We start from the raw sequence: 113835 nt of genomic DNA, 5'->3' as shown, positions 1-113835 counted from the left end.
GTACCCGAGCGGGGCAGCCCCAGCAGGGTGTCCGGGGTCCGTAGCGTCCGCGCCACCGGTGTCGGGGCGGGGTCGGCGGTCCGTTCGACGTCGGCGACCGCGCAGCCCGCGACGAGGATGGTGGCGACCACCGCCGGCAGCAACCCGACCCGGCCGAGCATCCGGCGCGGGCCGGCCGGGCGCGACGGGTGGCGCGGACCGGCGGGTCGTCTCTTCGGCACAACGCTCCTCGCACGAATCGGAGCGGGTAGGTTATCCGACCAGTGTCACCCCCGGGCGGTGTCCGCCCCCGCAGGCCGCCGTGAGCCGCGCCACCGCTGGCCGGAAGCGGGGGAGGACCGGATCGCGGTCAGCCGGTGGTGGTCTTCAGCAGCAGCGCGGCCAGTTCCTGGGTGGCGGCCGGTGGCTGCGGGCCGGTCGGGCAGTCGGTCCAGTCGACGCGGGTCGTCCCGACGGTGAGCTGATAGCGGTACGTGTCGGCGCAGCCGTCGTCGGACGGGGTGCCGGCACCGCCGCGGGTGGCCGGGCCGACGAGCATCCGGAGCCGGTCGAGGGCCGCCGGGTCGAGCCGGCCGGCACGTGTCGCGCCGGCCCGGTCGGTCGTGGTCCACCTGCCGTCGGGCTCGACGGTCACCGTGTCCCGGTTGCCGGCGAAACCGCCGGAGCGGGTCAGGACGACCCGGTCCGCGCCCGCGTCCCGGGTGCCGGGGTCGCCGGGCGTGCCGGTCGCCGGGGTCCCGGCCGGGGTGCCTGTGGTGGCGGTTCCGCCGGAGGTCGCAGCGGTAGTGGCCGCTGGTGGCGCGGGGGTTCCCGGCTCGTCTGCTGAGCAGCCGGTCAGTAGCGCGGCGGTGGCCGCGAGCGCGGTCAGGACCAGGGCGGATGATCTCATCCCGATCGGACGCGTATCGACGTCAATCGGTTCCCTGGGCAAGACCCCTCCCCCGTTCGGCCAGTGTCGTGTCATGGAACCGCTCCATCCCTTCTCTTTTCCCGGGTGTATCGCTATATCTACATGCGTGACTACCCCCGTCACATCTTTCCCTTGCCAGGAGGGCACGTGAAAAGACCCCTCGCCGCCGTCAGCGCAGCTCTGCTCACCAGCGGAATGCTGACCTGCGTCGCCACCGCAGCGCACGCGGCTCCCCCCGCCCCCGATGCCGCCCCCGCCGCCCGCGCCGAGAGCCTGCTGCGCAGCAACCCGGGCGTGGTCCAGGGCACCGGCGCGGAGGCGTACCAGGCGGTCCGCACCAAGGTCGATGCCAACGGCGCGGCGCACACCCGCTACACCCGTACCTACCAGGGGTTGCGGGTGTACGGCGGTGACTTCGTCATCCACACCGCGCCCAACGGCACCCTCGCCGGCACCTCGGTCGGCCTGGCCGCCCCGCTGACCCTCGGCACGACCGCCAAGATCAGCCCGGCGGCGGCCGCCGCGACGGCCCGCAAGGCGTTCTCCGGCAAGATCACCGAGGTGGGTACGCCGGAACTCTTCGTCGACGCCACCTCCGGCAAGGGCCGGCTCGCCTGGGAGACCGTGCTGTCCGGCTGGAAGGCCGACCAGCAGACCCCGTCGAAGCTGCACGTGATCACCGACGCCGTCACCGGCCGGGTCATCGGCGCGCACGACGAGATCGAGTCGGTGGTCGGCAGCGGCCAGGGCATCTACACCGGCTCGGTCAGCATCGACACCACGCTCTCCGGCAGCACCTACCAGATGATCGACCCGTCGCACGGCAACGGCCGCACCTGCGACATGAACAACGGCACCACCACCTGCACCACGTTCACCGACGCCGACAACGTCTGGGGCGACGGCACCAACGCCAACCGGCAGTCCGCCGGCGTCGACGCCCACTTCGGCGCGGCCAAGACGTTCGACTACTTCAAGAACGTGCACGGCCGCAACGGCATCTTCGGCAACGGCGCGGGCGTGCCGAGCCGGGTGCACTACGGCCGCAACTACATCAACGCCTTCTGGGACGGCGCCCAGATGACCTACGGCGACGGCGCCAGCAACTCCCGGCCGCTGGTCTCCCTCGACGTGGCCGGCCACGAGATGAGCCACGGCGTCACCGAGGCCGTCTCCGGCCTGGTCTACTCCGGCGAGTCGGGCGGCCTCAACGAGTCCACCAGCGACATCTTCGGCAACATGGTCGAGTTCTACGCCGCCGCGCCGAGCGACCCGGGCGACTACCAGGTCGGCGAGAAGATCAACATCAACGGCAACGGCACCCCGCTGCGCTACATGTACAACCCGTCGCTGGACGGCTCGTCCGACTCGTGCTGGACCACCAGCACCAAGAACAAGGACGTGCACTACTCCTCCGGCGTCGGCAACCACTTCTTCTTCAACCTCGCCGAGGGCACCGGCGCCACGTCGTACGGCACCTCGCCGGTCTGCGGCTCCGCCCCGGCGGTCACCGGCATCGGCCGGGAGAAGGCCGAGAAGATCTGGTTCCGCGCGCTGGACGTGTACTTCACCTCCAACACGTCGTACGTCAACACCAGCACCCCGTCGAACACCGCCCGCGCGTACAGCCTCAAGGCGGCGACCGACCTGTACGGCAGCTGCTCCACCGAGTACAAGGCCGTCCAGGCGGCGTGGACCGCGGTGGCCGTCTCCGGCAGCGACGCCCCCTGCTCCTCGACCGGTAACGACTTCTCCGTCTCGCTCTCCCCGACCTCCGGTTCGGTGACCGCGGGCGGCTCGGTTTCCACCACCGTCGCCACCGCGACCACCAGCGGCACCGCGCAGACCGTGACGTTCTCCGCGTCCGGCCTGCCGGCCGGCGCGACCGCGACGTTCAGCCCGGCCTCGGTGACCTCGGGCGCCGCGTCGACCCTGACCATCGCCACCTCGGCCAGCACCCCGGCCGGCAGCTACACGGTGACGGTCACCGGCACCGGTGCGGTGGCACACTCGGCCAGCTACGCGTTGACCGTCAGCAGCGTCGGTGGTGGCTGCACCGCCGGCCAGCTCCTGGGCAATCCCGGCTTCGAGTCCGGCAACACGGTCTGGGCGGCCAGCACCGGCGTCATCGGGCAGAACGGTGCCAGCCAGCCCACCCACGGCGGCACCTGGAACGCCTGGCTGGGCGGCACCGGTGGCACCCTGACCGAGACGCTCTCCCAGTCGGTGAGCCTGCCGGCCGGCTGCGCGACGTACAACTTCAGCTTCTGGCTGCACATCGACTCGCGGGAGGTCACCACCACGACCGCGTACGACAAGCTGACCGTGCAGGTGCTGAACTCCTCCGGCACCGTGCTGGCGACCCTGGCGACCTACTCGAACCTGAACAAGGCCACCGGGTACACCCAGCGCTCGTTCTCGCTGGCCGCGTACGCCGGCCAGAGCGTGACCCTGAAGTTCACCGGCACCGAGGACGCCTCGCTGCGGACGTCCTTCGTGGTCGACGACACCGCGCTCGACGTGTCCTGACCTGACCCCTGCGTCGGTGGGCCCGGCGGCCACCCCTCCCGGGTGGTCGTCGGGCCCGCGCCGTTATGGTCGCCGCACCGGTGACACGACGAGAGGGGTGCGACGGTGTCGGACGCGGAGTTGACCGTCGGGGTGACCGGCGCGGTGGCGACGGTGACCATCCGTAACCCCACCCGGCGCAACGCGATGACGCCGGCCATGTGGCGACGGCTGCCCGTGCTGCTGGACGGGCTGGAGGCCGACCCGGCCGTGCGCGCCCTGGTGCTCACCGGCGCCGACGGGGCGTTCTGCGCCGGTGCCGACCTCGGCGACCTCGACGAGCTGCTGGACGCGAACGGGGACGCGGGCATCGCGGTGGCCGCCGAGGAACGGCTGGCCGCGTTCGCCAAGCCCACCGTCGCGGCGGTGCAGGGCCCCTGCGTGGGCGGTGGCTGCCTGCTCGCGGTCGCCTGCGACCTGCGGATCGCCGCCCCGGACGCCCGGTTCGGGGTGCCGCCGGCCCGGCTCGGGCTGGTCTACCCGGCACCCACCACCCGGCGGCTGACCCGGCTCGTCGGCCCGTCCACGGCCAAGTTTCTGATCTTCACCGCCGAGCTGATCGACGCCGAACGGGCGCTGCGGGTCGGCCTGGCCGACGAGGTGGTCGACGACCTGCCCGGCCGGGTCACCGCGATCACCGCCGCCATCGCCGCCCGCTCCCAGCTCAGCATCGCCGCCGCCAAGGAGATCATCGACGACCGGGCCGGCCCGGCCCGGATCGCCTGGTGGCACGGGAAGGTGCGGGACAGCGGCGAGGCCCGCGAGGGCATCGCCGCCCACCACGAACGCCGTCCGCCCGACTTCCCGTGGTCCCCGTCCGCCGGTCGGTGACCCGGCCCGCCCGGCTGCCACCGTCGGGGTGGGTGCACGACCGTGGATGTAGTGGTAACGGAGCTGACGGATGCCACTACATCCGCGAAAGTGAGTCGATCACGCTGACGAGGGTCTGCGGCGGAAAGCGGTGGCGCGGGGCTGCGTTCCCGGGGGCCCGTCGTTGGCGGTGGGGCCGGCGGGCGTCGCACCGGGCGTACCCGACGCGACCCCCTGTGCCCGCCGGCCGGTCCGGTCACCGCCCGGCGAGGCTCGCCCAACTCGGCGTCGCCGGTTCCCGCCGCAGCGGCATGTCCGCCTCGGCCGGGGTCCGGTCACCCTTGCGCTGGTTGCACGGGTAACAGGCGGCGGTGGTGTTCCGCCAGGTGTTGCCACCACCGCGCGAACGGGGCAGCACGTGGTCGACGGTGCTGGCCGGCCCGCCGCAGTACGCGCACCGCCCACCGTCGCGGCGCAGCACCCCCGCCCGGGACCAGGCCGGGCCGGCGCTGAACCGCCAGCGGGTGACGACGTACCGGACGAGGCGGACCACCCGGGGGACGGGGAAGACCCCGATCACCCGGTCCGGTTCGGCCTCGTGGATCTCGGCGACCCGACGGCACAGCATCCGGATCGCGTGTTGGACGGTGACCCGGTGCAGCGGGCCGAGGTCGGCGTTGATGACGAGGACGGCGTCCACCGGGCTCTCCCTTCGCGGTCGGTGGGTCGATCGGGGTCGGCGGGCGGGGTCGGCGGTCCGCAGTGGGGCCGGCCCGGACCGGGCCGCCGCCGGAGGTCGGCCCGGACGACGAAGGCCGCCCGGTCCTCGGGTGGGACGGGGCGGCCGGCGCGTACGGGCACGCGTCAGTCGGGATTCCCGTCCCGGGGATGTTCGGCTCGACAACCGCCGACGGGTAGCGTCGACCACGCGCTGGTGAGGTGCGGCGACGTCATCGTGTGCTCCCGGTTCGACTGGTTGACCGTGCGCGGATCACGCTATGCGCGGCGGTGCGGGCGGGCAACGCATTTCGATGCCACCCGCCGGCCGTGCCTCCCCTTCGGGCTGCCGGACCGGCAGACCCGGTTACGAGCGGACCGACCAGACGGTGACGTCGACCGAGGCCGGCGACGCCTGGTAGCGGTTGCGGTCGATCCGGACGTAGTTGACCACCGTCGGGTCACCCGGGTCGGGCTGGCAGTAGGTGACCGGGGTGGGTTCGAGCTGTTCGAGGTCGATGCTCGCGTACCGCTGCGCCTTCGGGTTCCGGCAACCCTCGTAGCTGAGGTCGGTCGGGTCGTCGGTCCAGTCGTAGAGGGCGAGCTGGTGGTGCTGCGCCTGGAAGATCAGGGTGCCCGCGCCGGTGCCCCTCGCCACCCGGGGCTTCGGCAGGAAGTAGACCGAGTCGTCGGCGTGCAGGGTCCAGTGCGGTGCGCCCGCCGGTGGCACCCAGTCGGGCCCCCTGGTGGGCGTGGGGGTCGGTGGAGGGCCGGTCGTCGACCCGTCCGGGCCCGGCTCCGGGGTCGCCGGGGTGGTGGTGGGCGTCGCTCCGGACGGACCGGTGGTGGGTGTCGGCCCGACCGGGGTCGACGTGACGCCGGGGTCGGCCGACGCGGCGTCGACGGAGGCCGTGGGGGAGGTGCCCCGCGCGTCCGGCGTGCGGTCCGTCGGCCAGGAGAGCACGGTCACCGTACCGACGATCACCAACAGCAGCGCGGCGATCCCGGCCGGCAGCCGCCAGCGTCGCCAGCGGCGACGCAGCCCCGGGCCCGACCCGGTGCCGGCGGCCGGTGCCGGTGCGTCGGACGCGGCCGGGGTCGACCCCGGCGGCAGGGCGGCGGCGTCCGCCGCCGCCCGGGACAGCCGAGGGTCGATCGCGCTGAACAGGGACAACAGCCCGAGCGCGCTCGCGGCGAAGACGCCGGCCAGGCCCACCAGGGCGTTGGCCTTGTCGACCCCGATCCGCCAGGCCAGCACCGCCACCCCGATGGCGGCCACGGCGAGCAACGTGTAGGCCTTTCGCGGTCCCGTCATGCGAATCATGGTGGCCGGGGGCGGCGGGGCACGGTGTCGGGTAGGCGACGCTGTGTGGTCACCGCTCGACATCGGGACCTTCGGCTGACCGGACACGCCCGGGACGGCGTGACGACGGGACCTTTGGCCACCGTCGGACGGGTCCTTGCGCCCCACCGCCGAGACGGCCGTCGATGGATGCTGAAGGTGTCCGAGACGCCGCCAACCGCCGAGGTGAAAGCATGTCGACCGCACTCGCCACCACGATCGACGCCCTGGTCGCCGACGGCCTCAAGGCCCTGGCCGACTACGACCGGTACGACCAGGAGCAGATCGACCACATCGTCCGGAAGGCGTCGGTGGCCGCGCTGGACCGGCACGCCGCCCTCGCCCAGCTCGCCGTCGCCGAGACCGGGCGGGGGGTGTTCGAGGACAAGGCGGTGAAGAACATCTTCGCCTGCGAGCACGTCACGCACAGCATGGCGAAGACCCGTACCGTCGGGGTGATCGCCCGGGACGAGATCAGCGGGATCGTCGAGATCGCCGACCCGGTGGGCGTGGTCGCCGGGATCACCCCGGTCACCAACCCCACCTCGACCACCATCTTCAAGGCGCTGCTGGCGCTCAAGACCCGCAACCCGATCGTCTTCGCCTTCCACCCGGCGGCGCAGCGGTGCAGCGTCGAGGCCGCCCGCACGGTACGCGACGCGGCCGTCGCCGCCGGCGCCCCGGAACACTGCATCCAGTGGATCGAGGAGCCGTCGGTCGAGGCGACCACCGCGCTGATGCACCACCCCGGGATCGCCACCATCCTCGCCACCGGCGGCAACGCCATGGTGCGGGCCGCGTACTCGGCGGGCAAGCCGGCGCTCGGCGTGGGCGCGGGCAACGTGCCGGCCTGGATCGAGGCGACCGCCAAGCTCAAGCGCGCGGTCAACGACGTCGTGCTGTCCAAGTCGTTCGACAACGGCATGATCTGCGCCTCCGAGCAGGCCGTCATCCTCGACGCGGCGATCCACGACGCCGCCCTCGCGGAGTTCCGCACCCTGCACGCCCACCTGGCCACCCCGGCCGAGAAGGCCAAGCTGGAGGCGCTGCTGTTCCCCGCCGGCAAGCTCAACCCCGACGTGGTCGGCCGGACCGCCGCCTGGATCGCCGACGCCGCCGGGATCACCGTCGCCCCGGACACCTCGATCATCCTGGTCGAGGTCGACCGGGTCGGCCCCGACGAGCCGCTGACCCGGGAGAAGCTCTGCCCGGTGCTGGCGGTGCTGCGCGCCGACAGCCGCGAGCAGGGCCTTCGGTACGCCGAGCAGATGGTCGAGTTCCACGGGCTCGGGCACAGCGCGGTCATCCACACCGCCGACGAGGACCTGGTGGAGGAGTTCGGCCGCCGGGTCAAGGCGGTCCGGATCATCTGGAACTCGCCGGCCTCGCAGGGCGGCATCGGCGACATGTACAACGCGTTCCTGCCGTCGCTGACGCTGGGCTGCGGCAGCTACGGCCGTACCTCGGTGTCCGACAACGTCTCGGCGGTCAACCTGCTCAACATCAAGCGGATCGGCCGGCGGAACAACAACATGCAGTGGTTCAAGGTCCCGTCGAAGATCTTCTTCGAGGCGAACGCGATCCGCTACCTCGCCGAGATGCCCGACGTGCACCGGGTCACCGTGGTCACCGACGCCACCATGACCCGGCTCGGCTTCGTCGACCGGATCAACCGGGTGCTGCAACGTCGCCCCGAGCGGATCGCCCTCCAGATCATCGACGACGTGGAACCCGAGCCGAGCGTCGACACCGTCGACCGGGGTGCCGAGTTGATGCGGGCCTTCCGGCCGGACACCATCGTCGCCCTCGGCGGCGGCTCGGCGATGGACGCCGCCAAGGTGATGTGGCTGCGCTACGAGCACCCGGACGTGGTCTTCGACGACATGCGGGAGAAGTTCTTCGACATCCGCAAGCGCGCCTTCACCTTCCCCACCCTCGGCGCGCTGGCCCGGCTGGTGTGCGTGCCGACCACGTCGGGCACCGGCGCGGAGGTCACCCCGTTCGCGGTGATCACCGACCACCGCACCGGCAAGAAGTACCCGCTGGCCGACTACGCGCTCACCCCGACCGTGGCGATCGTCGACCCGGTGCTGACCGCCAGCATGCCGGCGACCATCGCCGCCGACAGCGGCTTCGACGCGCTCACCCACGCCATCGAGGCGTACGTGTCGGTGTACGCGAACGACTTCACCGACGGGCTCGCCCTGCACGCCATCCGGCTGATCTTCGGCAACCTGGAACGGGCGGTGGTCGACGCCGACCCCGAGGCGCGGGAACGGATGCACAACGCGGGCACCATCGCCGGGATGGCGTTCGGCAGCGCCTTCCTCGGCATCGTGCACGCCATGTCGCACACCCTCGGCGCGACGTTCCACATCGCCCACGGCCGGACCAACGCGGTGCTGCTGCCGCACGTGATCCGCTACAACGGCACCGTCCCGGCGAAGCTGTCCGGCTGGCCGCGCTACGAGAGCTACCGGGCACCGGAACGGTTCGCCGAGATCGCCGCCCAGCTCGGCCTGCCGGCGGGCACCCCGGCGGAAGGGGTGGCGTCGCTGGCCGACGCGGTGGAACGGCTGCGCGACGCGGTCGGCATCGAACCGTCGTTCGCCGCGATCGGCGTCGACCGGGCGGCGTTCGAGGCGGCGCTGCCGCAGCAGGCCCTCAACGCCTACGAGGACCAGTGCGCCCCGGCGAACCCCCGGATGCCGATGCTCGACGACATGCAGCAGCTCATGCGGGACGCGTACCACGGCACGGCGCGCTGACCGCCCGGCCCCACCGGCCGGGCGGGCGGTTCACTTCCCGGCGAGCAGCCCCCGGGGGCGGATCGAACGGACCGGTTCGGTGGCCGCCCCCGCGGCCCGCAGGATGTGGTTGGCGGCGATGATCCCGGTCGCCGCCGACCGTTCCATCAACGCGCTGGGGAAGTCGGTGCCGATGCCGTCCCCGGCCAGGTAGAGCCCGTCGGCGTCGGTGCGTACCCCTGGGCGGCCGGCGTGGCTGCCCGGGGTGAACGCCGGGGCCTGCGCCTCGACCCGGGCGCGCAGCTCCCGCACCCCCAGCCCGGCGACCTCCGGCCAGAGCATGACCAGTTCGGTGCGCATCCGCTCGGCCAGTTCCTCCGCCGGCACCCCCTCGTCGCAGGCGTACGCGTGCAGCTCCACCACCGCGCCGCCGGTGCGCTGCGCCCACCGCCGGGACTCGTTCTCCAGCCGGTGGTAGAGGGTCACCGAGTCCAGGGTGGGCTGGCGGGACACCCCGCTGAACACCGCCCGGTCGGCCCGGACGTCCCCGTCGAGCCAGTACCGCGCCACCGCGTACGGCGGGCCGGGCCGACCGAACGCGGGCATCCGCGCCACCAGCTCGGGCGCCACCGCGACCAGGCCGGGGGAGGCGGCGACCAGCGCCGCCAGCGCGGGCGGGTCGACGGCCAGCACCACCTGCCCGGCGGGATGGACCGTGCCGTCGGCGGTGGTCACCCGCCAGCCGTCCGGCTCCCGGTCCAGTCGGGCGACCGCCGAGCCGGTGCGCACCCGGCCGCCGTGCTTCTCCAGGTAACGGGTCAGCGGCTGCCAGATCGCGGTGGCGTAGTCCTCGTCGGGGCAGTCGAACGCCAACCCCTCCGGGTTGCCCAGCAGGTAGAAGTGGAACTGGGCGATCATCTCGGCGGCCGACATCTCGGTCTCGTGGTTGAAGAACGAGTGCGAGAAGACCTCGAACAGCATCGCCCGCGCCCGGTCCGGCAGCTTCAGCGAGGCGAGCAGCGCGTCGGCGGTGGTGTCGTCGAACTCGGCGTACGTGCGCACCGGGTCGTAGCTGAGCAGCGGCAGCGCGGCGTCCCGGTCCATCGTGCGCAGGTCGGCCAGGCGCAGGCTGGGGCTGCGCAGCAGGAGCGCCAGCAGGTTGGCCGGCGGGGCCGGGGGCAGCCTGCCGAACTCCTCGGTGGGCCACTGCGCGGACAGGATCGGGTAGCCGGGGATCGGCTTGAGGAAACCGAGCGTCGGATCGACCCGCCGCAGGATCGACCGCCAGTTGTAGTACTGCCTGAAGAACGCGTGGAAGCCGTGCTCGTTGAGCTGGCTGCCGTCGGCGAGCGCCTCCGGCCACGCGCCGAGCCGGCCGCCGAGCGTCGGCGCGGCCTCCAACACCGTCACGTCCACCCCGCGTTCGGCGAGCACCACCGCCGCCGACATGCCGGCGATCCCGCCGCCCACCACCACGGCCGTGGTCGGCCGGGCCACCCGGGGAGCGCCACCCCCGCCCGGGTCCACCACGTGCTCGCGTACGCCGATGAGCCGGCCCAGCTTCTGCGACAGCGCCATGTGCACCTTCCGACCCGAGGGAACCCCAGTCTGCCCGACCAGGCCCGATCCGGCCCGGTCAGACCGGTGCGGTGCCGCCACCGGAGTCGTCGACCGGTCGGCCGGCGGCGAGCGGGGGACGGTCGGAGGGCGGCCAGACGTACTCCAGATCGGACGGTACGTCGCTGAACTGCGGGCGGTAGTGCTCCGGGTCCTTGCGCAGCAGCGCCGACCGGTGGCTGCGGTGCAGGTCGTCGCGGCCCAGCCAGGGCGGCAGCTCACCGGCGGCGGCCAGCTCGGCCTGGCTGCGTACCCGGCCGTGGCCCCGGGCGGTGGTCAGGTCGGTGACCAGGGTCGACGCGCAGGTGTCCGCCCGACCCGTCGCCGACCACACCGCGCACACGTCCAGCCCGTACCGGGTCAACGCCTCCTCGTAGCCGGCCCACATCTTCACCGCCGGGTGGTTGCGCCAGCCGTACCCCGGCCGGGTCAGCCCGCGCAGCACCTGGAGCGCCTCCACCCGCTGTTTGCCCAGCCGCCGCTGGTCGAGGGTCCGCGCGCTGGCCAGGAAGTCCGGGTACGGCAGGAACGTCTGCACGCCCGCTGCTCTACCCACCGCCACGCCCACCATGCCTGCCCGAGCACCGTGCCGTCCCCCCCGCTGCCCGGTGCGCTCACCAGGGCTGCGTCCCCGGCGACCGGCTGGCTACCATCCGGGCATGGCCGAACCCCTGCGGGACCGGGCCCGGCGCGCGACCGGCTGGCGGTTACGGATGAACGGCGACACCCGTCCGCACTACGTGGTCTGCGGCAGCGACCCGCTGGCGTACTGGGTGGTGCGGGCGCTGCTCGGCACCGACCTGGCGCACGGCCGGGTCCGGATCACCCTGGTGGTGCCGGAACGCCGCCGCTCCGAGGGCCCCGACGGGCGCGACGTCGACGGTGTCCAGGTGGTCCGGGCCGACCGGCTCGACGAGGCCACCTTCCGCCGGGCCGGCCTGGCCGGGGCGGACGGCCTGGCCCTGCTGCACCAGGACGACGTGGGCAACATGCAGGCTGCGCTCTGCGCGCAGGAGGTCGAACCCCGGCTGCGCCTGGTGGTCCGGATGTTCAACACCAGCCTCGCCAACGGCCTGCGGCAGCTCTTCCCCGACTCGGCGGTCCTCTCCGACGCCTCGATGGCCGCCCCGGCGTTCGTCGCCGCCGCCCTCGGCGAGGTGGCCCCGACCCACTTCCGGCACGGCGGTCGCACCCTCTACGTGGCCCGCCGTGCCGACGTCCGCCCCGCCGACGTGGTCTGCGGGCTGGCCGTCACCGCCGATCCGGAACTGGTCCGGGTGCTGCCCGCCGACGAGAAGGCCGCCGACGTGGTGCTCGCCGAGGCGACCGGCCAGCCCGCCGGCACCGAGCTGGCGGCCCGCCGGCTGGTCCGGGCCCGGCGTCGCCGGCGACCCCTGGCGGTGCTGCTGCGGGCGGTCCGCAGCTTCGCCACCCGCAAGATCGGTATCGCGGTGCTGACCCTGCTCGGGGTGATCGCCCTGCTCGGCTGGCTCAACGCCCGTGCGGTCGCGGTGAGCTGGACGGAGGCGCTCTACCTGACCCTGGTCACCACGCTCAGCGGCCAGGACCCGGACGTCACCAAACCGGCCGCCGCCCAGATCATGCAGGTGGTGCTCAACCTGGCCGGGCTGGCGCTGATCCCGCTGATCACCGCCGTGGTGGTCGACGGCATCGTCAACGCCCGGCTGGCCCTGCACGCCGGGCGCATCCAGCCGGAGCGCACCGGGCACGTGGTGGTCGTCGGACTGGGCAACATCGGCACCCGGGTGATGGCCCAACTGCACGACTTCGGCGTCGAGGTGGTGGCGATCGACCGCAGCGCGGAGGCGCGCGGCGCGGCGCTGGCCCGGCGGCTGGGCGTACCGCTGATCGTCGGGGACGCCGCCCGCGAGGAGACGCTGCGTTCGGCCTCGGTGGAACACTGCCAGGCGCTGGTGGTGGTCTCCACCGACGACGGGGTCAACCTGCGGGCCGCGCTGAACGGCCGGGCGCTCAACCCGGAGCTGCGGGTGGTGCTGCGGCTCTTCGACGGCGACTTCGCCGAACGTATCCAGCGGGCGTTCGGCATCGGCATCTCGCGCAGCGTGTCCTACCTGGCCGCGCCGTCCTTCGCCGCCGCGCTGCTGGACCGGGCGGTGATCGCCACCATCCCGGTCGACCGGCACGCCCTGCTGGTGGTGGAGGTGCCGGTGGCGGCCGGTGCGGCCCTGGACGGTCGCCCGCTCGGCGCGGTGGCCCGTCCCGGCGAGGTGCGCCTGCTGGCCCACTCCCGGCCCGGCCACAGGACCGACTGGCGGGCCGACCCCCGGATGGTGATCTCGGCGGGGGACCGGCTGACCGTGGTGGCCCGGCGGGCGGGGCTGAGCGCCCTGCTCCGCGAGACCACCCCGCCGCCACCACCGGCCACGCCTCCGCCCGCCGGGGTGCCGGCCTCCCGTGACCCGCAGGAGTGATCAGCGGGGTCGGACGGCGTACCAGAGCGCGCCGAGGGCGAGCACCCCGAAACCGGCGAGGACGCTCGCGGCCGGCAGGTTGACCGCGAGCAGCAGGCAGCCGACCAGCCCCGCCCCGGCGAGCGCCCGGGTGGGCAGCCGTCGGGTCGGGTCCGGGCCCAGGGTCCACGCGGCGGCGTTGGTGATCGCGTAGTAGACCAGCACCGTGCAACTGGAGAAGCCGATCGCGCCCCGGACGTCACCGAGCGCCACCACCGCGACCACCACGGCGGCCACCGTCAGCTCCGCGCGGTGCGGCACCCGGTGCACCGGGTGCACGGCGGCCAGCACCCCCGGCACGTCCCGGCGGCGGGCCATCGCCAGCAGGGTGCGGCCCACCCCGGCGAGCAGGGACAGCAGCACCCCGGTCACCGCCACCGTCGCCCCGGCCCGGACCACCCAGGCCAGGCCGGGCAGCCCCGCGACGGTCACCACGTCGGCCAGGGGCGCGACGGAGCCGGCCAGCCGGTCGGGGCCGAGCACGCCGACCGCGACCACCGCGAGGACCAGGTAGACCGCCAGCACCAGGCCGAGGGCCAGCGGCACCGCCCGGGGAATCGTCCGGGCCGGGTCACGGACCTCCTCGCCGAGGGTGGCGATCCGGGCGTACCCGGCGAAGGCGAAGAAGAGCAGGCCGGCGGCGGTCAGCACACCCCGGGCCGTACCGCCGCCCTCGGCGAGCCGGTCGAGCCGCACCTCCCCGCCGGCCAGGCCGGTCACCGCGACCAGGGCCAGCACCGCCAGCACCACGACCACCAGCACCTTCGTGGCGGCGACCGTGCGGGTGACGCCGCGCAGGTTCACCCCGGTCACCGCGAGCACCGCGCCGACCGCGACCAGCCGGGCCTGCCCCGGCCACAGGTAGGCCCCGATGGTCAGCGCCATCGCCGCGCAGCTCGCCGTCTTGCCGACCACGAAACCCCAGCCGGCGAGGAACCCGGCGAACGGGCCGAGGCGTTCCCGCCCGTAGACGTACGTGCCGCCGGACTCCGGGTAGCGGGCGGCCAGCCGGGCCGAGCTGGTCGCGTTGCAGTACGCGACGAACCCGGCCAGCGCCAGCGCCACCAGCAGCCCGGTGCCGCCGGCCGCCGCGGCGGCCGGGGCGAAGACCACGAACACGCCCGCGCCGAGCATCGCCCCCAACCCGACCACCACCGCATCGGGTACGCCCAACCGCCGGCTCAGTCGATCCACCACCGCAGGTTAGGGGGCGGAGGTGAACGGGTGGCCCCCGTCGGGCGACCGGCCCGGGTCGGCGGTGAACGGGCCGCCCCGGTCGCGCAGCCGGCGGGGCAGCGGCAGGTCGTCCCAGGGGACCCGGCGCAGCAGCCGGTCCAGCAGCAGCCCCAGCAGCAGCCCGGCCACCGAGTCGGTCAGCCAGTGCCAGCCCAGGTAGGTGGTGGTGCACAGGACCACCAGCGGCGGCACCACCCGCACGGCGGTGGCCAGCCGGGGCGGCATCCGCCGGCCGACGGTCCGCAGCAGCGGGACGAGCAGCAGGGCGAGCACGCCGTACCAGACGATCGCGTTGGCCACGTGCCCCGACGGGTACGACTGGGCGTAGCGGACCGGCAGCTCGTGCTGGAACAGCGGCAGGGTCTGCTCCGGCGACAGGAACGGCTCCTTCACGCTGGCGCTCGGGGCCGGGCGGGCCGTCCACACCTTGAGCGGCCCGATGGTCAGGTTGGTGAGCGCGAACGCGACCACCGGGGGCAGCACCGGGCGGACCGAACGGAGCCGGACGGCCAGCAGCACCCCCAGGGCGGTGGCGAGCAGCGTCAACGGGGTGCCCTGGCCGAGCAGGTTGAGCACCCGGGCGATCCAGTAGGCGGCGGTCGGCCGGTGCGCCCCGGCCCAGTCGGCGACCGCCCGGTCGACGCCGAACAGGTGGTCGGTGGCGAGCGCCCCGGTCAGCGCGACCAGGGCGGTGAGCAGCAGCAGGTCGTACCACCAGCCGGCCGGGCGGACCGGTCTGAGCCGTACCCCGCCGCGTACCGTCGTGGTTCGCTCCCGCACGCGATCACGCTACCGGCCGACGCGGTGGCCGGGGCGGCACGGCCCGGGGTCGATGTGTGCCCAACCACGAAGGGGGGCGTCGGACGGGGGACAGCCGGCACACTTGTCCCCGTGCGGATCACCTCGGCCCTCGTCGACCCGGCGCTGCTCGACCTTCCCTGGTCGACCCCGCTCACGCAGTGGCCCGCCCGGCACCTGGTGGCGCTGCCGCAGGGCATCTCCCGGCACATCGTCCGGTTCGTCCGCCTCGGCGACTACGTGTACGCGGTCAAGGAGACCGGGGAACGGGTCGCCGAACGCGAGTACGACCTGCTGCGGGCGCTGGAACGGATCGACTTTCCGTCGGTGGAGGCGATCGCCATCGTGGCCGACCGGCAGGCCGATGACGGCACCCCGCTGGACCCGGTGCTGATCACCAGGCACCTCCAGTTCTCGCTGCCCTACCGGGCGCTGTTCTCCCGCACGCTGCGCCCGGAGACGATGGGACGGCTGCTCGACGCCCTCGCCGTGCTGCTGGTGCGGATGCACCTGACCGGCTTCTTCTGGGGCGACTGCTCGCTGTCGAACACCCTGTTCCGGCGGGACGCCGGGGCGTTCGCCGCCTACCTGGTCGACGCCGAGACCGGCGCGCTGCACCGGTCGCTGTCCAACGGGCAGCGCGGTGAGGACCTGGAGATTGCCCGGGTCAACATCTTCGGTGAGGCGCTGGACCTCCAGGCCGCGGGGTTGCTGCACGAGTCGATCGACCCGGAGGTGGTCTGCGAGGAGGTCGTGCAGCGCTACGAACGGCTCTGGCACGAGATCACCTACGAGCAGCAGGTCGAGCGGGAGGCCCGGCACGACATCGAGCGCCGCATCCGCCGCCTCAACGAGCTCGGCTTCGACGTGGCCGAGGTGGCCCTGTCGACGGTCGACGACGGGCGGTACCTGGTCCGCCCGAAGGTCGTCGACGCCGGCTACCACACCCGGCGGCTGATCCGGCTCACCGGCCTGGACGCCGAGGAGAACCAGGCCCGCCGGCTGCTCAACGACCTGGACGCCTACCGGGTGGAGAGCGACCTGACCGACGAGCAGCAGGCGGCCCACCGCTGGCTGACCGAGGTCTTCGAGCCGGTCGTCCGGGCGGTCCCGGCGCACCTGCGGCACAAGCTGGAGCCGCAGGAGGTCTTCGCGCAGATCATCGAGCACAAGTGGCTGCTCTCCGAGCGGGCCGGCCGGGACGTGGGGATGGGGCCGGCGGTGCAGTCCTACCTGGCCGACGTGCTGGTGCACCGCCCCGACGAGCAGGCCGTCCTGGGCGTCGAGGTCCCCACCGCCTGACCCGCCCGCCCTCTCCTGCGGGCGGGGTCAGTCGAGCCAGGTGCCGGCGCGCATCACCCGGACCACGTTCAGCTCGTCGTCGAGCACCACCAGGTCCGCGCGGCGGCCCGGCTGGAGCGCGCCGACCCGGTCGCCGAGGCCGATGGCGCGGGCCGGGGTGGTGGCGACCATGCGTACCGCGTCGGTGATCGGGATGCCGGCGGTGACGGCGTGCCGCAGCGCCGCGTCCATGGTGAGGGTGCTGCCGGCGATCGCCCCGTCCCGGGCCAGCCGGGCCACCCCGTCGGCCACGGCGACCGGCTGGCCGCCCAGCTCGTACTCGCCGTCGGGCATCCCGGCGGCGGCCATCGCGTCGGTGACCAGGGCGATCCGCTCCGGGCCGGCCACGGTGGCGGCGAAGGTGAGCATCCCGTCGTGCAGGTGCACCCCGTCGGCGACCAGCTCGCAGACCACGTTCGGGGCCTCCAGCAGGGCCACCACCGGGCCCGGTTCGCGGTGGTGCAGCGGGCGCATCCCGTTGAACAGGTGGGTGCCGACGCTCGCCCCGGCCGAGACGGCGGCCCGGGTCTGCTCCCAGGTGGCGTCGGTGTGGCCGACGGCGGCGACCACCCCGTGCGAGGTGAGCAGCTTGATGGCGTCCAGCGCGCCGGGGCGCTCGGGGGCCAGGGTGACCATGCGGACCGCCCCGCCGCCGTCCGCGATGAGCCGGCCCAGCTCGTCGGTGGACGGGTCGCGGAGGAACTCCGGGTTCTGCGCGCCGCACCGGGCCGCCGACAGGTACGGCCCCTCGAAGTGGACGCCGGCCAGCACGCCCTCGTCGACCAGCGGCGCGAACGCGGCGGTCGCCGTGCGCATCAGCTCGAACGGGGAACTGACCAGGCTGGCCAGCAGGGTGGTGGTGCCGTGCCGCCTGTGGAATCCGGCTGCCTCGCGGGCGGCGTCGGCGTCGCCGGTGGTGAAGGTGTGCCCGCCCCCGCCGTGGGTGTGCATGTCCACGAACCCCGGCACGATCCAGTGCCCGTCGCGCTTGGCGGGGTACTCGGCGACGGCGGTGATCCGCTCGCCGTCCAGCTCCACGCACCCCTGCCGGATCACGCCGGTCGGGGTCACCACCTTGCCGGTCACCCGCTGGGTCATCGTCTCTCCAGACTGTCGAGGGCGAGCAGGGCGGCACCGAGGCAGCCGGCCTCGTCGCCGAGGGCCGCCGCGACCAGGCGCGGCTCCCGATGGAAGGTCATCCGTTCGCGCAGCGCCGCGCGGAGCGGGTCGAGCAGTTGCCCGCCGGCCCGGGCCAGGCCGCCGCCGATGACCATGGTGTCGACGTCGTAGAGCGCCTGCCCGGTGGCGAGCCCGTCGGCGAGGGCCTCGACGGCCTCCCGCCACACCCGCCCGGCCAGTTCCTCACCGGCCGCCGCCCGCCCGGCCACGTCCGCCGCGCTCGCCGCCGATCCGGCCAGTTCGGCGTAGCGGCGGGCCACGGCCGAGGCGGACGAGACGGCCTCCAGGCAGCCGGGCCGACCGCAGCCGCAGCGCGGGCCGTCAGGGCGTACCAGGATGTGGCCGATCTCGCCGGCCGCACCGTGCGCGCCGACGGCGGCCGAGCCGGCGACCACGTGCGCGGCGGCGATGCCGGTGCCGATCGCGACGAAGAGCACGTGCCGGGCGTCCCGGCCGGCACCGAGCCGGGCCTCGGCGATCCCGCCCACCCGCACGTCGTGGCCGAGCGCCGCCGGCAGCCCGAGCCGCGCCCCCACCAGCGTGCGCAGCGGTACGTCCCGGAAGCCGACGTTGGCCGACCAGACCGCCACCCCGGCGGCCTCGTCGACCACCCCGGGCACGGCGACGCCGCAGGCCACCGGGGTCGACCCGGCGGCGCGCGCCCGGTCGGCCAGTCCTTCGGCGACGGCGAGGACGGTCTCGACCACGGCGTCCGGCCCGCGCCCGGCGTCGGTCGGGTGCCGTTCGGCGTGCAGCACGCTGCCGTCCGGGCGGACCAGGGCGCACTTCATGCCGGTGCCGCCGACGTCCAACGCGACGACGACCCGGTCGTCGCCCGTCGGCCCGTCGGTCATGCCAGCACCACGGAGCGGGTCAGGTGCCGGGGCGCGTCCGGGTCCAGCCCCCGGCTGGTCGCCAGGGCCACCGCGAAGCGTTGGGCGAGGATCAGGTCGGCCATCGGGTCGACCGGGGTCCGGCCGGCCGCCCAACTGCCGAGCACGGTGTGGCAGCCGTGGTGCCGGCTGTGCACGAACGCCGCCCCGGTGGCCGCCACGTCCTCCGGCAGGCCGTCGGGCAGCTCCCCGAACGCCCAGACCAGCCGGCCGGGGCCGGCGATCGAGATGGGGCCGTGCCGGTAGTCCATCGCCGGGTACGCCTCGGCCCAGAAGGTGGCCGCCTCGCGGCACTTCAGCGCGGCCTCCTGGGCCAGCCCGACCGTCCAGCCGCGACCGAGGAAGGTGGCCTGGTCGATACGGGCCGGGTCGAGCGGCAGCGGGGCGCGGACGGCGACCTCGGCGTCGGCGGCCAGCGCCTCGACGTTGTCGCCGAGGTGGGCGCGCAGCAGCGCCAGGGCGGTGGTGGCGAACCGGGTCTGCACCACCGAACGCTCGTCGGCGAAGGGCATCGGCACGGCCGTGTCGGCCAGCGTGACGGCGGGCGAGCCGGGGTCGCCGACCAGGACGGTGGTGGGGGTCCGGCCGCGCAGCGCGGCGAGCAGGTCGAGCACCTCGGTGGTGGTGCCGGAGCGGGTGACCGCGATCAGCCGGTCGTAGCGGCGGTCGGCGGGGAACTCGCTGGCCTGGAAGGCGTCGGTCTCGCCGTGGCCGGCCCGCTCGCGCAGCCCGGCGTAGGCCATGGCCATGAACCACGACGTGCCGCAGCCGACGACGGCGACCCGCTCGCCGGGGTGCGGGAGTGCGTCGGTGACGGTGCCGGCCAGCCGGGCCGCCGCCCGCCAGCAGTCGGGCTGGCTGGCGATCTCCGCGTCGACGTACGCCATGGGGAACTCCTCGCACAGGGGAGGGAGGTGCGCAATACGGCTCATTACCACCGTCTTTCGCGCGTTATTCTGCGCGAAACGAGGTGCGCGTGGCAACCTGCCTCCGGATCGCGCAGTCGGGGGTTTTGCGCACCAGGAGTTTCGCGCACTACTGTGCACGCATTCGATCACCCTTCGTGCAGAGTCGGAGGCCCCCCGTGGACCGGTACGCCAGGTGGAACGCTCTGCTCGAAATGCTCACCGACAGTGGTCGGGTCAGCGTCGAGGAGGCCGCCGGGCGGCTGGACGTCTCCCAGGCGACCATCCGGCGCGACTTCGACCAGCTCGCCCAGCAGCAGATGATCACCCGGACCCGGGGCGGCGCGGTCGCCAACGGCGTCTCCTACGACCTGCCGCTGCGCTACAAGACGGCCAAGCACTCGGCCGAGAAGCAGCGGATCGGCGCCGCCGCCGCCGCGCTCGTCGCGCCCGGCACCGTGGTCGGCCTCAACGGCGGCACCACCAGCACCGAGGTGGCCCGCGCCCTGGCCGTCCGCCCCGACCTGAACACCAGCGCCGAGGGTGCCCAGCTCACCGTGGTCACCAATGCCCTGAACATCGCCAACGAACTGCTGGTCCGTTCCCGGATGAAGGTGGTGGTCGCCGGGGGCGTGGTGCGGCCGAAGTCGTTCGAGCTGGTCGGGCCGCTGGGCGGGGCGCTGCTGCGCGAGGTCACCCTCGACGTCGCCCTGTTGGGCGTGGACGCGCTCGATCCCCAGTTGGGTGCCGCCGCCCACCACGAGGGGGAGGCGGCGATGAACAACCTGATGGTGGCGCGGGCCAAGCGGGTCGTGATCATCGCGGACTCGTCCAAGCTGGGCGGTCACGCGTTCGCCCGGATCTGCCCGGTGGAACGGGTGGAGACCCTGGTGACCGACTCCGGGGCGGCCCCGGAACTGGTCGATGCGTTCCGCGCCGCCGGAGTGACCGTCATCTGCGCCTGAGTGGCCCGCCGGTGCACCGTCGGTAGTAATCGAGCGTCGATGCATACCGGGTATTGCCCTGCCGGGTATACCGAGTATGGTGACCGCTGTCATCAGCCACCATCGGGGGAGGCGCAGCTTGTCGGCTGTCCTGGAGATCGAAGGTCTACGTAAGACGTACAAGAGCCGCCGGCGCGGGGTCCGCAACGCGCTGGACGGCTTCGACATGCGGGTGGAGGCCGGTCAGGTGCACGGCTTCCTCGGCCCCAACGGGTCGGGCAAGACCACCACCCTGCGTACCCTGCTCGGGCTGATCCAGCCCGACGGTGGGCGGATGGCCATCCTCGGTCACGAGGTGCCCGGCGCACTGCCCGCCGTCGCCGGCCAGGTCGGCGCGATCGTGGAGAGCCCGCAGTTCTTCCCGCACTTCTCCGCCCGGGACACCCTGTCCCTGCTCGCCGGGGCCGGCGACGTCCCCGCCGTACGGGTCGACGAGGTGCTCGAACTCGTCGGGCTGCGCGACCGCGCCGGCGAGCGGGTCAAGACGTACTCGCTCGGCATGAAGCAGCGGCTCGCCGTCGCGTCCGCCCTGCTCAAGAACCCCAAGCTGCTGATCCTCGACGAGCCGGCCAACGGCCTCGACCCGGGCGGCATCCGGGAGATGCGCACCCTGATGCGCAACCTCGCCGAATCCGGGATGACCGTGGTGCTCTCCAGCCACATCCTCGGCGAGATCCAACTCATCTGCGACGAGGTCACCATCATCTCGCTGGGCCGCCGGGTCGCCGCCGGCCCGGTGGAGCAGGTGCTGGCCCAGCACTCGCACGGCGGCGTACGGGTGCGGCTGGACGCCGCCGAGGACCTCGCCGCCGCCGCCGAACTGCTCGACCGGGCCGGCGTCGCGGTCACCCGCCACCCGGACCACCTGATGCTGGCCGGCGTGGACAAGCCGGCCACGGTCAGCCGGCTGCTCGCCGAACAACACCTGTACGTCAGCGAACTGGCCCCGGTCTCGGTGGACCTGGAGAGCGTCTTCCTGGAGATCACCGCCACCGCTCCGGTCCCCGGTCAACACCGCCAGGTCGACCAGTCCGCCAAGATCGGCGAGCCGGGCCACACCGCCGGCACCACGGGAGGGTGGGGCGCATGAGCCTGTACGTCACCGAACTGCGTCGGCTGGCCAAGCGCCGGCTCACCCGGGTCATGCTGATCCTGCTCGTCGTCGGGCTGGCCGGCATCGTCACCGCCTTCGCCTTCTCCAGCCACAAACTCTCGCCTGCCGTGATCGCCCAGGCACAGGCGGAGTCGGACGCGAACTTCCGCGACGCCCTCCGGGAGTGGGAGCGTTCGATCGTCGAGTGCGACGCGGCCAAGGCGCGCGGCGAGCAGACCGACGAGCGGTACGGCCCGAACTGCGGCCGGGACTGGAAGCCCACCGCCGACATGTTCGACCCGAAGTGGAACCTGCCCTACCAGTTCGACTTCCGGGCCGAGTTCGGCGACTTCATCGCCGTCTTCGCCGGGGCGGTGGCACTGTTCGGCTTCCTGGTCGGCGCCTCGTTCGTGGGTGCCGAGTGGAGCACCGGCGGGATGATGAACCTGCTGCTGTGGCGGCCGAAACGGCTCACCGTGCTCGGTACCAAACTGGCCGCGGTGCTCACCACGCTGACCGGGGTGACCGTGGTGCTCGGGGCGCTGTGGACCCTGGCCTTCTGGCTGATCGCCAACTTCCGGGGGACCACCGCGAAGGTCACCTCCGGGGTGTGGCAGTCCGCCGGGATCAGCGGCCTGCGGGCGCTGGCGATGATCCTCGCCGCCGGCGCGGTGGCCTTCGCCCTGGCGTCCCTGGGCCGGCACACGGCGATGGCGCTCGGGGTGGCCGTGGGGGCCGGGGTGGTCAGCGAGATCGGCATCCGGATCGCCACGACGATCGCCGGGGTCCGGTTCGGTGACCGGTGGGTGCTGTCCACCTACGCGCTGGCCTGGTTCCAGAAGCAGTGGACGCTCGTCGACTACCGCTCCTGCGACTTCGTCCAGGGCCAGTGCACGCCCAAGGAGATGCTGGTGACCTGGCAGGACTCGGCACTGGTGTTCGGCATCGGCACCGTCGTGGTGCTGGTCGCCACGTTCTGGATGATGCGCCGGCGGGACATCACCTGATCCGGGTGCCGCCCGGTGCGGGCGGTACCCGGCCGTTACGGGCCCGGCTCGACAGGTGGTCGAGCCGGGCCCGTCCGTCGTCCGGAAGCGTCGCCCACCCTGGTTAAGCTGGGCTTCCCCGGCCGGCCCGCCCGGTCGTCCACCCTGCCGAGGAGCGCCGTGCCGCCGCCCACCGACGCCATGCCGCCCGCCGACCCCACACCGCCCACCGACGCCCGGTCCGCCCCGCCCCCGGTGCCCGCACCCCGACCGGCCCCCGAGGGCGACCTCCCCGCACCCCGACCGGCCCCCGACGCCGACGTGCCGTCCCCCCGATCCGGGTCGGAGGCCGGTGCGCGGGCGGCGGCCGGCGGCGATGCGCTGACCGAGCGGGAGCTGTCGATCCTCGCCTTCGAACAGCAGTGGTGGCGGCACGCCGGGGCCAAGGAACAGGCCATCCGGGACACCTTCGGGCTGTCCGCGACCCGCTACTACCAGTTGCTCAACGCCCTGCTGGACCGCCCCGCCGCGCTCGCCGCCGAGCCGCTGCTGATCGGCCGGCTCCGCCGGCTGCGCGCCTCCCGCGCCCGCAACCGCCGCCGCTGAGCCCCGCCCGCGCTGACAGCGGAGCGTGAGGTTCCCCGCTCCGATGGGACGACCGGCCGAGACCTGCGACCAGACCGCCAGTCACCGGCCAAAGGGGTGGACGGGGGCCGGTGCGGCCGGCAGACTGCGGCACGTGGCAGGCACGGTACGGCTGGAACCGGTGGACGAGGCGAACCTGGAATCGTTGCTCTCCGTAGCGGCGGCCGAGGCGGAGCCGAGTGACGTCATGCCCCCGGTCGACGCCCCTGCCGGCTGGTCGCTCGCCCGTCGGGACGCGTTCCGGGACTTCCACCGGGCCAGCTTCGGCGGGCTGGACGGCCCGACCCGCACCCTGATGTTCGCCGTGTGTGCCGGCGGCGAGGTGGTCGGCATGATCCGGATGACCCGCTGCGACGCTCCCGGCGTGGTCGAGACCGGGATGTGGCTCGGCAGGTCGGCCCGGGGCCAGGGGCTCGGCGCGGCGGCCCTGCGGCAACTGCTCAACGCCGCGGCGGCGGCCGGCATGCACTCCGTCGTCTCCGAGACCACCCCGGACAACCTGGGGGCCGTCGCGGTGCTGCGCAACTGCGGCGCCAAGCTCCGCGAGGACGACGACAAGGTGTACGCGGAGATCTCACTCGACGCGACGCCCCCCGCCGACGGCTGATCCCGCCGACGGCTGGCCCGGCCGAGGGCTGACCCCGCCGACGGCCCGCGCGGGCGGCGTGTCGCCGACGGTCGCGGTTCCCACGGTGAGCGATATGACTACCAGTCATATTTATGCCGCTCAGGCATATCGCTCACCGGCACATCCATCCGCCCCGACGACACGCCCGCACTGGCCGACCTACCCGGCACGGCCGAATGCCGCCCGGCACCGCCGAATGCCGCCCGGCACCGCCGGTCCGCGCAGCACCCCACGGGCGACACCAGCAGGATCAGCCTGCGTGCTTGTCGGCGTAGGCGGCCAGCCAGGCGACCTGCTCCGGGTCCAGGGAGGGGCGGACGCGGTCCCGGGCGGTGGCGACGTGCGCGGCGGTGACCGTGGCGGCCGACAGCGACTCCCGCATCGCGGCCAGCGCCGCCTCCCGCACCAGCGCCGCACAGTCCGCCGCCGAGAAGCCGGTCAACTCCTCGCCGAGCGCCGCCAGGTCGACGTCCTCGGCGAGCGGCACAGCGCGGGACGCGGCCCGCAGGATCTCCGCGCGGGCCGGGCCGTCCGGCGGCGGCACGTACACCAGCCGTTCCAGCCGGCCGGGGCGCAGCAGGGCCGGGTCGACCAGGTCCGGGCGGTTGGTCGCCCCGATCACCACCACGTTGCGCAGCGCCTCCACCCCGTCCAGCTCGGTCAGCAGGGCGGCCACCACCCGGTCGGTCGTACCGCCGTCGGTGGCCTGGCCGCGCACCGGGGCCAGCGCGTCCATCTCGTCGAGGAAGACCAGCGTCGGCGCGGCCTCGCGGGCCCGGCGGAACAGCTCCCGCACGGCCCGCTCGCTCTCGCCCACCCACTTGGACAGCAGCTCGGCACCCTTCACCGACAGCACGTTCGCCCGTCCGGTCCCGGCCAGGGCGGTCACCAGGTAGGTCTTGCCGCACCCGGGCGGCCCGTAGAGCAGCACCCCCCGGGGCGGCTGCACCCCCAGCCGGGCGAAGGTGTCCGGGTAGGTCAGCGGCCAGAGCACCGACTCGGTGAGGGTCTGCTTCACCTCGCCGAGACCACCGACGTCGTCCAGGGTGACCGTCGCCAGCTCCAGCGTGGACGCCGCCATGGTGGTCGGCCGGACCACCTCCAGCGCCGCCGTGAAGTCGGCCATCGCCACCGTCGGCGTCTGCGCCGTCTTCTGCCGCAGCGCCGCCCGCACCCCGGCCTCGCGGACCAGCGCGGCCAGGTCGGCGGCGACGAACCCGGGGGTACGCCCGGCCACCTCGTCGAGCCGGACGTCCTCGGCCAGCGGCACCTGCCGGGTCAACACGGTCAACTGTTCCCGGCGCAACGCCGGATCGGGCAGCGGCACCGAGATCCGCAGCGACAGCAGATCCGGCGCGCGCAACCCCGGATCGACCGACTCCGGCCGCGACGTGGTGCACACCACCGCCGTGCCCGACCGGACGGCACCGGCGAGCACCTGCCGGAACACGGTGGCCAGCGGCCCGGCGTCCTCCGCCGGGGCCAGCGCCTCCACGTCGGTGACCAGCAGCACGGCCGGCCCGCCCGAGGCCAGCTCGGTGGCGGTCTCGCGCAGCCGGCGGGCCGCCGCGTCGTTGGTCAGCGCGGCGAGTTCCGGTGCCCACAGCGGGCGTACCCGGGCACCCACCGCCTTCGCCACCGCCCGCACCAGCGCCGACTTGCCCGAGCCGGCCGGCCCGCTGAGCAGCACACCGAGCGAGACCGTGGTGCCCAGCCGTCCCAGCACCTCGCGGTGGTGGAAGCCGAGGTCCAACAGTTCGGTCAGCTCCTCGGCCTGCGCCCGCAGGCCGGGCAGCTCGTCCACGTGCGGCACGTCGTCGTCGTGCCCGGTCCCGCCGGCCTCCCCGCCCGTCGCGCTGCCGGTCGGGGCCGTCGTGCTGCCGGCCGGAGCCGCCCCGGTCCGGCCGGTCGGAACCCGCCCGGGGTCGGCCGGGCCGGACGAACCGTGGGTGACCTGGCCGTGTTCCCAACCGACCACGGTGTCCATGGTGACCAGGCCACCGGTCTGCGGATCGGCGGCGACCACGGTCAACAGGGTGCTCGTCCAGGCGTACCCGACGGTGTTGGCGAGGCTGCGGCGGGCGGCCTCGACCAGACCGCGAACCGAGGCGTCGGGGAGCACGTCCTGGGGGAGCAGCGAGACGTTGTCGCCCTCGCTGACGACCTTGCCGAGCAGGGCGAGCCGGAGCATCTCCGGGGACACCGCAGCGAGCACCGACACCGGGCCGGCCAGGGTCACCCGACGGGCCGGGGTCACCGGGGCGGGACCGACGGTCACCTGACCGCCGTCGCGCAGCCCGAGGTTGCCCAGCGTCAGGTCGTCGGCGTAGAGCAGGGCGGCGCTGGCGGTCGGCTCGGCGGGCGCGACGATCCCGGCAGTGACCCGCCTGCCGGCCAGCCGTACCGGGTCCCCCGGGCGCAGGGCCAGGGCGGTGAGTACCTCCGGGTGCAGCCGGACGATGCCACGTCGGGCGTCCAGCGCGGCCGGGCGCAGGCTGGCGGTCAGGGTCAGATCCGGTGCGGGCATCGCCCGACAGTAGCCGCCCGCCGCCGCCGACGCCCGTGGTCAGCCGGTACGACCGCCCAGGCCAGCGCCCGGTCGGCCCGGACCCGGGGTGCCGCGCCCGGTCGTACCGTCAGGTGTCGTTGTCGAGCAGGGTCGGGTCCCGCCGGATCATCTCGGCGAGCCGGGCGGCCGGATCGACACCAGGCACCTCCCGGGCCGGGGTCCACGCCGGTGGCGTCCGGTCGGCCAGCGGCCAGGCCGGTGGCGGGGAGGCCGGGGGGTCGACACCCGCCCGCGCCCCGACCTCGGGCCGCTCGTTGCGTACCCCGTTCTCCGGCCGGTCGGTGCGCGCCCCGACGCCCGGCCGCTCGTTGCGGGCCGCGGGCTGCGCCTGTTCGATCCGCAGCGGGTACGTGCGTCCCGCGTACTCGACCCGCAGCACCACGGTCAGCCCGGGACGGGTGGCCACCACCCGGCGGACCGCCTCGGCCACCTCCTCCACCGGGTCGCCGCCGGGGGCGGGGCCCGGCCCGGCCCACCCGGGCCCGGTGCGGGCCAGTTCGGCAGCCGCCGTCGCGGCAGGTCCCGGCCCGGGACGTGCCGGCTCGGTCGCGGCCGACCCGGGGTGGGCCGAGTCGACACCGGCCGGGGCGGTGGTCGCGCGGCCGGTGGCCTCGAAGGCCAGGGTCGACCCGCCGTCGTCGGTCTCCGGATCGGCCGACCGGCGGCGACGGGCCTCCTCACGGCGGGCCAGCCGGGCCAGTGTCTCGTCCAGGCCACCCCTCATCACGTCCCCCTCTCCGATGGAAACGACCGGGCGTCGGTTCGGTCAGGCGCCCTTCTCCCGAACCGCCCGGTCCAGCGCCCGGTCCAGGACGACCAGCAGGGCGTCCCGCACCGACAGCCGTTCCCGGGCGTCGAACTGCACCAGCGGCACGTGGTCGCCGATCGCCAGCGCCCACCGGATCGCCCCCAGCTCGTGGGTCAGCCGGCCGTCGAAGGTGTTCACCCCGACCACGAAGGGCAGACCGGCCCGCTCGAAGAAGTCGATCGCCGGGTAGCAGTCGTCCAGCCGGGAGCTGTCCACCACCACCAACGCGCCGAGCGCGCCCCGCGCCAGGTCGTCCCACATGAAACCGAACCGGTCCTGGCCGGGCGTGCCGAACAGGTAGAGCTTCAGGCTCCGGTCGATGGTCACGCAGCCGAAGTCCATCGCCACCGTGGTGGTGGTCTTCCCGCTGCGGGCCCCCGGGTCGTCCACCCCGATCCCGGCGCTGGTCATCTCGGCCTCGGTGGTCAGCGGGGCGATCTCGGAGATGGCACCGACCGTGGTCGTCTTGCCCACCCCGAACCCCCCGGCGATGAGCAGCTTGACCGGGATCGGCGGCGCGGCCGGCGGCCCGGTCCGGGTGTCCTCCGTCGGTGTCGCCGACGCCGCCGGTGGTCGGTACGCCGGTGGTGCGCTCGGGTGCTGCGGTGCCGGGGGAGGACCGCCCACGGGCTGTCCGTAACGGGCGGAGGCACTGTTCGCGGCGAGCCCGCCGAGCGGGGCGACCGGCCATTCAGGAGATCGCACGGAGTCCATCAATCACTCGCAGGATGAGGTCGGGGTCAAATGCGTCGTCGACGGCGCCGACGTGCACGTCGAGATGGCCGGCGGCCCGCAGGTCACCGACCAGCACCCGGGTCACGCCGAGCTGCAGCCGCATCCGGGCGGAGATCTCCGCCACCGAGATGGGCTCACCACACAGGGCGACGATCGCCTGCAGCTCGGGGGCCAGCAGGGCCGCCACGGCGGCGGCCCGGCCCGGCCCGGACCGGGCGGTGACCTGGGTCTCCAGGCCGATCGCCGGGTCCGCGCCGGCCACCCGTCCGGCGGTCAGCACGAACGGGCGGGGGCTGGCGGGGCGGTCGGTCTCCGGCTCGGGGACGGGCGTCGGTGTCGGGTCGCCCACCGGGGTCCGCAGGTAGGGGCGGACCCGGACCATCGGTTCGGGTTCCGGTTCCTCGCCAGCGGCGTCCCGGGTCATTGCTGAACGGCGTTCTTCAGCTCGGCGATGAGTCTCGGTGTCAGCGCGCCGCCGGCCCGGCCGGCGAAGAGTGTCATCTCGTACGCGACGGTGCCCAGGTTGGCCGACCGGTCGGCGATCACGCCGAGCACGGAACCGCTGCTGATCGCCGTGATCAGCAGGTAGCCGTCGGCCATGTCCACGATCACCCGGTTGAGCCCGCCGAGGGCGTACCAGCTGGCGGCACCGCCGGCCAGGCTGGTCATGCCCGAGACGACGGCGGCGAGGCGTTCCGCGTTGGACCGGTCCTTGATCGACGACATGGCCATCAGCAGCCCGTCGGAGGAGACCGCGATGGCCTCCAGGACGCCGGCGGTGCTGGAGGTGAACGAGTCCAACAGCCAGTTGAACGTGCGCGCCTCCGGGCTGAGGTCCCCGGCCGAATGGTTCTGGTAGTCGACGTTCTCGTGTACGTGCGGGCTGGTCACCGTGTCGTTCCTTCTTCAGTGCGGTGGTCGGTGCGGACTTCGCGCAGAGCCCGGGCGACGCCCGTCTCGAACGCGTTGATGAGATCGCGGACCTCGCCCGGATCTCCCGGATTCTCACTCGGCGCTTGCCGGGGCGGTGAGACGGTCAGGTTGGCACCCGGGATCCGCCGGGTCAGCCGGGGCACCGCCGGTGCGGCGGGGGGCCGGTCGGCAGCGGGCGGGGCGGTCGGCCCGGCCTGTTCGGCCCGGTGCACCCCGGACTGGAACTGCTCGACCAGGGCCCGCGCGGCCTCCGGATCGGCCCGGCTGCCGTCCACCGGCCCGACGACCGGTGCGGTGCGGGGCAGGCTGGCACCGGGGACCCGCTGCCGGATGCCCGGCAGCGGGGCCGGCCGGTCCGCCGTGGGCGTCGTGGGCTGCCCCACGGTGGGGAGCAGGACGGCCTGCGGGACCGTCGGGCGCGGCGAGTCGGCCACCGGGGTCACCGTGGCGGTGCCCCGGGCCGGCAGCACCGTCGTGGTCCCGACCGGGTCGCCGCCGACAGGAAGGCCCGGTTCCGGGTCGGTGCCGGTGCCCGGCTCCGCGTCGGCCGGCGCGGTGCCGAACGCGTCCCAGGGGCCGGTGGCCGCCATGCTCCTGGTCGCCTTGCTGAGTAGCGTCGGGTCGAACCCGGGCAGCGCCGTGGCGTCGACCACCGGCCGGGTCGACGCGGCGTCGACAGTGTGCCGGGCGGGACCGGCGTCGAGCACGACCGGCGTGCGGCCGGTCCGCAGGGGGCCGTCGGTGCCGGGCCCGGTGACCGGGCCGGTCGGTCCGGGCCGTTCCCGCGACGGCAGTCCGGCCGGCGGGATCGTCACGGGGCGGTCCCGCGACGGCAGCGCGACCCGGCTGACGGGTTCCCCGGTACGCCCGGCCGTGGGGCGCGCCAGGGCGGAGCCGGGGAGCACCAGGCTGGCGGTCACCCCGCCGCCCGGGGTCGCGGCGAGTTCCACGGTCCAGCCGTGCCGGCGGGCGAGCCGACCCACCACGAAGAGTCCCAGCACCTCGGACGGGGCCAGGTCCAGCCGCTCCCGGCGGGTGAACCGGGCGTTCTCCTCGGCGAGCCGCTGCTCGCTCATCCCGATGCCCTGGTCGATGACGGCCAGCCGGGCGCCGTCGTCGGTCGTCTCGGCGGTGACCACGACCCGGGTGTGCGGCGGGGAGAACACGGTGGCGTTCTCCATCAGCTCGGCCAGCGTCAGCACCAGGTCACCGACGATCGCCGGTGCGGCGACCACCTCCGGCGGGACCTGCACGTCCACCCGGGTGTAGTCCTCGATCTCACCGAGGGCCAACCGGACCACGTCGGCGACCGGGACCGGTGCGACGTGCGCGTCGTCGCCCGTCGCGCCGGAGAGCACCACCAGGCTGCCCGCGTTGCGGCGCAACCGGCTGGAGATGTGGTCGAGCCGGTACAGGTGCTCCAGCCGCCCCGGCTCGGTCTCCTGCTGCTCCAGCCGGTCGATCAGGGCGATCTGCCGGCCGACCAGGTTCTGGGTACGCCGCCCGACGTGGCCGAACATCTGGGCCACGTTGCGTCGGCTCGCCACCTGCCGTTCCACCAGCCGGGCGGCGGTGTTCTGCACCCGCTCGAAGGCGCGGGCCAGGTCGCCGATCTCGTCCCGGGCCCCCACGTCGACCGGGTCGAGGCGTACCGGTGGGGTGGTCTCGGATTCGTCGTCGGCGACCCGGACCAGTTCGGACTCGGCGACCCGGGCGACCCGGTCGGCGGAGCGGGTCAGCCGGGTGAGCGGTCGGGCCACCGCCCGGCCGACCGCCATGGTGAGCAGGATGACCGCGATCAGGATGGTCACGATCAGCAGGGTCACCCAGTACGCCCCGGCGAGCGCCACCTGCCGGTCGGCGCGTACCTCGGCGGTGACGTCGGCGGCCAGTTTCTTCTCGACGAACTGGCCGAGCGTGATCATCGAGCCGACGGTGGGGAAGAGGGTCGCCACGTCCAGCGCGCCGATGGCGGTGGCCGGGTCGACGGCGCTCTGGTCGATGAAGTTCGGCCCGGTGCGGTTGGCGACCGCGATCTCCTCCAGGGTGAGCAGGTCGAGCTGCTCGGGGGTGACCAGGGCCTGGAGCCGGGCGCTCTCGTCTTGGAGGACGGCGAAGTTGGCCACGTAGGCGGTGACGGTCTGGGCGTTGGGCCGGGCGGCGACCAGCACGATCAGGGTGGCCCCGGCGCTGAGGCTCTCGCCGGTGCGCAGCAGGCCGTCCAGGGCCAGCACCTGTCGTCCGGCCGGGGTACGGGTGTCCGCGTTGAGCCGCAGCCGCAGCGAGTCGATCAGGGCGGTGTTCACCGGCCCGTACCCGGCCATGAGCTGGTCGGGGCCGGTCTGCCCGGCGACCGCCGCCGTCCGCAGGGCGGCGAGCTGGCGTACCCCGTCGAGGGCGGTGTCGACCTCGGCGGGCAGGTCGTCGCCGAGGTCGGTGCGCAGGTCGGCGACCCGGTCGTCCACCTCGGCGATCTTCTGCACGAGGTCGGTGCGCTGCACCTGCCCGAGCAGCAGGCCGACGGCGAGCAGGCGTTCCTGCTGGAGGTGTTGCAGGATCGTGCCGACCCGGCTGGCGATCCGGACCCGGTCGGCGATGTCGCCGGCCCGCTGGGCCTCGGAGGCCCGCTCCCAGACCACCGGCACGGTGAGCCCGGCCATGCAGAGCAGCGGGACCACCACCAGCAGGGCCAGCTTGCCCCGGATTCGCAGCCTACCGAGCAGCATCGAAGGGCCTCCACCGGTCGGGTTCGGTGCCCCGGCCGGCCGGCTGGAGCACCGGTCCGGTGGGCAGGCGGCCGGGCGGCGTCGGCGGGTCCCACGGGGCGGGCCCGGTCGCGTCGGCCGGCTCGACGGCCGGGGTGTCGCGGCCGGTCGGGCGGTCGCCGCGGCGGCGGGTGAGCCAACCGCTCGCGCCGAGCGCCACCAGGAGCAGTCCGGCCACCCCACCTGCGGCGAGGATCAGCAGGGCGTCGCGGTCGAGCTGGTCGATGCGCTGCCGCAGCAGCCGGTCGATCTCGTCGAGCAGGACCGGCTGGAGTTCCCGGGCGGCGGTCTGCGCCTGGGTCCGGGCGGCGGCGAGTTTCGCCACGTCCAGCTCCTGGGTCCGGCCCCGGGGCTGGGACAGCGCCCCCAGGGCCTCGACGGCCCGCTGGTACTTGTCGAACGGGGTGAGCACGTCGGCGCCGATGTCGGCGCTCTCCGAGGTGTCGACCACCGTCTGAAGGTCGTTGACCAGGTCACCTGCCGGTTGCAGGGCGGCGAACCGGAGGGTGGCCAGTTCACCCACGGTGCGGGCCTGGTCGGCGGCGGGGCGTCGCTGCGCCAGTACGGCCAGGTCGACGAGGCGTCCGGCGGCGACCGTCGCCTCCGGCATCTCCTCACCGACGCCGTCCTGGAGGAAGTACGAGTCGGAACCGGGGTCGCGGATCAGGCCGGAGGTTTCGCGGATTTTGCCGTGCAGGGCGAGCAGCAGGTCGGTGACCTCGCCGTACGCGGTGAAGGCGGTTTCCGGGTCGGTGAGCGACCGGCTGGGCAGGCCCTCCAGTTTCGCGCGTAGGCCGGCCCACCGTTCGGTGCTGCGCAGTTCGCCGCCGACCCGGGCGTCGACCGCCGCGGCCTCCTCCACCGCCCGGTCCAGGGCGTCGCGGGGCACCGGTCGGCCGGCGACGGCGGCGGTCTGCGCGTCGACCAGCGCCTCGGTGACCGGGCCGAGGGCGCGCAGGTACTCGACGCCGAGCCGTTCCCGTTCGGCCAGTTCGCGGTCGGTGTCCACGAGCCGGTAGCCCTGTACGACGAGGAACGCCACCGGCAGCAGTAGCGCGGTGGCGAGTAGCAGCGGCAACAGGCGGCCCGGTGTCCTGGGCCGTCGACGGACCCGCGAGGCGGGAACGGTCATGGTTGTCTCCTCCGGCGGCGGCGCAGGGGTTCGGGATGGCGTGACACTTCGGTCCCGTGCGTCGGACCGAGAACCTAATCGACGGGTGATCCCTGGCCGGAGGTCTACGCGGGTCAGTTTTGCGTCACTTCGAGTGATGTGACGCAAGATTGACCTGCTCGTGACGCTGCGTACTGTTGTCACGGTGACATGCTCGTTTCCATAGCTATATAGCGGCTTACGCGTGAATTCACGTAATCCGAATTCGTTCTGCGTGAACGCCGGGTGACCTTGTGCGGTTTGCCCTGTCCGACCGACGATCGGCTGGCCAGGACGGACGTACGGCGGATCTCAGCCAACGCTCAGCTTCCGGGCCGTACCGTGAGCCGAATGAAATCGCCGTTGTCGGCCGCACGGGTCCGTCGTGCCCTGCCCACCGGCCGTCGCGCGGTAGCCGCGTCGGTGGTCGTCGTCCTGCTGGCGGCGGTCGTCGGCTGGGCGGTCTGGCCGGACCGGCCGGATTTCCGCACCGAGTCGACCATGCTCACCGTGCGCTCCGGACCCGCCGGTGACGAGCCCGTCGACCTGGACACCACGTTCTACCTGCCCGAGGGGGCGTCGGCCGACCGGAAGGTCCCGGCCGTGCTGCTGGCGCACGGCTTCGGCGGTACGAAGGACTCCGTCCGCGCCGACGCCGAGGACCTGGTGGGCCAGGGCTACGCGGTGCTGACCTGGACGGCGCGGGGCTTCGGCCGCAGCGGCGGGCAGATCCACCTGGACAGCCCCGACTACGAGGTGCGCGACGCCCAGCGGCTGCTGGACTGGCTGGCCGCCCGCCCCGACGTGCGTACCGACGCCGCCGGTGACCCCCGGGTCGGGGTGGTCGGCGGCTCGTACGGCGGCGGCCTGGCCCTGCTGCTGGCCGCCCAGGACCCCCGGGTCGACGCGATCGTCCCCATGATCACCTGGAACGACCTGTCCCGCGCCTTCCTGCCGGAGAGCACCGGTAAGCCGGCCACCGAGGGCGTGTTCAAGAAGGGTTGGGCCGGCATCTTCTTCGGGGGCGGCGGCAGCGCCGGTTCCGGGCCGGCCGGGCTCTCCGGCAACACCGCCGCCGCCCAGCCGGAAGGGGCCCCCGCGTCGGCCGGTGCGCCCAGCCCGCAGCCAGGTGACGGGCCGGGTAGCCGGTCGCCGCGCGCCCCGGGGGCCGCCGCCGACCCGTCCTGCGGCCGGTTCGCCGCCGACGTCTGCGCCGCGTACCTGCGGATCGCCACCACCGGGCGGGCCGACCAGGCGGCGGTGGACCTGCTCCGGCGCTCCTCCCCGGCCGGCGTGCTGGACCGGATCAAGGCCCCCGCCCTGCTGGTGCAGGGCGAGGCGGACACCCTCTTCCCGCTCACCGAGGCGGACGCCAACGCGCGCGGCATCGCCGCCGGCGGCACCCCCGTGGGGGTGGCCTGGTTCACCGGCGGCCACGACGGCGGCACCGGGCCGACCAGCGACTCCGACCGGGTGAAGTACCTGACCGTGCAGTGGCTGGACCACTACGTCAAGGGCACCGGCGCGGCCCCCGGTGACGACTTCACGTTCTCCCGGATCGCCGGCTTCGACGCCCTCGACCGGGGACTGGTCGCCACCGGGTACCGCACCGCCGACTATCCCGGGGTGACCGGGGACGCGCGGCGGGAGGTGCCGGTGACCGGGCCGGCCCAGCCGGTCGCCAACCCGCCCAACGGCAACCCGGCGGCGATCTCCGCGATCCCGTTCGCCGGGTCGCTCGGCTCCCTGCTCGACGGGGTGGCCGGCGACGTGCCCGGCCAGCACGCCCGGTTCGAGTCGACGCCGCTGGCCGAGGCGGTGGACGTGGTGGGCGCGCCCACCGTCACCGTCCGGGCCGCGTCGGCGACCGGCGAGGCGGTGCTGTTCGCCAAGCTCTACGACGTCGACCCGGCCGGCGCGGCGACGCTGCCCGACGGGCTGGTCGCCCCTATCCGGTTGACCGGGCTGCCGGCCACGATCGACGCCGCGCAGCCGGTCCGGGTGACCCTGCCGGCGATCGTCCGTCGGGTCGAGGCCGGACACCGGCTGCGGGTGGTGCTGGCCACCGCCGACCAGGCGTACACCACGCCGGCCGCGCCGGCCGTCTACACGGTGGCGGTCGACGGGGCGGTGAGCCTGCCGACGGTCACCGCCTCGCCTATCCCGACCACCGCGACGGTGTGGCGCTGGGTGCTGGTCGGCCTGCTGGCCGCGATCCTGGTCGGGCTCGTCGGGCTCGTCGCTGTGGTCCGCCGCCGGCACCGCCGCCAGGACGACTCCGTCCACCCCGAGTACGCGGGCATCCCGCTCGCCGTCCGCGACCTGCGCAAGGAGTACGCGGACGGGTTCGTCGCGGTGTCCCGGGTGGACTTCGAGGTGCACCCCGGCCAGGTGATGGGGCTGCTCGGCCCGAACGGCGCGGGCAAGACCACCACCCTGCGGGTGCTGATGGGCCTGACCCAGCCGACCGCCGGGGAGATCTACGTCTTCGGGCACCGGCTGGTGCCCGGCTCGCCGGTGCTGTCGCGGATCGGCGCGCTGGTGGAGGGGCCCGGTTTCCTGCCGCACCTGTCCGGCCTGGACAACCTGAAGGCGTACTGGCGGGCGACCGGGCGGCCGTGGGCCGACGCGCACTTCGACGAGGCGTTGGAGATCGCGGGACTGGGCGACTCGGTGCACCGGCGGACCAAGAACTACAGCCACGGGATGCGGCAGCGGCTGGCCATCGCGCAGGCCATGCTGGGCCTGCCGGAGCTGCTGGTGCTCGACGAGCCGACCGACGGGCTGGACCCGCCGCAGATCGCGGAGATGCGCCGGGTGCTCCAGCGCTACGCCACCGACGGCCGGGCGGTGCTGGTCTCCAGTCACCTGCTGGCCGAGGTGGAGCAGACCTGCACGCACGCGGTGGTGGTGAACAAGGGCCGGATCGTCGCCTCCGGTCCGGTCGAGGAGATCGTCGGCGAGTCGCCGAGCACCCTGTTCGAGGTGACCGACCAGGCCGCCGCGCGGGAGGTGCTGGGCCGCCTCGACGCGGTGCAGGTGCTGACCGCCGACGACGCCGGTGGGCTGGTGGTGGACACGAACGGGACCGCCCGCAGCGAGGTGGTGGCCGAGCTGGTCCGGGCCGGGATCGGGGTGGACCGGGTGGTGCCACGGCGTCGCCTGGAGGACGCGTTCCTCGCCCTGGTGGGCGAGAACTCTCGGGGAAGCGGTGACCGGTGATGGCAGGTTCTTCGGTGGGTTCCCCGTCGGGTGTGGGGGAGTTCGGGCCGGGTGGGGCGGCGGCCGGGTACCGGCCGGGGGCGACCCTGCCGTTCGGGGCGGAGTTCCGCCGGCAGGCGTCGCGGCGGCGTACCCAGTTGGCGCTCGGGTTCATGGTGCTGCTGCCGTTGATCATCCTGGTGGCGTTCCAGTTCGACTCCGGGGACGACGACGGCGGGGGCGGGGGCGAGTTCGCCAGCCTCGCCGACCTGGCCACCTCGGGCGGGCTCAACTTCACCCTCTTCTCGATCCTGGTGTCGGCGTCGTTCCTGCTGGTCGTGGTGGTGGCGCTGTTCTGCGGTGACACGGTCGCCAGCGAGGCGAGCTGGGGCAGCCTGCGCTACCTGTTGGCGGTGCCGGTGCCCCGGGCCCGGCTGCTGACGGTGAAGCTGCTGGTGGCGCTGGCGTACTCGGGGCTGGCCCTGCTGTTGCTGGCCGGCACGGCCCTGCTCGCCGGCACCCTGCGCTACGGCTGGTCGCCGCTGACCAGCCAGGTCGCCGCCGAGCTGACCCCCACCGAGGGGCTGGTGCGGCTGCTGGCGGTGCTCGGCTACCTGGCGGTGGTGCTGCTGGTGGTGGCCGGGCTGGCGTTCCTGCTGTCGGTGGTCACCGACGCCGCGCTGGGTGCGGTCGGTGGCGCGGTGCTGCTGTGGATCCTGTCCAGCATCCTGGACCAGATCACCGCGCTGGGGGTGCTGCGCGACTTCCTGCCGACCCACTACAGCAGCGCCTGGCTGGGCCTGCTGTCCACCCCGATGCAGACCGACGACGTGGTCCGGGGTGCGATCTCGGCGGTCAGCTACGCCACCCTGTTCTGGGGTCTGGCCTTCTGGCGCTTCACCCGCAAGGACGTTACGAGCTGACCCGGCCCGTCTGGCGGCTCGCCGTCGCAACGGGGCCGATGTTGCGCTATCACTGCCGTCGGATACCGCAACACGGGCCCCGTTGGGTCGATCACGACCGGGGTTGCGGGGCCGGTCAGGAAGGGCTGGGCAGGGAGACGGTGACCACCAGGCCGCCGTCGGGGCGGGGCACGGCCCGCACCGTCCCGCCGTGTGCCCGCGCCACCGCCCGGACGATGGACAGCCCCAGGCCGAAGCCCCGCTGACCGGCGACCCGTTCCCGGTTGAGCCGGCGGAACGGCAGGAACATCGTCTCGACCTCGTACCCGGGCACCACCGGCCCGCTGTTGCTGACGGTCAGGGTGGCCCGGCCGTCGACGACCGCCGTGGCGACCGAGAGCCAGCCGTCGACGTCGACGTTGTGCCGGACGGCGTTCTCCACCAGGTTCTGGGTGAGCCGTTCCAGCAGGACCGGGTCGCCGGCCGTACGTGCCGGGGCCAGTTCGCGGGTGACGGCGAGCGTGGTCGACCGGGCGGTCTGCTCCGCGACGTGCCCGGCGATCTCGGCGAGGTCCACCTCGGCGTGTTCGGCCAGGGCGTTCTCCGAGTCGGCGAGGGTGAGCAGCCCGTCGATCAGCCGTTCGTGGCGTTCGTTGACGGCCAGCAGGGTCTCCCCGAGCTGCCGCAGTTCGGGTGGGGAGTCCGGCCGGGTGATCGCCAGCTCCACCAGGGACCGGTTGATCGCCAGCGGGGTACGCAGTTCGTGCGAGGCGTTGGCGACGAAGCGCCGCTGCCCGTCGAAGGACCGGTCGAGGCGTTCGAGCATCAGGTCGAACGTGTCGGCCAGCTCCTTCACCTCGTCGGTCGGCCCGACCAGGGCGATCCGTTCGTGCAGCCCCCGGCCCGCCCCGTCGGCCCCGGCGATCCGGCGGGCGGTGCCGGTGATCTGCTGCAACGGCTGCAACGCCCGGCCGGCGACCAGCCAGCCGAAGGCGACCGCGGCGATGGTCACCACGGCCAGTGCCACCCCGCCCTGGGTGAGCAGCGAGTCCAGGGCGTCGCGGCGGGCGTCGTCCTGCACCTGCCGGACGATGGTGCGCAGGTGTTCGGCCTGGTTGGCGCTGATCTGGGTGCCCTGCGGCAGCGAGATCGAATCCTTGCCGCCGCTGCCGCGCAGGTTGAACCCGAGACCGTGGGCGAGCCGCTGGTCGACGAGCACGTACGTCACGGCGAGCAGCACCGTGCCGGCGAGCAGGAACAGGCCGCCGTAGATGAGGGTGAGCCTGGCCCGGATCGTCGGTTTCCTCATCGGATCTGGTATCCCACCCCGGGCACCGTCTCGATGACCGGCGGGTCGCCGAGTTTGCGGCGCAGCTTCATCACGGTGACCCGCAGCACGTTGGTCATCGGGTCGATGTGCTCGTCCCAGGCCCGTTCCAGCAGGTCCTCGGCGGAGACGACCGCGCCGTCGGCGCGCAGCAGCTCGGCCAGCACGCCGAACTCCTTACGGGACAGCGGCACGAAGTGCCCGTCCCGGGTGACCTCCAGCCGGGACGGGTCCAGGACGATCCCGGCCCGGCTCAGCTTCGGCGGGGCGGCCGGCCGGGTGCGCCGGGTCAGCGCGTGCACCCGGGCGCTCAGCTCGACGAACGCGAACGGCTTGGTGAGGTAGTCGTCGGCGCCGATGGCCAGGCCGGCGACCCGTTCCCGCACGGCGGCGGCAGCGGTCAGCATCAGCACCCGGGTGTCCCGTTCGGCACGGACCAGGGCCCGGCACACGTCGTCGCCGTGCACGACGGGCAGGTCCCGGTCGAGGACGACCACGTCGTACCCGTTGACGCCGATCCGTTCCAGGGCCGCGTCGCCGTCGTACGCGACGTCGACCGCGAACGACTCCCGGCGGAGCCATTCGGCGATCGCGTCCGCGAGCAGCTTCTCGTCCTCGCACACCAGTACGCGCACCGTTCCATCCTCGCCTATGCCGGGATAACCACCGCGTTAACGCCATCGCTTATGCCCTGGATACCGCCTCAGGAGTTGAGTTATCCGTAATGCCGGCTCTCTGCCGGCCGAAGGGAGACCGACGATGCGACGAAATCCACTGGGCCTGCTGCTGGCCCTGCCCGTGCTGGCGGCGCTGGCCCTGAGCGGCTGCCAGGGCGGGGGCGACGACGAACCCGGGGTGGCCACCGCCGGTGGCGGTGGCGCGGAGCCCTCGGTCTCCGCCGCCGGGCTGAGCGACGAGCAACGCCAGCTCAAGTTCACCGCGTGCCTGCGGGAACAGGGCCTCGACGTGCCGGACCCGCAGCCGGGGCAGAAGGGGCCCCGGTTCGACGCGGGGTCGGACATCGACCTGGGCAAGGTGCAGGCGGCGCTGCAGCAGTGCCGCGAGTACGCCCCCAACGGCGGTCAACCCCGGCAGCTCGACGCCGAGCAGACCGAGCAGGTCCGCAAGCTGGCCGGCTGCATGCGGGAGAACGGCGTGCCGGACTTCCCGGACCCGGCCGCCGACGGGCGCATCCAGCCCGGCCGGGCCAACATCGACCTGAAGGACCCGAAGGTGCGGGCCGCGTTCGACAAGTGCCGGGAGATCATGCCCAACCTGGGTGAACGCCGGAGGACGTCATGAGCACCACGGCCCGTCCCGCCGAGTCGACCGCCACCGCACCCGACGAGCCACCGACCCGGCGGCGACGTCCCCGGGCCGGGGTCCTCCTCGGTGCGGTGGCCCTGCTCGTCGTGGCGGTGGCGGTCGTCGCGGTCACGTCCGCCGCCGACGGCCGGGCCGACCGGTCCGCCGCCGTCGACCGGCCGCCGGCGACCGCCACCGTGACCCGGCAGACCCTGGTCGACCGGGAGACCAAGAACGGCGAGCTGGGGTACGGCACCCCGCGCGCCCGGGAGAGCCGGCTGTCCGGGACGGTCACCTGGCTCGCCCCGGGTGGCGCGACGGTCAAGCGGGGCAAGGCGCTCTACCGGATCGACGACGAGCCGGTGGTGCTGCTCTACGGCGGCCTGCCGGCGTACCGGATGCTGCGGTCCGGGGTCAGCGGCACCGACGTCAAGCAGTTCGAGCAGAACCTCGCCGCGCTCGGGCACACCGGCTTCGACGTCGACGAGGACTTCACCTCGGCGACCGCCGACGCGGTCCGCGACTGGCAGGAGGACCTGGGCCTGCCGGAGACCGGCCAGGTCGAACCGGCGCGGATCGCCTACGCCCCCGGCGAGGTGCGGGTGGAGAGCCACGCCGTGGAGGTGGGCGACACCGTCGGCGCGGGCAAGGTGGTGCTGTCGACCACCGGCACGGCCCGGCTGGTCACCTGCACCCTGGACGTCGAGGACCAGCGGCTGGCCCGCAAGGGCGCGGAGGTGACCATCACCCTGCCGGACGGCACCCGCAGCACCGGCAAGGTCGACACGGTCGAGACGGTGGTGCAGACGTCGGCGGCGTCCGGCAAGGACCCGGAGACCGAAACCAAGATCGAGGTCACCGTCACCGGGGACGACCCGAAGGTGCTGGCCGGCTACGACAAGGCGGCGGTGGATCTGGGCCTGATCGCCTCGGAACGCGCCGACGTGCTCTCCGTACCGGTCGCGGCGCTGCTCACCCTCGCCGAGGGCGGTTACGGGCTCCAGGTGGTGGAGGAGACCGGCACCCGGATCGTCGCGGTGCGCACCGGTCTCTTCGCGGCCGGCCGGGTGGAGGTCTCCGGCGAGGGGGTCACCGCGGGCATGACCGTGGGGATGCCCGGTGACTGAGCCGGCCCGGCCCGCCGGCCCCGACCACGTGGTCGAGCTGCGCGACGTCACGAAACGGTACGGCGACACGGTCGCCGCCCTCGGCGGGGTGTCGATGACCGTCGACCGGGGCGCCCTGGTGGCCATCGTCGGCCCGTCCGGGTCGGGGAAGTCCACCATGCTCAACGTGATCGGCACCCTGGACCGGCCCAGCTCCGGCGCGGTCCGCATCGACGGGTACGACGCCGCCCGGCTGTCCGACCGGGAACTGTCCGCGCTGCGGGCCAGCCGGATCGGGTTCGTGTTCCAGCAGTTCCACCTGGCTGCCGGCGTACCCCTGGTGGAGAACGTGGCGGACGGCCTGCTCTATGCCGGGGTGCCCCGGCGGGAGCGGCGGCGGCGGGCGGAGGCGGCGCTGCGACGGGTCGGCCTGGGGCACCGGCTGGACCACCGGCCGCACCAGCTCTCCGGCGGTGAGCGGCAGCGGGCGGCGATCGCGCGGGCGGTGGTCGGTGAACCGCCGCTGCTGCTGGCCGACGAGCCGACCGGCAACCTCGACTCCAGCTCCGGTGCGGGGGTGATGGAGCTGCTGCACGAACTGCACGCGGCCGGCACCACCGTCGTGGTCATCACCCACGACCGGGAGATCGCGGCGAGCCTGCCCCGGCAGGTGCAGATGCGCGACGGGCTGATCGTGGCGGACTCCGCCGCGCCGACCGGAGGGGTGCTCCGATGACCACGACGCCACTGCGGCCGACCGGCGCGGGACGCCGGGACGGCACCGGGCGGCCGGAGCGGCTGCGACCGGCCCGGATGAGCCCACGGGACGTGCTGCGGGTCGGCGGCGTGGGGCTGCGCACCCGGCCACTGCGGGCGTTCCTGTCCGCCCTGGGCATCGCCATCGGCATCGCGGCGATGATCAGCGTGGTCGGTATCTCGTCGTCGTCCCGGGCCGACCTGGACCGGACGCTGGCCGCCCTCGGCACCAACCTGCTCACCGTCGCGCCGGGCAGCACCCTGTTCGGTGCGGACGCCCAACTGCCGGTCGAGGCGGTCGGCATGATCAGCCGGATCGGCCCGGTACGTCAGGTGTCGGCCACCGCGCAACTGGCGGACACCCCGGTCTACCGGTCGGACCGGATTCCGGCGGCGGAGACCGGTGGCCTGGGCACCCAGGCGGTGGAACTGGACCTCCTCGACACCGTCGGCGGTTCGCTGGCCAGCGGGACCTGGCTCAACGAGGCCACCGCGCGGTATCCGGCCACGGTGCTCGGGTCGGTGGCCGCCGAGCGGCTCGGCCTCGGCGCGGCCGGGCCGGACATCCAGGTGTACGTCGACGGGCGGTGGTTCACCGTGATCGGCATCCTGCGGCCGGTCCCGCTCGCCCCGGAACTCGACTCGTCGGCGCTGGTCGGCTGGCCGGCCGCGACCACCTACCTCGGCCTGGACGGGCATCCGACCCGGATCTACACCCGCTCGGCCGAGCAGCACGTCGAGGCCGTGCGGGCGGTGCTGGCGGCGACGGCCAACCCGGAGCAGTCCAACGAGATCCAGGTTTCCCGGCCGTCGGACGCGCTCGCCGCCCAGCAGGCCACCGACGAGGCGTTCACCGGCCTGCTGCTCGGGCTGGGCGCGGTGGCGTTGCTGGTCGGTGGGGTGGGGGTGGCCAACACCATGGTCATCTCGGTGATCGAGCGGCGGGCCGAGATCGGGTTGCGGCGGTCGCTGGGTGCCACCCGGGGGCAGATCCGGACCCAGTTCCTCGCCGAGTCGCTGCTGCTGTCCGCCCTGGGCGGCGTCGGCGGGGTGCTGGTCGGTGCTCTGGTCACCGCCGGTTACGCCAGCTCGCAGGGGTGGCCGACGGTGGTGCCGCTCTGGGTGGTGGCCGGCGGCATCGGGGCGACCATCGCGATCGGCGCGCTGGCCGGGCTCTACCCGGCGATCCGGGCCAGTCGGCTCTCGCCCACCGAGGCCCTCGCCGCCCCGTGACCGCCCGGCCCGGCGTCGCCCGGTCGGCGACGTGCCCCCGGCCCGCGCGGCACACCCGGTGACGGGCGTGACGCGCGGGCCGGGGTGGTCCGGCGGCCGGTGGGGACCACCCCGGCCGCCGGGCCACGGTCAGCCGGCCGGGGTCACCGGCGGCTGACCTTGATCAGCTCCCAGCCCCCCTTGGGGACGCCGGGCGTCGGGTCGGTACGCAGGTTCATCGGGTTCGCCATCCCGACGTAGAGCGTGGAGCCGTCCACGATCATCGTGCGTACCCCCTGGTTGAGCGGGTTGCCGAAGCCTCCGGTGTCGACCGCGCGGGCCGGGCGGTCCGGCGCGTCGAACGCCCAGAGGTCGGAGCCGAAGGTGGGCGGGGTGGTGGCACCGGCCGCAGGAGGCGTCGGCAGTTGGCCCTCCAGCGAGATGTAGGCGAAGTCCATGGTGCCGATGTAGAGCCGGCCGCCGGCCACCGCCATCTTCCAGGCGTACAGGTTGAACGGGTCGCCGAAGCCGGAACCGCCGTAGACCGGGGTCACGCCGGTGGGTGCCGGTGCCCAGGTGCCCACGCCGTTGTTCGCGGTCGGGTCGAAGGCCGGCAGGGTCGACTCGCCGTAGAGCGTCTCGATCCGCTCGTGGGCACCGCCGAGGTTCTGGCCCCGGAAGACGGCGAACGCCCGCTGGGTGTTCTGCACGGTGGCCTGGAGCTGTGCCGGGGTGCGCGGCGGGTACACCGAGACGTGCAGGGCGGTCGCCTGCAGCGGCACGTGCATGGTGCCCCAGTAGAGCCGGCCGCCGAAGGAGGCGAGCCCACCGAGGGCGTACGCCCGGCGGACCACCGGGTCCGGCTCGTACTCGGCGGCCGACCAGACCTGCGTCCAGTTCCCGGCGTCCTCCGGGTTGAGACCGGGTGCGCCGGCGGCGAGCAGCGGGCTCATCCAGATGCTGGCCAGGTCGTTGGGGTCGTCGGCCGGGGGTGGCGCCAGCGGGGTGCCGCTGTCGCCGGGGGCCACCGTGTCGACCGGGGACGGGGCGACGGCGCCCTCGACGATCGCCTTGGGCCAGGTGGAGACGTAGAGCCGGCCCTGGTGTTCGGTCAGGTCGGCGACCTGGGTGGGCAGGTCGGCGACCTCGGTGAACGCGAACGGGGTGGTGCGGTCACCGGTCCAGCGCAGCACCTTGCCCGCCTCGCCGCCGTTGATGCCCACGCCGACCCCGGCGTAGAGCACGCCACCGGCCACCACCCAGTGCCTGATGTTCTCGTACGCGGAGAGGTTGGTCGCGCCGAGGTACCGGCCGGTGATGCCGTCGAAGGCGAACACGTTGACCCCGCCGATCACGCTGGGGCCGGCGAGCAGCACGACCCCCTGGTGGGCGGCGGCGCTGCGCAGCCCGGCCGTGGTGTTCAACAGGTTGGCGTCCGCCGGGGAGGCCGACGTGATGTCGGCGGTGCGCTCGGTGAGCCGTTCGGTGGCCAGGTCGTAGGTGTAGACCTCGGGGGCGCGGTGGTCGCCGAGGGTGGCCGGCCAGGCCGGATTGTTCCGGGCCGGCTGGCTCTGGTTGAACTCGCAGACGTAGTCGGCGTTGAGGATCGGCTCCCGGACCTGGTAGCCCTTGGGCTTCAGGCAGAGCACGTTCGCCCCGGTGCCGAACCAGAGTCGGCGGCCGGACTGGGCGAGCCCCCAGACGTACGACTGGTTGACCTTGGGTTGGCCTACGGCGCAGGGCGGCCCGGGGGGATAGTCGACCCCGACCCCGGCGAAACACTCGTCGGCGGCGGCCTTGGCGAGCAGCCGTATCGATTCGGGCCGGGTGTCGGCGCTGGCCGGGGTGGCGAGAAGAGGTAGCAGAATCAGGGTGCCGAATGTGGCCAGCAGTCGTGACGGCAGGAGTGGTCGACGTCGCACGGTGGTCCTTTCCGGGAATGCGGGTCGAGGTGGCGTCAGCCGGGACGGGGAGCTGGCGGACCGCTCTCGACCAGGGGGGATGGATGGTCGACGTGACGCACGGAATTGCCTCACCGGTCGACTGGGTCACCTCGTCCGGTGGAAATGGAAAATTGCCGGCACGAGAATCGCGGGCCGGTCGGGGGTGGTGTGGGCGACTGATGAATCCGGGGGTGGGTTCGCAGTTCCGGGCGTAACGTATTGACGAGGTTAACGTATTACGGCGGTCGTTACCGCGATGCGGGTTGTTAAGGATTATTGAACTGCCCGGCGGGTCGGTCGGAGCCGTGGGCGGCGGCCCGGACGCGACGGGGGACGCCCCGGCGCGGGGGCCGGGTGAATTGCTGATGGGTCCGGCTTTCGGGGTCTCCCGGGAATACCGCGCCAACCGGTTGCTGTCGTCCGAAGCCGGCGCGCGGGCCGGGGTGGACGGTCGTGGGCGTCGGCTGCCGCCGGGGCGGGAGGCGGGTCTCCATGCCTGCCGACGCCTTCAGTCAACGTGCACGTGGCGGGGCGGTGGTGCGGTGACGCCGGCCGGGGCGGGGGTCGGACGCGGCGGTCGGTGGGTCGTGCCGGCCGCGTCGCCCGGCGGGTGGCGGTCGGGGGCGGACGGTGGTGCCGCCTGGCTGCGGCGGACCCGCCGGAGGCTACGCGAATTGTGCGCATATTCATTTACCATAAACATTGCCTATGAACTTGATGACAGTTAATTCATAGTTAACAATCATTACGTTCCCGGCCGCGCCGACCGCCCCGACGGGCGGTCGGCGCGGGCGCGGTGGGCGGGTTGGACGCCGGCCTCCCCGGCGTCGGCCGGCGGGCGGCGACCAGGGGTGCGGAAGGTGGGGTATTGTCTCGCGGCGGGATCTTCCCAGTAACAAAGAATTTATCGATTTAACTGCTTCGATGCCTCATCATGGGTGGGAAGTAATCCCTTCCATGGAGGTTCCCATGAACGTCTCTCGGCTCGGCGGGCCGACCCTGTCCCTGTACCGCATCGTCATCGGCCTGCTGTTCATGCTGCACGGCCTGTCGTCGGTCTTCGGGTTGTTCGGCGGCAACCCGATGACCGGCAAGGCTGTCCCGTTCGGCACCTGGCCGGGCTGGTGGGCCGCGCTGATCCAGCTGGTCTGTGGCGCGCTGGTGCTGGCCGGCCTGTTCACCCGGCCCGCGGCGCTGCTCGCGTCCGGCTCGATGGCGTACGCCTACTTCGTGGTGCACCAGCCGGAGGACCTGCTGCCGCTGCGCAACGGCGGCGAGCTGTCCGCGCTGTTCTGCTGGTCGTTCCTGCTGATCGCGGTGCTCGGCCCGGGTTCCTGGGCGCTCGACACGCTGCTCGGCCGCCGGCGCTCCGACGCCCCGGCGGCCCCGGCCTCCGAGCCCACCTCGGTGCCGGTCTGACGTACCCGCGTCGCCGGGGCCGCCACGACGCGGCGGCCCCGGCGACGCGGCAGGTCAGGGGTTGTAGGGAGCGTCGGTGTGGCTCACCTCGGTGAGCGTGCTGCCGGCGAGCTTGTAGACCGAGGTGCGCTTGATGTCCAGCTCGGCCATGCCCCGGCTGGGGCTGCGGGTCAGCCAGACCACGGTGGCCCGCCGCCCGGCCACGCTCACCGACACGACCGGGGTCCGGTCGCCGAGGTCGGTCAGCGCCCGGAACACCGGCAGGCCGCCGCTGTTGCGCCACACCGCGACGGTGTAGAAGGTGCCGCTGCCCCCGGAGTTGATCGAGACCACGCCGACCGCGTCGTCCGCGCCGTCGCCGTCGAGGTCGCCGATGCCGCAGGGCTTCTGGAGCGTCACGGTCGCGCCGTCCTCGCCCGACCACTGTCCCTCGGTCAACGGCAGGTAGTCCGGATAGCCGTTGTAGGGCGTCTTGCTGCTGCCGAGCTTGGCACCCGCCAGGTGGGCACAGGTCAACGGCGCCTTGACCACCGGTGCCGGGGCGGTGGTGGTGGCCGCCGGGGCGGTGCCGGGGGCGCTCTTCTTCTGCTGCGGGGTCGGCTCGACGTCGGTGGGCGTCGGCTCGGGCGTGGCCGCGTTCAGCACCGACGCGGTCGAGGGCTCGGTGGACGGGCCGACCGTGGGCGCCGCCCCGTCCGTCGTGCCCTGCTCACCCCCGCACGCGGTGAGCAGGCAGACCAGGGCGAGGCTGGTGAGGCTCAACGGTATCCGTCGCATTGCCGGGGGTCCTCTCTCGACGTCAGATCACCCGCACCGTACTGATCGATGGCAATGCCGGTCATCGGCTCCACGGCCGGCCCGGGTCGGCCTGTCGGAGCGCGGTCAGGGGCCGACCGGGGGGCCGGCGTACGGCGTTCTCCGCCCCGTGCGTACGGGCGTGTTGAGCTGGAAACTTGCCCGAAACATCGGTGCCGACCGGGGTGTCCGGCCGGTGCCCGGCGGCGGGGTGTCCAACGCCATGGTTCACACCGTGGGAAGCAGGCTGGGCGATGGCCGCGAAGCTGCCTAGACTCGGTCCCACAACTGCATACCTCATCCAGAGGGGCTGAGGGATACGGCCCGACGACGCCCCGGCAACCACCCCGCGCGCTCATCGCTGAGCGTCCGGCGGGGCAGGTGCCAATTCCGTCCCCGCCGCAGGGTGCGATGCGGGGAAAGATGAGAGGAATCGACATGACGTCGACGCTCGCCGCCCCCGGTATCGACACCGCCGCCAGCCCCGCCCGCGCCCTGGTCTGCCGCGCCTGCTCCGCCCGCTACCCGCTCGCCGCGCAGCACGCCTGTTACGAGTGTTTCGGCCCGCTGGAGGTCGACTACGACACCGCCGCGCTGGCCCGCGTCACCCGCGAGCAGATCGAGGCCGGCCCGCAGAACATCTGGCGGTACGCCGCCCTCCTGCCCGCCGGCCAGGACCCGGCCACCCGGGTCACCCTGGACCCGGGGCTGACCCCGCTGGTGGCGGCCCCCAACCTTGCCGCCGAGCTGGGCATCAGCGCGCCGCTGTGGGTCAAGGACGACAGCGCCAACCCGACCCACTCGTTCAAGGACCGGGTGGTCTCGGTGGCGCTCACCGCCGCGAAGGCGCTCGGCTTCGAGCGGTTCGCCTGCGCCTCGACCGGCAACCTGGCCAACTCGGTGGCCGCCCACGCGGCCCGCGCCGGCGCACCCTCGGTGGTCTTCATCCCGGGCGACCTGGAGCAGGGCAAGGTGATCACCACCGCCGTCTACGGCGGCGACCTGGTCGCCATCGACGGCTCGTACGACGACGTGAACCGGCTCTGCGGCGAGCTGGTGGAGACCGACGAGTTCGAGGACACCGCCTTCGTCAACGTCAACGTCCGGCCCTACTACGCCGAGGGCTCCAAGACCCTCGGGTACGAGGTGGCCGAGCAGCTCGGCTGGCGGATCCCGGCCCAGGTGGTCATCCCGATGGCCTCCGGCGAACTGCTCACCAAGATCGACAAGGCGTTCACCGAACTGGTCGAGATCGGCCTGGTCGAGGCCCCGGCCGGGGGCTGGCGGGTGTTCGGCGCCCAGTCGGCCGGCTGCAACCCGATCGCCGCCGCCCTGCACGCCGACACCGACACCATCACCCCGGTCCGGCCGACCGGCATCGCCAAGTCCCTCAACATCGGCGACCCCGCCGCCGGCCTGTACGCCCTGGAGGCGGTGCGGCGTACCGGCGGCTGGATGGAGTACGTCGACGACGACGAGATCCGCGCCGGCATCCGGCTGCTGGCCCGTACCACAGGCGTCTTCGCCGAGACGGCCGGCGGGGTGACCGTGGCGGTGCTGCGCAAGCTGGTCGAGTCCGGCCGGCTCGACCCGGCCGCCGAGACGGTCGTCTTCAACACCGGCGAGGGCCTGAAGACCATCGACGCGGTCGCCGGTCAGGTGGGCCCCACCCACCGGATCAAGCCGTCCCTGCGGGCGGCCCGCGACGCCGGTCTCCTCTCCTGACTCCCTGCGCGCCACCCACTGCCCGCCGCGCGTCGTGCCCCGCCGCCGCCCCGATGATCGACTCGTCGGGGCGCGCGTTGCGGTGTCTGCGCGGCGGGACACCGCCTCTTCGGCCCCGTTGTGTCGACCACGGCGCAGGGCGGTCCGAGTGGATCTCTGAGTGACCGGGTTTTCGCGGTGGGTGGTGAAAAGCCGTCGGGAAGGACTTGACGGCAGGAACCGGACGGCGGAAGATGCTCCGTGCGGGAGGGCTTTCGCCGGAGACTTTTTAAGTTCTTACGACCCAACGCCGGAGGCGTTGTGCGAACGTCCCTCCCGACCAACGTGAACCGGGGGCCAGCGGAAATCCGCTGGCCCCCGGTGTCGTCCACGGGAAAGACTCGCGGCGTGGCCCTGGACATCGCGACGATCGACCCGACCGATCAGCCCACCCTCGACGCCGCCTACCGGATCGCGGCCACGGTCGAGGCGAGGGAATCCCCCGACCTCCCGCCGCTGTGCCGGCGACGGTTCGAGGCGCCGCTGCGGCACCCGATGCCCGGCATCGACACCAGGTGGTCGGTGGCCCGGCTCGACGGGGTGCCCGTCGGCTGGTTCCGGGTCAACCTGCACCTGCTGGACAACACCGAGAACGCCAGCATCGAGCTGGCGGTGGACCCGGCGTACCGGCGGCGCGGGGTGGGGCGGGCGTTGTTCGCCCACGCCCGAAGGCTGCTCCGGGAGGCCGGCTGCAAACGGGTGGTCGGCTCCGCCGTGACCCCGCTGCCGGACGAGCCGGCCGGGGCGACGCCGGTGGGGCGGGAGTTCCCCGGGGCCGCCTTCGCGGCGGCGCTCGGCGCCCGGCCGGCGCTCGTCGACGTCCGTCGCCGGCTCGACGTCACCGCGCTCGACCGGGACCGGCTGGCGGCGCTGCGGGCCGGGGCGCGGTCGGCCGCCGCCGGGTACCGCACGGTCCGCTGGCACGGCCACCCGCCGGCGGAGCACCTCGCCGACCTCGCCTACCTGGAGGGCCGGCTGCTTGCCGACGCGCCGCTGGGCGACCTGGAGTGGGAACCCGAGCGGATGGACGCCGAGCGCATCCAGGGCATGGAGCGGGCGCTGGACGCGCGGGGCGTCCGCCGGTACAGCGTCGCCGCCGTGCACGGGGAGTCCGGCCGGCTGGTCGCGTGGAGCGTGCTCAGCCTGGCCGCGAACACCACCCGGCACGCCTGGCAGCAGATCACCATCGTCGACCCGGCCCACCGGGGGCGCCGGCTCGGCCTGCTCTGCAAGGCCGAGAACCTCGAACACACCCTGACGTACGAGCCGGAGCTGAACGCGGTCGACACCTACAACGCGGCGGCGAACAGCCACATGATCGCGATCAACGAGCAGCTCGGGTTCCGGCCGGTGGCCGGGTCCACGGAGTGGCAGTCGACCATCTGATCTGTGACACGCCCCTACTGATCTGGCCGCCATCTGTTGCATGATGGCGGGCATGACGGAGACCCCGCACCCGCTGTACGACAGGCACGCCGACACCCTCCACCGGGCGCTGACCGCGATCACCGAGCGGGGGTACTGGTCCGCGTATCCCGAATCCCCCAGCCCCTGGGTGTACGGCGAGACCGCCGCCGCCGACGGCAAGGCCGCCTTCGAGGCGTACCTCGGTGGTGACTTCCCCCTCGACCAGCCGGGCGCGGCCGACCGGGTCGCCACCGAGACGAGCCCGTTCGGGGTGGCCCTGGACGTGCGCTACCCGCACCCGGGCGCGGACGAGGTGGTCGCCGCCGCCTCCGCCGCCCTGCCGGCCTGGCGCGACGCCGGCCCGCAGACCCGGGTGGGGGTGTGCCTGGAGATCCTCGCCCGGCTGCACCGGCACATCTTCGAGCTGGCCAACGCGGTGCAGTTCACCAGCGGGCAGGCGTTCGTGATGGCGTTCCAGGCCGGCGGCGCGCACGCGCTGGACCGGGCGCTGGAGGCGATCGCCTACGCGTACGCCGAGATGACCCGGCACCCGGGGACGGCCGGCTGGGAGAAGGCCGCCGGCAAGGGCGACCCGCTGCGGATGACCAAGACGTTCCACGTCGTGCCGCGCGGGGTGGCCCTGGTGATCGGCTGCAACACCTTCCCGACCTGGAACTCGTACCCCGGGCTGTTCGCCTCGCTGGTGACCGGCAATCCGGTGGTGGTCAAGCCGCACCCCCGCGCGGTGCTGCCCCTGGCCATCACCGTGCGGTACGCCCGGGAGGTGCTCGCCGAGGCCGGCTTCGACCCCGACCTGGTGCTGCTCGCCCCCGAGGCCCCCGGCGAGAAGCTGGCCTCGACCCTGGCCCTGCACCCCGCCGTGAAGATCGTCGACTTCACCGGTTCCACCGGGTACGGCGACTGGCTGGAGGCCAACGCCCGGCAGGCGACGGTGTACACCGAGAAGGCCGGCCTGAACACCGTCGTGATCGACTCCACCGACGACTTCGCCGGGATGTGCCGCAACCTCGGTTTCACGCTGACCCTCTACAGCGGGCAGATGTGCACCACCTCGCAGAACATCCTGATCCCCGCCGCCGGCATCGACACCGACCAGGGGCACAAGAGCTTCGACGAGGTGGCCGCCGGTATCGCCGCCGCCGTCGGCAAGCTCACCGCCGACCCGGCCCGGGCGGTGGAGCTGACCGGGGCGATCGTCAACGACGGGGTGCTGGAACGCCTCGACGAGGTCACCAAGGTCGGCGAGGCGGTGCTGGAGTCGCGTACCGTCACGCACCCGGCGCTGCCCGACGCGGTGGTCCGGACGCCGACCATCGTCAAGCTCGCCGCCACCGACACCGAGGTCTACGGCCGGGAGTGGTTCGGGCCGATCTCGTTCGTCATCGCCACCGACTCGACCGCGCACGGCCTGGAGATCCTCCGCTCCACGGTGGGGGAGTGCGGCGCGCTGACCGCCGCCGTCTACTCCACCGACGAGGCGGTGCTGGACGCCGCCGAGGCCGCCGCGATCGACGCCGGCGTGCACCTGTCGGCCAACCTGACCGGCGGGGTCTTCGTGAACCAGTCCGCCGCCTTCTCGGACTTCCACGGCAGCGGCGCGAACCCGGCCGCCAACGCCGCCCTGACCGACGGCGCCTACGTGGCCAACCGCTTCCGCATCATCCAGTCCCGCCGCCCCGCCTGACCCTCCCCACCCTCCCTCGCCCCGCCCGGCTCTCGCCCCGGTGATCAAGAGGTTCGCGTCAGATCCGGCTCTCCGGTCGACCTGAACCTCTTGATCACCGGGGTCAGGCGGGGCGGCGCATCTGGAGTTCGTTGAGGGCGGGGATCTTGGGGTGCGGGACGCGTACCCCGGTGTCGGTGAAGCCCAGGCGGTGGTAGGCCCGGCAGGCCCGGTCGTTGCCGACCACCACCTCCAGCATGAGCTGCGGTCGGCCGCAGGCGCGCGACCAGGCGGCGACCTCGTCGATCAGCGCGCCGAGCAGGCCGCTGCCCCGCCACGAGGGGGTCACGTAGACCGCGTAGACCACGGTCAGGTCCGGCTCGTCGGGGGAGACGGTGCCGCCCGCGTGCCCGACCAGCCGGCCGCCCGGGTCGGCCACGAACTGGGCGGTGTGACACCCCTGGGACACGTACGCGATCCGGGCCGCGTAGTCGGCGTGCGGCCGGGCGGCGGCCTCGGCGACGGTCTCCAGGAAGGCCAGCGGCGCGTCCGCGAGCATCTCCAGCCGCAGCGCCCGCATCCGGGCCGCGTCCTGCGGACGCACCCGGTGCACGGGCACCGTGCGGGTCGCCGGTGGGGCCGGGGCAGAGGTCATGGAGGCATGCATACCGCAGAGACGTTCACCGATGGGTGACCGGGTCGATACCCGTCTGATTTGACCCTATTTGTGGTCGTGCGCTGTCGTCACTCCTCGTGTAGCGTGCGATTTCGGTCACCGATTCAGCGGCCCTCACCGACCGCCGGAACGGTGGCTCTCCGCTGTCGGCCCGCCGGCAATCCGGAGTTGGGGAACGCCGCGCAGAGTGAGGAAGTGCACCGTGGCACAGGGCACCGTCAAGTGGTTCAACTCCGAAAAGGGCTACGGCTTCATCGCCGTCGACGGCGGGCAGGACGTCTTCGTCCACTTCTCCGCCATCGAGATGGACGGCTACAAGGCGCTCGACGACGGTCAGCGGGTGGAGTTCGAGATCGCCCAGGGCCAGAAGGGCCCGCAGGCCGAACGGGTCCGCGTCATCGCCTGACCTCCTCGCCGGTCCCGTCCCGCCCCGGTGACGGCTGGCGGCAGCGGCCGGTGCCGGGAAAGATCGTGAACCGTCCAGGCGTCCCCGCTGAGGAGGGTTCATGTCCGACCAGTCGCCTTCGGGTCCGCCCGACCCCGCTGCCGGGTCCCCGGGTGGCCCGTGGGGGCAGCCGCCCTGGGGCACGCCCGCCGGTCAGCAGCCGTGGGGCGCCCCGTCCGGGCAACCCGGCTGGGGCCAGCCCGGGGCCTGGCCGCCGGGCTGGAGCTATCCGGCTCCCGGTGGCCCGTACCCGGGCTACCCGCCGGGTGCCGGTGGCGGCTTCCCGCCGGGCGGGGGTCATCCGCCGTTCGCCGGGCCCGGTCCCTGGGGTCCGGAGGACCCGCTGGTCAACCCCCCGTACGCCGGCCTGGAGGGGTGGTTCAGCCGGTGCACCGGCGCGGTACGGCGTAGCTGGCGGCCCCTGCTGCCGCTGATGCTGCTCACCCAGGTCGTGCCGGCGGTGGCGGTGTCCCTGCTCTCGCTCGGCATGGGACCCGACGCCACCGTGCTGCCCGCCGACGGCTCGCTCCCCGAGGGGTACCTCAGCGACCTGGTGATCTACGGCGTCTCGGTGTTCCTGGTCGCGCTGGCGCTCGGGGTGGTGCAGGGCATCGGCTGGGCCGGCGGGACCTGGGTGGTCACCCGGCAGGCCGCCGGTCAGCCCGCCGACCTGCCCGGCGCGCTGCGTTACGGCGCGCGCCGCTGCCTCGGCCTGTGGGGCTGGATGCTGGTGCTGGGCGTGCTCATCGGGGTCGGATTCTGCCTCTGCCTGCTGCCCGGCATCTACCTGGCCTTCGCCCTCGCCCTGGCCGGCCCGGTCTACCTGTTCGAGGGGCAGAACCCGGTCGGCCGCTCGTTCCGCATGTTCCACGACCGGCTGGGCATGGTGCTCGGCCGGGTGGCGCTCGTCGCCCTGGCGGTGTTCCTCGGCAGCGTGCTCGGCAGCGTGGTGGAGTCGGTCGGCACCGTGCCGTTCGGCACCGACCCGTTCACCGCGCCGGGCACCGCCGTCGGCGCGGTGGCGGTGATCCTGGTCAGCGCGGTGCTGGTCCTCCCGGTCTACCTGGTGCAGCTGGTCGGGCTCGTCGTGACGTACGCCGAGCAGCGGGCGCAGGAGGGGCCGGTGAACGTCACCCGACTGGTGGCGGAACTCGGCTGACCGGCCCCATCGTGCTTGCACTCGGCAGGGGAGAGTGCTAAACAAGTCATTGGCACTCGCATACGATGAGTGCCAATGGTCGGGGCGGTAGGGCCACGGTCACACCGGCGTCTCGATGGCGTCGGGGTGGCACATGGCCGGTCGTCGCGGGCTGTCCGGCCCGACCGAGGAGGACGTCGTCGTCGCCAGGTGGCGACGTCCCCAAGGTGCGTACACCAGGCGGCCCGTCCGGGGCACAACACCCGGGTGGCCCGTGAGTGTCCAGGAGGACAACGCCGTATGGCCAAGATGATCGCGTTCGACGAAGAGGCTCGCCGCGGCCTCGAGCGGGGCATGAACCAGCTCGCCGACGCCGTGAAGGTGACCCTCGGCCCCAAGGGCCGCAACGTGGTGCTCGAGAAGAAGTGGGGTGCCCCCACCATCACCAACGATGGTGTGAGCATCGCCAAGGAGATCGAGCTCGAGGACCCGTACGAGAAGATCGGCGCCGAGCTGGTCAAGGAGGTCGCCAAGAAGACCGACGACGTCGCCGGTGACGGCACGACGACGGCGACCGTCCTGGCCCAGGCCCTGGTGCGCGAGGGTCTGCGCAACGTGGCCGCCGGTGCCAACCCGATGGCCCTGAAGCGGGGCATCGAGGCCGCCGTGGCCAGCGTCTCGGAGGAGCTGTCCAAGCTCGCCAAGGACGTCGAGACCAAGGAGCAGATCGCCTCCACCGCCTCCATCTCCGCCGGTGACAGCACCGTCGGTGAGATCATCGCCGAGGCGATGGACAAGGTCGGCAAGGAAGGCGTCATCACCGTCGAGGAGAGCAACACCTTCGGGCTGGAGCTGGAGCTCACCGAGGGCATGCGCTTCGACAAGGGCTACATCTCCGCGTACTTCATGACCGACCCGGAGCGTATGGAGGCCGTCTTCGACGACCCGTACCTCCTGATCGTCAACAGCAAGATCTCCTCGGTGAAGGACCTCCTCCCGATCCTGGAGAAGGTCATGCAGTCGGGCAAGCCGCTGCTGATCATCGCCGAGGACATCGAGGGCGAGGCCCTGGCGACCCTGGTCGTCAACAAGGTCCGGGGCACCTTCAAGTCGGTCGCCGTCAAGGCGCCGGGCTTCGGTGACCGCCGCAAGGCCATGCTCGCCGACATCGCCATCCTCACCGGTGGCCAGGTCATCAGCGAGGAGGTCGGCCTCAAGCTCGACGCCGTCGGCCTCGACATGCTGGGCCGCGCCCGCAAGGTCGTGGTGACCAAGGACGAGACCACCATCGTCGACGGTGCCGGCGACGCCGACCAGATCCAGGGCCGGGTCAACCAGATCCGGGCCGAGATCGACAAGAGCGACTCCGACTACGACCGCGAGAAGCTGCAGGAGCGGCTGGCCAAGCTGGCCGGCGGCGTCGCGGTGATCAAGGTCGGCGCGGCCACCGAGGTCGAGCTGAAGGAGCGCAAGCACCGCATCGAGGACGCCGTCCGCAACGCGAAGGCCGCTGTCGAGGAGGGCATCGTCCCGGGTGGTGGCGTCGCGCTGGTGCAGGCCGGCAAGACCGCCTTCGACAAGCTGGACCTGACCGGCGACGAGGCCACCGGCGCGCAGATCGTCAAGATCGCGCTGGACGCCCCGCTGCGGCAGATCGCCGTCAACGCCGGCCTGGAGGGTGGCGTGGTCGTCGAGCGCGTCCGCAACCTGGACGCCGGGCACGGCCTCAACGCCGCCAGCGGTGAGTACGTCGACCTGCTGGCCGCGGGCATCATCGACCCGGCCAAGGTGACCCGGTCGGCGCTGCAGAACGCCTCGTCGATCGCGGCGCTCTTCCTCACCACCGAGGCCGTCGTGGCGGACAAGCCGGAGAAGACCCCGGCCGCCCCGGCTGGCCCGGGTGGCGGGGACATGGACTTCTGAGTCCAGCTCCAACACCGGACGGGGCGGGCCGCGCGAGCGGTCCGCCCCGTTCCGTGTCCGTAACCCGCACCCACCCGGGAGAGGCCGGTGCAGCGGTCAGCGGCGGGCGGCCCGCACCGCCGCGTACGCGTCGACCAGCCCGGCCCCGCTCGACGCCGTCACCGGGCCGCAACTGAGGTCGGCGGGCCCGGCCGGCTGCGCGGTGTCCCGCAGGATGCTCCGGGTCCGGGCCAGATCGCCGACCAGCGCCGGGTTCGCCGACCACATCAGCGCCACCACGCCCGCCACCTGCGGGGTGGCCATCGAGGTGCCGTCCAGCGTGGCGTAACCGCCGCCGGGCATCGCCGACCTGATCCCCTCCCCCGGGGCGACCAGATCCGGCTTGACCACCCCGCCCGCGACGGGACCCCGGCTGGAGAACTCGGCGACCACCCGGTCCCGGTTCACCGCCCCCACCGTCAGCACGTCCGCGTACGGGGCCGGCGGGTCGACGATCGACCGGCAGTCCGGGCCGGTGTTCCCGGCCGCCGCCACCACCAGGATGCCCGCCGCCTCCAGGGCGGCGGTCGCCGGACGCAACGCCCCCGGATCACAGCCCTCCACCGGGGGACACCCCCACGAGTTGGTCAGCACGTCCGGGGCACGCGCCGGGCGTCCGTCGGTGAACGGGTCACCGCCGGCCGGGAACGGGGCGAGCATGAACTGGAGACAGTCCAGGTAGTGCGCCGGGCTGCCCAGGTTGCGATCGAGGTTGACGCAGCCCACCCACTGCGCGCCGGGAGCCACCCCGATGCCGTCCCGTCCCACGGCGCTACCCGCGGTGTGGGTGCCGTGGCCGCCGGAGTCGGCGGGGGAGCGGGTGTGGTTCCACGGGTCGTACCAGGAGTCGTCGCCGCCCCGGAAGCCGGCGGCCAGCGCCGGATGGGTGCCGTCGACCCCGGAGTCCGAACTGCCGACCACCACCCCGGAACCGGTGACGGACAACTCCGACCAGACCCGGTCGGCCCCGATCATCCGCAGGTTCCACTCCGGCCCGGTCGGCGCGGGCTGGTCGCCCCGGCTGACCGGGGCCGGTGCGGGCAACGGGCGGAGCCGCTGGCTGACCAGCACCCGGGCCACCTCGGGCCGGCCGGAGAGCCAGGCCCGCACCGCCGGCCCGCCGTCGGTCTCGATCGCGTTGACCAGGTAGTACGGCGTCGGGTCGAGGCCCAGCCGGGTCAGGTCCCGGCGCAGCCCGCCCTGGGTGCGTTCGGCGGTGGCGACGAGCCTGCGGTAGACCTCGGCGGTCCGCGCCTCCCGGCCCGCCCGACCTGGCGTACCGGCGGGGATGCCGGAGAGGTCGGCCTGCTCGCGGAGCACCACCAGCAGCCGCTCGCCGTACAGGCCGGGCTGGCCGGCGGCCACGTCGACCACCCCGACGGTGAGCAGCAGGACGGCCGCGCCCGACGCGGCGACCAGCCGGCGCGGCGCGCGCCCGCGTGGCCGGGCGAGCAGCACCCCGTACCCGATGGCCAGCAGGACCGCGACGGCGAACCCGACGCCCGAGGCGACCGCGACCCAGTACGGGACGTCGCGGGTGGTGGCCAGCAGGACCGAGATCTCCTCCGGGTCGGTGAGCGCCAGCGGGCCGAACACCGCCAGGCCGACCAGCCAGCGCACCGGCGCGGCACCGGCGGGCCGGCCGGCCCGCCGGGCCGCCACCTGGCACGCGCCCAGCGCGAACCCGACGGGCGGGACGAAGAGCAGCGCGGGAAGCTGGACGCCGGAGTGGCCGGTGCCCGCGACGACCAGCAGCAGGACCACCCCGGCGACCAGGCCGCCGACCAGCACGGTACGGGCGGACCGGGGCGGCCCGTCGCCGGTGAAGGGGGCCCAGAACCGGTCGTCGAGCAGCGCCCCGGCCAGCAGGCCGACCGCCGTCGCGGCGAGCGCGGCGAGCACCGTCTCCAGCAGGCCGCCCAGCGCGCCGAACCGTACCCACGGCAGCAGCAGCGCGAGGCCGGCGGCGATCGCCAGCAGGGTGACCGCCTGCGGCCGGCCGGCCCCACCACCCGGTCCGCGACCGTGGTCGGCCTGCTGGCTGCTCCGCCGGCCCTGGTCGGCGGGCGTGGCGGGCCCGTGCGTGGGGTCGATGCCGCCGGGGACGGTGGTCGGGGCGGGCATGGCGGTGGTCGGCTGAGCCGGGGCGGGCGTGGCGGCGGCCGGCCGGGCCGGGCCGGGCAGCCGGGTGGCCAGCAGCGCGAGCAGCGTCGCCGTTCCGGCCAGCGCGGCCAGGTACGCCTCGTGGTGGACCTGGGGCAGCGCCCGTAGCGACCCGAGGGCGACCAGGGCGAGCGCGGCGGCGAGCCAGGCCCGGCCGGTGACCCGGACCCGGGGGGAGCGGGGGAGCAGGGCCAGCAGCAGCGCGGGCAGACCGACCAGCAGGGCGGTGGCCAGGCTGAGTGCGGGCCAGAGCCAGGCCTGCCGGTCCCAGCCCGCGGCCACCTGCAACTGCTCGACCGACCAGCCGACCGCCTGGAGCAGCACGGCGAGGGTGACCGTCCAGCCGCCGGCGAGGGCGGCGGCCACCACCGGCCACGGGCTCGGCGGACGGGCGGCGGCGCTCGGCGGGAAGCCGTATCCCGGTGGAGGGGGTGTGTCGGCCAGCATCCGGAAACAGTACGACGCGTCCCTGCCGCTACGACCCGGCCCGGGAGCCACCGCCGCGCGGCGCGTCGCCACTCAGCGCCTCCCGCTGCCCCGAGCGCCCGACTGTGCTCACGGAGAGTCACTCCTGTCGCAGTTGTCCACTCCCTCTCCCGGGCCCTTTGCTCTGCTGCCCTGATAGCGACGCGTACCAAGGGTGACTGTCGCGTGCAGAGCAGCAGAGCAAAGGGGCCGGAGGTGGGAAATGGGGGCCGGTGGGGGTTGGGGAGAAATGGCTGCTCCAGCGATTCGACTGCGGGCAGTTGGGGTAGGGAGGGCAACGCGGCAGCCGCGAGCCTGGTGACGGAAAGTAGCTATCGCCTCAACAGGTCATGCTCACGCGTTGTCACCGGTCGGGCGGTGGGGAATCCGGCCGGTTCCGGGCCTGCTGCGGGTGGGGCCGGGCGGGTTACGGTGGACGGGTGCGTGACCCCAATGTGACCCGATCCGCCGCCGGTCAACTCTCCCCGCAGCGCCGCGCCGCGGACCTGCGCCGGCTCCGGGCCGAACGGTTCGACGTGCTGGTCATCGGAGGTGGGGCGACCGGGGCCGGTGCCGCGCTCGACGCCGCCTCCCGGGGGCTCAAGGTCGCCCTGGTCGAGGCCCGCGACTTCGCCGCCGGCACCTCCAGCCGGTCCAGCAAACTGATCCACGGCGGCCTGCGCTACCTGGAGCAGTTGGAGTTCCACCTGGTCCACGAGGCGCTGACCGAGCGCGGGCTGCTCGCCACCCGGCTCGCCCCGCACCTGGTCCGGCCGGTTCCGTTCCTGATCCCGCTCCCCGCCGGGCGGGGGCTGCGCGACCTGCCGGCCCGGCTGTTCCGCCGTTCCTACTACGGTGCCGGGGTCGCCGCCTACGACGCCTTCGCCGGGCTGTTCGGCACCGGCCGGGGGATGCCGCTGCACCGGCACCTGACCCGGGAGGGCGCCCGCCGGGTCTTCCCCAGCCTGCGGGCCGACGCGTTGGCCGGGGCCATCCGCTACTACGACGGGCAGGTCGACGACGCCCGGCTGGTGGTGACCCTCGCCCGCACGGCCGCCAGCCTCGGCGCGACCGTGGTCAGCAGCGCCCGTGCCGTCGGGCTGGTGCGGCAGGCCCGGGAGGTCACCGGGGTCCGGGTCCGCGACCTGGAGGCGCCCCCCGGCTCCCCGGACGCCGAGTTCGAGGTACGCGCCCGCACCGTCATCGCCGCCACCGGCGTGTGGAGCGACGACATGTCCCGGATGCTCAACGACGTCGGGCTGCGCCCCGGCATCCGGGTCCGGGCGTCCAAGGGGGTGCACCTGGTGGTGCCCCGCTCGGCGATCACCGGCGAGACCGGGCTGATCGTGCGCACCGCCACCAGTGTGCTCTTCGTCATCCCCTGGGGCGGGCACTGGATCATCGGCACCACCGACACCGACTGGCGGCTCGACCGCTCCCACCCGGCCGCCTCCGCCCGCGACATCCAGTACCTGCTCGACCAGGTCAACCTGGTGCTGGACCGGCCGCTGTCCAGCGCCGACATCGAGGGCGTCTACGCCGGGCTGCGTCCGCTGCTCGCCGGCGAGGCCGACTCCACCTCCAAGCTCTCCCGGGAACACGCCGTCTTCGAGCCGATGCTCGGTCTGCTGCTGGTGGCCGGCGGTAAGTACACGACCTACCGGGTGATGGCCGCCGACGTCGTCGACCGGGCCGCCCACCGGCTCGGCGGCGTACGCCCGTCGCGCACCGCCGACCTGCCGCTGCTGGGTGCCGACGGGTACGCCGCGATGTGGCGGGACCGGGCCGACCTGGCCCGCCGGCACGGGGTGCCCGTCGGGGTGGTCGAACACCTGCTGGAGCGGTACGGCACGCTCACCCTGGCGGTGCTGGCGCTGATCGCCGCCGACCCGCTGCTCGCCTCACCGCTGGCCGGTGCACCCGAGTACCTGGCCGCCGAGGTGACCTACGCCACCCGCTCCGAGGGGGCGCTGCACCTGGAGGACGTGCTGACCCGGCGTACCCGGATCTCCTTCGAGACGGCCCACCGGGGCCTCGACTCGGCCGGGCACACGGCGGAGCTGATGGGTGCGGTGCTCGGCTGGGACGCGGCCACCCGGGAACGGGAGATCGCGCACTACCGGGCCCGGGTCGAGGCCGAGCGGGAGTCGCAGCTCATGCCGGACGACGCGACCGCCGACGCGGCCCGCCTCGGTGTCCCCGACGTCCGGGGTTTCGCCGCCGACCGGGGCGTCGACGGTGTCGGGGACGGCCCGCTGCACCTGCCGACGTCGTCGCGCTGACCAGCCCCGGGACCGGTTCCACCAGGCGGCGCGGGGCCGGTCGGCCGGTTCCGGACGGCACCGGGGTGGGATAGGTTCCGGCGCGTGGTTCCCCCTCAGTGGTCACGCGCGTTCCTCGTCCCCGCCGTCATGACGGTCACCCTGACCGGCTGCGCGATGGCCGACCGGGAGGACGGGTCCACAGCGGAGGGCCGCGGCGGGACGACGGCACCGGGGGCTAACCGGGTCAGCCTGATGCAGAAACTCGGCGAGGACGGTCCACTGCGCTCGCTGACCGTCGAGCCGGACGGCCGGTGGGAGTGCGACGACTGCGCCGGCGACGGGGTCACCTCGGCCGGCTCCCTGGACCCCGAACAGGTGCAGCGGTTGCAGCGGCTGCTGGCCGACCCACGGCTGCCCCGGGAGACCGACCAGGCCCGCCGGTACCGCGCGAGCTGCATCGACGCGTTGACGTCCAGCCTGCTCACCACGGCCGGCCTGATCACCTCGCAGGACTGCCCGGGTGAGGAACGCCCGGCGGTGGCCGGCGAGATCCTGCTCCTGCTCACCCAGGCCACCCCGGCCGAACCGACCCGCTGAGCCGACCAGGCCCGCTCAGAGCACCTTGCCCGGGTTGAACAGCCCCGCCGGGTCGAGCGCCGCCTTGATCGCCTGGTGCACCCGGACGCCGACCGGGCCGATCTCCCGGGCCAGCCAGTCCCGCTTGAGCAGCCCGACGCCGTGCTCGCCGGTGCAGGTGCCACCGAGTTCCAGCCCGAGCCGGATGATCTCGTCGAAGGCCCGCCGGCCCCGCTCCAGGCTCGCCGGGTCGGCCCGGTCCACCACGATGTTCGGGTGCAGGTTGCCGTCACCGGCGTGACCGACCACCCCGATCGGCACCCCGCACTCGGTGGCGATCCGGGCCACCCCGTCCAGCAGCGTGGCGAGCGCCCCCCGGGGCACCGCCACGTCGTCGATGATCAGGCCCCCGTTGCCGCCCGGGTAGGTGTCGACGGCGAACTTCTCCATCGCCGGGTGGGCCAGCCGGCGGGCCTGGAGCAGTGCCGCCGCCTCCACCGCGTCGGTCGCCGCGTAGACCTCCTGCGCGCCGGCCGCCGTGCAGACCTCGGCGATCCGGGCCAGGTCGTCCGCCGCCCGGGGGCCGGTGTCGGCGGCGGCCAGCAGCAGCGCCTGCGCGTCGGTCCGCAACCCCATCGGCCGGTACGCCTCGATCGCCAGCAGGTGCGTCCGGTCCAGCAACTCCAGCAGGCTCGGGGTGAGCCCCTGCGCGGCGATCCCGGCGACCGCCGTACCCGCCCCGCCGGTCGAGCCGAAGACCGCCACCATGGTCAGCGACTCCTCCGGGGCGGGCCGCAGCGCCACGGTGACCTCGGTGATCACGCCGAGGGTGCCCTCCGCGCCGACGAAGAGCCGGGTCAGGTCGTACCCGGCCACGCCCTTGGCGGTACGCCGGCCGGTGCGCAGCACCTCACCGGAGGCGAGCACCACCTCCAGCCCGAGGACGTACTCGGTGGTCACCCCGTACTTGACGCAGCACATGCCACCGGCGTTGGTGGAGACGTTGCCGCCGATGGTGGAGGACTCCCAGGAACCCGGGTCGGGCGGGTAGTACAGGCCCTGCTCCCGGACGGCGCGGGCCAGCGTGGCGTTCACCACGCCGGGCTGCACCACGGCGATCCGGGCCACCGGGTCGATCTCCCGGATCGCGGTCATCGCGACGGTGCTCACCACCACCGCGCCGTCCACCGCGTTCGCCGCGCCGGCCAGGCCGGTCCGCGCCCCCTGCGGCACCACGGGTACGCCGTGCCGGGCCGCCGCCCGGACCACCGCCACCACCTGTGCCGTGTCCCGGGGGCGGACGACCACCAGCGGCGTGCCGGCGGCGCAGAGGTCCGCCTCGTCGCGCCGGTGCAGCCGGAGCAGGTCCGGATCGGTGAGGACGGCCTCGTCGCCGAGAGCCGCCCGCAGGTCGTCGAGGAGGGGGGAGCCAGCCATGCGGCCGAGGCTAACCGGCGGCTAGATTGGCCGCCATGCTGTACCTGGACCGGCCCGCCTGGCCGTGGCGCGGTCGGCTCTGGTCGCACCTGATCAGCGACGTCTCCCCGGCCGAGCTGCACGTGTTCGCCGAGACGCTGGGGGTGCCCCGGCGCGGGTTCGACCGGGACCACTACGACATCCCCGCCGACCGGTTCGCCGTGGCGGTGTGGCTCGGTGCCCGGGTGGTGCCCAGCCGGGAGATCGTCCGCCTGCTGTACGCCTCCGGCCTGCGCCGCCCCAAACACCTCAACCCGGGGCACCGCTGACGTCGGCGGCGGGTCAGCGCAGGGCGGCCAGCTCGCGGCGGAGGTTGGCGCGGGCGGGTGCCTCCCACCGGGCGGCCAGCGGGGGCAGCCGGAACAGGGCGGGCAGGGCGAGCAGCCCGTCGAGGACCCGCGCCCGGCCGGTACGGAAGTCCGCCTCGGGCACGTGCGCGTACTCGGCGCGGATGGCGGCGGCGTACCCGTCGTACACCTCGGGGGGTGTGGCCAGGACGGCCAGGTCGGCGTCGCAGAGCAGCGCGCCGTCGCGGTCGCCCGGGGTGACCCGGTGCCCGGCGGTGAGCAGCACCAGCCGGCGGACCTCGGCCACCGTGGCGGCCGGCACCCCCAGGCCGGTGAGCAGGGTGCCGGCCAGTTCCGCGCTGGCCCGTTCGTTGGCGTCGGCGGCGGCGCGCGGGTCGTAGACGGCGTCGTGCGTCCAGGCGGCGAGCGCGACCCGTTCCGGCCGGTCGGCCAGGTCGGCGTGCCGGTCGACCAGGTCCAGCACCGCCCGTAGGTGGTGCGTCGTGTGGTAGCGCCGGTGCGGCTCCCGCCAGCGGGCCAGCAGACCGGCCCCGGCGGCGGTGACCGCCGGCCCGTCGGCGGCCCCGGCGGTGAGCGCCGTCGCCACCCACCTGTCGATCAGCTCGGTCACCCGGACGATTGTGCCGCAGGGATGAACCGGTGTGGCGTGGGTAGTCCCCGCCATGGCGCTGGCCCGGGACCGACGACCGTCGCTGCTGCATCGGGCCGGGCTGCGTGACGCCGGCGACGACGTCGACAGCGCGCGGATCGCCGAGGCGGTGGCCTACCTGCGCCACCGGGGCCGGGCCACCCTGCGCGACCGGCTGCACCAGGTGCACCTGGCGTCGGGCCTGGCCGTGCAGGCGGGGCTGGCCGCCGCGCTGGCCTGGATCGTGTCGCACCACCTGCTGGGCAACCCGCAACCGGTCTTCGCGCCGATCTCGGCGGTCGGCACCCTGGCCGCCTCGGTCGGCCAGCGGCTGCGCCGGACAGTGGAGCTGATCGTCGGGGTGGCGGTCGGGGTGTTCCTCGGTGACGTGCTGATCTACTTCCTCGGCACCGGGGGTTGGCAGCTCGGGTTGGTGGTGACCGCGGCCATCCTGCTCACCACCTTCTTCGGGGCCAGCGTCGCGGTGGTGATCCAGGCCGCCGCGACCGCCGTGCTGATCGTCACGCTGAGCCCGTCCACCGAGGATCTGGAGCTGCCCCGGTTCGTCGACGCGTTCGTCGGCGGCGGCATCGCGTTGCTGGTGACCGCGATCCTGCTGCCGCTCAACCCGCTCCGGGTGATCAACCGGGCGGCCCGGCCGGCGCTGGACCTGCTCGCCGACCAGCTCGACGTCTGCGCCCAGGCGCTGCGCGACCGGGACCGGGGGGCCGCCCAGCGGGCGCTGGACCGGCTCCGCGAGAACAAGGAGGAGCTGGCCACCTTCACCGAGGCCATCGAGGGGGCGAAGGAGACCAGCACGCTCTCCCCGGCCCGCTGGCACCGGCGCAACGAACTGACCCACTACGCCGAGGCGGCCGACCCGATCGACCGGGCGATGCGCAACAGCGGCACCCTGATCCGCCGGTCGGTCACCATGATCGAGGACGACGAGCCGGTGCCCGACCCGATGCCGGACGCGGTGATCCACCTGGCCGAGTCGGTCCGCCTGCTGCGGCACGAGTTCGCCGTCGGTGACGAGCCGGAGCGGGCCAGGGAACGGTCGCTGCGCGCGGTCAGCGAGGCCGGTCGGGCGTACGACCAGGGGGTCGGGTTCTCCGGCAGCGTGGTGATCGCCCAGGTGCGTACCACCGCCAGTGACCTGCTCGTCGCCTCGGGCATCGAGCAGGAGGACGCCAACCGGCTGATCCGGCAGGCGTTCGGCGACAAGGACAAACCGGGCGGCGGCCCGGCCGAGCAGCACGCCGCCCCGAAACCCCCGACCGCACCGCCGCTGGGCTGACCCGGCCGTGGACCGGGCCGGCCCGACCGGTCCACCGCGCACCGGGAGAGCCCGGCCGAACGGGCCGGGGATGACTACGCTGATCCACATGGCCGACACCCCGCCCGGCGGGCCCCCGCTGACGCCCGCGCCCGCCGTACCGTCGCCGGACGCCGCCGCGCCCCGGATGCCGCTGCGCCGGCTCGGCTGGCGGCGGGTCCTGGTGCTGGCCGGGGTGGTGCTGCTGATCGCGGCCTGCGCGGTCTACATGCTCTACACGCTCGGCTCCAACCTGGGTCTGGACGCGCTGCTGGTCGGGGTGACCGCGGCGATCCTGCCGGTGCCGGTCCTGGTGGCCTGCTTCCTCTGGCTCGACCGGTACGAACCCGAACCGCTGAAATACCTGGTCTTCTGCTTCGCCTGGGGCGCGTTCGTCTCGACCGCCGCGTCGCTGACCGTCAACAACAGCTTCGCCGCGCTGTTCAAGGACTGGGGGCTGTCGTCGTCGCTGACCGGGGTGCTGGTGGCCCCGTTCATCGAGGAGCTGACCAAGGCGCTCGGCCCGATCCTGCTGCTGATCTTCCGGCGCAGGGAGTGGTCCGGGATCACCGACGGCCTGGTCTACTGCGGGCTGTCCGCCGTCGGGTTCGCCATGGTGGAGAACATCCTCTACCTGGGCGGCCTCGGGTACGCCTCGGGCGTCGACCAGTGGGGTCCGGCCACCGGCGTGCGCAACGTCATCGTCATCTTCATCTCGCGGATCCTCTTCTTCGGCTTCGCCCACCCGCTGTTCACCTCGATGACCGGGGTGGGGCTGGGCATCGCCGCCCGCACCGCCGACCGGCGGGTACGGGTGCTCGCCCCGGTCGCCGGCCTGCTGCTGGCGATGATGCTGCACGGCACCTGGAACCTGATCCCGACGCTGGTCCAGGCCACCGGCCAGGCGGTGATCTTCTTCTACGGGATGGTCGCGGTGATGGTGCCGATCTTCTTCGGCATGGTCGGCTTCGCCGTCTGGCTGCGCGCCTGGGAGGGGCGGCTCACCGAGCGGACCCTGCCCGACTACGTGCGGGCTGGCTGGTTGAGCCCGCCCGAGGTGGCCGCCCTGGGCAGCCTGGGCCGCCGGCACGCCGCCCGGACCTGGGCGCGGCGGGTCGGCGGGGACGCCGGGCTGCGCGCGATGCGCGGTTACCAGTTCGCCGCGACCCGGCTGGCGCTGCTGCGTGACGGGATGCGGCGTGGCCTGGACCGTAAGCCGGCGGAGCGGGAGAACACCCTGCGGGAGGAACGGCAGCTGCTGGAGACGATCGCGGCATACCGGTCGTTCTTCGTCGGCCGGGACCCGCAGACGCCGGTGGGGGTCTGGGACGGGCAGCGCTACCACCTGCGGTTCCCCGACGGCACGCAGCGGGTCGTCGACGCCCCGGACTCGCCGGTGGTGCCGATCCCGGTGGTGCTGGCCCCGCCGCCGCCCCCGGCCTACCCGGCCGGTTACGGCCCACCCGGCTGGTACGGCCCCCGCCCGGCCGCCCCCTGGCCGCCCGGCGGGCGCTGACCGGCCCGGCCCCTGGCCGGTCCAGGCCCCGGTGCCGACCGGCCGACCCACTGCGGGGTCAGGTCATCAGGCTGGTGAGGAAGTCGCCGAGGCCCTGGGCCATCGCCATCAGGGCCGCCCCGATCCCCTTGAACATCTGGGCGGCCCCGTCCGGGCGGAACGCCATGAAGTAGATCAGGAAGGCGACGCTGCCCCAGAGCAGCACCTTCTTCACGAGAACCGGCATCGTCCCTCCCCAGGGCACCTGGACGTGCCTGGCTTCCCGCCGGGAAGCGGGACAAACCGGTAGGCCGCCCGCGACGACCCCGACGCCCGGGAAGGTCGGGCCGCTACAGGTAGAGGCCGGTGCTGCCGGTGGACTCGCTCTCCACCCGTTCGGCGGCGACGGCGTGCACGTCCCGCTCGCGCAGCAGCACGTACCCCCGGCCGTGCAGTTCGACCTCGGAGCGGTCGTCCGGGTCGAAGAGCACCCGGTCGCCGGCCACCACGGCGCGTACGTGCGGACCCACCCCCACGGCGGTGGCCCAGGCCAACCGCTTGCCGACGGCGGCGGTGGCCGGGATGACGATGCCTGCGGTGGAGCGGCGTTCGCCCTCGCTGCCGTCCTGTCTGACCAGCACCCGGTCGTGCAGCAGGCGGATCGGCAGGCCGGTGTCGAGGTTCGGGTCGGCGGTCACGCCAAGACGCTACCGTGTGGGCCGTTGACGTCCGTGCGGTGGTTGAGCCGCTGCGGCGTGGGGCAATGAGTGGCGGAACTGCCCTACGGTGGCGGGCGTACGGACGTACCCTGTCCGGGCCGTCGCCGTGGGCGTCCCGGTGTCGTTTCTCAGGAGGTGCGCTTGAGCCGCTTCGAGCGGGTACGCGGCCGACTCCGCCGCGCGTACGAGTCCGGACGGGAGTCGGTCCGCGCGGGACGCGCCGATCCGGCCGACGCGCCCGAGGGGGCCGGAGTGGCCACGCCCGCTTCCCCCGGCCCGCCGGCCGCCCCGTCGGCGACGGTGGTCGGGGCCGAGCCCCCGGCGGCCATGCACAACTCCACGTCCAGCCGCGACGACGCCGACGTGCCGCACGCGCTGCGGATCGCCGCCGCCTGGTCGTGGCGGCTGATCGTGATCGGCGCGGTCACCTGGGCGCTGCTGAAGATCGTCGGGACGATCAGCATCGTGATCATCCCGCTGGCGGTGGCGCTGCTGCTCTCCGCGCTGCTCGCCCCGGCGGTGGGCTGGCTGCTGCGGGCCCGGTTCCCCCGGTCGCTGGCCACCGCCGTGGTGATGGTCGGCGGGCTGGCCGCGGTGGTGGGCACGCTGACCCTGGTGGTCAACGAGTTCATCCAGGGCGTGCCGGAGCTGAGCGAGAAGTCGTCACAGGGGGTACGGCAGATCCAGGACTGGCTCAAGACCGGCCCGCTGCACCTGTCGGACAGCCAGCTCAACCGCTACATCGAAGAGGCGCAGGGCTGGATCAACGGCAACACCGAGAAGTTCACCAGCGGGGCGCTGGCCACCGCCGCCACCCTGGCCGAGGTGCTCACCGGCGCGATCCTGGTGCTCTTCGCCACCTTCTTCTTCCTGCGTGACGGCAACCGGATCTGGCGCTTCCTGGTCCGCCTGCTGCCGGTCGCCGCCCGGTGGAAGGTCGACGACGCCGGCCGGGCCTCCTGGGCCACGCTCGGCGCGTACGTGCGGGCCACCGTGCTGGTGGCGTTCATCGACGCGGTGGGCATCGGCATCTTCCTGGTCATCTTCGACATCCCGTTCGCCTTCCCGTTGGCCGCGTTGGTCTTCCTCGGCGCGTTCATCCCGATCGTCGGTGCCGCCCTCTCCGGTGGGGTGGCGGTGCTGGTGGCGCTGGTCGACAGCGGCCCGGTGACCGCCCTGATCATCCTCGGCGTGGTGATCGGCGTGCAGCAGGTCGAGGGGCACCTGCTGCAACCGTTGATCATGGGTCGGGCGGTGGCCATCCACCCGCTCGCGGTGATCATCGGGATCGCCGCCGGGGTGGTGCTCGCCGGCATCACCGGCGCGCTGGTCGCGGTTCCGCTGATCGCGGTGCTCAACACCGCCGTACGCCGGCTCGCCGCCCGCAGCGTGCCCGACACCCCGCCGGACGCCGTGGTGGTCGCCTCCCAGGCCCCCTGACCGGAACCGCACGGCGAGCCGCCCGTTCCCCGCCGGGGAGCGGGCGGCCCGCCGTCGCGGGGTCAGAGCTTGGCCAGGCGCTCCAGCGCGCCCCGGGCCACCTCCGGCCGGGTGGTGTACCAGAACGGGGGCAGCGAGCGGCGCAGGAACGGCCCGTAGCCGCGCGCCGTCTCCAGCCGCGAGTCGAGGACCGCGACCACCCCCCGGTCACCGGTCGCGCGGATCAGCCGGCCCACGCCCTGCGCCAGCCGGACCGCCGCGATCGGCACGCTGACCGCCGAGAAGCCGGACCCGCCGCCCGCGTCCACCGCCGCCGCGCGGGCCGCCGCCAACGGCTCGTCGGGGCGCGGGAAGGGCAGCCGGTCGATCACCACGAGCTGGCACGAGTCGCCAGGCACGTCCACCCCCTGCCAGAGCGACATCACCCCGAACAGGCAGCTCGACCGTTCCTCGCGGAACCGCCGCACCAGCAGCGGCAGCGCCTCCTCGCCCTGCAGCAGCACCGGCAGGTCGGTGCGCGCCCGCAGCAGCTCCGCCGCCTGCTGCGCGGCCCGCCGGGAGGAGAACAACCCGAGGGTACGGCCACCGAGCGCGCCGACCAGCCGCAGCAACTCCTCGCCGGCCGCCTCGGGCAGCCCGGAGACGCTGGGCCGGGGCAGGTGCGCGGCGACGTACAGGATGCCCTGCCGGGCGTAGTCGAACGGTGAGCCGACGTCGAGCGACGACCAGCCCGGCCCCGACGTGGCCGGTACGACGCCGGTGGCGGCCCGGCTGCCCGGGGCGCTCGCCACCCCGCCGGCATCCACCCCGGCGGCCCCGACCGCCGTGCCGCCGCCGACGACCCCGGTCGACCGGCCGGCGGTGGCGGTGGCCAGCGCGGCGGCGGCCGGGGACGGCGGGGCGGGCGGCGGCGCTTCCAGGCCGAGCGCCCGCGCCACCGTGTCGAACCGGCCGCCCAGCGCCAGCGTCGCCGAGGTGGCGACCACCGTGCGCTCGTCGTACAGGTGGGTGGCGAGGGTGCCGGCGACGGACAGCGGCGCGACCACCAGCGCCCGGCGGCTGCCGTTGTCCGGCTTCTCCACCCAGGCGACGTCGTGGTCGGCCTCCTCCAGCAGCCGCTGCGCGGTGGTCGACAGCTCGTCGAGCACCGCCTTGGCCTGCTGCTTGCGGACCGGGTCCGGATCGTCGGCCTTGATGTCGCCGATCGCGTCGAGGGCGGCCCGGGTGGCCGCGTCCAGCAGCGTGCACGCCTCGCGCAGCGGGCCGGGCAGGCCGCCGGTGAGCCGGCCGGCCGGGGCCTCGCCCAGCCCGACGGCGAGCGCGTCGCCGGCCTCGGTGAGCCGGTCGGCGACGTCCGGCCGCAGCAGCGGGCGGGCCCGTCGGGCGGACCTGTCGATCTGCTCCGGCACCAGCTCGGCCTGGGCGGCCGAGGAGACCCGGTCGGCCAGCTCGTGCGCCTCGTCGACGATCAGCAGCTTGTGCGGCGGCACGATGTGCCGGCCGGCCAGCATGTCCACCGCGAGCAGACTGTGGTTGGTGACCACCACGTCGGCCTCGCGGGCGCGGGCCCGGGACGCCTCGGCGAAACACTCCTGGCCGAACGGGCAGCGCGACGCCCCCACGCACTCGCGGGCCGGCATCGAGACCAGCCGCCACGCCTGGTCGTCGACGCCCGGGTCCAGCTCGTCCCGGTCGCCGGTGTCGGTCTTCTCGGCCCAGTCGCGCAGCCGCTGGATCTGCTTGCCCATCCGGCCGGCCTCGCCGAGCCACTTCGTCCCGCCGCCGGGCCGCTCGGCGGGGGCGTCGAAGAGGGTGTCCTCCGGCTCGTCCTCGGTGGAGTTGTCCAGCCGGGCCAGGCAGAGGTAGTGGTGCCGCCCCTTGAGCACGGCGAAGGTCGGGCGGCGGCCGAGCAGCGGCTCGACCGCGTCGGCGAGCCGGGGCAGGTCGTGCTCGACCAGTTGGGACTGCAACGCCAGGGTGGCGGTGGAGACCACCACCGGGCCGTCCACGGTCAGCGCCGGGGCGAGGTAGCCCAGCGACTTGCCGGTGCCGGTGCCCGCCTGCACCAGCAGGTGCTCGCGGGCGGCGACGCTGCGTTCGATCGCCTCGGTCATCTGCTGCTGGCCCGGCCGGGTCGCACCGCCGGGCACCGCGCCGACCGCCGCCGCCAGCAGCTCGGTGCCGCTCGGCCGGCCACCGCGCCGTCGGCCGGAGCGGGCCGAGGGGGTGCTGGGGCCGGCGGCGGTACGGGGCGGAGTCACCGTGCGACGGTACCCGCCGCCGCCGACAGTGGACGCGCCCCCGCCTCCCCGCGTGGCGCGGTCACCGTCCGGATTGTCGTGACCTCGGACGGGTCAACTCGCTGCGGCGGGGAGGGGCCGGAATCGGCTAGGGTGCGATTCATGCCGAGCGACGTGGTCCGCGTGATCTACCGCAAGTACGACGGCAGCGCCCACCGCGACTACCCGGCCCGCCGGCTGGCCGAGGACGACCTCGGGGTGTGGCTGGGGGTGACCGAGGGCACCGCGTCGGTCTACCACGGCCGACCCTCGGTGGAGCAGATCCCCTTCGTCCTGCTGGTGCCGCACCACGCCTGGTGGACGGGCATGTTCAACCCGCCGCCACGGACCAGCGAGGTCTACTGCGACATCGCCACCCCGGCCCGCTGGGAGGGCGACGACACCGTCCACCTGGTCGACCTCGACCTGGACGTGGTGCGCCGCCGGACCACCGGCCTGGTGGAGCTGCGCGACGAGGACGAGTTCGCCGAGCACCGGGTCCGGTTCGGCTACCCGGACGAGGTGGTGGCGCAGGCGCAGGCGGCGGCGGCGAAGCTGCTCACCGCCCTCGGCGACGGCACCGAGCCGTTCGCCTCGGCGTACCGGAAGTGGCTGGCCCTGGTGGTCTGACCGGGGATCACCAGCGGGGCGGCCAGGTGGCGTCCGGGTGCAGCGCCGGCAGCCGGTGCAGCTTGTCCGGGTTGAGCTGGTGGAACAGGCCGGTGATCCGGCCGTCGTGCACGGTGAACGCGGTGACCATCCGCAGCAGCTTGCCGTCGGGCTGGACCGTCTCCAGGTGCAGGCCGACCACCCCGTCCACCAGCACCGGCGTGGCCCGCAGGCGCTGTCCGTACCGGCCGGCCCGGGCGAACAGGCCGAGCAGGAAACGGGCCACCGGGTCGACGCCGACGACGGGTCGCCGGGCCGTCGGGAAGTGCCCCCCGCTGTCGCCGATCAGCACCACGTCCGGGGCGAGCACCCGGACCAGCGCGTCGAGGTCGCCGGACTCGGTCGCGGCGGCGAACGCGGCGAGCACCCGGCGCTGCTCGGCGGGGTCGGCGGTGTGCCGGGGTACGTCGGTGGCGGTGACCGCCCGGCGGGCCCGGGAGGCGTGCTGGCGGGCCGCCTCGGGGGTGCTCGCCAGCACCTCGGCGATCCGGGCGAACGGCACCGCGAAGACGTCGTGCAGGACGAAGGCGACCCGCTGTTCGGGGCTGAGCCGTTCCAGGACGACCAGCAGGGCGGTGCCGAGCTGGTCGCGCCGGACCGCCCGGTCGGCCGGGTCGGGGGCGAAACCGTCAGGCCCCGGCGCGCCGCCACCCAGCGGGGTGACGACCGGCTCCGGCAACCACTGCCCCGGGTACGTCTCGCGGCGGACCCGGGCGGAGCGCAGCACGTCGAGGCAGATCCGGGCGCAGGTGGTGGTGAGCCAGCCGCCCAGGTGCCGGATCTCGGCCCGGCGGGCCGGGTCGGCGAGCGCCCCGGCGTACCGCAGCCAGGTCTCCTGGACGGCGTCCTCCGCCTCGCTGCGGCTGCCCAGCATCCGGTACGCCACCGCGACGAGCCGCCCGCGTTCGGCCTCGAACTCCGTCACCAGGTCCACCGTCACCACTACCTCCCGGGTCCGAGCGGATTCTCTCCCACCCACCGGACGGGCCGGCGGCGGAGAACGTGACACCGCATCCGCCGCCGGTGCCGCCGACGCCCGGGAGGCGGCAGGTGCGGCGGTGGGCGAGGATCGGGGGATGCGCGCAGACGAGGAGACGGAGATCGTCGTACCCGAGGGGGCGACGATGCGGGAGCTGTTGCGGGTGCCCGGCGGTGGCGGCCCGGTCGACCTGGGGGCGGTCGATCCCCGGGCCACCCCGGGGCTGCCCGCCGTGGCGGGCCGGGGCGGGGACCGCAAGCCGTGGGCCCGCCGGCAGGTGGAGCTGGTCGGTGCCGGGCTGGCCCGGCAGCAGGAGATGCTGTTCGCCACCGCGCGGGCGGCCGGCGAACCGGGCCCGTCGGTGTCGGCTCCCGCCCGGGACGGGGCGCGGCTGGGCCGGGGCCGGCCGGGGCGGCTGCTGCTGGTGCTCCAGGCGATGGACTGCGGGGGCAAGGACGGCACGGTGAAGCGGGTGGCCGGCGCGATGAACCCGCTCGGCCTGCACCTGCGCTCGTTCGGCCCGCCGACCCGGCAGGAGTTGCGGCACGACTTCCTGTGGCGGGTCCGCCGGGCGCTGCCCCCGCCCGGGTACGTCGGGGTGTTCAACCGCTCGCACTACGAGGACGTGCTGGTGGCCCGGGTCGACGCCCTGGTGCCGGAGCAGACCTGGCGGGCCCGCTACGACCAGATCAACGCCTTCGAGCGGGAGCTGACCGACGGCGGGGTGACCGTGGTCAAGGTGATGCTGCACATCTCGCCGGACGAGCAGGCGCGGCGGTTGGCGCAGCGGCTGACCGACCCGACGAAGTACTGGAAGTACCAGCCGAGCGACCTCGACTCCCGGGCCCGCTGGGACGACTACCAGGCCGCGTACGCGGAGGCGCTGGGGCGGTGCGACACGGACGCCGCGCCCTGGTTCGTGGTCCCGGCGGACCGCAAGTGGTACCGGGACTGGGCGGTGGCGCACCTGCTGCGGGAGACGTTCGAGGGTCTTGATCTGGGGTATCCGGCTGCCGGTTTCGACGTGGAACGGGAGCGCCAGCGGTTGGCGAGTGGCGGCGGTGACGGCCGAGGTGAACAGCAGATGAACGAGCGGTGAATCGGGCCTGACCAGGGGTAGGCCGGCGGAGACCCGCTCCGGTGGGGTACCTAGCATGCATCAGCGGACGCCCCCTGGGGCGGCGGCCACCCTTCCACCGACACGACGAGGTCCGTGCTGTGAAGTTTTCCTTCCGTCCCACCGAGGGCGCTTTCTACGAGCTCTTCACCAGGGCCGCGCAGAACCTGGTGAAGGGCACCGAGCTGCTCAACGAGCTGGCCCTGCCCGGCGTCGACGTGCAGTCGGTCAGCGAGCGGTTGACCGAGGTCGAGCACGACAGCGACCAGATCACCCACGATCTCTACAAGAAGATCAACTCCACCTTCATCACCCCGTTCGACCGGGAGGACATCTACCGGCTGGGCTCGCTGCTCGACGACGTGATGGACCACCTGGAGGCGGTCGGCAACCTGCTCTACCTCTACGGGCTCACCAAGCTCCCGTCGCTGCCGCGCGAGCTGCACGAGCTGGTCAACGTGCTCGACCTCCAGGCCAAGCTGACCGCCGAGGCGATGCCCCGGCTGAAGTCGATGAAGGATCTCGAGGACTACTGGATCGAGTGCAACCGGCTGGAGAACGACGGCGACCAGGCGTACCGGATGCTGCTGGTCCGGCTCTTCTCCGGCGAGTACGACGCGCTGACCGTGCTGAAGATGAAGGAGGTCGCCGACGAGCTGGAGGCCGCCTGCGACGCCTTCGAGCACGTGGCGAACACAGTCGAGACCATCGCGGTCAAGGAGTCCTGATCCTGTGAGTCCCGAACTCATCGCCGTGCTGGCGGTGATCGCGGTGGCCCTGGCGTTCGACTACACCAACGGCTTCCACGACGCTGCCAACGCGATCGCGACAAGCGTCTCCACCCGGGCGCTGACCCCCCGGATCGCCCTGCTCCTGGCGGCGGTCGGCAATTTCGTCGGCGCGCACTTCGGCGCGGGGGTCGCCAAGACCGTGGGCGACGGCCTGGTCACCCTCCCGACCGGGGTGGGCAGTCTCGGGGTGGTCTTCGCCGGGGTGCTCGGCGCGATCGCCTGGAACCTGATCACCTGGTACTTCGGCCTGCCGTCGTCGTCCTCGCACGCGCTGTTCGGCGGGTTGGTCGGGGCGACCCTGCTCTCCACCGGCGGCGTGGTGCAGTGGGTCACCATCGGCGAGAAGGTCATCCTGCCGATGGTGCTCTCCCCGATCATCGGGCTCACCCTCGGCTACCTGCTGATGCTGGCCATCCTGTGGGCGTTCCGCAAGGGGCAGCCGGGCAAGCTCAACCGGGGCTTCCGCTGGGCGCAGACCGCCTCGGCGGCGGCCATGTCGGTCGGCCACGGCATGCAGGACGCGGCCAAGACCATGGGCATCGTGGTGCTGGCCCTGTACACCGGCGGTTTCCAGGACGACAAGACGCACATCCCGGGCTGGGTCTTCTGGACCTCGGCGACCATGCTGGCGCTCGGCACGTACGCCGGTGGGTGGCGGATCATCCGGACCCTCGGCCGCAAGATCATCGACCTGGGTCCGCCGGAGGGGTTCGCGGCCGAGACGGTGGCCAGCGCGGTGCTCTACTTCAACGCCCTGGTGCTCAAGGCCCCGATCTCCACCACCCACACGATCACCTCGGCGATCATGGGGGTGGGCGCGACCAAGCGGCTCTCCGCCGTCCGCTGGAACGTGGCAGGCAACATCGTGCTCGCCTGGATCATCACGTTCCCGGCCGCCGCGCTGATCGCCTGCCTCACCTACCTGCTGGTCCGCCCGCTGTTCTGACCGCCGTCGGGAGGGGCACCCCGCGACCGGGGTGCCCCTCCCGACGGCGTGCTCAGGCGTAGTCGACGCCGATCCGGCCCCGGATGCCGTCCAGCAGGGCCATCACCTCGAGCGTGACCGCGTGCGGTACCAGCGGGCTCTCGGTCAGCCCGGCCGCCAGGCAGCGCTGCACCTCGGCGGCCTCGTACTGGTAGCCGCCGCCGGCCGGGTCGTCGGTGAGCGTCTCCGGCTCGGCGCCGGCCCGGTGCAGCACCGCCGAACCCGGCCGGAAGAACGGCTCGGGCAGCTCGATCCGGCCGGTGGTGCCGGTGATCGCGGCGGTCAGCGGGGTCGCTCCCACCATGCCGCAACCGAGCGTGGCGACCGCGCCCGAGTCGTACCCGAAGACGATGCCGGTGTTCTCGTCCACCCCCTCCGGGCTGAGCTTCGCCCACGCCTGCACGTGCTGCGGCACGCCGAGCAGCAGGTGCGCCAGGCTCACCGGGTAGACGCCCAGGTCCAGCAGGGCGCCGCCGCCCAGCGCCGGGTTGCGCATCCGGTGCTCCGGCGGGAACGGCCCGGCCACCCCGAAGTCGGCCCGCACACTGGTGACCTCGCCGATCGCCCCGGCCCGGACCAGCTCGACCAGGCGCAGGATCAGCGGGTTGCAGCGCATCCACATGGCCTCCATCAGGAAGACCCCCCGGGCCCGCGCCAGCTCGACCAGCTCGGTGCTGGTGGCCAGGTCCAGGGTGAACGGCTTCTCCAACAGCACCGCCCGGCCGGCCTCCAGGCAGATCCGGGCGGCCTCGTGGTGGGCGGCGTGCGGGGTGGCCACGTAGATCGCGTCCAGCCCGTCGTCGGCCGCCAGCTCGGCCCACGAGCCGTACGCCCGGTCGGCCCCGTGGCGACCGGCGAACTCCTCGGCGCTCCCGATGGTCCGTGAGCCGACCGCGACCAGCTCGGCCCCCGGCACCAGCCGGAGGTCCTCGGCGAACCGGCCGGCGATGTGGCCGGTGGACAGAATCCCCCAACGTGTCATGCGCCCACGCTAACCCGCCGCTCGTCGCCCGCCCGTGGCCCGGGGGCGGTCCGGGCGGCGGGGCTAGGCTCGGCGCATGACGATCGACGGCACCGGTTTCCCCGCCCCGCCGGCCCTGGTCGAGCACGCCCGTCGGTTCCACGCCGAGGGCGGCACCCCGGCGACGCCCCGGGTCGCGGCCACCGTGCTGCTGCTCCGCCCGGCCGGCACCGACTTCGAGGTGTACGTCATCCGCCGGGTCGCCGCGATGACCTTCGGCGGGGTGTACGCCTTTCCCGGCGGCGGTGTCGACCCGTCGGACTCCGAGGCGCACCTGGACTGGGCCGGGCCCGACCCGGCGGCCTGGGCGGGGCGGCTGGGCGTCACGCCCGACGCCGCCCAGGCGGTGGTGTGCGCCGCCGCGCGGGAGGTCTTCGAGGAGGCCGGGGTGCTGCTGGCCGGCCCCGACCCGGACACCGTGGTGGGTGACGTCAGCGGTGACGACTGGGAGGCCGCGCGGCAGGATCTGGAGGCACGTCGTCGGGGCTTCGCCGGGCTGCTCGCCGAGCGGCAGCTCACCCTGCGGTCCGACCTGCTGCTGCCGTGGAGCCGGTGGATCACCCCGGAGTTCGAGCCGCGCCGCTTCGACACGTACTTCTTCGTCGCTCTGCTGCCCCGGGGGCAGCGGACCCGGGACGTCTCCGGCGAGGCCGACCACACCATGTGGGTCCGCCCGGCGGACGCCCTGGCCCGCGCGCGGGCCGGCGAGCTGACCATGCTCCCGCCCACCCTGGTCACCCTGTCCGAGGTGGCCGCCGCCGCTGCCGCTGGTGGTGGCGTGGCGGCGGTGGCGCGTGGCTCGGCGGACCGGGACGCGGCCACCCCGGTGACCCCCCGCCTCCACGTCGCCGAGGACGGCACCCCGCACTTCACCCTCACCTGACGGCGATGTCGCGCGTCGGGTGGGCGGTCCGGCGGCCGCTGACCCTGCCGCGTCCTGCCCTGCCGCGCCCGGCCTCACCGCGCCCGGTCCGGCTGCGCCCAGGTCCGCCGCACCCGGTCTCGCCGCGCCCACCGGGTGGGTCCACCTCGGACCCTTTCGAGCTGATGGCACTGGCGACTCACCGGCACCCGCCGGTGCGGGCGGTTCGCCGTGCCGTCGGGCGGGGACTCCTCAGGGCGATGGGACCGGTGACGTCGCCGGACAGGCGAGTCGTTGACGTCATCAGGTCGAAAGGGCCCGCAGGAGTGTTCCTGGGCCGCATTCCGCCGCGCCGGCGGTCGCCCCCGCAGGGCCGCCCCGGCACAGCGAACGTGCGGACCGGACCGGCGGGCGGGGGTCAGCCGAAGCGGCCGGTGATGTAGTCCTCGGTCTTCTTCTGGCCGGGGTTGCTGAAGATCTTCTGGGTGTTGTCGTACTCGATGAGCCGGCCGGGGTCGCCGGTCTTCTCGATCGAGAAGAAGGCGGTGCGGTCGGAGACCCGGGCCGCCTGCTGCATGTTGTGGGTGACGATGATGATGGTGAACTTGTCCTTGAGCTGGAACATCAGGTCCTCGATGGCCAGCGTCGAGATCGGGTCCAGCGCCGAGCAGGGCTCGTCCATCAGCACCACCTGCGGCTCGACCGCGATGGTCCGGGCGATGCACAGCCGCTGCTGCTGACCGCCGGACAGGCCCGCGCCGGGCTTGCCGAGACGGTCCTTGACCTCGTCCCACAGGTTCGCCGCGCGCAGCGCCTTCTCGGCGGCCTCGTCCAGGATGGACTTCCGGCGGACCCCGTTGAGCCGCAGCCCGGCCACCACGTTCTCGAAGATGCTCATGGTGGGGAACGGGTTCGGGCGCTGGAACACCATGCCGATCATGCGGCGGACGGCGGTCACGTCGACGTCGCGGTGGTAGATGTCCTGGCCGTCGATGGTCAGGCTGCCCTCGACCCGGGCGCCGGGCAGCACCTCGTGCATCCGGTTGATCGACCGCAGGAAGGTCGACTTGCCGCAGCCGGACGGCCCGATCAGGGCGGTGACCGTCTTCGGCTCGACCGTCAGGTTGATGTTCTCGATCGCCTTGAAACCGCCGTAGTACGCGGTCACGTCGGTGGCGTCGATGCGCTTGGCCATGGTGGTACCTCCGGGGTTCATCGGCCGAGCCGGTTGCGGCGGGCCAGCAGCTTCGCGGCGACGGTGAGCACGAGCACGAGGACGACCAGGGTCAACGCCGCGGTCCACGCCCGTGCCGGGGAGTACTTCGACGCCTCGCCGGCCTGCTGGTAGACGAAGAGGGCCAGCGACGACTGGTTGTTCTCGAACGGGTTGAAGTTGATCGCCGCGCCACCACCGGCGACGAGCAGCACCGGGGCGGTCTCACCGGCGGCCCGCGCGATGGAGAGCATGATGCCGGTGACGATGCCGGGCAGGGCGGTCGGCAGCACCACCCGCAGGATCGTCTTCCACTTCGGCACGCCGAGGGCGTACGCGCCCTCCCGCAGCGGCGCGGGGACCAACCGCAGCATCTCCTCGGTGGAACGGACCACCGTGGGCAGCATCAGCACGCTCAACGCGAGCGCGGCGGCGAAGCCGGAGAAGCCGGGCTGGCCGTCGTTGAACCACGGCGACACGATCAGCACCCAGAAGGCCAGCACGAACAGGCCGGTGACGATGGACGGGATGCCCGTCATCACGTCGACGAAGAACCGGATGGTGAAGGCGAACCGGCCCCGGCCGTACTCGACGATGTAGATCGCGCAGAGCACGCCGAGCGGGACGGTGATCGCGGTGGCGATGCCGACCTGCTCCAGCGTGCCCACGATGGCGTGGTACGCGCCGCCGTTGGCGTCCCGGGCCCCGATGTTGTTCATCGAGCTGCCGAAGAAGTCACCGTCGAGCCGGGCGGTGCCCTTGCTGACCAGCGTCCACACCACCGAGGCCAGCGGCAGCACGGCCAGCACCAGGGCGGAGTGGATCAGCGCGCTCCAGAACCGGTTGCGGGCCGAGCGTCGGCCCTCCACCGCGTTCGCCGCGACGAAGAGACCGGCCAGGTAGAGCACCGCGCCGAGCACCACGACCAGGACCGGGCCGCCGAGGTCGACCCCGTAGACGATGCCGGCGGCGACGAGCAGGGCCAGCGCCGCCAGGGCGGGGGCGGCGTACCCGGGCAGGCGGCGGGCCCGCAGGCTGGCCGGCTGGGCCGGCGGGCGGGAACGGCGGGGGGTGAGGGTGGTGGTCATGCGGCCGACTCCGTGAACTCGCGGCGGCGGTAGATGATCGCGCGCGCGGTGATGTTGACGACCAGCGTGATCGCGAAGAGCACCAGGCCGGAGGCGATGAGCGCGCCGCGGCCGGTCTCGTTGGCCTCCGCGAACCGGTTGGCGATGTTCGCGGCGATGCTGTTGCCGCCGTTGGCGAGGATGTTGAACGAGATGGCGTACGTCGAGCCGAGGGTGAGCGCGAGCGCGATGGTCTCGCCGAGCGCCCGGCCGAGGCCGAGCATGACGGCGGCGATGATGCCCGGCCGGCCGTACGGCAGCACCGCCGTGCGCAGCATCTCCCACCGGGTGGCGCCCAGCGCGAGGGCGGCCTCCTCGTTGGCGGTCGGGGTCTGGAGGAACACCTCGCGGGAGAGCGAGGTGATGATCGGCAGCACCATGATCGCCAGGACCAGCGAGCCGAGCAGGATCGAGTTGCCGTACGGGCCGTCGCCGAAGATCGGGATCCAGCCGAAGTACCGGTTCAGCCAGGCCGACAGGTCGGCGACCGGCCCGACCAGGTAGTCCCGCCCCCACAGGCCGAACACCACACTCGGCACGGCGGCCAGCAGGTCGATCACGAAGCCCAGCGCGGTGCCGAGCCGCCGCGGCGCGTAGTGCGACAGGTAGAGGGCGATGCCCAGCGCCACCGGCACCGCGACCAGCAGCGCCAGCAGGGCGGTGAGCACGGTGCCGAAGGCGAGCGCGCCGATGCCGAACGTGGGTGGATCGTCGTTGGGGAACCACCCCTCGAAGGTCCAGAAGTTCGCACTGTTGGCCCGCAGCGCCGGCACGGCCTTGGCGATCAGGAAGACCGCGATGGCCGCGATGATGACCAGCACGGCGACGCCGGCGGCCAGGGTCACGCCACGGAACGCCCGTTCCGCGCCGAACGCGCGGGCCCGGGGCAGCCCGCCGCCTCCGCCGAGGCCACGGTCGTCATCGGGGGTACGGGGGCTGACTGGTGCCTCGGCCACGCGCGCCGAGGCACCGGCGGACCGCTCGTGACCCAGGGTCACGGGGTGTCCGCCGGTGCCGGCGTGTGCCGAGCGGTGAGGGGTTTCACCCATCTGCTCGCTCGCTTCGACTTGAGGTGATGTCGCTCGGGATGCTCAGGCCAGGTTCTTGACCGCGGCCTCGACCTTGGTCCGGACCGAGTCGGGCAGCGGGGCGTAGCCCAGCTCGACCAGCTCGGCCTGGCCCTCGGTGCTGGCGGCGTGGCCCAGCAGGCCCTTGACCAGCGGCAGCTTGTCGGCGGCGATGCCCTTGCTGCACACGATCTCGTAGGTCACCAGGACGATCGGGTACGCCCCGGCCTCCTTGGTGGCGTAGTCGATCGACATCTTGAGGTCGTCGCCCTGGCCCTCGATCTTGGCCCCGGCGATGGTCTTGCCGGCCGACTCGGCGGTCAGCTCGGTGTACTCGCCGGCCCCGTTCTGCACCTTGGCCTTCTTCAGGCCGGAGTTCTCGGCGTACGACCACTCGACGTAGCTGATCGTGCCCTCGGTGCTCTTGACCTTGGAGGCGACACCGTCGGACTTGGGGGCGCCGAGGCCGCCGGGGGCCTTCCACGCCTTGTTGTTGCCGAAGGTCCAGTCCGTCGGCGCGGTCTTCGACAGGTACTTGGTGAAGTTGTCGGTGGTGCCCGACTCGTCGGAGCGGTGCACCGTCTGGATCGGGGCGGCCGGGAGGGTGGCGTTCGGGTTGTCGGCCTTGATCGCCGGGTCGTCCCACTTGGTGACCTTGCCGGCGAAGATCTGCGCCAGGGTGGTCGGCTTGAGCTGGAGGTTGTCCACGCCGCCGACGTTGTAGACGACCGCGACCGGGCCGATCACCATCGGCAGGTTGAGCGCCGCGCCGCCGGTGCACTTGGCGTCCGCCTGCGGCTGCTCCTCCGGCTTGAGGGCGGAGTCGGAACCCGCGAAGTCGGCGGTGCCGGCGATGAACGCCTGGATGCCCGCGCCCGAACCGGTCGACTCGTAGTTGATCGTGGTGCCGCTGCACTTCTGCTGGTACGCCTTGATCCACTCAGCCATGGCGTTCTTCTGAGCGGAGGAGCCCTGCGCGTTCAGGGTGCCCTTGCCGCAGTCGGCCGCGCTGGCCGAGCCGGAGGCGGAGGCGCTGGCCGGCTCGTTGTTGTCCGAGCCGCAGGCGCTGAGGCCGAGGACCGCAGTAAGAGCGAGGCAGGCAATGGCGCCGTGCCGCTGGAGCTTCACCTGAGGGGTTTCCCTTCACGTCTTTGGTCAGGTCGCCCGGATGGGGCCCGAGTGCCGGCGCTGACCGGCTGACACGAAAGCTAGAAGTGCCAGGTAGACGGTTCGCCGGTCGGAAGTGAACGGAGCATGAACAGCCCCGGCCGGGAAGGTGACCGCTGCCTGAGGGAGGGTTGTCCGTTAGGTGAACTGCCGTCCCGGTATCCGCATTGATGGGACATATCCGGGCAGCCGTTATCCGTACGTGGCCCCGCCGTTACCGCACGGAGACCGCACCGGTCGTGCCCCGGCAGGTCACCGGCGAGGGTGGAGGGGACGGGGCGGCGTCAGCCCAGGTGGTAGTTGACGTGCCCGCACCAGCGGGCGAACCCGAGCCGTTCGTAGAGCGAGACGGCGGCGGTGTTCGACTCGTCGACGTAGAGCATCACCCGGTCCAGCCCGCGCCGGTCCCGCAGGTAGGCCAGGCCGGCGGTGGTGAGCGCCCGGCCCAGGCCGCCGCCGTGGGCGTCCGGGTCCACCCCCACCACGTACACCTCACCGGTACGGGCCGAGCCCGCCCGCTCGTGCACCTTGGTCCAGTGGAAGCCGAGCAGCCGCCCGGCGGCGTCGACGGCGAGCAGGAAACCGTCCGGGTCGAACCACGGCTCGGCCAGCCGGGCCCGCAGGTCGTCGGTGGTCCACCGGCCCTGCTCGGGGTGCGTGGCGAAGGCGCGGGCGTTGAGCGCGAGCCAGGCGTCGTCGTCCGCGCCGGGGCGGAAGGAACGCAGCGTCACCCCGTCCGGCAGGCGGGGCGGTGGCACCGCCCCGGTCAGCGGTCGGCGCAACTGCCAGAGCACCCGGGCCCGGGTGAAGCCGAGATCCACGGCGAGCGCCGCGGCGGACGGGTGGTCGCCGTGCGCCCAGGCCCGCAGCGGGCCGGACGCCGCCGCGAGGACGCCCCGGACCAGCGCCCGTCCGGTGCCCCGCCGCCGTAAGGCCGGGTGCACCACCAACTCCACCCCGACCCCGGACTCCGGCTCGGTGGTGTCCAGGTGGGCGTACCCGGTCAGGGTGCCGTCGGGGGCGCGGGCGGTCAGGTGCCCGGCCGCCGCCTGCGGGTCACGCAGCCGCAGCAGGGTGTGCTCGTCGAACGGGTCGGCCCCGTCGGCATCGCCGCCGAGCCGGGCCAGGGCCAGCACCTCGGTCACCTCGTCCGGGGTGAGGCGGTCGGTGCGGGCCACCCGGTCGACTGTCGGTTCGACGCTGCTCATCCCGCCACCGTAGTCGGCGTCGTCCGCCCGGTCGGGCCCGCCGGTTCAGTTGGCCCCGCCGGGCGGTAGCGCCTCCAGCCGGAACCGGCCGGTCAGGTCGGGCAGCAGCCGACGCAGCGCGTCCACGGTGCCCTGCCGGTCGCCGCCGGCGTCGTGCATGAGCACGATCGCGCCCGGCCCGGTGTCCCGGGAGACCGTCGCGGTGATCTTCGCCGCGCCGGGGACCTGCCAGTCGTTGGGGTCGACGGTCCAGTGCAGCGGGGTCATCCCCAAGCCCTCGGCGACCGAGACCACGGGGTACGTCCAGGCCCCGCCGGGCTGCCGGAAGTAGCTGACCGGGGCGTCCGGCACGGCGGCGTGGATGGCGTCGTTGGTCCGCAGCAGGTCGGCCCGGATCAGTGCGGGGGAGCGCTTGCCGAGCAGCACGTCGTGCTGCCACGAGTGGTTGCACAGGGTGTGCCCGTCGGCCACGATCGCGCGGATCAGGTCCGGGTGGTCCTGGGCGTTCTCGCCGACCACGCAGAACGTCGCCTTGACCCCGTAGGTGCGCAGCACCTCCAGCACCTGCGGGGTGTACGTCGGGTCGGGGCCGTCGTCGAAGGTCAGCGCGACCTCACCGGTGCCGGTGCTGGCGTGGCTGCCGAACGGGCCGTCACCGCCGCTGGCCGGCTGTGGCGCGTCCGGGTCGGCCCCGGCGGTGGGGGTGCCGGCCGGGGTGGCCCCGTCGGGGCGGGCGCCGTCCGTGGTGGCGGGCGGCGCGGCCGGGTCGGCGGGTTGCTCGCCGTACTGGGCGCCGTCGACCTGTGCCGCCGCGCCGAGGGGCTGGCGGGGCGGGGTGGGGGTCATGCTGCGGCCGAGCGCGTACGCGGACCCGAGCAGGGCGGCCAGCACCAGCGTGACGATGCCGATGGTGCCGCCGGTCGACCGGGTACGCATCAGCGCCACCGCCGGTCCGGATCGCGGGACGGCCCTCTCGTCGCCCCCGTGGTCAGTGCACGCACCGTAGCCCCTCTCACCCCTGCTGATTACGGCACCAAGAATAGAACCGACAACAGGAGCAAAAGGGGCGTATCGGAAATAGTCCTACCGGGGTGCGGTGCCACCGCCCCCGATCAAACCGGCAGCGGTGCGGGCTCGGACTCGGGCAGCGAGCGGGACGACGGCGGGACCACGAACTTGTAGCCCACCTGGCGGACGGTGCCGATCATCGACTCGTACTCCGAGCCGAGCTTGGCCCGCAGCCGCCGGACGTGCACGTCCACCGTCCGGGTGCCGCCGAAGTAGTCGTAGCCCCAGACCTCGCGGAGCAGCTGGTCCCGGGTGAACACCCGGCCCGGGTGCTGGGCGAGGAACTTGAGCAGCTCGAACTCCTTGTACGTGAGGTCGAGCGGCCGGCCCTTCAGCTTCGCCGCGTAGGTGTCCGGGTCGATGTTCAGCTCGCCGGCCCGGATCGACCCACCGGCCCCGGACGTGGCGTTGCTCAGCCGGCCCACCGCGAGCCGCAGCCGGGCCTCCACCTCGGCCGGACCCGCCCCGGCCAGGATCACGTCATCGACGCCCCAGTCGGCGTTCAGGGCGATCAGGCCGGCCTCGGTCACCACCGCGACCAGCGGCACGCCCAGACCGGTGGCGTGCAGCATGCGACAGGTGGCACGGGCCTCGCTCAACTCCGACCGGGCGTCGACCAGCACCGCGTCCGGGCTGGGCCCGGAAACCAGGGTGCGGACGTCACGCGGTGCGGTACGGACCGAATGCGGCAACAGGTCGAGTGCCGGCAGCACCGCCGAGGGCTCACCTGCGCGCGCGGTCACCAGCAGCAGGAGCTCCACACGATCACCTCCGTCCCGGCGGCCCTTCGGCCGCACGCGACCAGCAACCCCGCGGGTGGGCAGGGCGCTGAGAACTTGCGTGGGTCCCGGCGTCGCTGACGGGCGGGTAACAGCCTGAGCGTAACCGATTGCTCCGCTGTCACCCCGGCGTCCTTTCCTGTTTGTCGGATCTGCCCGTGATCACCGGTCAGGTTTTAACGTCGCCGAAACCGTGATCCCCCTCGGGCACCCCGTGATCCCCGCCGATCCCCGCCGGTCTGGCACGATCGGGGCGTGTTTCCCTCCACCTCGCCCGAGACCGGCCGTGACCCGTGGGCCGACGACGCCCCCGACGGGCCCGCCGGCCCGGCCGGAGGGCCCGCACCCGGTCCCCGTCCCGCCCCCGACGACGACGCCGGCAGCCGACGCGAACGCGGCCCACGCCGGTTCCGCAAGGGCGGCCAGCCGCGGCGCAGCGAGGACGACGAGACCGAGCCGGACGAGGAGCCGATCGAGCCGGTCGAGGTGCGCCGTCCGCTCTCGCTGACCGTCGCCGGGTTCGCCGCGCTGCTCGGCGTCGGCCTGGTGCTCGGCGCGCAGACCGCCGGCCCCGGGCACCGGCTGCCGTTCGCGATCATCGTGTTCGGCGTACAACTGCTCTTCGTGCTGGCCTGGACGATGGCCATGCGCCCGCCCGCGCTGCTGCTGGTCGCGCTGACCAGCGGCGTGGTCGCCGCCGCGGCCGACGTCGCCGCCGTGCAGACCGACGTGGCCGGACTGGCCCCGCTCGGGTACGTGGCGCTGGGCGGGTTCCTGGTCGGGGTGCTCGGCCAACTCGTCCGCCGGGTGGACCGGGTCCGGGTGACCGACTCGCTCGGCACCACCCTGCTCATCGTGGTCGGCGTGGTGGCGTTCGCCACCCTGATCACGCTCAGCCGGATTCCCGCCGGCACCCAGGCGATCACCGTCTGCCTGGCCGCCACCGGCGTCGCCCTCACCGTGGCCCGGCTCACCGACGCCGTGCTCGCCTGGCCCCGGCTCGCGCCGCAGGTGCCCCGGGGGGCCGCCGGGGTGGTCGTCGGCGCGATGGTCGGCACCCTCACCAGCGCCCTGCTCGGCAGCTACCTGGTCGGCTTCACCCCGACCAGCGCCGCGCTGATCGGGCTGGTCACCGCGGCCACCGCCGTGCTGGCCGACCTCGCCGTCGGCTACGCAGAGGCGGGCCGCCTGATGGCCGGCGAGCCGCCCACCATGTGGATCGCCCGGCACATGCAGGGCCCGCTGGGCGGGTTCGCGCTGGCCGCGCCGGCGGCGTACGCCATGTGTGTGCTCTTTCTCTGATCCTCCGACGCCGGCTGACGTCGGCGGGGCGCACGGCGCGATTGGGCGCGGCGGCGCTCGGGTAGTAGCGGTGCGCCGCGGGCGGCGGCATCGATGACAGGCACGTCGCGTACCCGCGACGGCGACGAAGGACGGAGACGGGCGTGGCGCAGACGTACGAGGAGCGGCCCCGGCGGCGCGGGCGCAGGTGGCTCGTCGTACTTGTCGTCCTGGTGCTGATCCTGGGCGGGTTGCTGGTGGTGGCCGACCGGGTGGCGGCCGGGCTGGCCGAGCGCGCCATCGCCGACCAGGTGCAGCAGGCGATCACCGAGCAGGACGCCAGCTCCGCGCCGCCCCAGGTCGACGTGGGCGGTTTCCCGTTCCTCACCCAGGTCGTCGACGGCCGGTACGAGCGGATCTCCATCGTGCTGACCGACGTGCAGGGGTCGGTGGAGGGCAACGCGGTCAGCCTGCCCCGGCTCGACGTGGACGCCCGCAACGTGCGCGCCCCGCTGGACACCATCCGCTCCGGGCAGGGCGAGGTGGTGGCCGAGACGGTGGCCGGCACCGGCACGGTCAGCTACGACAGCCTGGCCAAGCTGCTGGACCGGCCGGGGCTCAAGCTCGGTGAGCAGAACGGCAAGCTCGCCGTCACCGCGCCTGTCGACATCCTCGGCCAGAAGCTCACCGTGACCGGCACCGCCGACGTCACCGTGGCCGACGACGGCAAGGTGTCGCTGAAGTTCGCCGACCTCAACGCCCAGGGGCTGCCGGCGGTGCCGCTGGCCCGGACCCTGCTGAACAACTACGCCCGGGGCATCTCGGTGGACGTGCCCCTGCCGTCGCTGCCGTTCCAGCTCAACGTGCGCAAGGTCGAGCCGCGCCCGGAGGGGCTCACGGTGACCGCCGACGCGAAGGACGTCCCGATCAACTCGCCGAGCTGAGTCAGCGCTCAGTCCTGGACGCGGCACCCACCCGGCGCTGCCCGCCTGGTGGGCCCGCGTCCCGCATGCTGGTCGTGAGCTGGCACTCTCCGGGACGGCTGGTAGGCTCCGAGCCCATGGGGACGCACCTCACCAAACGGCGCGCGGTCGACCTGTGCCGCGTGGCCACCTGCCTGTGTCGCTCCGTCATCTGACGGCGGGGCTGTCTCCGGCCGCCCAGCGGCCACCGCGCCCAGGGTCTGCGGACCTCAGGTGCCAACCCTCCGAAACGCCCGGCAGCGGCGCCGTCGCACAAACCCGTGATCCGTTCCTCTATGGGTCCCGCGCATGGTGCGACATCACCGATCTCCACCACCCGCGCTGGCTCACCACCCATCCTCACCAGGGAGTGATCTGATGAGTCGCGACACCGCACTCGTCTCGGCCGAATGGGCCGAGAAGAACCTCGACGCCCCGGGCGTCGTCTTCGTCGAGGTCGACGAGGACACCTCGGCCTACGACACCGGCCACATCGCCGGCGCGATCAAGCTCGACTGGAAGACCGACCTGCAGGACCCGATCCGCCGGGACTTCGTCAACAAGGCCCAGTTCGAGGCGCTGCTCTCCGAGCGGGGCATCGGCAACGACGACGTCGTGGTCCTCTACGGCGGCAACAACAACTGGTTCGCCGCGTACGCGTACTGGTACTTCAAGCTCTACGGCCACCGCGACGTCAAGCTGCTCGACGGTGGTCGCAAGAAGTGGGAGCTGGACGCCCGCCCGCTGGTCACCGACGCGGTGGAGCGGCCGAAGACGCAGTACGTCGCGCAGGAGCCGGACACCTCGATCCGGGCCTTCCGCGACGAGGTCGTCGACGCGATCGGCACCAAGAACCTGGTCGACGTGCGCAGCCCCGACGAGTTCGCCGGCCGGCTGCTGGCCCCCGCCCACCTGCCGCAGGAGCAGGCGCAGCGGGCCGGTCACATCCCCACCGCGATCAGCGTGCCGTGGTCCAAGGCGGCCAACGAGGACGGCACCTTCAAGTCCGACGACGAGCTGCGCAAGATCTACGCCGACGCCGGGCTGGACGACGGCAAGGAGACCATCGCGTACTGCCGGATCGGCGAGCGCTCCTCGCACACCTGGTTCGTCCTGCAGGAGCTGCTCGGCCACACCAACGTCAAGAACTACGACGGTTCCTGGACCGAGTACGGCTCGCTGGTCGGCGTGCCGGTGGCCCTCGGCGACGAGCCCGGGGAGGCCTGAGCCATGACCGCTCCCACCGCCGCCGGCTGCGCCGCGCCGGACCAGTCCGCGCCCCTGCCGGCCAGCCTGGACCTGGAGAAGGAAACCGTCATCACCGGCCAGGTGCTGGCCGAGTCGGGCGACGTCGTGCCCGGCGCGTACGTCCGGCTGCTCGACTCGACTGGTGAGTTCACCGCCGAGGTCGTCACCTCCCCGGCCGGCCAGTTCCGGTTCTTCGCCGCGCCGGGCAACTGGACCCTGCGGGCGCTGTCCCGGCACGGCAACGGCGACACCGCCGTGACCGCCAACCGGGGCGTCAACGAGGTCACCGTCACGGTCGCCTGACCCACGCTCACGATCGGCCCGGGGCCGGTCACCCCACCCGGGGTGACCGGCCCCGCGCCGTCGCCCCTCCGGCGGCCCGCCCGGCAGCCCGGGTGTCCGGGCCCGGCAGGCGCGAGGTGCCCGCCATCCGGCAGCCCACGGGGCCGTTGCTCGGCCGGTGGCGTCACGAGTTGCAGCCGCCCTGGTGGTCGACCCGCCGGACGCAGCGCCGCCGCCCACCGAGCCGCCGATCACAGAACACCTGGTGTTGCCGGTCCGTCACGTCCGCCTCGGAGACGGTGGTCTCGCCGAGCACCAGCTCCGGCAGGAACGCCAGCGACCGGCCGATCGCGCCGGCCAGCAGCCGCGCCGCCGGCAGGTCGTCGGCAGCGACAGTCAGGTGTACGACGAACCGCTCGCGCCCAGGTGCGGCGGTCACGCCCGCACCACCCGGGGCGCGAACCGGGACTGCCAGTCACGCAGCGCACCCTTGATCCGTGCGTTCTCCTCCCGGGTACGGGCCAGCTCGGCGTGCAGCACGGTCAGCTCGTCGGCGATCCGGTGCAGGAACCCGTCCACCTCGCCCGGGTGCAGCCCGTTGCGGGACCTGCCGAACCACTGCTGCCGTACCTGGCTCGCGCAGAGCGGCCGGTACGCCGTCGACCGGTAGTGCTGCCCACTGTTCCTCCGCCCCGCCGGCCCGGATTGCCCACCGGGGCGACCGGCTGCCCGGCTGTCCGGGGTCTGGTTTGTCGGGCGCCTGTTGCTCCTGGCCTGGTTGGTCGGGGGCCGGTTGGTGACGCGGTGCCGGGCGGGGGGCCGCCCGGTTGCCGTGGGTCGCTTGGCCGGCGCGGACCGTCCTGTTGTCGGGGGCTGGTCGGTTGCCCTCGATCGGGGCCGGCGGAACAGCCGGAGGAGCCTGCACACGATGGGACCACCTCTCCGCAGGGGCAGCGGGGATTGTGCTGCCGTGGAAGGTGGCCGGGGCGGGCGGTTTCCCTTCCGCTGCACCCGCCCCGGCCGGGGGAGAGCCCTGCTCGTTGCCACGCGAGGAGCGCTCGCCAACCAACTTATTTGAGGAACTTGAAAGAGTCAACGACCGGTTGCAGTGCGTAGTTGCATGCCGTGATGAGAGCGTGATCGAATCGCGGGTGCCACGCGAGGAGTGCCATGCCTGCGACCCCGGACTACATCCGGATCTCCGACGAGATCGTCGCCGACGTCAGGTCGGGTAAGTACAAGCCGGGAGACAAGCTGCCCTCGATCAGCGAGCAGTGCAGCCGGTTCAACGTCAGTCCGTCGACGATCAACCTGGTCAACGTGCGGCTGGAGGCGCTCGGGGTGATCAGCCGCCACCAGGGCAAGGGCATCTACATCACCGACCCGGCGACCTGGTTGCGCAAGCCCTGACCTGAATCTGATGGCGCTTTCGGGCTGCTGCCTGCCCGCCGCTGAGTGGCCGGTACTCGACGATCGCCGGACACCGGCACCGGCGCTCGGAGCGGGGACAGCGCTGTCCTGCTGCTCTGCTGCCCTACTGAACCTCTTGGGGGACGCTGTCTCCACAGACAGGTATGCCTGTGAGTCATAAGTATGACCCACAGGCATACCTGGTTCCGAACATGGTGTGGCTCCCCGAGCCGCCGGAGAGATCGATCCCCGGCGGCCGAAGCTCGTCCGGGCACCGTGGCCAGCGCATTGGCGGCGATGTAGCGGTATCGGAGCGGGCGGATACCGCTACATCGGCCCAATAGCGCTGGATCACGAGGGACGCCGCCCGACGGGTGGGGCGGCGGGGGAGATGGCGGTGGCCGCCGACCCCGGGTGGGGTCGACGGCCACCGGGTGGGGCCGGTCAGCCGGTCACAGGCCGGATGACCGGACGCCCGCGCAGGTCGACGTCGGGGTCAGCCCGAAGTTGAGCGTCCCGACGATGCCCGCTTCCACGACGGTGCGCTGGACCTGGGGCACCCAACCGTCCTTGGCCACGATCGCGTCGTACCTGCCCTTGGGCAGCCACCAGGCGTAGCGACCCTGGGCGTCGGCGGTGAGCGTGGTGCCGGTGGTCGAACCGACCAGGTTCAGCCGGATCGTGGCCGGGACGCCGACGGTCTGGCCGCCGCAGGTCACCCCGGTCACCGTGCCCTGGATCTTGCCCCAGTTGTTCGGCGGCGAGACGTTCATCTCGACCCCGACCGCCGACACCGGGTACGGCGTGTCCGAGGTGATCCCCAGCTCACCCGAGTACGCCCCGGGCTGGAGCACCCCGGCCGCCGCCGTGGCGGTCAGCGTGACGGTGACCGTCTGGGACGCCCCCGGGGCGAGCGTGAAGCTGGTCGGCGCGGTGGACAGCCACGGCAGGTCACTGGCGTCCGAGCAGCCCTCCAGCCCGCCGAGCCGTTCGCTGTCCGGCGAGCCGACGAACGAGCTGGGCGAACCACCGATCTTGTACGCCCCGCAGGCGGCGGCACCCCGGTACCTGCTGAACTGGGCGTTCGGCAGGTTCTTCCAGGCCCCGGCGACCGGGTCGAAGCCGAGCGTCCGGTTGGTGACCGACGTCGAGCCGCCCGTCACCCCGCCGGCCAGCACCAGCATGCCGCCGGCCGACGCGTACTGGGAGCCCCACAGGTCGACCGGGAGGTTCGGGAGCGCGCTCCAGGTGTCCGACGCCGGCTCGTACCGCCAGGTGTCGGTGTACTCGTCGGCGGCGACCCCGCCCGCGCAGTACACCTGGCTGCCGATCCCGCCGCAGGACACCCAGGAGACCGGGTGCGGGTAGACCGCACCGGTGCGGAACGTGCCGGTACGCGGGTCGAACACCACCAGCTTGTTGCTCTCCGTGCAGGTGCTGTCGACGCAGCCGCCGACCAGGTACACCTTGCCCCCGGCCACGGCGGTGCCGGCCGCGGCGGCGGGTGCCGGGTTGACCGCCCCGGCCAGGGTGCTCCACGCCCCGGTCGCCGGGTCGAAAACGTCCACCGACGACTCCATGCCGTCGCCGGAGCCCCAACCGCCGATCACGTACAGCTTGCCGCTGATCCCCACGGCGGACGGCTTGGACCGGGCGTGCGGCAGGTCGGGCAGCGCCGTCCAGACGCCGGTGGCCGGCTCGAACACCCACGCCTTGCGCTCGTTGCCGGTGTCCCCACCGCCGCCGACCGAGTAGACCTTGCCGTCCAGGTTGGCCGCCGCGTTGTCGTAGATCGCGGCGGGCAGGTTGGTGATCCGGGCCCAGGCGTCGTCGGCCTGCGGCGCGGCGTCGACCGACCCGCCGCCGTAGCGGGCACCGTTACGGCCGGTGCTGATCCCCTTGACCACCTGCTCCCGCAGCGGTGCGCCGCCGGTGGACAGCACCTCGAACCCGCCACCGCGTTCCAGCAGCTCCACGGTCGCCGGGGCGGAGCCCGTGTTGCGGACCGTCACCTTGGCGGTGCGGGTGCTGCCGTACGGCTGGTGGGCCTCGATCGTGGTGGTGCTGACGGTGAGCCGCCCCGCGGCCAGGGCCAGGTCGGCCCGGCGGGCGCTGTCGGCCACCACGGTCACCTGCTGGGTGACCGGGGTGTACGGCGGGCGGGAGGCGGTGAACGGGTGGGTGCCGGTCAGCCCCGAGAAGAGGTGGTAGAAGCCGTCCGGCAGGTTCGGGTCGTCCGGGGTGGCCGCCGAGACGGCCGTGTCGGCGGGCCGGTCGACGCTGGTCACCGTCACCCCGTTGACCGCCGCGCCGGTGTTGCGGTCGGTGGTGTTACCGACCACCAGGCCACCCGGGACGGGCGTGCAGTCCCGGTTCACCAGCTGGACGTCGTCCACCTGCCACCACCAGGCGAAGGTGCCCTTGAACCGGAAGCGCACCAGCGCGCCGGTCGCGCCGGCCGCCGGGGTCAGCGGCACCTCCTCGACCCGGGGGCCACGCCGGCTCGCCGTCTGGTGCCAGACGTTCGTCCAGCTCGCCCCGGCGTCGGTGGAGACGTCCACGTCGGCGGTGTCGCTGATCCCGACGGCCCGCCAGTCGCTGCGGAACCGCAGCAGCGGCGCGGCCGAGGCGGACAGGTCGACCGGCGGGGCGATCAGGTCGGTGTCCTGGGTGTTGCCGGTGCCGAGCTTGTCGCTGTCGATGATCGCGAACCCGCCGGTGCCGCCGGTCAGGTTGCCCCGCGCGCCCGGGTCGTTGAAGACCCAGCCGCCCTTGTCGGTGCGGTTGCGCACCGTCCAGCCCTCGGGCGCGGTGGTGCCGTCGAAGCTCTGCGACAGCAGGGGCGCGCTGAGGCTGCCGGTGTAGCCGGCCGCGACACAGGCCGCCTCGACCGGGACCGGGACGTCGGCCGTGGTGGCCGTCGACCCGACGGTCAGGTCCTTCGTCACCGTCCGGTAGCCCGGGTACTTCGCGGTGACGGTCAGCTTGTAGTCGGTGTTGCCGGCCACGGTGAACGAGTACCGGCCGGTCACCGGGTCGGTGAAGACGGGTCCGCCGGGTCGGCCGGCGACCTCGATCGTGGCGTACAGCGGCCAGCCGTGCCCGGAGCCGTCGGTGACCCGGCCGGAGACGGTGACCGTCGGCGTGGCCGTCAGGGCGAAGTCCCGGGTGACCGTGCCGTCCTCCGGGACGGTCACGGTGCCGGTCGCGGTGCGGAAGCCGTACGCGGAGACGGTCAACGTGGTCTCGCCGGCCGGGACGGTCAGCGCGTACCTGCCGTCGGTGCCGGTGGTGACGCTGCGCGCGCCCGTGGCGACGGTGGCACCCGCCACCGGGTCGCCGGTCGCCGCGTCGGTGACCCGGCCGCCGACCTGACCCACCGGACCGCGCGGGGCCTGCCGGACCGCCTCGTACGCGTTGAGCCGACCCTCGCCGAAGACGTTGTTGTCGGCGGCGGTGCCCCCGCAGGTGGTCGCGTCGACGTCGGTCGCGGTGCGGTCGAGCAGCGCCTCGGTGCCGGCGATGTCCCCGCGCAGGCTGGGCGCGGCCGACCAGATCAGGGCGACCGTGCCGGCGACGTGCGGGGCGGCCATCGAGGTGCCGTTGAACGACGCGTACCCGTTGCCGGGGACGCTGGAGCGCACGTTGCTGCCGGGCGCGGCGATGTTCGGCTTCAGCCCGGCCGGGTCGGTGGAGTTACCCCGACCGGAGAAGCTGGAGATGGCGTTGTTCACGTCGTACGAGCCGACCGCGTACGCGTTGGGGTTGTCGCCGGGGGAGCCGGCGCTGCCACAGGCCGGGCCGTCGTTGCCGGCGGAGAAGACCGGGAACATCCCGGCGGCCCGCCAGGCGGCGACGGTCTGCTGGTACCACGGGTCGCCGCCGTCGCCGCCCCACGAGTTGTTGACGATGTCGGGGCGCAGGTCGGGGCGGGGGTTCTGGCCGTTGAGGTCGGTCGGGGCGAGCACCCACTGGCCGGCGGCCAGCAGCGAGGCGTCCGAGCAGCTGTTGGTCTCGCAGCCCTTGGCGGCGATCCACTTCGCGCCGGGGGCGACCCCCACCTGGTTGGCGGACCCGTCGGTGCCGACCATGGTGCCCATGGTGTGGGTGCCGTGGTCGTTGTTGTCGCAGGGGGCGTCCTGCGGGCAGATGCCGGCCGGGTCGTACCAGTCGTAGTTGTGGTCGAAGGTGCCGCCACCGAGGTTGCCCCGGTAGGAGTTGACCAGCGCGGGGTGGTCGAACTGCACGCCGCTGTCGATGTTGGCGACGACCAGGCCCTCGCCCCGGTCGCCGAACTCGTCCCAGACCCGGGGTGCGCCGATATTGGTCAGCCCCCACTCGACGGCGTCGGTGCCGGCGCGGGCGGCGGTGCTACGCACCGGCCGGATCAACGGGTAGCTGCGGGTGGCGGCGATCCGCTCGACCTCGGGCCGGGCGGCGATGGTGTCCAGCAGCGCCCGGTCCCCGGTCACCCGCAGCGCGTTGGCGATCCAGTAGGCGGTGTAGGTGGCCTTCCGGTCGTCCAGCACCGTCCGCAGGTCACGCTGGGTCCGCTCGGCGGTGGTGGTGAGCAGCCGGTGCACCTCGGCGGCGCGGGCGTCCGGGCTGCGCAGCCGGGCCGCCTGCCCGAGTGGGGCCTGTTCGCGCAGGTAGACCAGGAAGGTCTCGGTGCCGTCGGCGAGCCCGTCGAGGACCTGCCGGTCCACGGTGGCCCGGGGTGCGGCCGGCGCGGCCCCGGCGGGTAGTGCGGGCTGGGCGGTGAGGCCCAGGAGTCCGGCCGCGAGCGCGGCCACCAATCGCCACCGGGACGGTCGTCCGGTCGGTCGTCTGAGCACGCTGTTCCTCCCCACGTCGTCGGGCCCGATCGGTTCGGGCCCGGCCGCGTGTGCCGGGGTCGCGGCCACGCGGAGCGGCTGAGGAGGTGGCCGGTGGTGGGTGCTGCGTGGGCCCCCACGGCCGCTGTGCATCATGCTCAGCCGGAGAACCAAGCTGATCAATGGATCGGGTCGGTCAGTATTCGGTCAGTAACCGGGCGCCACGCTGACCGCTAGGCTGACGGCAGGCCGCGCCGGCCCCCGTTGTGGGCAGACGGGCCCGCCGGGCAGCGGGCGGCGGGTGCGGTCCTGGGGAGGACGGGTGACCGGTGTCGACATCCCTTTCGTGGTCTGTGTCAGCGCTGACGTCTCGGTCCGGGAGCGGGTGGTCCGCCGGCTCGACGACCTCGGCCCGGTGGTGATCTGCGCCGACCTGGCCGAGCTGCGCGCCATGCTCTTCCCGGGCCCGCCGGTGCCTGCTCCCGTGCCCCCGCCGGAGCCGGGTCCGGTGCGCTGCGGCGACCTCGTCGTCGACCCGGCCCGCCACCTGGTCACCTGGCGGGGGGAGCCGCTGGCGCTGACCCGGCTGGAACGGGAACTGCTGGCCCGGCTGGCCGGCGACCCCGGGTCGGTCTGGAGCTACGAACGGATCTTCGGCTCGGTGTGGGGCGGCACCTGGCTGGGCGACGCGGCCATCCTGCACTCTGCGGTCAAGCGGCTGCGCCGCAAGTTGCGCGAGGTGGCCGGCGGCCCGCAGGTGCAGACCGTACGCGGCGTCGGCTACCGGCTCGCCGTACCGCGCGGCTGACCCCGGGCACCGGCGGGTGGGCCGGCGGCGGGGGCGTGACACGATGGCCCGGTGAACGGTGCCGTCCAGCAGGGGTACGCCCCACCGACCGGTCCGTCCGCGCCGCGCCGCCGGCTGGCCTGGCTGTTGGCCGTGACGGTGACCTGGGCGGTGGTGGTGGGCGGGCTCACCTGGTGGTCGGCCCGGCACGACCCGCCGACGGTCAAGGAACAGCGCACCCTCGCCGAGGCCGGCCCGGTGGTCGACCGGGCGCTCGGTGAACTGGTCGCGGCGGTCGGCGACGGTGCCTGGGCGCTGACCGGCCCGCAGGTCGAGCGCGGCTGCCGGATCACCCCGATGGCCGACGGCGCGACCCTGACCCGGGGGCTGGACGTGCTGGTCGCCGAGGGGGGTGAGCGGGCCCTGCTGGACCGGGTCGCCGACCGGCTGCCGGCCGGCTGGCGGGCCGGGGTGCGGGCCGGCGCGTCGGGCCCCCGGCTGCGCGCCGACGCCGGGGAGTTCGTCGTCGTACAGGGCCGGGTCACCAGCGGTGGCCGGGTCCGGTTCACCGCCGACACCGGGTGCCGCCCGGTCGGTGCCGGCTATCCGCAGCCGTCGGCGGCTCCCGCCGACCCGACGTTGGACGCCGCGCTGCGGGCGCTGGGCCGCCCCGCGCGGTCCGCCCCGGAACAGTTCACCGCGCCGTGCCCGGGTGGCGGCACCGCCCGTACCGTCGCCGTCTCGGCCGGCGACGCGCCGGTCGCGCTGACCGGCCTGCGTCCGCTGGCCGCCGGCTCCCCGGTGGCCGACCTCCCCGAGGTGTACGCCTACCGCAGCGGCCCGGCCACCGTGCTGGCCGACGGCACCGGCACGCAGGTACGGCTCACCGCCTCCACCGGCTGCCCCGGCTGACCCGCCCGCCCGGTCAGTGCCGGGGTCCGTGCTCGCGCGGGGTACGGCTGCGGCCCAGGGCGTCGACCCGGCCCCACCGGCCCGGGATGTCCAGCAGCTCGACCCGGCCCATCCCCTCCGGCACCAGCGGATCGATGATCAGGTGCTCACCCTGCGGTTCCAGGCCGAGGATCACCCGCAACAGCAGCAGCGGGGTGCCCGCCGACCATGCCTGCGGGCTGCACGCCGTCGGATACTGCACCGGGTAGTCGGTGAGGGTGCGTTCGTAGCCGGCGAACGCCTCCGGTAGCCGTCCGTCGAAGAACCGGGAGGCGTCGAGCATCGCCTCGCAGATCCGCCCGGCCTCGTCCCGGAAGCCGTACCGGCTCAGGCCCCAGGCGATGAACGCGTTGTCGAACGGCCACACCGTGCCGACGTGGTAGCCGATCGGGTTGTAGCGGCCCTCGTCGGTGGCCAGGGTGCGTACCCCCCAGCCGGAGAAGAGCCGGGGACCGAGCAGGTGTTCGGCGATCCGGGCCGCCCGGGGTTCGTCGACGATGCCGCTCCACAGCAGGTGGCCGATGTTGGAGGTGAGCGAGTCGACGTGCCGGCCGTCCGGGTCCAGGGCGACGGCGAAGTACTCCTTCTCCGGAATCCAGAAGTCCCGGTTGAAGCGTTCCTTGAGCGCCGCCGCCTCCCGTTCCAGCCGGTCGGCGTACTCGGGGTCGTTCCAGAACAGCCTGGCCATCCGGGCACCGCGCCGCTTGGCGTCGTAGGCGTACCCCTGGATCTCGCAGGTGGCCCGGGGGAAGCCGGGCAGCCGGCCGTCGGCGTAGGAGATGGCGTCCCACGAGTCCTTCCAGCACTGGTTCTCCAGGCCGGTCTCCGGGTTGCGGCTGCGGTACCAGACGTAGCCGGTGCCGAGCAGGTCGCCGTAGCTGTCGATCCAGTGCAGCGCGGCGCGGGCGGCGAACTCCAGCCGTTTGACCAGCGCCGCGTCCCCGGTCCACCGCTCGTACTCGTCGAGCAGGATGAGGAACAGCGGGGTCGAGTCGGCGGCACCGTAGTAGGGGGAGTGCGGCTGCTCCTCGAAGCCGGCGGTCTCTCCGTACCGCAGCTCGTGCAGGATCTTGCCGGGTTCCTCGTCGCGGAAGTCGTCGAGCCGGTGACCCTGGAGCCCGGCCAGCATCAGGATCGTCGGCGGCACCAGCTCCGGCAGAAACGGCAGCACCTGCAACGAGGTGAGCATGCTGTCCCGCCCGAACAGGGTCATGAACCAGGGCAGACCGGCGGCGAGCAGCCGTACGCCCAACGTGATCGACTCGTACCGGAGCGCGGCCAGGTCGTGCAGGCTCTGCCGGTACGCCCCGGCGAGCGGCTCGCAGTCGCAGCCCAGCTGCGGGGCGCGGGCGACCAGGTCAGCCTGCTCGTCGCGGATGACCGACGGCCCGCGTGCCGCCCCGAGCGCGGTGATCGCCCGGACGTCCTCGCCCCGCGCGCCGTGGATGATCGGCGTCACGGTCAGCCGGGTGCTCCACTCGCAGTGCGGGGCGACGGTGATCGACCAGGTCATCCCGGCCTGGTCGACGCGGGCGTCGGCGCTGCTGGTGATCGTCGCCTCGCGGTGGAACGCCTCCCGCCGGTAGGTCAGCCGCAGCGCGTTGTCCCCGGCGACCGCGCTGGTGCGGCCCTTCTTCGGCCGCTGGTGCTTGATCTCGAACAGGTCGGCGAAGTCGGAGCCCATCTCCAGCCGCAGGTCGAAGCGCGTCTCCCGGCCGGAGTGGTTGAGCACGGTGAGTTCCTCGGTGAAGTTCCCGCCGATCGACCGGGTACGGATCATCGACACCTTGGCGTCGAGGTAGTGCGTCGGTTCGCCAGGGACGAGGAAGAACCGGGTCTGGTAGGAGTGCGCGTCGTCGACCGACAGGGCGTGCAGCCGCTCGCCGTCGAGGGTGAGCAGCCAGGTGGACAGGAACCGGGTGTCGAACGAGAACAGCCCGGTCGGGAAGTCGAACGACGGTTCGACGTCCCCGCGGCCGTCGCAGACCAGGAACGTGTTGCCGTCGAGGATGCTGACCCGCTGCTGCATCACGCCCGCCCGGTCTGCTCACGGGCGGTCTCCCGGGGGTCGCGCACCCCGGGCGGGGCGGGGAAGAACTGCCGGAACACCAGGAACAGCATCACGTTGCCGCTGAACGTGGACTCGTTGCGTAGCACCGCCGAGACGCCCTGGGCGCGTCCGGTGACCAGCCGTTCGAAGAGGTCCGCGCTGCTGCTCCAGACCGCGTCCGCCGGCCCGCCGGCCCGTTCCACCACCGCCCGGCCGGGGCTGATCCGCACCAGCCAGTGGTCGGTGTGGTCGTCGTCGACCAGGTCGATCTGGAGCGTTCCGGTGACCGGGGCACGCAGCACCGCCGGGGCACGTGCCGGCAGTGCCGCGAAGAACTCGTCCGTCGCCCGACTCACCTCCGCATGGTAGGCAAAATGCCTACAGACAGGGGCATTATCGGCACCGCCCGGTGGGGGCCGGTGCGGTCGGGTCAGTAGACCAGCGCCTGCGCGCCCTCGGCCATCGCCTCCTCGACGAAGACCGCCGCGCCGGCGATCCGGACGCCGGGCAGCACGTCGTCCGGGCCGATGTCCCGGCGGGCGGCGCACTGCGTGCAGGCGGTGACCTGACCGGTGGCGAGGATGACGTCCAGCAGGTCGTCGAGCGGTGCCGAGTGCGGCAGGGTGAACTGCCCGGCCCGACCGGGTACGGCGAACCAGGTGGACTCGCCGGTCAGCCAGAGCGACACGGTCACCCCGGCGGCGGCGGCCGTGGCGGCCACCGTGAACGCCTGCGCGCACCGCTCCGGGGCGTCCGCTCCGGCGGTGGCCTTGACGACGAGAGTGCGGCCCATGGAGCCCAGCATAGGATGACCATGATGGTTACCGAGATCGGGTTCGTCAGCCTGCTGGTCGCAGGCCTGGGCGCGCTCGCCGGTGGCCTGGTCTACCTGGCCGTACGCCTGTCGAGAGGTAAATGGTGAGCGCGAGGAGTGAGCCGGGTTTGCGAGCCCCGCAGTCGCGAACGAAGGTGGCCTGGTGAGCGCGAGGAGTGAGCCGGGGTTGCGAGCCCCGCAGTCGCGAACGAAGGTGATCCGGTGAGCGACGAGAATCCCCTTCAGCCGCCGTGGTTGAACGCGCCGCCGGTCGAGGAGTACCCGTACCAGGAGAGCCACGACCTACGGGTCGGTCCGAAGCTGCACCCGTCGCTGGACGGGCTGCTGCCGTACGTCGGGGTGTGGCGGGGGCGGGGGCGGGGCGGTTTCCCCACCATCGAGGACTTCGACTACGCCCAGGAGATCCGGATCAGCCACGACGGCCGGCCGTTCCTGTTCTACGAGTCCCGGGCCTGGCTGCTCGACGAGGAGAGCCGTCCGGTCCGTCCGGCGGGGCGTGAGGTGGGCTGGTGGCGTCCGGTGCTGGACGGTGAGCGGGTCACCGACGAGCTGGAGGCGCTGATGACCTCGCCGACCGGGATCATGGAGCTGCACATCGGCCGGCGCACCGGCACGCAGATCGAGTTCGCCACCGACGCGGTGGTGCGTACGGCCACCGCCAAGGAGGTGACGGCGGGCGCCCGGCTCTTCGGCATCGTGGAGGGGGCGCTGCTCTATGCCCAGGAGATGGCGGGCATGGGCCACAGCCTCTCCCCGCACCTGTCCGCCCGGCTGATCCGGGTCGCCGGCTGACCCGTCGGGCGGGAACTGATCGATTAGGGTGGGCCGATGTCGCGGTGTCCGTGAGCGGGGATACCGCAACATCGGCCCCACAGCCACCCCTCACGGGAACCCGAGCAGCCCCCGGAGGCGGGGGGTGTCCGGGGCGGCCGGGCGGGGCGTGCCGTCGAGGGTCCTGACCTCGACCAGGCCGCGTACCGACGAGGTCAGCCAGATCCCGGCGGCGGCGTGCAGCCCGGCCGGGGTGACCATCCGCTCGGCCGGGGTCAGGCCCAGCTCGGTGGCGTGGTCGAGCAGCCAGCCGCAGGTGGTGCCGGGCAGGATGCCGGTGCGCGCGGCCGGGACGGTGCACAGGGTGTCGCCGTCCAGCCAGACGACGTTCGCGCCGGGAGCCTCCAGCACGTAGCCGTCGGTCGAGACCCAGAGCACGTCGTCCACGCCGCTGCGGGCGGCCCAGCGGCGGGCGGCGTTGCTGGTCGCGTACGAGATGGACTTGATGCCCGTCGGCAGCCAGGACAGTTCGGGGCGGGCCGTGGCCGGCACCCCGAGGGGCAGGGTGGCGACGGTGACCCCGGCGTGGCGCAGCCGCTTGGTGGCGGCCGGCACCTCGGCCAGGGTGGCGTAGACGGTGGGCAGCCCGCCACCCTCCGGCCCCCGGGTGCAGACCAGGCGCAACGCGCCCTCGACCCCGCCGGGCCAGCCGTCGACGAGGGCGTCCAGCAGGTCCACCAGGACCGCGTCGGGCGGCAGCGGGAGTTCCAGGGCGGCGGCTCCGGCGCGCAGCCGGGCCAGGTGTTCGGTCCGCAGCCAGGGGCGTCCGCCGCGCAGGTGCATGGTCTCGAACAGCCCGTCGCCGCGCAGCGTTCCCAGGTCGTCCCCGCGCAGCACCGCCTTCGTCGCGGGGACGACGCCCCGGCCGAGCACGGCGATCCTCGATGCCACCACGACCGCCGAGCCTAGCGGCGGCGCGACGTGGCCGGGCGCGGGCCGACGGCCGAACTATGATCGGACGGTGTCCGAATCCTCGCTGGCGGAAATGCTCCGCTCCCGCGGGTTGCGGCTGACGGCGCAGCGGCAACTGGTCCTCCAAGCCGTGCTCGACCTGGGGCACGCCACACCGGAGCAGGTGCACACCGCGGTCCGTGAGGTGGCCGCCGGGGTCAACATCACCACCATCTACCGGACGCTGGAGCTGCTGGAACGGCTCGGCCTGGTGACCCACACCCACCTGTCGCACGGCTCGCCGACCTACCACGCGGCGGGTGAGCACCAGCACATCCACCTGGTCTGCCGGGAGTGCGGCGCGGTCGACGAGATCGACCCGGAGCTGATGCGTCCGCTGGCCGACCAGCTCGCCACCGGGCGGGGCTTCCGGGTGGACATCGGGCACGTGGCGCTCTTCGGCGTCTGCGACAACTGCGAGGACGGGGAACCGACATGATCGACATCGGGGGAGCGGTCGCCGTCGAGGCGATCGACGAGGCCAGCCGGGACCAGCCGGACGCCGAGCACCGGGCGGCCGGGGTGCGGGGCGTCGCCGCGCACTACGGCGACCCGCTGCGCGAACAGCGCACCCTCGCCACCGGGGTCGGTCTGGTGGACCGCTCGCACCGGGGGGTCGTCGCCGTCTCCGGCCCGGAACGGATCGGTTGGCTGCACACCCTGACCAGCCAGCACCTCGCCGCGCTCGGCCCCTGGCAGGGCACCGAGCTGCTGGTGCTCAGCCCGCACGGGCACGTCGAGCAGCACGCCATGGTCACCGAGGACGGCACGACCACCTGGCTGGACACCGAGCCGGGGACGACCGCCGGCCTGCTGACGTACCTGGAGAAGATGCGGTTCTTCAGTCAGGTCGAGCCGCGCGACGCCACCGCCGACCACGCGCTGCTGTCGCTGGTCGGGCCGCAGGCCACCGACGCCGTCGCCACGCTCGGCGTGACCGGGCTGGCCGCACCCGAGGTGCTCGCGGTGCCGGGCCCGAAGTTCCGCTCCGGCGAGCTGCCCCCGCGCCCCACCGTCCGGTACGACGTGCAGCCGCTGACCGCTGGCGGGTGGGCCCGCCGGGTCCCGCTCGGGGTGGACCTGCTGGTGCCCCGGCCCGCCCTGGACGGGACCGTCGCGGAGCTGCGTGCCGCCGGGGTGCCGGCGGCCGGGCTGTGGGCGTACGAGGCGGTGCGGGTGGCCGCCCGACGGCCCCGGGTCGGGGTGGACACCGACCACCGGACCATCCCCGCCGAGGTGGGTCTGATCGCCCCGGCGGTGCACCTGGACAAGGGCTGCTACCGGGGTCAGGAGACGGTCGCCCGGGTGCACAACCTGGGCAAGCCGCCGCGTCGGCTCGTCCTGCTGCACCTGGACGGGGTGACCACCGACCAGCTTCCGGCGGCGGGCACCCCGGTCACCCTGGACGGCCGGACGGTCGGCTTCGTCGGCACCGCCGTGCACCACTTCGAGCTGGGTCAGGTCGCGCTGGCCGTGGTCAAGCGCAACCTCGCCGACGACGCCCGGCTGTCGGTGGGCGACGCCGCCGCCGCGATCGACCCGGAGTAGCCGACCCGGTCGGCGGCAAGGATGCCCCTCCGCTGCCGGTGGGACGGGAATTTCTTCGCGTATTCCGCTTCGAGCGTGTGGTTCTTCCTGTCCTGATCCGGCTGCGCCATCGACCTCGGGCGGCCTGGGCGGCTACCATCGCCGGCATGACGACAGGGACGTTGATTACGGTTGCCCCGACCGGCGCGGAGTCGGCCAAGGCGGAGGTGCCGGCGCTACCGGTGACCCTCGACGAGTTGCTGCTCACCGCCAAGGAGTGCGAGGCGCTCGGCGCTTCCGTGATCCACGTCCATATCCGGGACGACGAGGCGCGTCCCACCCTCGACCCGGGGCGGCTGCGGGAGACGGTGGCGGCGCTGCGTGAGGGCACCGACCTGATCGTGCAGCTCTCCTCCGGCGGCGCGGTGACCGACCCGGAGGCCGACCGGCTGGCCGTGCTGGACGCCGCCCCGGACATGGCCTCCTGCACCATGGGCACTGTCAACTTCGGCGACGACGTCTTCCTCAACCGGTGGGAGTTCATCGTCGACCTGCACACCCGGATGCAGGAACGCGGCATCCTCCCCGAGTACGAGATCTTCGACCTCGGTCAACTCGCCGCCCTGCCCCGCCTGCTCGACCGGTACGGCCTGCCGCACGGCGGGCACGTGCACGTCGACTTCGTGATGGGGGTGCCGGGCGGGATGCCCGGCACCACGGCCACCCTGGTCGCCGCCCAGCAGATGCTGCGTGACCTGCCGGCGGGGACCACCTTCTCGGCCACCGGCATCGGCCGCAGCACCATCGCGGTGATGCTGGCTTCGCTGTCCACCGGCGGTCACCTCCGGGTCGGTATGGAGGACACCGTGACGTACGCCAAGGGCCGCCCGGTGGAGTCCAACATGCAGCTCGTCGCCCGCGCGGTCGGCTTCGCGCAGCTCGCCCAGCGCCCGCCGCTGACCACGACCGAGGCCCGTCGGCTGCTCGGCCGGTAGCCCGCCGGCCCGGTGGCCCGCCCGTCCACCCGCCGTCGGACGGCCCGGCGTCGGTAAGCCACGCCCGGCCCGGCGCTCCATACCCTCGTGGCCGACGTCGCAGGTCACCCGGGTGCCGGCCGTGCCCGCCCGCGTCGGTACCTTCCCAGGGTGACCAAGACGTACGAGGGTGGCGAGCCGCTCGCCGAGGTGGTCCGGTCGGGGTTCGTGGAGGGTGTGCACCGGGGTTCGGTGGTGGTGCTCGACGCCGCCGGCGCACCGGTGGCCGGTACCGGGGACGGCACCTCGCCGATCTTCCCCCGGTCGGCCAGCAAGCCGTTGCAGGCGCTCGGCATGCTCCGGGCCGGGCTGGCGGCGACCGACCCGGCGGACGTCGCGCTCGTCGCGGCGAGCCACGCCGGTGAGGAGTTCCACCTGGCCCGGGTGGCGGCGCTGCTGCGCTCCGCCGGCCTCGACCCGGACGCCCTGCACTGCCCGCCCGACCTGCCGTTCGGCGACGCCGCCCGGGAGGCCGTGCTCCGGGCCGGCGGTGGCCCGAGCCGGCTGGCGATGAACTGCTCCGGCAAGCACGCCGGGATGCTGCTGACCTGCCTGGCCGCCGGCTGGCCGCTGGACGGCTACTGGCGGCCGGAGCACCCGTTGCAGCGGCAACTGACCGCCACCGTCGAGGAGTTCACCGGTGAGCGGGCGGCGGCGGTCGGCGTGGACGGCTGCGGCGCGCCGGTGCTGGCGGTCTCGCTGACCGGGCTGGCGCGGGCGTTCCTGCGGTTGGTGACCGCCGAGCCGGGCTGCCCGGAGCGCACCGTCGCGGACGCGATGCGGGCGTACCCGGAACTGGTCGGCGGCACCGGGGCGGACGACACCCGGCTGATGCGGGGCGTGTCGGGGATGCTGGCGAAGATCGGTGCGGAGGGCGTGATCGCCGCCGCGCTGCCCGGCGTCGGCGCGGTCGCCCTCAAGATCGACGACGGGGCCACCCGGGCCCGGATGCCGGTGCTGGTCTCCGGGCTGCGCCGGCTCGGCGTGCAGGCCCCCGTCCTGACCGAGTACGCCGAACTTCCCCTGCTGGGCGGGGGCCTCCCCGTCGGCGCGGTCCGCCCCGTCTGGTGACGGGGCGGCCGGGCACCGGTCGGTCGGTGGTCCGTCACGGCGTGCGGGCGGGCCGGGCCGCCCGCGTGGTCAGGGGAGGAAGGCGCGGAGGGCGTCGGCGACCGGGGCCGGGCGTTCCAGCGGGACCAGGTGGGCCGCGTCGGGCACGTCGGGGAGGCGGCGGGCGTCCGGGGCCTCGGCGGCGATCCGGTCGGCCAGCCGGATGATGTCCGGGATGTCGACGGCGCCGGCGGTGACCAGCACCGGCATCCGCAGCTCGCCGAGCCGGTCGATGGCGGGCGGGTCGAGTTCGACGACGTCCACCGCGCTCAGCGCCTGCTCGGCGGCGAGGGCCCGGCGGTCGGACTCCTCGGCGGCGGCGATGAACGCCGGGTCCAGGTCCTCCGGGCGGCGGTACGGCCCGACCACCCAGAACCGCACCTCACCTGCCGCGCTCGCCGCGAGATCCGCCTCGTCGACCTCGCCGACCAGGGTGTCCCACAACTCCTCGGTCTGCTCGGACCACTCGTGCCCGGAGACGGCGGTGCCGAACAGCGCCAGCGCCGACACCCGCTGCGGGTACGCCAGCGCGGTGTCGATCGCCACCGCCCCGCCGAACGAGCAGCCGACCAGGGCGGCCCGCGCGATGCCGAGGGCGTCCAGCACCGCCCGGACGTCGTCGTGGTGGGCGAAGGACTCCGGCGGCAGCGCGGAGTCCCCGTAGCCCCGCAGGTCCAGGCAGATCACCCGGTGCCGGTCGGCGAGGACGTCCCGTACGCCGTGCCACATCCGCCGGTCGGAGATCCCCGCGTGCAGCAGGAGCACCGGGCTGCCGCTGCCCGCTTCGTCGTACCCCAGGGTGGTGCCGTTGACGGCGATGTTCGTGGTCACGCCGTGCAAGGTACGGACCGGACATCGGGTGCCGCAACGCGGTTTGTTACCTCGCTAACTCTGGCTAGCGTTTTGCTTGCTGGAGCTAGCAGTGCGGACTACGGTTGGGGTATGGCCGCACCCAAGGATCTACCCGACGTCGGCGGATTCATCCGTGACCTGCGGCGGAACGCCAAGATCTCGCTCCGCCAACTCGCCGAGCAGGCGGGGGTGAGCAACCCCTACCTCAGCCAGATCGAGCGGGGCCTGCGCAAGCCCAGCGCCGAGGTGCTCCAGCAACTCGCCAGCGCACTGCGGGTCTCCACCCCGGCGATGTACCTGCGGGCCGGGCTGCTCGACGACAAGGAGGGCCAGGGGGTGCTCGCCGCCATCGCGGTCGACCCCGACCTCACGATGGCCCAGAAACAGTCGCTCAGCCAGATCTACGAGACCTTCCGCCGGGAGAACACCCGCCTGGCCGAGGCCGAAGCCGCCGCCAACCCGTCCGCCGAGGACGAGCCGGTGGCCCCGGCCGGGCCCACCGGTGCACCCGACGCGCCGGCCGTCACCGACGGGGCCGCCGTCACCGATCAGCCGGTCGTCACCGACCGGACCGCCGCCGTGGCGGACCGGCCGGACACCCCGGCCCCGGCGGGCGGCCCCTCCGCGCCGGCCGTGCCGACCGAGGCGGCAGCCGGGATCACCCCGGCGGCCACCGGCCCGGTCACCCCGGAGGGCACCCCGACCGAGGCCGTCCTGGAATCGGTCGCCCGCACCGAGGCGGGCACCGCCCCCGCCCCGGGCAGCGCCGCCGACGCCGCGACGGCACCGCGGTCCCCGGCCACCGGGGCGGACCCCGCACCCACCACCGGCACCCGCACCGACCGGGCGGACGCCGCACCCACGACCAGCACCAGCAGGGCCGTCGGAGCGGCCGAGGAGGAGTTGTCATGACCCAGCCGAAGACCAACCGCATCCCTGCCCCGCTCTACGCCGCCGCCGGTGCCGGCGAGCTGGCGTACCAGCAGCTGCGCAAGCTGCCCACCGTCGCGACCGAGCTGGGCAACCGGGTCGTCGCCGACGGCACCAGGGTCGTCGCCGAGCTGGGCGGCCGGGCCGTCGTCACCGGGGTCGAGCTGCGGCAGAAGGCCACCGAGACGTTCCGCACCGCCAACCTGACCGCCACCGGCCTGCGCGAGCGGGTCGCCCCGACCGAGCTGAACCTGGACAAGCTCCGCGCCGAGCTGAACCTGGACAAGCTGCGCACCGAGCTGGACCTGGACAAGCTCCGGGCCGAACTGGACCTGGACCGGCTGCGCGGTGCCGCCACCCGCAACGCCGCCGTCGTCGTCGCCGGGGCGCAGGCGGCCCAGGAGCGCGCGCTGGCCGCGTACGGCGCGTTGATCGCCCGGGGTGAGCGGGTGGTCGGTGCCGGGGTGCTGGAGGCCGCCGACACCGTCAACGCCGACATCGAGGCGACCGACGCCACCGTGCGCACCGGGACCACGGCGGACACCACGACCGGCCCGGCGGACACCGTGACCACCGGCCCCTCCGACACCGTGACCACCGGCCCTTCGGGCGGGGCCGCCGCCGACCACACGCCGACCCCGGCGGACGTGGCCGAGGTCGTCGAGGCCAAGCCGGCCGCCGCCAAGACCACCCGTACCCGGGTCAGCAAGGCCGCCAAGGCCACCAAGCCGGCGGCGACCGGGTCGACCGCGACCGGTACGGCGGCGAAGCCGAAGACCACGAAGCGGACCCGCCCGACCGCCGAGTGACAGTCGCCGACACCGGCCCCGGGGGCGTCCTGACCGACGTTTCCGGGGCCGTCGGCATATGCTGGCCGACATGGCCATCGCCGCGCCGATCTTCGTGTTCCACCTCGTCTACGTGATCGACCTGGTCCTGCTCGTGTTCGCACTGGCGGTGCAGGGCATCTCGCTGGTGCACGCGTTCACCCAGCGCTCGGACGCCTTCCCGGCGATCGGGACCCTCCCCAAGGGTGGCTGGATCGCGATCCTCGCCGTCTGCATGTTGCTCACCCTGCTCGGTTTCGGCGCGCTGAGCATCTTCGGGCTGATCGGCATCGCGGCCGGCCTGATCTACCTGCTCGACGTCCGGGTGGGGCTGCGCGACCTGCACGACGGCAAAGGGTTCTGGTGAGGGGTTTCCGCTGGCCGCCACCACCGGACGGCGGACCCCGCACCTGGGGCCCGGGGCCCGGGGCGCCGCGTACCGGGCGACCCGCCCTGCCGGAGCCGGAGACCGAGCTGGTCGCCACCCCGCACGACGTGCAGCTGGAACGGCTGGTGACCGGCGTCGGTGACCCGGTCACCGTGTTCGCGCACGGGTTCGGCAACGGCATCGCCACCACCCGCCCGTTCGGCAGCGCGGTAGCCGGTCGCCGGGTCTTCTTCCAGTTCCGGGGGCACGGCCGCTCCGACGCGCCGCCCGGCCCGTGGAGCTACCTCGACCTGGCCCGTGACCTGCGGGCGGTGGCGGATCTCAGTGGTGCCACCCGGGCGTTCGGGGCCAGCCTCGGCGCGGGCGCGCTGTGCCGGCTGCTCGCCGAGAGCCCGGACCGGTTCGAGAAACTGGTCTTCCTGCTCCCCGCCGTCCTCGACCGGCCGCGTGGCCCGATCGCCCAGCAGCGGCTCGCCGACCTGCTGGAGGCGGTGTCCGGCGGGGACGCCTCGGCCGTGGCGGACGTGGTCGCCCTGGAATTGCCGCCGTCGGTCCGTAACACCCCGGCCGGCTGGGCCTACCTGCGCCAGCGGCTCGACCAGTTGCTCCGCGACGGGCTCGCCACCGGCCTGGTCGACCTGCCGGAGCAGTCCCCGCTGGCAGACCTCGCCGCCCTGGCCGGGGTGACCGCCCCGGCCCTGGTGATCGGCTGCGTCGGCGACGACCTGCACCCCACCCACATCGCCGCCGAGCTGGCCGACGCGCTGCCGCAGGCGACCCTGCACGTCTACGACCGTCCCGGGTTCGCCTGGACCGACCGCGCCGACCTGCGGGACCGGATCTCCACCTTCCTCAACGACTGACGTCGGCGTCCGCCGTCGGCAGGTGGGCGGCGCGGACGGCACGCAGCCAGCGTTCCACGGTGGCCTCGTCGGGCCGGTCGGGCAGCGGGGTGCGGAGCCGGTCGAAGTCCCGTTCCGCCTCGGCGACAAGTGCCTGCGCCTCGGCCAGCGCGCCGCCCGCGACCCGCTCGCCGAACGCCCGGAACCACTGCGGGTCCGCCAGCCGGATCTCCAGCACGCCGGTGGCGTAGAGGGTGCGCCCCTGGTGCAGCAGCCGGGCCAGGTGCCGGGCGTGCTTGGCCGAGCGGCGTCGGCCGCCCACCGTCGCGTCGCGGGTGGTCAGCTTGCGGAACTGCTGGCTCGCGTACCCGAGGTAGGCGTCGCGGACGCGTGGTGCGCTGAGGAACGCCGACCGGATGGCGATCAGGCGGTCACCGAGTTCGGTGCGGGTCTCGTAGCAGTCGTCGGGCAGCCAGATCAGCTCGGTGGCCGTCGGGTTGCCGCTCAACGCCAGCCGGGCGTACTTGCCGGCCTCGTGCAGGGTGACGTCCGGGTCGGTGGTGACCACCGACTCCCGGGGCGGCCGCAGGCCGTGGAAGGCGACCGTCGGGGCGGCGAAGACGCCGATCCGGTCGACGTCCGAGCCGGGGCCGGCCAGCCCGTAGGCGACCGAACCGACGATCCCGGAGAGCAGCAGGTGCATGCCGGGAGCATGCCGGATCGAACCGGTACGCGAAACCGGACTTCGGTTGTCAGGTATCACTGACACCCTCGACGGTATGACGACGACACCGTTGGACGGAAAGGTCGCGCTGGTGGCCGGCGCGACGCGGGGCGCGGGCCGGCAGATCGCCATCCAGCTCGGCGCGGCCGGGGCGACGGTCTACGCCACCGGCCGCAGCAGCCGGGCCGGCCGCTCCGAGCTGGACCGTCCCGAGACCATCGAGGAGACCGCCGAGCTGGTCACCGCCGCCGGTGGCACCGGCATCGCGGTCCGGGTCGACCACCTCGTGCCCGAGCAGGTACGCGACCTGGTGGCCCGGATCGACGCCGAACAGGGCCGGCTCGACGTGCTGGTCAACGACGTGTGGGGGGCCGACCCGCTGATCACCTGGGACAAGCCGGTCTGGGAGCAGCCGCTGGAGGCCGGGTTCCACACCCTGCGGCTGGCGGTGGACACCCACATCGTCACCAGCCACTTCGCGCTGCCGCTGCTGATCCGTCGCCCCGGCGGGCTGGTCGTCGAGATCGGCGACGGCACCCGGGCGTACAACGACACGCACTACCGGCTGTCCGTCTTCTACGACCTGGCGAAGGTGTCGGTGACCCGGCTCGCGTACAGCTGGGGGCACGAACTGGCACCGCACGGGTGCACCGCCGTGGCGCTCACCCCCGGCTGGATCCGGTCCGAGGCGATGCTGGAGCACTTCGGGGTGACCGAGGAGACCTGGCGCGACGGTGCGGCGAAGGACCCGCACTTCGTGATCTCGGAGACGCCGGCCTTCGTCGGGCGCGCGGTCGTCGCCCTGGCCGCCGACGCCGACCGGGCCCGCTGGAACCAGGCGTCCGTCTCGGCCGGCGAACTGGCCCAGGTGTACGGCTTCACCGACCTCGACGGCAGCCGCCCGGACGCCTTCCGTTACCTCAGCGAGGTGGTCGAGGCGGACCGGCCCGCCGACCCCACCGGCTACCGCTGATCCGGGGATGCCGGGGCGACGCCGTAGAGGGCGGCTGAGCGGGCCGCCGCGTCGACCAGGCGGGCCCGCAGCTCCGGCGGGTCGAGCACCTCCGCCTCCGGGCCGAAGCCGAGCAGCTGGATGTACGCCACCTCGACGGATTCGACGGGCAGCCGGGTCACCACCCACCCCTGCCCGTCGGGTGCCCCGGCGGCGGCCAGCGCCTCCTCGTACGCGAAGGGGGTGTCGGCGAGGAACCGCAGCCGGCGCAGGCCGACGGGGCTGACCCGGACGGTGACCCGCTCGGCGAGCATGCCCCGCAGGAACGCCTCGGCCTGCTCCCGCCAGTAGCCGCCCAGGTCGAAACCGTCGTCGCGGACGAACGTCGCCGGGTCGGGCACGACGTCGACCACCCGGTCCACCCGGTAGGTACGCATCGCGTCACCGACCCGGCCGACGAGATACCAGGTGCCGCTCTTGAGCACCAGCCCGTACGGCTCGACCCGGCGGGTCACCTCCCGTTCGCCGCGCCGGTACCGCAGCACCACCACCCCGTCCCGCCACACCGCGCGGGCCAGCCCGGTCAGCCAGCGGGGCGGGGTGGACTCCCGGAACCAGCCGGGCACGTCCAGGTGGAACCGTTGCCCGGTGCGGGCCGGGGCGTCGCGCAGGCTCGGCGGCAACGCGGCGAGCACCTTCAGCTCGGCGGACGCCACCGCGTCGGCCAACCCCAGGTCACCGGCGGGGCCGGGGAGCCCGGCGAGGAAGAGCGCCTCGGCCTCGTCGCGGGTCAGCCCGGTCAGCCGGGTCCGGTAGCCGCCGAGCAGCCGGTACCCGCCGGCCCGTCCCCGGTCGGCGTAGACCGGCACCCCGGCGGCGGACAGCGCCAGCACGTCCCGGTAGACGGTCCGCTCGGACACCTCCAGCTCCCGGGCGAGTTCGGCGGCGGTCATCGTCTCCCGGGACTGCAACAGCAGTACCAGGGAGATCAACCGGGACGCCCGCACCCCTGCATCCTGCCGGCCCGGCCCGGCGCGCGACGCCACCGGGTGTCCGGTGGCGATGGTGTGCGGCCGATAGGCTCTGCGGTCGTGAACGGACCCCGTACGATCGCCGCGCCGGTGACCGGCGCCACCCGTCGCTTCTTCGGCGGCGTGGGCCTGCTCCTGCGCGGCCTCGGCCTGTACGTCCGCAGCCCGGGACTGATGCTGCTGGGCGTGGTGCCGGCGCTGCTGTCCGCCGCGCTCTTCGTCGCCGCGTTCGCCACCCTGATCTACTTCGTGGACGAGCTGGCGGCGTGGGTGACCCCGTTCGCCGACGACTGGTCGGACACCCCGCGCAGCCTGGTCCGGGTGATCGCCGGGCTGGCCTTCCTCGGGCTCGGCGGATTGCTCACCGTGGTCGGGTTCACCGCGGTCACCCTGGTCATCGGCGACCCGTTCTACGAGAAGATCTCCGAGCGGGTGGAGGACCGCCTCGGCGGCACCCCCGGCGCGGTGGAGGTGCCGTTCGGGGCGTCGTTGCGGCGCAGCATCGTCGACTCGCTCCGGCTGGTCGGGCTCTCGGTGCTGTTCGGCATCCCGCTGTTCCTGGCCGGGTTCATCCCGGTGGTCGGGCAGACCGTGGTACCGGTGGTCGGCGCGGCGGTGGGCGGCTGGCTGCTCGCCGTGGAGCTGGTCGGTGCGCCGTTCTCCCGGCGCGGGCTGCGGCTGCCGGACCGGCGGGCCCGGCTGAAGGCCGACCGGGCCACCTCGCTCGGCTTCGGCGTGGCGGTCTTCCTGTGCTTCCTGATCCCGCTCGGTGCGGTGCTGGTGATGCCGGCCGCCGTCGCCGGGGCGGCGCTGCTCGCCCGCCGCTCGCTGGGCCAGCACATCGAGGAGAGCTGACCCGTGGCTGCCCGGCGGCCCGACGGCCAGGCCGGACCTGAGGTCAGGGCAGGTCGCGCAGGCAGGACCAGGCGGAGGCCACCGGCCGGTAGCCGAGGCGGGTGTTGACCGCCAGCATCGGCGCGTTGGCCTCGTCGTTGGAGGTGTAGGCCGTGCGTACCCCGCGACCGGCGGCCCGGTGCAGCGCGGCCTGCTTGGTCAGCCGGGCCAGCCCCCGCCCCCGGTACTCCGGCCGGGTCGCGGTGAAGTCGGACCACATCCGGTCGCTGTCCCGCTTGACCAGGCTCAGCGCGACCAGCGTGCCGTCGACCTCGGCCACCGTCCCGGCCTCCAGGTCCAGTCCCGGGTTGTCCCAGCACTCCGACCGCCACAGGGAGTAGCTGGTCGCGTCCACCGGCACGTCGCCCGGCTCGCCCACCGCGGCGGCGGCGTCGAGGAGGTGGACCTGGTACGGGTCGAGCCCGGCGAGGGGGAGCAGGCGTACCCCGGCGGGCGGCTCGGGCACCGGCGGGGCCGGGCGCAGGTCGAGCGCCGAGTAGCGCAGTTCCCGGCTGGGGGTGAACCCGTGCCGTTGGGCGTACGGCAGCGAGCCGGTCTGCACCCAGGTGCGCACCCGGCGGACCCGCAGCGCGGCCAGGTGGTCCAGCGCGGCGGTGAGCAGCGCGGTGCCGATGCCCCGACCCCGGTGCTCCGGGTGCACGTGCAGCGTGGAGACGTCTCCGAAGTCCGGCACGGAGGTGTGCGCGTTCCGGTAGGCCGAGGCCCAGCCGACGATCAGGCCGTCCGCCTCGGCCACCCAGGCCGTCCAGTCCTCCTCGGGCGGCGGTTGGGCGATCATCTGCCGGGTCGACGCGACGCCCCGCACCAGGTACGGATGGACCAGCGACCGCAGCGCCACCACCCCAGGCGCGTCGTCCGGCCGGGCAGTGCGGATGCGCCACCCCGCCCCCGGCTGCCCGGTGGACCGCGCGGAGGGGCCGTGGGCGGGCGGGGTCGGGGGCCGGCGCTGCTCATCGGTGCCGGTCGGCTCGGTGGTTCCGGTCGGTGCGGTGGTTCCGGTCGGCTCGGCGGTGCCGGTCGGCGCGGGCGGCGATGCGGCAGCGTCAGGCATGCCCGCGAGCGTAGGCACGGGTCGGTGTAGCCGGCGACGGCTTTTCCGCACCCACCCTGCTCGTTACTCTGAGCGACGGCAGCCCCCGGATCGGCCCTTTTTCACCCTCCGTGACTTCAGGCTCGCCCCGACGTGTCACCCTCGCTTCCTTTG

The 113835-nt window shown here is 73.8% G+C and carries 101 protein-coding genes, 2 pseudogenes and 1 riboswitch (1 of these 104 only partly in view); of the genes and pseudogenes, 54 read left to right on the top strand and 49 right to left on the bottom strand.

Annotated elements, in window-relative coordinates:
• Positions 1-221 carry the 5' end (the start) of a hypothetical protein gene (locus tag B5D80_RS08420; RefSeq protein ID WP_144081609.1) on the bottom strand. It extends 403 nt beyond the left edge of the window, so 221 of the gene's 624 nt are visible here — the first part of the coding sequence; its start codon is at positions 219-221; its stop codon lies beyond the left edge, outside the window.
• Positions 222-349: 128 nt separating this feature from the next.
• On the bottom strand, positions 350-889 hold the full coding sequence (locus B5D80_RS08415; RefSeq protein WP_088643223.1) for a hypothetical protein: 540 nt from the start codon (positions 887-889) through the stop codon (positions 350-352).
• 168 nt (positions 890-1057) lie between these two features.
• Here B5D80_RS08415 and B5D80_RS08410 point away from each other — a divergent pair, with 168 nt between their 5' ends.
• Both B5D80_RS08410 and B5D80_RS08405 read left to right on the top strand, forming a co-directional pair.
• Complete coding sequence (locus B5D80_RS08410) at positions 1058-3439, top strand: M4 family metallopeptidase (protein WP_088643222.1); 2382 nt, start codon at positions 1058-1060, stop codon at positions 3437-3439.
• A gap of 105 nt (positions 3440-3544) precedes the next feature.
• Entirely contained in the window at positions 3545-4309 is a 765-nt protein-coding gene (locus B5D80_RS08405; RefSeq protein WP_088643221.1) for an enoyl-CoA hydratase/isomerase family protein, read from the top strand.
• A gap of 235 nt (positions 4310-4544) precedes the next feature.
• Here the strand turns inward: B5D80_RS08405 and B5D80_RS08400 are convergent, their stop codons facing one another.
• Together B5D80_RS08400 and B5D80_RS08395 are read right to left on the bottom strand one after the other, a co-directional pair.
• Positions 4545-4988: an HNH endonuclease gene (locus tag B5D80_RS08400; RefSeq protein WP_088643220.1), complete on the bottom strand. Its 444-nt coding sequence runs from the start codon at positions 4986-4988 to the stop codon at positions 4545-4547.
• Positions 4989-5372: 384 nt separating this feature from the next.
• Entirely contained in the window at positions 5373-6320 is a 948-nt protein-coding gene (locus B5D80_RS08395) for a hypothetical protein (RefSeq protein WP_088643219.1), read from the bottom strand.
• Positions 6321-6541: 221 nt separating this feature from the next.
• Here B5D80_RS08395 and adhE point away from each other — a divergent pair, with 221 nt between their 5' ends.
• Positions 6542-9115 carry a bifunctional acetaldehyde-CoA/alcohol dehydrogenase gene (adhE, locus tag B5D80_RS08390; RefSeq protein WP_088643218.1) on the top strand — a complete coding sequence of 858 codons (2574 nt, stop codon included), beginning with the start codon at positions 6542-6544 and terminating at the stop codon, positions 9113-9115.
• Positions 9116-9145: 30 nt separating this feature from the next.
• Here the strand turns inward: adhE and B5D80_RS08385 are convergent, their stop codons facing one another.
• Positions 9146-10672, bottom strand: coding sequence for an FAD-dependent oxidoreductase (locus tag B5D80_RS08385; protein ID WP_088643217.1), 1527 nt, complete (start codon positions 10670-10672; stop codon positions 9146-9148).
• Between the two features lie 58 nt (positions 10673-10730).
• Positions 10731-11249 (bottom strand): MSMEG_6728 family protein, encoded by a 519-nt coding sequence (locus B5D80_RS08380; RefSeq protein WP_088643216.1) that lies wholly within the window; start codon positions 11247-11249, stop codon positions 10731-10733.
• 121 nt (positions 11250-11370) lie between these two features.
• Between B5D80_RS08380 and B5D80_RS08375 the strand changes: the two genes are divergently transcribed.
• Entirely contained in the window at positions 11371-13164 is a 1794-nt protein-coding gene (locus B5D80_RS08375) for a potassium channel protein (RefSeq protein ID WP_211291431.1), read from the top strand.
• Here the strand turns inward: B5D80_RS08375 and B5D80_RS08370 are convergent, their stop codons facing one another.
• Both B5D80_RS08370 and B5D80_RS08365 read right to left on the bottom strand, forming a co-directional pair.
• Positions 13165-14397 carry an APC family permease gene (locus tag B5D80_RS08370; RefSeq protein WP_088643280.1) on the bottom strand — a complete coding sequence of 411 codons (1233 nt, stop codon included), beginning with the start codon at positions 14395-14397 and terminating at the stop codon, positions 13165-13167.
• Between the two features lie 9 nt (positions 14398-14406).
• Positions 14407-15219: a phosphatase PAP2 family protein gene (locus B5D80_RS08365; RefSeq protein ID WP_088643215.1), complete on the bottom strand. Its 813-nt coding sequence runs from the start codon at positions 15217-15219 to the stop codon at positions 14407-14409.
• A 111-nt stretch (positions 15220-15330) separates the two neighbouring features.
• On the opposite strand from B5D80_RS08365, the gene B5D80_RS08360 reads away from it, so the two are divergent.
• Positions 15331-16539 carry a DUF4032 domain-containing protein gene (locus B5D80_RS08360; RefSeq protein ID WP_088643214.1) on the top strand — a complete coding sequence of 403 codons (1209 nt, stop codon included), beginning with the start codon at positions 15331-15333 and terminating at the stop codon, positions 16537-16539.
• Positions 16540-16566: 27 nt separating this feature from the next.
• Here the strand turns inward: B5D80_RS08360 and nagA are convergent, their stop codons facing one another.
• From nagA to B5D80_RS08345, 3 genes are read right to left on the bottom strand one after another with little or no spacing between them, the layout of a single operon-like run.
• A complete protein-coding gene (nagA, locus tag B5D80_RS08355; RefSeq protein ID WP_088643213.1) occupies positions 16567-17676 on the bottom strand; it encodes an N-acetylglucosamine-6-phosphate deacetylase in 1110 nt (369 codons plus the stop codon).
• Positions 17673-18611, bottom strand: a complete 939-nt coding sequence (locus B5D80_RS08350; protein WP_088643212.1) for an ROK family protein — start codon at positions 18609-18611, stop codon at positions 17673-17675. The genes nagA and B5D80_RS08350 overlap by 4 nt, the downstream gene beginning before the upstream one ends.
• Positions 18608-19537 carry an SIS domain-containing protein gene (locus B5D80_RS08345; protein ID WP_088643211.1) on the bottom strand — a complete coding sequence of 310 codons (930 nt, stop codon included), beginning with the start codon at positions 19535-19537 and terminating at the stop codon, positions 18608-18610. The genes B5D80_RS08350 and B5D80_RS08345 overlap by 4 nt, the downstream gene beginning before the upstream one ends.
• A 197-nt stretch (positions 19538-19734) precedes the next feature.
• Between B5D80_RS08345 and B5D80_RS08340 the strand changes: the two genes are divergently transcribed.
• The 5 genes from B5D80_RS08340 to B5D80_RS08320 all read left to right on the top strand — a co-directional run bounded on the left by B5D80_RS08340 (position 19735) and on the right by B5D80_RS08320 (position 23890).
• On the top strand, positions 19735-20520 hold the full coding sequence (locus B5D80_RS08340) for a DeoR/GlpR family DNA-binding transcription regulator (RefSeq protein ID WP_088643210.1): 786 nt from the start codon (positions 19735-19737) through the stop codon (positions 20518-20520).
• Positions 20521-20638: 118 nt separating this feature from the next.
• Complete coding sequence (locus tag B5D80_RS08335) at positions 20639-21649, top strand: ABC transporter ATP-binding protein (protein WP_088643209.1); 1011 nt, start codon at positions 20639-20641, stop codon at positions 21647-21649.
• Positions 21646-22659: an ABC transporter permease gene (locus B5D80_RS08330; RefSeq protein ID WP_088643208.1), complete on the top strand. Its 1014-nt coding sequence runs from the start codon at positions 21646-21648 to the stop codon at positions 22657-22659. The genes B5D80_RS08335 and B5D80_RS08330 overlap by 4 nt, the downstream gene beginning before the upstream one ends.
• A gap of 159 nt (positions 22660-22818) precedes the next feature.
• Positions 22819-23244, top strand: a complete 426-nt coding sequence (locus B5D80_RS08325; RefSeq protein WP_342747089.1) for a DUF3263 domain-containing protein — start codon at positions 22819-22821, stop codon at positions 23242-23244.
• A gap of 133 nt (positions 23245-23377) precedes the next feature.
• Positions 23378-23890: a GNAT family N-acetyltransferase gene (locus B5D80_RS08320; RefSeq protein WP_088643278.1), complete on the top strand. Its 513-nt coding sequence runs from the start codon at positions 23378-23380 to the stop codon at positions 23888-23890.
• Positions 23891-24161: 271 nt separating this feature from the next.
• On the opposite strand, the gene B5D80_RS08315 is transcribed toward B5D80_RS08320, so the two are convergent.
• The 7 genes from B5D80_RS08315 to B5D80_RS08285 all read right to left on the bottom strand — a co-directional run bounded on the left by B5D80_RS08315 (position 24162) and on the right by B5D80_RS08285 (position 32853).
• Entirely contained in the window at positions 24162-26438 is a 2277-nt protein-coding gene (locus B5D80_RS08315; protein ID WP_088643207.1) for an AAA family ATPase, read from the bottom strand.
• 109 nt (positions 26439-26547) lie between these two features.
• Positions 26548-27204: a hypothetical protein gene (locus tag B5D80_RS08310; RefSeq protein WP_088643206.1), complete on the bottom strand. Its 657-nt coding sequence runs from the start codon at positions 27202-27204 to the stop codon at positions 26548-26550.
• A gap of 42 nt (positions 27205-27246) precedes the next feature.
• A complete protein-coding gene (locus B5D80_RS08305; RefSeq protein WP_211291430.1) occupies positions 27247-28002 on the bottom strand; it encodes a GTP-binding protein in 756 nt (251 codons plus the stop codon).
• Positions 27980-28447: a DUF742 domain-containing protein gene (locus B5D80_RS08300; protein WP_088643204.1), complete on the bottom strand. Its 468-nt coding sequence runs from the start codon at positions 28445-28447 to the stop codon at positions 27980-27982. The genes B5D80_RS08305 and B5D80_RS08300 overlap by 23 nt, the downstream gene beginning before the upstream one ends.
• The gene (locus B5D80_RS08295) at positions 28444-28914 is read right to left on the bottom strand and encodes a roadblock/LC7 domain-containing protein (RefSeq protein WP_088643203.1); all 471 of its coding nucleotides are present in this window, start codon (positions 28912-28914) and stop codon (positions 28444-28446) included. The genes B5D80_RS08300 and B5D80_RS08295 overlap by 4 nt, the downstream gene beginning before the upstream one ends.
• Complete coding sequence (locus B5D80_RS08290; RefSeq protein ID WP_088643202.1) at positions 28911-31682, bottom strand: sensor histidine kinase; 2772 nt, start codon at positions 31680-31682, stop codon at positions 28911-28913. Before B5D80_RS08290 ends, B5D80_RS08295 begins: the two co-directional genes overlap by 4 nt.
• Positions 31669-32853: a hypothetical protein gene (locus B5D80_RS08285; RefSeq protein WP_088643201.1), complete on the bottom strand. Its 1185-nt coding sequence runs from the start codon at positions 32851-32853 to the stop codon at positions 31669-31671. The genes B5D80_RS08290 and B5D80_RS08285 overlap by 14 nt, the downstream gene beginning before the upstream one ends.
• 369 nt (positions 32854-33222) lie before the next feature.
• Here B5D80_RS08285 and B5D80_RS08280 point away from each other — a divergent pair, with 369 nt between their 5' ends.
• Together B5D80_RS08280 and B5D80_RS08275 are read left to right on the top strand one after the other, a co-directional pair.
• A complete protein-coding gene (locus tag B5D80_RS08280) occupies positions 33223-36093 on the top strand; it encodes an alpha/beta fold hydrolase (protein ID WP_088643200.1) in 2871 nt (956 codons plus the stop codon).
• On the top strand, positions 36093-36995 hold the full coding sequence (locus tag B5D80_RS08275; RefSeq protein WP_088643199.1) for an ABC transporter permease: 903 nt from the start codon (positions 36093-36095) through the stop codon (positions 36993-36995). Before B5D80_RS08280 ends, B5D80_RS08275 begins: the two co-directional genes overlap by 1 nt.
• A 115-nt stretch (positions 36996-37110) precedes the next feature.
• Here B5D80_RS08275 and B5D80_RS08270 read toward each other — a convergent pair whose 3' ends face one another.
• Together B5D80_RS08270 and B5D80_RS08265 are read right to left on the bottom strand one after the other, a co-directional pair.
• Complete coding sequence (locus B5D80_RS08270; protein WP_088643198.1) at positions 37111-38283, bottom strand: sensor histidine kinase; 1173 nt, start codon at positions 38281-38283, stop codon at positions 37111-37113.
• Positions 38280-38936 carry a response regulator transcription factor gene (locus tag B5D80_RS08265; RefSeq protein ID WP_088643197.1) on the bottom strand — a complete coding sequence of 219 codons (657 nt, stop codon included), beginning with the start codon at positions 38934-38936 and terminating at the stop codon, positions 38280-38282. The genes B5D80_RS08270 and B5D80_RS08265 overlap by 4 nt, the downstream gene beginning before the upstream one ends.
• Before the next feature lie 124 nt (positions 38937-39060).
• On the opposite strand from B5D80_RS08265, the gene B5D80_RS08260 reads away from it, so the two are divergent.
• The 4 genes from B5D80_RS08260 (at position 39061) to B5D80_RS08245 (ending at position 42701) form a co-directional block, all read left to right on the top strand.
• A complete protein-coding gene (locus B5D80_RS08260) occupies positions 39061-39603 on the top strand; it encodes a hypothetical protein (protein WP_088643196.1) in 543 nt (180 codons plus the stop codon).
• On the top strand, positions 39600-40733 hold the full coding sequence (locus tag B5D80_RS08255) for a peptidoglycan-binding protein (protein WP_088643195.1): 1134 nt from the start codon (positions 39600-39602) through the stop codon (positions 40731-40733). Before B5D80_RS08260 ends, B5D80_RS08255 begins: the two co-directional genes overlap by 4 nt.
• A 28-nt stretch (positions 40734-40761) precedes the next feature.
• Positions 40762-41448 carry an ABC transporter ATP-binding protein gene (locus tag B5D80_RS08250; RefSeq protein WP_211291436.1) on the top strand — a complete coding sequence of 229 codons (687 nt, stop codon included), beginning with the start codon at positions 40762-40764 and terminating at the stop codon, positions 41446-41448.
• A gap of 77 nt (positions 41449-41525) precedes the next feature.
• Positions 41526-42701: an ABC transporter permease gene (locus B5D80_RS08245; protein ID WP_211291435.1), complete on the top strand. Its 1176-nt coding sequence runs from the start codon at positions 41526-41528 to the stop codon at positions 42699-42701.
• A 143-nt stretch (positions 42702-42844) separates the two neighbouring features.
• On the opposite strand, the gene B5D80_RS08240 is transcribed toward B5D80_RS08245, so the two are convergent.
• Complete coding sequence (locus tag B5D80_RS08240; RefSeq protein WP_245854338.1) at positions 42845-44602, bottom strand: hypothetical protein; 1758 nt, start codon at positions 44600-44602, stop codon at positions 42845-42847.
• 990 nt (positions 44603-45592) lie between these two features.
• On the opposite strand from B5D80_RS08240, the gene B5D80_RS08235 reads away from it, so the two are divergent.
• Positions 45593-46042, top strand: a complete 450-nt coding sequence (locus tag B5D80_RS08235; protein ID WP_088643193.1) for a DoxX family protein — start codon at positions 45593-45595, stop codon at positions 46040-46042.
• Positions 46043-46096: 54 nt separating this feature from the next.
• Here the strand turns inward: B5D80_RS08235 and B5D80_RS08230 are convergent, their stop codons facing one another.
• Positions 46097-46819: a hypothetical protein gene (locus B5D80_RS08230; RefSeq protein WP_088643192.1), complete on the bottom strand. Its 723-nt coding sequence runs from the start codon at positions 46817-46819 to the stop codon at positions 46097-46099.
• 312 nt (positions 46820-47131) lie between these two features.
• Positions 47132-47267, top strand: a riboswitch (SAM riboswitch).
• An 8-nt stretch (positions 47268-47275) separates the two neighbouring features.
• Here B5D80_RS08230 and thrC point away from each other — a divergent pair.
• From thrC to paaN, 3 genes are all read left to right on the top strand, one after another.
• Positions 47276-48562 (top strand): threonine synthase, encoded by a 1287-nt coding sequence (thrC, locus tag B5D80_RS08225; RefSeq protein ID WP_088643191.1) that lies wholly within the window; start codon positions 47276-47278, stop codon positions 48560-48562.
• 387 nt (positions 48563-48949) lie between these two features.
• Positions 48950-49987 carry a GNAT family N-acetyltransferase gene (locus B5D80_RS08220; protein WP_088643190.1) on the top strand — a complete coding sequence of 346 codons (1038 nt, stop codon included), beginning with the start codon at positions 48950-48952 and terminating at the stop codon, positions 49985-49987.
• A 52-nt stretch (positions 49988-50039) separates the two neighbouring features.
• A complete protein-coding gene (gene paaN / locus B5D80_RS08215) occupies positions 50040-51713 on the top strand; it encodes a phenylacetic acid degradation protein PaaN (protein WP_211291429.1) in 1674 nt (557 codons plus the stop codon).
• A gap of 103 nt (positions 51714-51816) precedes the next feature.
• On the opposite strand, the gene B5D80_RS08210 is transcribed toward paaN, so the two are convergent.
• Positions 51817-52347: a GNAT family N-acetyltransferase gene (locus B5D80_RS08210; protein ID WP_088643188.1), complete on the bottom strand. Its 531-nt coding sequence runs from the start codon at positions 52345-52347 to the stop codon at positions 51817-51819.
• Between the two features lie 223 nt (positions 52348-52570).
• Here B5D80_RS08210 and B5D80_RS08205 point away from each other — a divergent pair, with 223 nt between their 5' ends.
• The 3 genes from B5D80_RS08205 to groL all read left to right on the top strand — a co-directional run bounded on the left by B5D80_RS08205 (position 52571) and on the right by groL (position 55874).
• Positions 52571-52774: a cold-shock protein gene (locus tag B5D80_RS08205; RefSeq protein ID WP_067305333.1), complete on the top strand. Its 204-nt coding sequence runs from the start codon at positions 52571-52573 to the stop codon at positions 52772-52774.
• 100 nt (positions 52775-52874) lie between these two features.
• Positions 52875-53972: a hypothetical protein gene (locus B5D80_RS08200; RefSeq protein WP_088643187.1), complete on the top strand. Its 1098-nt coding sequence runs from the start codon at positions 52875-52877 to the stop codon at positions 53970-53972.
• Positions 53973-54251: 279 nt separating this feature from the next.
• A complete protein-coding gene (gene groL / locus B5D80_RS08195) occupies positions 54252-55874 on the top strand; it encodes a chaperonin GroEL (RefSeq protein ID WP_088643186.1) in 1623 nt (540 codons plus the stop codon).
• A 96-nt stretch (positions 55875-55970) separates the two neighbouring features.
• Here groL and B5D80_RS08190 read toward each other — a convergent pair whose 3' ends face one another.
• Positions 55971-58523, bottom strand: a complete 2553-nt coding sequence (locus B5D80_RS08190; protein ID WP_088643185.1) for a S8 family serine peptidase — start codon at positions 58521-58523, stop codon at positions 55971-55973.
• 458 nt (positions 58524-58981) lie between these two features.
• Between B5D80_RS08190 and B5D80_RS08185 the strand changes: the two genes are divergently transcribed.
• Together B5D80_RS08185 and B5D80_RS08180 are read left to right on the top strand one after the other, a co-directional pair.
• Positions 58982-60823 (top strand): glycerol-3-phosphate dehydrogenase/oxidase, encoded by a 1842-nt coding sequence (locus tag B5D80_RS08185; protein ID WP_425437177.1) that lies wholly within the window; start codon positions 58982-58984, stop codon positions 60821-60823.
• An 84-nt stretch (positions 60824-60907) separates the two neighbouring features.
• Positions 60908-61402 carry a hypothetical protein gene (locus B5D80_RS08180; protein ID WP_245854336.1) on the top strand — a complete coding sequence of 165 codons (495 nt, stop codon included), beginning with the start codon at positions 60908-60910 and terminating at the stop codon, positions 61400-61402.
• A gap of 15 nt (positions 61403-61417) precedes the next feature.
• Here B5D80_RS08180 and B5D80_RS08175 read toward each other — a convergent pair whose 3' ends face one another.
• Positions 61418-62818 (bottom strand): FAD-binding oxidoreductase, encoded by a 1401-nt coding sequence (locus B5D80_RS08175; protein WP_088643182.1) that lies wholly within the window; start codon positions 62816-62818, stop codon positions 61418-61420.
• A 35-nt stretch (positions 62819-62853) separates the two neighbouring features.
• Between B5D80_RS08175 and B5D80_RS08170 the strand changes: the two genes are divergently transcribed.
• On the top strand, positions 62854-63126 hold the full coding sequence (locus B5D80_RS08170; RefSeq protein WP_088643181.1) for a DUF4031 domain-containing protein: 273 nt from the start codon (positions 62854-62856) through the stop codon (positions 63124-63126).
• 13 nt (positions 63127-63139) lie between these two features.
• On the opposite strand, the gene B5D80_RS08165 is transcribed toward B5D80_RS08170, so the two are convergent.
• On the bottom strand, positions 63140-63775 hold the full coding sequence (locus B5D80_RS08165) for an HD domain-containing protein (protein ID WP_088643180.1): 636 nt from the start codon (positions 63773-63775) through the stop codon (positions 63140-63142).
• A gap of 58 nt (positions 63776-63833) precedes the next feature.
• Here B5D80_RS08165 and B5D80_RS08160 point away from each other — a divergent pair, with 58 nt between their 5' ends.
• Positions 63834-65093, top strand: a complete 1260-nt coding sequence (locus B5D80_RS08160; RefSeq protein ID WP_425437179.1) for an FUSC family protein — start codon at positions 63834-63836, stop codon at positions 65091-65093.
• A gap of 51 nt (positions 65094-65144) precedes the next feature.
• Positions 65145-66627 (top strand): annotated as a pseudogene (locus B5D80_RS08155) (PrsW family intramembrane metalloprotease); the annotation flags it as partial.
• Between the two features lie 58 nt (positions 66628-66685).
• Here B5D80_RS08155 and B5D80_RS33645 read toward each other — a convergent pair.
• Together B5D80_RS33645 and B5D80_RS08150 are read right to left on the bottom strand one after the other, a co-directional pair.
• Positions 66686-66853, bottom strand: a complete 168-nt coding sequence (locus B5D80_RS33645) for a hypothetical protein (protein WP_168222570.1) — start codon at positions 66851-66853, stop codon at positions 66686-66688.
• A gap of 103 nt (positions 66854-66956) precedes the next feature.
• Entirely contained in the window at positions 66957-67304 is a 348-nt protein-coding gene (locus tag B5D80_RS08150) for a GroES family chaperonin (RefSeq protein WP_088643178.1), read from the bottom strand.
• 156 nt (positions 67305-67460) lie between these two features.
• Between B5D80_RS08150 and B5D80_RS08145 the strand changes: the two genes are divergently transcribed.
• Positions 67461-68765, top strand: a complete 1305-nt coding sequence (locus tag B5D80_RS08145; protein WP_425437176.1) for an AI-2E family transporter — start codon at positions 67461-67463, stop codon at positions 68763-68765.
• A 62-nt stretch (positions 68766-68827) separates the two neighbouring features.
• Here B5D80_RS08145 and B5D80_RS08140 read toward each other — a convergent pair whose 3' ends face one another.
• Positions 68828-71026, bottom strand: a complete 2199-nt coding sequence (locus tag B5D80_RS08140; protein WP_088643177.1) for an ATP-dependent DNA helicase — start codon at positions 71024-71026, stop codon at positions 68828-68830.
• Positions 71027-71167: 141 nt separating this feature from the next.
• Between B5D80_RS08140 and B5D80_RS08135 the strand changes: the two genes are divergently transcribed.
• On the top strand, positions 71168-71674 hold the full coding sequence (locus B5D80_RS08135; RefSeq protein ID WP_088643176.1) for a DUF402 domain-containing protein: 507 nt from the start codon (positions 71168-71170) through the stop codon (positions 71672-71674).
• A 7-nt stretch (positions 71675-71681) separates the two neighbouring features.
• Here the strand turns inward: B5D80_RS08135 and sigJ are convergent, their stop codons facing one another.
• The gene (sigJ, locus tag B5D80_RS08130) at positions 71682-72647 is read right to left on the bottom strand and encodes an RNA polymerase sigma factor SigJ (RefSeq protein ID WP_425437178.1); all 966 of its coding nucleotides are present in this window, start codon (positions 72645-72647) and stop codon (positions 71682-71684) included.
• A gap of 142 nt (positions 72648-72789) precedes the next feature.
• On the opposite strand from sigJ, the gene B5D80_RS08125 reads away from it, so the two are divergent.
• The 3 genes from B5D80_RS08125 (at position 72790) to B5D80_RS08115 (ending at position 75546) form a co-directional block, all read left to right on the top strand.
• The gene (locus B5D80_RS08125; RefSeq protein ID WP_245854333.1) at positions 72790-73791 is read left to right on the top strand and encodes a PPK2 family polyphosphate kinase; all 1002 of its coding nucleotides are present in this window, start codon (positions 72790-72792) and stop codon (positions 73789-73791) included.
• 119 nt (positions 73792-73910) lie between these two features.
• The gene (locus B5D80_RS08120) at positions 73911-74537 is read left to right on the top strand and encodes a DUF47 domain-containing protein (protein WP_067311399.1); all 627 of its coding nucleotides are present in this window, start codon (positions 73911-73913) and stop codon (positions 74535-74537) included.
• Between the two features lie 4 nt (positions 74538-74541).
• A complete protein-coding gene (locus B5D80_RS08115; protein WP_088643175.1) occupies positions 74542-75546 on the top strand; it encodes an inorganic phosphate transporter in 1005 nt (334 codons plus the stop codon).
• 52 nt (positions 75547-75598) lie between these two features.
• Here the strand turns inward: B5D80_RS08115 and B5D80_RS08110 are convergent, their stop codons facing one another.
• Positions 75599-76567 (bottom strand): Gfo/Idh/MocA family protein, encoded by a 969-nt coding sequence (locus tag B5D80_RS08110; RefSeq protein WP_088643174.1) that lies wholly within the window; start codon positions 76565-76567, stop codon positions 75599-75601.
• Positions 76568-76643: 76 nt separating this feature from the next.
• Between B5D80_RS08110 and B5D80_RS08105 the strand changes: the two genes are divergently transcribed.
• Entirely contained in the window at positions 76644-77489 is an 846-nt protein-coding gene (locus B5D80_RS08105; protein WP_088643173.1) for an NUDIX hydrolase, read from the top strand.
• Positions 77490-77886: 397 nt separating this feature from the next.
• Here B5D80_RS08105 and pstB read toward each other — a convergent pair whose 3' ends face one another.
• From pstB to B5D80_RS08070, 7 genes are all read right to left on the bottom strand, one after another.
• Entirely contained in the window at positions 77887-78663 is a 777-nt protein-coding gene (gene pstB, locus B5D80_RS08100; RefSeq protein ID WP_088643172.1) for a phosphate ABC transporter ATP-binding protein PstB, read from the bottom strand.
• Between the two features lie 17 nt (positions 78664-78680).
• Positions 78681-79769: a phosphate ABC transporter permease PstA gene (gene pstA / locus B5D80_RS08095; protein ID WP_088643171.1), complete on the bottom strand. Its 1089-nt coding sequence runs from the start codon at positions 79767-79769 to the stop codon at positions 78681-78683.
• Positions 79766-80857 carry a phosphate ABC transporter permease subunit PstC gene (pstC, locus tag B5D80_RS08090; RefSeq protein WP_088643170.1) on the bottom strand — a complete coding sequence of 364 codons (1092 nt, stop codon included), beginning with the start codon at positions 80855-80857 and terminating at the stop codon, positions 79766-79768. Before pstC ends, pstA begins: the two co-directional genes overlap by 4 nt.
• A 42-nt stretch (positions 80858-80899) precedes the next feature.
• Entirely contained in the window at positions 80900-82003 is a 1104-nt protein-coding gene (gene pstS, locus B5D80_RS08085) for a phosphate ABC transporter substrate-binding protein PstS (protein WP_088643169.1), read from the bottom strand.
• Positions 82004-82326: 323 nt separating this feature from the next.
• The gene (gene mshD / locus B5D80_RS08080; protein WP_088643168.1) at positions 82327-83250 is read right to left on the bottom strand and encodes a mycothiol synthase; all 924 of its coding nucleotides are present in this window, start codon (positions 83248-83250) and stop codon (positions 82327-82329) included.
• 45 nt (positions 83251-83295) lie between these two features.
• Positions 83296-84186 (bottom strand): polysaccharide deacetylase family protein, encoded by an 891-nt coding sequence (locus B5D80_RS08075; RefSeq protein ID WP_088643272.1) that lies wholly within the window; start codon positions 84184-84186, stop codon positions 83296-83298.
• Between the two features lie 176 nt (positions 84187-84362).
• Positions 84363-85079 carry a winged helix-turn-helix transcriptional regulator gene (locus B5D80_RS08070; RefSeq protein WP_088643167.1) on the bottom strand — a complete coding sequence of 239 codons (717 nt, stop codon included), beginning with the start codon at positions 85077-85079 and terminating at the stop codon, positions 84363-84365.
• A 273-nt stretch (positions 85080-85352) separates the two neighbouring features.
• Here B5D80_RS08070 and B5D80_RS08065 point away from each other — a divergent pair, with 273 nt between their 5' ends.
• The 5 genes from B5D80_RS08065 (at position 85353) to B5D80_RS08050 (ending at position 88891) form a co-directional block, all read left to right on the top strand.
• Complete coding sequence (locus B5D80_RS08065) at positions 85353-86399, top strand: hypothetical protein (protein WP_088643166.1); 1047 nt, start codon at positions 85353-85355, stop codon at positions 86397-86399.
• 143 nt (positions 86400-86542) lie between these two features.
• The gene (locus B5D80_RS08060) at positions 86543-87322 is read left to right on the top strand and encodes an LmeA family phospholipid-binding protein (RefSeq protein WP_088643165.1); all 780 of its coding nucleotides are present in this window, start codon (positions 86543-86545) and stop codon (positions 87320-87322) included.
• A 65-nt stretch (positions 87323-87387) separates the two neighbouring features.
• Complete coding sequence (locus B5D80_RS34980) at positions 87388-87516, top strand: Ms5788A family Cys-rich leader peptide (protein WP_342747087.1); 129 nt, start codon at positions 87388-87390, stop codon at positions 87514-87516.
• 202 nt (positions 87517-87718) lie between these two features.
• Positions 87719-88567 carry a sulfurtransferase gene (locus B5D80_RS08055; RefSeq protein ID WP_088643164.1) on the top strand — a complete coding sequence of 283 codons (849 nt, stop codon included), beginning with the start codon at positions 87719-87721 and terminating at the stop codon, positions 88565-88567.
• Between the two features lie 3 nt (positions 88568-88570).
• The gene (locus tag B5D80_RS08050; protein ID WP_088643163.1) at positions 88571-88891 is read left to right on the top strand and encodes a DUF1416 domain-containing protein; all 321 of its coding nucleotides are present in this window, start codon (positions 88571-88573) and stop codon (positions 88889-88891) included.
• A 169-nt stretch (positions 88892-89060) separates the two neighbouring features.
• Here B5D80_RS08050 and B5D80_RS08045 read toward each other — a convergent pair.
• Positions 89061-89309 (bottom strand): annotated as a pseudogene (locus B5D80_RS08045) (hypothetical protein); the annotation flags it as partial.
• Positions 89306-89797, bottom strand: coding sequence for a DivIVA domain-containing protein (locus B5D80_RS34215; protein ID WP_281253445.1), 492 nt, complete (start codon positions 89795-89797; stop codon positions 89306-89308). The pseudogene B5D80_RS08045 and the gene B5D80_RS34215, both read right to left, overlap by 4 nt.
• A gap of 243 nt (positions 89798-90040) precedes the next feature.
• Here B5D80_RS34215 and B5D80_RS08035 point away from each other — a divergent pair, with 243 nt between their 5' ends.
• Positions 90041-90280 carry a winged helix-turn-helix domain-containing protein gene (locus tag B5D80_RS08035; RefSeq protein WP_088643161.1) on the top strand — a complete coding sequence of 80 codons (240 nt, stop codon included), beginning with the start codon at positions 90041-90043 and terminating at the stop codon, positions 90278-90280.
• Between the two features lie 452 nt (positions 90281-90732).
• Here B5D80_RS08035 and B5D80_RS08030 read toward each other — a convergent pair whose 3' ends face one another.
• On the bottom strand, positions 90733-95115 hold the full coding sequence (locus B5D80_RS08030; RefSeq protein ID WP_245854331.1) for a S8 family serine peptidase: 4383 nt from the start codon (positions 95113-95115) through the stop codon (positions 90733-90735).
• Between the two features lie 301 nt (positions 95116-95416).
• Here B5D80_RS08030 and B5D80_RS08025 point away from each other — a divergent pair, with 301 nt between their 5' ends.
• Both B5D80_RS08025 and B5D80_RS08020 read left to right on the top strand, forming a co-directional pair.
• Positions 95417-95902 (top strand): winged helix-turn-helix domain-containing protein, encoded by a 486-nt coding sequence (locus B5D80_RS08025; protein ID WP_245854329.1) that lies wholly within the window; start codon positions 95417-95419, stop codon positions 95900-95902.
• A 114-nt stretch (positions 95903-96016) separates the two neighbouring features.
• A complete protein-coding gene (locus B5D80_RS08020; protein ID WP_088643269.1) occupies positions 96017-96793 on the top strand; it encodes a hypothetical protein in 777 nt (258 codons plus the stop codon).
• Between the two features lie 13 nt (positions 96794-96806).
• Here B5D80_RS08020 and B5D80_RS08015 read toward each other — a convergent pair whose 3' ends face one another.
• From B5D80_RS08015 to B5D80_RS08005, 3 genes are all read right to left on the bottom strand, one after another.
• The gene (locus B5D80_RS08015) at positions 96807-98861 is read right to left on the bottom strand and encodes an amylo-alpha-1,6-glucosidase (protein ID WP_088643268.1); all 2055 of its coding nucleotides are present in this window, start codon (positions 98859-98861) and stop codon (positions 96807-96809) included.
• A complete protein-coding gene (locus B5D80_RS08010; RefSeq protein ID WP_088643160.1) occupies positions 98861-99238 on the bottom strand; it encodes an SCP2 sterol-binding domain-containing protein in 378 nt (125 codons plus the stop codon). Before B5D80_RS08010 ends, B5D80_RS08015 begins: the two co-directional genes overlap by 1 nt.
• Before the next feature lie 74 nt (positions 99239-99312).
• A complete protein-coding gene (locus tag B5D80_RS08005) occupies positions 99313-99687 on the bottom strand; it encodes a DsrE family protein (RefSeq protein ID WP_088643159.1) in 375 nt (124 codons plus the stop codon).
• 12 nt (positions 99688-99699) lie between these two features.
• Here B5D80_RS08005 and mtfM point away from each other — a divergent pair, with 12 nt between their 5' ends.
• Complete coding sequence (gene mtfM, locus B5D80_RS34765) at positions 99700-99804, top strand: small membrane protein MtfM (protein WP_067315095.1); 105 nt, start codon at positions 99700-99702, stop codon at positions 99802-99804.
• Between the two features lie 114 nt (positions 99805-99918).
• Positions 99919-100509 (top strand): heme-binding beta-barrel domain-containing protein, encoded by a 591-nt coding sequence (locus tag B5D80_RS08000; RefSeq protein WP_088643158.1) that lies wholly within the window; start codon positions 99919-99921, stop codon positions 100507-100509.
• 90 nt (positions 100510-100599) lie between these two features.
• On the opposite strand, the gene B5D80_RS07995 is transcribed toward B5D80_RS08000, so the two are convergent.
• The gene (locus tag B5D80_RS07995) at positions 100600-101442 is read right to left on the bottom strand and encodes an aminotransferase class IV (RefSeq protein WP_088643157.1); all 843 of its coding nucleotides are present in this window, start codon (positions 101440-101442) and stop codon (positions 100600-100602) included.
• Positions 101443-101533: 91 nt separating this feature from the next.
• On the opposite strand from B5D80_RS07995, the gene B5D80_RS07990 reads away from it, so the two are divergent.
• From B5D80_RS07990 to B5D80_RS07975, 4 genes are all read left to right on the top strand, one after another.
• Complete coding sequence (locus B5D80_RS07990) at positions 101534-101938, top strand: Fur family transcriptional regulator (protein WP_088643156.1); 405 nt, start codon at positions 101534-101536, stop codon at positions 101936-101938.
• On the top strand, positions 101935-103047 hold the full coding sequence (ygfZ, locus tag B5D80_RS07985; RefSeq protein WP_088643155.1) for a CAF17-like 4Fe-4S cluster assembly/insertion protein YgfZ: 1113 nt from the start codon (positions 101935-101937) through the stop codon (positions 103045-103047). The genes B5D80_RS07990 and ygfZ overlap by 4 nt, the downstream gene beginning before the upstream one ends.
• Before the next feature lie 146 nt (positions 103048-103193).
• Positions 103194-104021, top strand: a complete 828-nt coding sequence (locus B5D80_RS07980; RefSeq protein ID WP_088643154.1) for a beta-keto acid cleavage family enzyme — start codon at positions 103194-103196, stop codon at positions 104019-104021.
• 150 nt (positions 104022-104171) lie between these two features.
• Positions 104172-105131 (top strand): asparaginase, encoded by a 960-nt coding sequence (locus B5D80_RS07975; RefSeq protein WP_088643153.1) that lies wholly within the window; start codon positions 104172-104174, stop codon positions 105129-105131.
• A 69-nt stretch (positions 105132-105200) separates the two neighbouring features.
• On the opposite strand, the gene B5D80_RS07970 is transcribed toward B5D80_RS07975, so the two are convergent.
• The gene (locus B5D80_RS07970; RefSeq protein WP_245854328.1) at positions 105201-106001 is read right to left on the bottom strand and encodes an alpha/beta fold hydrolase; all 801 of its coding nucleotides are present in this window, start codon (positions 105999-106001) and stop codon (positions 105201-105203) included.
• A 111-nt stretch (positions 106002-106112) separates the two neighbouring features.
• On the opposite strand from B5D80_RS07970, the gene B5D80_RS35070 reads away from it, so the two are divergent.
• The 4 genes from B5D80_RS35070 (at position 106113) to B5D80_RS07950 (ending at position 109030) form a co-directional block, all read left to right on the top strand.
• A complete protein-coding gene (locus B5D80_RS35070; RefSeq protein WP_425437175.1) occupies positions 106113-106934 on the top strand; it encodes a helix-turn-helix domain-containing protein in 822 nt (273 codons plus the stop codon).
• Positions 106931-107761 carry a hypothetical protein gene (locus B5D80_RS07960; protein WP_088643151.1) on the top strand — a complete coding sequence of 277 codons (831 nt, stop codon included), beginning with the start codon at positions 106931-106933 and terminating at the stop codon, positions 107759-107761. Before B5D80_RS35070 ends, B5D80_RS07960 begins: the two co-directional genes overlap by 4 nt.
• Positions 107762-107831: 70 nt before the next feature.
• Positions 107832-108146 carry a DUF2516 family protein gene (locus B5D80_RS07955; RefSeq protein WP_088643267.1) on the top strand — a complete coding sequence of 105 codons (315 nt, stop codon included), beginning with the start codon at positions 107832-107834 and terminating at the stop codon, positions 108144-108146.
• Positions 108143-109030, top strand: coding sequence for an alpha/beta fold hydrolase (locus B5D80_RS07950; protein WP_088643150.1), 888 nt, complete (start codon positions 108143-108145; stop codon positions 109028-109030). The genes B5D80_RS07955 and B5D80_RS07950 overlap by 4 nt, the downstream gene beginning before the upstream one ends.
• Here the strand turns inward: B5D80_RS07950 and B5D80_RS07945 are convergent.
• Positions 109020-109712: a nucleotidyltransferase domain-containing protein gene (locus B5D80_RS07945; protein WP_088643149.1), complete on the bottom strand. Its 693-nt coding sequence runs from the start codon at positions 109710-109712 to the stop codon at positions 109020-109022. The two genes, B5D80_RS07950 and B5D80_RS07945, sit on opposite strands and share 11 nt — an antisense overlap.
• Positions 109713-109788: 76 nt before the next feature.
• On the opposite strand from B5D80_RS07945, the gene B5D80_RS07940 reads away from it, so the two are divergent.
• Positions 109789-110706, top strand: coding sequence for an SDR family oxidoreductase (locus B5D80_RS07940; RefSeq protein ID WP_088643148.1), 918 nt, complete (start codon positions 109789-109791; stop codon positions 110704-110706).
• Here the strand turns inward: B5D80_RS07940 and B5D80_RS07935 are convergent.
• Positions 110697-111692: a helix-turn-helix transcriptional regulator gene (locus B5D80_RS07935; protein WP_088643147.1), complete on the bottom strand. Its 996-nt coding sequence runs from the start codon at positions 111690-111692 to the stop codon at positions 110697-110699. The genes B5D80_RS07940 and B5D80_RS07935 overlap by 10 nt on opposite strands.
• An 84-nt stretch (positions 111693-111776) precedes the next feature.
• Here B5D80_RS07935 and B5D80_RS07930 point away from each other — a divergent pair, with 84 nt between their 5' ends.
• Positions 111777-112571 carry an EI24 domain-containing protein gene (locus tag B5D80_RS07930; protein WP_088643146.1) on the top strand — a complete coding sequence of 265 codons (795 nt, stop codon included), beginning with the start codon at positions 111777-111779 and terminating at the stop codon, positions 112569-112571.
• 43 nt (positions 112572-112614) lie between these two features.
• Here B5D80_RS07930 and B5D80_RS07925 read toward each other — a convergent pair whose 3' ends face one another.
• Positions 112615-113682 carry a GNAT family N-acetyltransferase gene (locus tag B5D80_RS07925; RefSeq protein ID WP_144081607.1) on the bottom strand — a complete coding sequence of 356 codons (1068 nt, stop codon included), beginning with the start codon at positions 113680-113682 and terminating at the stop codon, positions 112615-112617.
• Between the last annotated feature and the right edge of the window lie 153 nt (positions 113683-113835).

The organism is Micromonospora wenchangensis, assembly GCF_002210435.1.
In the GTDB taxonomy this organism is placed as follows: domain Bacteria; phylum Actinomycetota; class Actinomycetes; order Mycobacteriales; family Micromonosporaceae; genus Micromonospora; species Micromonospora wenchangensis.
The sequence above is the reverse complement of the archived record's forward strand: the minus strand, read 5'-3'. Positions and strand labels throughout refer to the sequence as shown.

What these genes read in the sequence shown, in the direction of transcription:
- B5D80_RS08415 (WP_088643223.1), bottom strand. Translation starts at nt 889, where the DNA reads ATGAGATCATCCGCCCTGGTCCTGACCGCGCTCGCGGCCACCGCCGCG.
- B5D80_RS08395 (WP_088643219.1), bottom strand. Translation starts at nt 6,320, where the DNA reads ATGACGGGACCGCGAAAGGCCTACACGTTGCTCGCCGTGGCCGCCATC.
- adhE (WP_088643218.1), top strand. Translation starts at nt 6,542, where the DNA reads ATGTCGACCGCACTCGCCACCACGATCGACGCCCTGGTCGCCGACGGC.
- B5D80_RS08385 (WP_088643217.1), bottom strand. Translation starts at nt 10,672, where the DNA reads ATGGCGCTGTCGCAGAAGCTGGGCCGGCTCATCGGCGTACGCGAGCAC.
- B5D80_RS08375 (WP_211291431.1), top strand. Translation starts at nt 11,371, where the DNA reads ATGGCCGAACCCCTGCGGGACCGGGCCCGGCGCGCGACCGGCTGGCGG.
- nagA (WP_088643213.1), bottom strand. Translation starts at nt 17,676, where the DNA reads ATGACCCAGCGGGTGACCGGCAAGGTGGTGACCCCGACCGGCGTGATC.
- B5D80_RS08350 (WP_088643212.1), bottom strand. Translation starts at nt 18,611, where the DNA reads ATGACCGACGGGCCGACGGGCGACGACCGGGTCGTCGTCGCGTTGGAC.
- B5D80_RS08345 (WP_088643211.1), bottom strand. Translation starts at nt 19,537, where the DNA reads ATGGCGTACGTCGACGCGGAGATCGCCAGCCAGCCCGACTGCTGGCGG.
- B5D80_RS08330 (WP_088643208.1), top strand. Translation starts at nt 21,646, where the DNA reads ATGAGCCTGTACGTCACCGAACTGCGTCGGCTGGCCAAGCGCCGGCTC.
- B5D80_RS08315 (WP_088643207.1), bottom strand. Translation starts at nt 26,438, where the DNA reads ATGCCCGCACCGGATCTGACCCTGACCGCCAGCCTGCGCCCGGCCGCG.
- B5D80_RS08310 (WP_088643206.1), bottom strand. Translation starts at nt 27,204, where the DNA reads ATGAGGGGTGGCCTGGACGAGACACTGGCCCGGCTGGCCCGCCGTGAG.
- B5D80_RS08305 (WP_211291430.1), bottom strand. Translation starts at nt 28,002, where the DNA reads ATGGACTCCGTGCGATCTCCTGAATGGCCGGTCGCCCCGCTCGGCGGG.
- B5D80_RS08300 (WP_088643204.1), bottom strand. Translation starts at nt 28,447, where the DNA reads ATGACCCGGGACGCCGCTGGCGAGGAACCGGAACCCGAACCGATGGTC.
- B5D80_RS08290 (WP_088643202.1), bottom strand. Translation starts at nt 31,682, where the DNA reads ATGCTGCTCGGTAGGCTGCGAATCCGGGGCAAGCTGGCCCTGCTGGTG.
- B5D80_RS08285 (WP_088643201.1), bottom strand. Translation starts at nt 32,853, where the DNA reads ATGACCGTTCCCGCCTCGCGGGTCCGTCGACGGCCCAGGACACCGGGC.
- B5D80_RS08280 (WP_088643200.1), top strand. Translation starts at nt 33,223, where the DNA reads ATGAAATCGCCGTTGTCGGCCGCACGGGTCCGTCGTGCCCTGCCCACC.
- B5D80_RS08275 (WP_088643199.1), top strand. Translation starts at nt 36,093, where the DNA reads ATGGCAGGTTCTTCGGTGGGTTCCCCGTCGGGTGTGGGGGAGTTCGGG.
- B5D80_RS08270 (WP_088643198.1), bottom strand. Translation starts at nt 38,283, where the DNA reads ATGAGGAAACCGACGATCCGGGCCAGGCTCACCCTCATCTACGGCGGC.
- B5D80_RS08260 (WP_088643196.1), top strand. Translation starts at nt 39,061, where the DNA reads ATGCGACGAAATCCACTGGGCCTGCTGCTGGCCCTGCCCGTGCTGGCG.
- B5D80_RS08255 (WP_088643195.1), top strand. Translation starts at nt 39,600, where the DNA reads ATGAGCACCACGGCCCGTCCCGCCGAGTCGACCGCCACCGCACCCGAC.
- B5D80_RS08245 (WP_211291435.1), top strand. Translation starts at nt 41,526, where the DNA reads ATGAGCCCACGGGACGTGCTGCGGGTCGGCGGCGTGGGGCTGCGCACC.
- B5D80_RS08235 (WP_088643193.1), top strand. Translation starts at nt 45,593, where the DNA reads ATGAACGTCTCTCGGCTCGGCGGGCCGACCCTGTCCCTGTACCGCATC.
- B5D80_RS08230 (WP_088643192.1), bottom strand. Translation starts at nt 46,819, where the DNA reads ATGCGACGGATACCGTTGAGCCTCACCAGCCTCGCCCTGGTCTGCCTG.
- thrC (WP_088643191.1), top strand. Translation starts at nt 47,276, where the DNA reads ATGACGTCGACGCTCGCCGCCCCCGGTATCGACACCGCCGCCAGCCCC.
- paaN (WP_211291429.1), top strand. Translation starts at nt 50,040, where the DNA reads ATGACGGAGACCCCGCACCCGCTGTACGACAGGCACGCCGACACCCTC.
- B5D80_RS08210 (WP_088643188.1), bottom strand. Translation starts at nt 52,347, where the DNA reads ATGACCTCTGCCCCGGCCCCACCGGCGACCCGCACGGTGCCCGTGCAC.
- B5D80_RS08200 (WP_088643187.1), top strand. Translation starts at nt 52,875, where the DNA reads ATGTCCGACCAGTCGCCTTCGGGTCCGCCCGACCCCGCTGCCGGGTCC.
- groL (WP_088643186.1), top strand. Translation starts at nt 54,252, where the DNA reads ATGGCCAAGATGATCGCGTTCGACGAAGAGGCTCGCCGCGGCCTCGAG.
- B5D80_RS08190 (WP_088643185.1), bottom strand. Translation starts at nt 58,523, where the DNA reads ATGCTGGCCGACACACCCCCTCCACCGGGATACGGCTTCCCGCCGAGC.
- B5D80_RS08175 (WP_088643182.1), bottom strand. Translation starts at nt 62,818, where the DNA reads ATGGCTGGCTCCCCCCTCCTCGACGACCTGCGGGCGGCTCTCGGCGAC.
- B5D80_RS08170 (WP_088643181.1), top strand. Translation starts at nt 62,854, where the DNA reads ATGCTGTACCTGGACCGGCCCGCCTGGCCGTGGCGCGGTCGGCTCTGG.
- B5D80_RS33645 (WP_168222570.1), bottom strand. Translation starts at nt 66,853, where the DNA reads ATGCCGGTTCTCGTGAAGAAGGTGCTGCTCTGGGGCAGCGTCGCCTTC.
- B5D80_RS08135 (WP_088643176.1), top strand. Translation starts at nt 71,168, where the DNA reads ATGCCGAGCGACGTGGTCCGCGTGATCTACCGCAAGTACGACGGCAGC.
- B5D80_RS08125 (WP_245854333.1), top strand. Translation starts at nt 72,790, where the DNA reads ATGCGCGCAGACGAGGAGACGGAGATCGTCGTACCCGAGGGGGCGACG.
- B5D80_RS08110 (WP_088643174.1), bottom strand. Translation starts at nt 76,567, where the DNA reads ATGACACGTTGGGGGATTCTGTCCACCGGCCACATCGCCGGCCGGTTC.
- B5D80_RS08105 (WP_088643173.1), top strand. Translation starts at nt 76,644, where the DNA reads ATGACGATCGACGGCACCGGTTTCCCCGCCCCGCCGGCCCTGGTCGAG.
- pstB (WP_088643172.1), bottom strand. Translation starts at nt 78,663, where the DNA reads ATGGCCAAGCGCATCGACGCCACCGACGTGACCGCGTACTACGGCGGT.
- pstA (WP_088643171.1), bottom strand. Translation starts at nt 79,769, where the DNA reads ATGACCACCACCCTCACCCCCCGCCGTTCCCGCCCGCCGGCCCAGCCG.
- pstC (WP_088643170.1), bottom strand. Translation starts at nt 80,857, where the DNA reads ATGGGTGAAACCCCTCACCGCTCGGCACACGCCGGCACCGGCGGACAC.
- mshD (WP_088643168.1), bottom strand. Translation starts at nt 83,250, where the DNA reads ATGAGCAGCGTCGAACCGACAGTCGACCGGGTGGCCCGCACCGACCGC.
- B5D80_RS08075 (WP_088643272.1), bottom strand. Translation starts at nt 84,186, where the DNA reads ATGCGTACCCGGTCGACCGGCGGCACCATCGGCATCGTCACGCTGGTG.
- B5D80_RS34980 (WP_342747087.1), top strand. Translation starts at nt 87,388, where the DNA reads ATGCTGGTCGTGAGCTGGCACTCTCCGGGACGGCTGGTAGGCTCCGAG.
- B5D80_RS08055 (WP_088643164.1), top strand. Translation starts at nt 87,719, where the DNA reads ATGAGTCGCGACACCGCACTCGTCTCGGCCGAATGGGCCGAGAAGAAC.
- B5D80_RS08050 (WP_088643163.1), top strand. Translation starts at nt 88,571, where the DNA reads ATGACCGCTCCCACCGCCGCCGGCTGCGCCGCGCCGGACCAGTCCGCG.
- B5D80_RS08035 (WP_088643161.1), top strand. Translation starts at nt 90,041, where the DNA reads ATGCCTGCGACCCCGGACTACATCCGGATCTCCGACGAGATCGTCGCC.
- B5D80_RS08015 (WP_088643268.1), bottom strand. Translation starts at nt 98,861, where the DNA reads ATGCAGCAGCGGGTCAGCATCCTCGACGGCAACACGTTCCTGGTCTGC.
- B5D80_RS08005 (WP_088643159.1), bottom strand. Translation starts at nt 99,687, where the DNA reads ATGCTGGGCTCCATGGGCCGCACTCTCGTCGTCAAGGCCACCGCCGGA.
- mtfM (WP_067315095.1), top strand. Translation starts at nt 99,700, where the DNA reads ATGGTTACCGAGATCGGGTTCGTCAGCCTGCTGGTCGCAGGCCTGGGC.
- B5D80_RS07990 (WP_088643156.1), top strand. Translation starts at nt 101,534, where the DNA reads ATGCTCCGCTCCCGCGGGTTGCGGCTGACGGCGCAGCGGCAACTGGTC.
- ygfZ (WP_088643155.1), top strand. Translation starts at nt 101,935, where the DNA reads ATGATCGACATCGGGGGAGCGGTCGCCGTCGAGGCGATCGACGAGGCC.
- B5D80_RS07980 (WP_088643154.1), top strand. Translation starts at nt 103,194, where the DNA reads ATGACGACAGGGACGTTGATTACGGTTGCCCCGACCGGCGCGGAGTCG.
- B5D80_RS35070 (WP_425437175.1), top strand. Translation starts at nt 106,113, where the DNA reads ATGGCCGCACCCAAGGATCTACCCGACGTCGGCGGATTCATCCGTGAC.
- B5D80_RS07960 (WP_088643151.1), top strand. Translation starts at nt 106,931, where the DNA reads ATGACCCAGCCGAAGACCAACCGCATCCCTGCCCCGCTCTACGCCGCC.
- B5D80_RS07955 (WP_088643267.1), top strand. Translation starts at nt 107,832, where the DNA reads ATGGCCATCGCCGCGCCGATCTTCGTGTTCCACCTCGTCTACGTGATC.
- B5D80_RS07945 (WP_088643149.1), bottom strand. Translation starts at nt 109,712, where the DNA reads ATGCACCTGCTGCTCTCCGGGATCGTCGGTTCGGTCGCCTACGGGCTG.
- B5D80_RS07940 (WP_088643148.1), top strand. Translation starts at nt 109,789, where the DNA reads ATGACGACGACACCGTTGGACGGAAAGGTCGCGCTGGTGGCCGGCGCG.
- B5D80_RS07925 (WP_144081607.1), bottom strand. Translation starts at nt 113,682, where the DNA reads ATGCCTGACGCTGCCGCATCGCCGCCCGCGCCGACCGGCACCGCCGAG.